Annotated in this window: 134 protein-coding genes, 3 tRNA genes and 2 riboswitches (2 of these 139 running past the window's edge); of the genes, 72 read left to right on the plus strand and 65 right to left on the minus strand. The window is 59.5% G+C overall.

The annotated features are described in order from the left end of the window. The 29 genes from GYH29_RS04910 to GYH29_RS05045 form a co-directional block, all read right to left on the minus strand. On the minus strand, nt 1-962 hold the 5' portion of the coding sequence (locus GYH29_RS04910; RefSeq protein ID WP_198001639.1) for a DUF4055 domain-containing protein. Its footprint begins 424 nt before the window's first position; 962 of the gene's 1386 nt are visible here — the first part of the coding sequence; the start codon lies at nt 960-962; the stop codon falls past the left edge of the window. A 33-nt stretch (nt 963-995) separates the two neighbouring features. Continuing rightward, complete coding sequence (locus GYH29_RS04915; RefSeq protein WP_161523261.1) at nt 996-2285, minus strand: terminase large subunit domain-containing protein; 1290 nt, start codon at nt 2283-2285, stop codon at nt 996-998. Beyond that, complete coding sequence (locus GYH29_RS04920) at nt 2260-3054, minus strand: terminase small subunit (RefSeq protein WP_161523262.1); 795 nt, start codon at nt 3052-3054, stop codon at nt 2260-2262. Before GYH29_RS04920 ends, GYH29_RS04915 begins: the two co-directional genes overlap by 26 nt. Before the next feature lie 24 nt (nt 3055-3078). Continuing rightward, nucleotides 3079-3318 carry a hypothetical protein gene (locus GYH29_RS04925; RefSeq protein ID WP_161523263.1) on the minus strand — a complete coding sequence of 80 codons (240 nt, stop codon included), beginning with the start codon at nt 3316-3318 and terminating at the stop codon, nt 3079-3081. Then, nucleotides 3315-3518, minus strand: a complete 204-nt coding sequence (locus tag GYH29_RS04930) for a hypothetical protein (RefSeq protein ID WP_161523264.1) — start codon at nt 3516-3518, stop codon at nt 3315-3317. Before GYH29_RS04930 ends, GYH29_RS04925 begins: the two co-directional genes overlap by 4 nt. A gap of 22 nt (nt 3519-3540) precedes the next feature. Continuing rightward, the gene (locus tag GYH29_RS04935) at nt 3541-3768 is read right to left on the minus strand and encodes a hypothetical protein (RefSeq protein ID WP_161523265.1); all 228 of its coding nucleotides are present in this window, start codon (nt 3766-3768) and stop codon (nt 3541-3543) included. 92 nt (nt 3769-3860) lie between these two features. Then, nucleotides 3861-4076 (minus strand): hypothetical protein, encoded by a 216-nt coding sequence (locus GYH29_RS04940; RefSeq protein WP_161523266.1) that lies wholly within the window; start codon nt 4074-4076, stop codon nt 3861-3863. Continuing rightward, a complete protein-coding gene (locus tag GYH29_RS04945; protein ID WP_019104412.1) occupies nt 4073-4297 on the minus strand; it encodes a hypothetical protein in 225 nt (74 codons plus the stop codon). The genes GYH29_RS04940 and GYH29_RS04945 overlap by 4 nt, the downstream gene beginning before the upstream one ends. 382 nt (nt 4298-4679) lie before the next feature. Next, nucleotides 4680-4928 (minus strand): hypothetical protein, encoded by a 249-nt coding sequence (locus tag GYH29_RS24540; RefSeq protein WP_162533436.1) that lies wholly within the window; start codon nt 4926-4928, stop codon nt 4680-4682. Between the two features lie 81 nt (nt 4929-5009). Further along, nucleotides 5010-5085, minus strand: a tRNA-Thr gene (locus tag GYH29_RS04950). Between the two features lies 1 nt (nt 5086). Then, nucleotides 5087-5162 (minus strand) — tRNA-Gly (locus tag GYH29_RS04955). Nucleotides 5163-5166: 4 nt separating this feature from the next. Then, nucleotides 5167-5250: transfer RNA gene (locus GYH29_RS04960), tRNA-Ser, on the minus strand. A gap of 121 nt (nt 5251-5371) precedes the next feature. Continuing rightward, on the minus strand, nt 5372-5770 hold the full coding sequence (locus GYH29_RS04965) for a hypothetical protein (protein WP_161523267.1): 399 nt from the start codon (nt 5768-5770) through the stop codon (nt 5372-5374). A gap of 735 nt (nt 5771-6505) precedes the next feature. Then, a complete protein-coding gene (locus GYH29_RS04970; protein ID WP_161523268.1) occupies nt 6506-7006 on the minus strand; it encodes a hypothetical protein in 501 nt (166 codons plus the stop codon). A 13-nt stretch (nt 7007-7019) separates the two neighbouring features. Next, nucleotides 7020-7475 carry a RuvC family protein gene (locus GYH29_RS04975; RefSeq protein WP_161523269.1) on the minus strand — a complete coding sequence of 152 codons (456 nt, stop codon included), beginning with the start codon at nt 7473-7475 and terminating at the stop codon, nt 7020-7022. Further along, nucleotides 7472-7813, minus strand: coding sequence for a hypothetical protein (locus tag GYH29_RS04980; protein WP_161523270.1), 342 nt, complete (start codon nt 7811-7813; stop codon nt 7472-7474). Before GYH29_RS04980 ends, GYH29_RS04975 begins: the two co-directional genes overlap by 4 nt. After that, complete coding sequence (locus GYH29_RS04985) at nt 7810-9312, minus strand: IS1 family transposase (RefSeq protein WP_161523271.1); 1503 nt, start codon at nt 9310-9312, stop codon at nt 7810-7812. Before GYH29_RS04985 ends, GYH29_RS04980 begins: the two co-directional genes overlap by 4 nt. A gap of 97 nt (nt 9313-9409) precedes the next feature. Beyond that, entirely contained in the window at nt 9410-9790 is a 381-nt protein-coding gene (locus tag GYH29_RS04990; RefSeq protein ID WP_161523272.1) for a nuclease domain-containing protein, read from the minus strand. Next, a complete protein-coding gene (locus GYH29_RS04995) occupies nt 9784-9936 on the minus strand; it encodes a hypothetical protein (protein ID WP_161523273.1) in 153 nt (50 codons plus the stop codon). The genes GYH29_RS04990 and GYH29_RS04995 overlap by 7 nt, the downstream gene beginning before the upstream one ends. Continuing rightward, nucleotides 9933-10316, minus strand: a complete 384-nt coding sequence (locus GYH29_RS05000; protein ID WP_161523274.1) for a hypothetical protein — start codon at nt 10314-10316, stop codon at nt 9933-9935. The genes GYH29_RS04995 and GYH29_RS05000 overlap by 4 nt, the downstream gene beginning before the upstream one ends. Beyond that, a complete protein-coding gene (locus GYH29_RS05005) occupies nt 10313-10744 on the minus strand; it encodes a recombination protein NinB (RefSeq protein WP_161523275.1) in 432 nt (143 codons plus the stop codon). The genes GYH29_RS05000 and GYH29_RS05005 overlap by 4 nt, the downstream gene beginning before the upstream one ends. Next, nucleotides 10741-10944, minus strand: a complete 204-nt coding sequence (locus tag GYH29_RS05010; protein ID WP_161523276.1) for a hypothetical protein — start codon at nt 10942-10944, stop codon at nt 10741-10743. Before GYH29_RS05010 ends, GYH29_RS05005 begins: the two co-directional genes overlap by 4 nt. Further along, the gene (locus tag GYH29_RS05015) at nt 10941-11174 is read right to left on the minus strand and encodes a hypothetical protein (RefSeq protein ID WP_161523277.1); all 234 of its coding nucleotides are present in this window, start codon (nt 11172-11174) and stop codon (nt 10941-10943) included. The genes GYH29_RS05010 and GYH29_RS05015 overlap by 4 nt, the downstream gene beginning before the upstream one ends. Nucleotides 11175-11274: 100 nt before the next feature. Continuing rightward, nucleotides 11275-12648, minus strand: a complete 1374-nt coding sequence (dnaB, locus tag GYH29_RS05020; protein WP_161523278.1) for a replicative DNA helicase — start codon at nt 12646-12648, stop codon at nt 11275-11277. Then, nucleotides 12645-13421 carry a helix-turn-helix domain-containing protein gene (locus GYH29_RS05025; protein WP_161523279.1) on the minus strand — a complete coding sequence of 259 codons (777 nt, stop codon included), beginning with the start codon at nt 13419-13421 and terminating at the stop codon, nt 12645-12647. The genes dnaB and GYH29_RS05025 overlap by 4 nt, the downstream gene beginning before the upstream one ends. Further along, a complete protein-coding gene (locus GYH29_RS05030; protein WP_161523280.1) occupies nt 13418-13606 on the minus strand; it encodes a hypothetical protein in 189 nt (62 codons plus the stop codon). Before GYH29_RS05030 ends, GYH29_RS05025 begins: the two co-directional genes overlap by 4 nt. Then, entirely contained in the window at nt 13603-13956 is a 354-nt protein-coding gene (locus GYH29_RS05035; protein WP_161523281.1) for a winged helix-turn-helix domain-containing protein, read from the minus strand. Before GYH29_RS05035 ends, GYH29_RS05030 begins: the two co-directional genes overlap by 4 nt. A gap of 86 nt (nt 13957-14042) precedes the next feature. After that, nucleotides 14043-14543 (minus strand): DNA N-6-adenine-methyltransferase, encoded by a 501-nt coding sequence (locus GYH29_RS05040; RefSeq protein WP_161523282.1) that lies wholly within the window; start codon nt 14541-14543, stop codon nt 14043-14045. Further along, nucleotides 14509-15132, minus strand: coding sequence for a hypothetical protein (locus tag GYH29_RS05045; protein ID WP_161523283.1), 624 nt, complete (start codon nt 15130-15132; stop codon nt 14509-14511). The genes GYH29_RS05040 and GYH29_RS05045 overlap by 35 nt, the downstream gene beginning before the upstream one ends. Before the next feature lie 64 nt (nt 15133-15196). Here GYH29_RS05045 and GYH29_RS05050 point away from each other — a divergent pair, with 64 nt between their 5' ends. Continuing rightward, complete coding sequence (locus GYH29_RS05050) at nt 15197-15661, plus strand: hypothetical protein (RefSeq protein WP_161523284.1); 465 nt, start codon at nt 15197-15199, stop codon at nt 15659-15661. Nucleotides 15662-16051: 390 nt separating this feature from the next. Here GYH29_RS05050 and GYH29_RS05055 read toward each other — a convergent pair whose 3' ends face one another. The 5 genes from GYH29_RS05055 to GYH29_RS05075 form a co-directional block, all read right to left on the minus strand. Next, a complete protein-coding gene (locus GYH29_RS05055; RefSeq protein WP_161523285.1) occupies nt 16052-16807 on the minus strand; it encodes an autoinducer binding domain-containing protein in 756 nt (251 codons plus the stop codon). Nucleotides 16808-16970: 163 nt separating this feature from the next. Continuing rightward, nucleotides 16971-17249 (minus strand): HigA family addiction module antitoxin, encoded by a 279-nt coding sequence (locus tag GYH29_RS05060; protein WP_161523286.1) that lies wholly within the window; start codon nt 17247-17249, stop codon nt 16971-16973. A 10-nt stretch (nt 17250-17259) separates the two neighbouring features. After that, nucleotides 17260-17541 (minus strand): type II toxin-antitoxin system RelE/ParE family toxin, encoded by a 282-nt coding sequence (locus GYH29_RS05065; RefSeq protein WP_161523287.1) that lies wholly within the window; start codon nt 17539-17541, stop codon nt 17260-17262. Nucleotides 17542-17629: 88 nt separating this feature from the next. Further along, on the minus strand, nt 17630-18229 hold the full coding sequence (locus tag GYH29_RS05070) for a hypothetical protein (RefSeq protein ID WP_161523288.1): 600 nt from the start codon (nt 18227-18229) through the stop codon (nt 17630-17632). Beyond that, nucleotides 18220-18753 carry a hypothetical protein gene (locus tag GYH29_RS05075; RefSeq protein ID WP_161523289.1) on the minus strand — a complete coding sequence of 178 codons (534 nt, stop codon included), beginning with the start codon at nt 18751-18753 and terminating at the stop codon, nt 18220-18222. The genes GYH29_RS05070 and GYH29_RS05075 overlap by 10 nt, the downstream gene beginning before the upstream one ends. A gap of 1609 nt (nt 18754-20362) precedes the next feature. On the opposite strand from GYH29_RS05075, the gene GYH29_RS05080 reads away from it, so the two are divergent. The 25 genes from GYH29_RS05080 (at nt 20363) to GYH29_RS05190 (ending at nt 33467) form a co-directional block, all read left to right on the plus strand. Beyond that, nucleotides 20363-20710: a C-type lectin-like domain-containing protein gene (locus GYH29_RS05080; RefSeq protein WP_198001640.1), complete on the plus strand. Its 348-nt coding sequence runs from the start codon at nt 20363-20365 to the stop codon at nt 20708-20710. A gap of 29 nt (nt 20711-20739) precedes the next feature. Then, nucleotides 20740-20898, plus strand: coding sequence for a hypothetical protein (locus GYH29_RS05085; RefSeq protein WP_161523290.1), 159 nt, complete (start codon nt 20740-20742; stop codon nt 20896-20898). 51 nt (nt 20899-20949) lie between these two features. Further along, nucleotides 20950-21111, plus strand: a complete 162-nt coding sequence (locus GYH29_RS05090; RefSeq protein WP_161523291.1) for a hypothetical protein — start codon at nt 20950-20952, stop codon at nt 21109-21111. Nucleotide 21112: 1 nt separating this feature from the next. After that, nucleotides 21113-21235 carry a hypothetical protein gene (locus tag GYH29_RS24985; protein WP_269473797.1) on the plus strand — a complete coding sequence of 41 codons (123 nt, stop codon included), beginning with the start codon at nt 21113-21115 and terminating at the stop codon, nt 21233-21235. 188 nt (nt 21236-21423) lie between these two features. After that, on the plus strand, nt 21424-21621 hold the full coding sequence (locus GYH29_RS05095; protein WP_161523292.1) for a hypothetical protein: 198 nt from the start codon (nt 21424-21426) through the stop codon (nt 21619-21621). Further along, entirely contained in the window at nt 21618-22127 is a 510-nt protein-coding gene (locus GYH29_RS05100) for a hypothetical protein (RefSeq protein WP_161523293.1), read from the plus strand. Before GYH29_RS05095 ends, GYH29_RS05100 begins: the two co-directional genes overlap by 4 nt. 4 nt (nt 22128-22131) lie before the next feature. Next, nucleotides 22132-22860: a hypothetical protein gene (locus tag GYH29_RS05105; RefSeq protein WP_161523294.1), complete on the plus strand. Its 729-nt coding sequence runs from the start codon at nt 22132-22134 to the stop codon at nt 22858-22860. Further along, nucleotides 22860-23225, plus strand: coding sequence for a phage protein NinX family protein (locus GYH29_RS05110; protein WP_161523295.1), 366 nt, complete (start codon nt 22860-22862; stop codon nt 23223-23225). Before GYH29_RS05105 ends, GYH29_RS05110 begins: the two co-directional genes overlap by 1 nt. Continuing rightward, nucleotides 23222-23353, plus strand: a complete 132-nt coding sequence (locus GYH29_RS24990; protein WP_269473798.1) for a hypothetical protein — start codon at nt 23222-23224, stop codon at nt 23351-23353. Before GYH29_RS05110 ends, GYH29_RS24990 begins: the two co-directional genes overlap by 4 nt. A 76-nt stretch (nt 23354-23429) precedes the next feature. Continuing rightward, on the plus strand, nt 23430-23576 hold the full coding sequence (locus GYH29_RS05115; protein WP_019101057.1) for a hypothetical protein: 147 nt from the start codon (nt 23430-23432) through the stop codon (nt 23574-23576). A gap of 91 nt (nt 23577-23667) precedes the next feature. After that, the gene (locus tag GYH29_RS05120; RefSeq protein ID WP_161523296.1) at nt 23668-23949 is read left to right on the plus strand and encodes a hypothetical protein; all 282 of its coding nucleotides are present in this window, start codon (nt 23668-23670) and stop codon (nt 23947-23949) included. Continuing rightward, complete coding sequence (locus GYH29_RS05125; RefSeq protein WP_161523297.1) at nt 23946-24164, plus strand: hypothetical protein; 219 nt, start codon at nt 23946-23948, stop codon at nt 24162-24164. The genes GYH29_RS05120 and GYH29_RS05125 overlap by 4 nt, the downstream gene beginning before the upstream one ends. Beyond that, the gene (locus GYH29_RS05130) at nt 24164-24643 is read left to right on the plus strand and encodes a hypothetical protein (RefSeq protein ID WP_161523298.1); all 480 of its coding nucleotides are present in this window, start codon (nt 24164-24166) and stop codon (nt 24641-24643) included. Before GYH29_RS05125 ends, GYH29_RS05130 begins: the two co-directional genes overlap by 1 nt. Continuing rightward, the gene (locus GYH29_RS05135; RefSeq protein ID WP_161523299.1) at nt 24631-25143 is read left to right on the plus strand and encodes an HD domain-containing protein; all 513 of its coding nucleotides are present in this window, start codon (nt 24631-24633) and stop codon (nt 25141-25143) included. Before GYH29_RS05130 ends, GYH29_RS05135 begins: the two co-directional genes overlap by 13 nt. Next, a complete protein-coding gene (locus tag GYH29_RS05140) occupies nt 25140-25328 on the plus strand; it encodes a hypothetical protein (RefSeq protein WP_161523300.1) in 189 nt (62 codons plus the stop codon). The genes GYH29_RS05135 and GYH29_RS05140 overlap by 4 nt, the downstream gene beginning before the upstream one ends. Before the next feature lie 26 nt (nt 25329-25354). Continuing rightward, entirely contained in the window at nt 25355-26521 is a 1167-nt protein-coding gene (locus GYH29_RS05145) for a leucine-rich repeat domain-containing protein (protein ID WP_161523301.1), read from the plus strand. A 26-nt stretch (nt 26522-26547) separates the two neighbouring features. Next, entirely contained in the window at nt 26548-27486 is a 939-nt protein-coding gene (locus GYH29_RS05150; RefSeq protein WP_161523302.1) for a recombinase RecT, read from the plus strand. Beyond that, entirely contained in the window at nt 27452-28186 is a 735-nt protein-coding gene (locus GYH29_RS05155) for a YqaJ viral recombinase family protein (RefSeq protein ID WP_161523303.1), read from the plus strand. Before GYH29_RS05150 ends, GYH29_RS05155 begins: the two co-directional genes overlap by 35 nt. Nucleotide 28187: 1 nt before the next feature. Further along, a complete protein-coding gene (locus tag GYH29_RS05160; protein ID WP_161523304.1) occupies nt 28188-29162 on the plus strand; it encodes a cell envelope biogenesis protein TolA in 975 nt (324 codons plus the stop codon). An 8-nt stretch (nt 29163-29170) separates the two neighbouring features. Continuing rightward, complete coding sequence (locus GYH29_RS05165; RefSeq protein ID WP_161523305.1) at nt 29171-29596, plus strand: single-stranded DNA-binding protein; 426 nt, start codon at nt 29171-29173, stop codon at nt 29594-29596. 522 nt (nt 29597-30118) lie between these two features. Beyond that, entirely contained in the window at nt 30119-30433 is a 315-nt protein-coding gene (locus GYH29_RS05170; protein WP_161523306.1) for a hypothetical protein, read from the plus strand. Then, nucleotides 30430-31032 carry a DUF1566 domain-containing protein gene (locus tag GYH29_RS05175; protein ID WP_161523307.1) on the plus strand — a complete coding sequence of 201 codons (603 nt, stop codon included), beginning with the start codon at nt 30430-30432 and terminating at the stop codon, nt 31030-31032. The genes GYH29_RS05170 and GYH29_RS05175 overlap by 4 nt, the downstream gene beginning before the upstream one ends. A gap of 60 nt (nt 31033-31092) precedes the next feature. Beyond that, a complete protein-coding gene (locus tag GYH29_RS05180; RefSeq protein WP_161523308.1) occupies nt 31093-31695 on the plus strand; it encodes a DUF1566 domain-containing protein in 603 nt (200 codons plus the stop codon). 39 nt (nt 31696-31734) lie between these two features. Then, nucleotides 31735-32091 (plus strand): four helix bundle protein, encoded by a 357-nt coding sequence (locus GYH29_RS05185; RefSeq protein WP_161523309.1) that lies wholly within the window; start codon nt 31735-31737, stop codon nt 32089-32091. 212 nt (nt 32092-32303) lie between these two features. Next, on the plus strand, nt 32304-33467 hold the full coding sequence (locus tag GYH29_RS05190; protein ID WP_161523310.1) for an RNA-directed DNA polymerase: 1164 nt from the start codon (nt 32304-32306) through the stop codon (nt 33465-33467). A gap of 64 nt (nt 33468-33531) precedes the next feature. Here GYH29_RS05190 and GYH29_RS05195 read toward each other — a convergent pair whose 3' ends face one another. After that, nucleotides 33532-33717 (minus strand): hypothetical protein, encoded by a 186-nt coding sequence (locus GYH29_RS05195; RefSeq protein WP_161523311.1) that lies wholly within the window; start codon nt 33715-33717, stop codon nt 33532-33534. 211 nt (nt 33718-33928) lie between these two features. Here GYH29_RS05195 and GYH29_RS05200 point away from each other — a divergent pair, with 211 nt between their 5' ends. From GYH29_RS05200 to GYH29_RS05255, 12 genes are all read left to right on the plus strand, one after another. Continuing rightward, entirely contained in the window at nt 33929-34516 is a 588-nt protein-coding gene (locus GYH29_RS05200; protein WP_198001583.1) for a hypothetical protein, read from the plus strand. 89 nt (nt 34517-34605) lie between these two features. Continuing rightward, complete coding sequence (locus GYH29_RS05205; RefSeq protein WP_161523312.1) at nt 34606-34902, plus strand: hypothetical protein; 297 nt, start codon at nt 34606-34608, stop codon at nt 34900-34902. Nucleotides 34903-34955: 53 nt separating this feature from the next. Continuing rightward, on the plus strand, nt 34956-35933 hold the full coding sequence (locus GYH29_RS05210) for an HNH endonuclease (protein ID WP_161523313.1): 978 nt from the start codon (nt 34956-34958) through the stop codon (nt 35931-35933). 2 nt (nt 35934-35935) lie between these two features. Continuing rightward, the gene (locus GYH29_RS05215) at nt 35936-36322 is read left to right on the plus strand and encodes a hypothetical protein (RefSeq protein ID WP_161523314.1); all 387 of its coding nucleotides are present in this window, start codon (nt 35936-35938) and stop codon (nt 36320-36322) included. Nucleotides 36323-36334: 12 nt separating this feature from the next. Then, entirely contained in the window at nt 36335-37051 is a 717-nt protein-coding gene (locus GYH29_RS05220) for a hypothetical protein (protein WP_161523315.1), read from the plus strand. Next, nucleotides 37044-37607: a hypothetical protein gene (locus GYH29_RS05225; protein WP_161523316.1), complete on the plus strand. Its 564-nt coding sequence runs from the start codon at nt 37044-37046 to the stop codon at nt 37605-37607. Before GYH29_RS05220 ends, GYH29_RS05225 begins: the two co-directional genes overlap by 8 nt. Beyond that, nucleotides 37604-37849, plus strand: a complete 246-nt coding sequence (locus GYH29_RS05230; RefSeq protein ID WP_161523317.1) for a hypothetical protein — start codon at nt 37604-37606, stop codon at nt 37847-37849. The genes GYH29_RS05225 and GYH29_RS05230 overlap by 4 nt, the downstream gene beginning before the upstream one ends. Next, on the plus strand, nt 37815-38150 hold the full coding sequence (locus GYH29_RS05235; protein ID WP_161523318.1) for a hypothetical protein: 336 nt from the start codon (nt 37815-37817) through the stop codon (nt 38148-38150). Before GYH29_RS05230 ends, GYH29_RS05235 begins: the two co-directional genes overlap by 35 nt. Beyond that, nucleotides 38140-38463 (plus strand): hypothetical protein, encoded by a 324-nt coding sequence (locus GYH29_RS05240; RefSeq protein WP_161523319.1) that lies wholly within the window; start codon nt 38140-38142, stop codon nt 38461-38463. Before GYH29_RS05235 ends, GYH29_RS05240 begins: the two co-directional genes overlap by 11 nt. Beyond that, nucleotides 38460-38663 carry a hypothetical protein gene (locus GYH29_RS05245; protein WP_161523320.1) on the plus strand — a complete coding sequence of 68 codons (204 nt, stop codon included), beginning with the start codon at nt 38460-38462 and terminating at the stop codon, nt 38661-38663. Before GYH29_RS05240 ends, GYH29_RS05245 begins: the two co-directional genes overlap by 4 nt. Nucleotides 38664-38678: 15 nt before the next feature. Further along, complete coding sequence (locus tag GYH29_RS05250; protein WP_161523321.1) at nt 38679-39125, plus strand: hypothetical protein; 447 nt, start codon at nt 38679-38681, stop codon at nt 39123-39125. A 220-nt stretch (nt 39126-39345) separates the two neighbouring features. After that, nucleotides 39346-39606, plus strand: coding sequence for a helix-turn-helix transcriptional regulator (locus GYH29_RS05255; protein ID WP_161523322.1), 261 nt, complete (start codon nt 39346-39348; stop codon nt 39604-39606). A 2-nt stretch (nt 39607-39608) separates the two neighbouring features. Here the strand turns inward: GYH29_RS05255 and GYH29_RS05260 are convergent, their stop codons facing one another. The 4 genes from GYH29_RS05260 to smpB all read right to left on the minus strand — a co-directional run bounded on the left by GYH29_RS05260 (nt 39609) and on the right by smpB (nt 43610). After that, nucleotides 39609-40835, minus strand: coding sequence for a tyrosine-type recombinase/integrase (locus tag GYH29_RS05260; RefSeq protein WP_161523323.1), 1227 nt, complete (start codon nt 40833-40835; stop codon nt 39609-39611). Between the two features lie 296 nt (nt 40836-41131). Beyond that, nucleotides 41132-42715 (minus strand): glutamine-hydrolyzing GMP synthase, encoded by a 1584-nt coding sequence (gene guaA, locus GYH29_RS05265; RefSeq protein ID WP_085951926.1) that lies wholly within the window; start codon nt 42713-42715, stop codon nt 41132-41134. A gap of 86 nt (nt 42716-42801) precedes the next feature. Further along, entirely contained in the window at nt 42802-43155 is a 354-nt protein-coding gene (locus tag GYH29_RS05270; protein WP_019103541.1) for a hypothetical protein, read from the minus strand. Beyond that, complete coding sequence (gene smpB / locus GYH29_RS05275; protein ID WP_019103542.1) at nt 43155-43610, minus strand: SsrA-binding protein SmpB; 456 nt, start codon at nt 43608-43610, stop codon at nt 43155-43157. The genes GYH29_RS05270 and smpB overlap by 1 nt, the downstream gene beginning before the upstream one ends. A 205-nt stretch (nt 43611-43815) precedes the next feature. On the opposite strand from smpB, the gene GYH29_RS05280 reads away from it, so the two are divergent. Together GYH29_RS05280 and GYH29_RS05285 are read left to right on the plus strand one after the other, a co-directional pair. After that, nucleotides 43816-44253 carry a type II toxin-antitoxin system RatA family toxin gene (locus GYH29_RS05280; protein ID WP_019103543.1) on the plus strand — a complete coding sequence of 146 codons (438 nt, stop codon included), beginning with the start codon at nt 43816-43818 and terminating at the stop codon, nt 44251-44253. After that, nucleotides 44246-44554: an RnfH family protein gene (locus tag GYH29_RS05285; protein WP_019103544.1), complete on the plus strand. Its 309-nt coding sequence runs from the start codon at nt 44246-44248 to the stop codon at nt 44552-44554. The genes GYH29_RS05280 and GYH29_RS05285 overlap by 8 nt, the downstream gene beginning before the upstream one ends. Nucleotides 44555-44583: 29 nt before the next feature. On the opposite strand, the gene GYH29_RS05290 is transcribed toward GYH29_RS05285, so the two are convergent. The 5 genes from GYH29_RS05290 to GYH29_RS05310 form a co-directional block, all read right to left on the minus strand. After that, nucleotides 44584-46392, minus strand: a complete 1809-nt coding sequence (locus tag GYH29_RS05290; protein WP_019103545.1) for a GGDEF domain-containing protein — start codon at nt 46390-46392, stop codon at nt 44584-44586. A 79-nt stretch (nt 46393-46471) separates the two neighbouring features. Next, nucleotides 46472-46762, minus strand: a complete 291-nt coding sequence (ftsB, locus tag GYH29_RS05295; protein ID WP_019103546.1) for a cell division protein FtsB — start codon at nt 46760-46762, stop codon at nt 46472-46474. Nucleotides 46763-46766: 4 nt separating this feature from the next. Next, nucleotides 46767-48050 carry a phosphopyruvate hydratase gene (gene eno, locus GYH29_RS05300; protein ID WP_043591876.1) on the minus strand — a complete coding sequence of 428 codons (1284 nt, stop codon included), beginning with the start codon at nt 48048-48050 and terminating at the stop codon, nt 46767-46769. A gap of 82 nt (nt 48051-48132) precedes the next feature. After that, nucleotides 48133-48984, minus strand: a complete 852-nt coding sequence (gene kdsA, locus GYH29_RS05305; protein ID WP_019103548.1) for a 3-deoxy-8-phosphooctulonate synthase — start codon at nt 48982-48984, stop codon at nt 48133-48135. Then, complete coding sequence (locus GYH29_RS05310) at nt 48981-50627, minus strand: CTP synthase (protein WP_019103549.1); 1647 nt, start codon at nt 50625-50627, stop codon at nt 48981-48983. The genes kdsA and GYH29_RS05310 overlap by 4 nt, the downstream gene beginning before the upstream one ends. 287 nt (nt 50628-50914) lie before the next feature. On the opposite strand from GYH29_RS05310, the gene rpmB reads away from it, so the two are divergent. Then, the gene (gene rpmB / locus GYH29_RS05315; protein ID WP_011137003.1) at nt 50915-51148 is read left to right on the plus strand and encodes a 50S ribosomal protein L28; all 234 of its coding nucleotides are present in this window, start codon (nt 50915-50917) and stop codon (nt 51146-51148) included. A gap of 34 nt (nt 51149-51182) precedes the next feature. Then, nucleotides 51183-51338: a 50S ribosomal protein L33 gene (gene rpmG / locus GYH29_RS05320; RefSeq protein WP_017506994.1), complete on the plus strand. Its 156-nt coding sequence runs from the start codon at nt 51183-51185 to the stop codon at nt 51336-51338. 119 nt (nt 51339-51457) lie between these two features. Here rpmG and GYH29_RS05325 read toward each other — a convergent pair whose 3' ends face one another. From GYH29_RS05325 to GYH29_RS05365, 9 genes are read right to left on the minus strand one after another with little or no spacing between them, the layout of a single operon-like run. Beyond that, on the minus strand, nt 51458-52288 hold the full coding sequence (locus GYH29_RS05325; protein ID WP_019101428.1) for a uracil-DNA glycosylase: 831 nt from the start codon (nt 52286-52288) through the stop codon (nt 51458-51460). After that, nucleotides 52285-52728 carry a ribosomal protein S18-alanine N-acetyltransferase gene (rimI, locus tag GYH29_RS05330; RefSeq protein WP_107732691.1) on the minus strand — a complete coding sequence of 148 codons (444 nt, stop codon included), beginning with the start codon at nt 52726-52728 and terminating at the stop codon, nt 52285-52287. Before rimI ends, GYH29_RS05325 begins: the two co-directional genes overlap by 4 nt. Further along, on the minus strand, nt 52725-53399 hold the full coding sequence (gene tsaB / locus GYH29_RS05335; protein WP_107732690.1) for a tRNA (adenosine(37)-N6)-threonylcarbamoyltransferase complex dimerization subunit type 1 TsaB: 675 nt from the start codon (nt 53397-53399) through the stop codon (nt 52725-52727). The genes rimI and tsaB overlap by 4 nt, the downstream gene beginning before the upstream one ends. Before the next feature lie 46 nt (nt 53400-53445). After that, a complete protein-coding gene (locus GYH29_RS05340) occupies nt 53446-54669 on the minus strand; it encodes an EAL and HDOD domain-containing protein (RefSeq protein ID WP_019101425.1) in 1224 nt (407 codons plus the stop codon). 19 nt (nt 54670-54688) lie between these two features. Further along, a complete protein-coding gene (locus GYH29_RS05345) occupies nt 54689-56614 on the minus strand; it encodes a chemotaxis protein CheA (protein WP_161523324.1) in 1926 nt (641 codons plus the stop codon). Between the two features lie 51 nt (nt 56615-56665). Then, nucleotides 56666-57430, minus strand: a complete 765-nt coding sequence (gene cheZ / locus GYH29_RS05350; RefSeq protein ID WP_043591867.1) for a protein phosphatase CheZ — start codon at nt 57428-57430, stop codon at nt 56666-56668. Nucleotides 57431-57475: 45 nt separating this feature from the next. Next, on the minus strand, nt 57476-57871 hold the full coding sequence (cheY, locus tag GYH29_RS05355) for a chemotaxis response regulator CheY (RefSeq protein WP_019103157.1): 396 nt from the start codon (nt 57869-57871) through the stop codon (nt 57476-57478). Between the two features lie 51 nt (nt 57872-57922). Beyond that, nucleotides 57923-58861, minus strand: coding sequence for a chemotaxis protein (locus GYH29_RS05360; RefSeq protein WP_019103158.1), 939 nt, complete (start codon nt 58859-58861; stop codon nt 57923-57925). Nucleotides 58862-58900: 39 nt separating this feature from the next. After that, complete coding sequence (locus tag GYH29_RS05365) at nt 58901-59854, minus strand: chemotaxis protein (protein WP_019103159.1); 954 nt, start codon at nt 59852-59854, stop codon at nt 58901-58903. Between the two features lie 179 nt (nt 59855-60033). Here GYH29_RS05365 and GYH29_RS05370 point away from each other — a divergent pair, with 179 nt between their 5' ends. The 10 genes from GYH29_RS05370 (at nt 60034) to cheD (ending at nt 70783) form a co-directional block, all read left to right on the plus strand. After that, entirely contained in the window at nt 60034-61191 is a 1158-nt protein-coding gene (locus tag GYH29_RS05370) for a sensor histidine kinase (RefSeq protein ID WP_043591864.1), read from the plus strand. A 40-nt stretch (nt 61192-61231) separates the two neighbouring features. Continuing rightward, nucleotides 61232-61537: an STAS domain-containing protein gene (locus GYH29_RS05375; RefSeq protein ID WP_039754785.1), complete on the plus strand. Its 306-nt coding sequence runs from the start codon at nt 61232-61234 to the stop codon at nt 61535-61537. A gap of 20 nt (nt 61538-61557) precedes the next feature. Further along, nucleotides 61558-62610: a SpoIIE family protein phosphatase gene (locus GYH29_RS05380; RefSeq protein ID WP_146176140.1), complete on the plus strand. Its 1053-nt coding sequence runs from the start codon at nt 61558-61560 to the stop codon at nt 62608-62610. Between the two features lie 259 nt (nt 62611-62869). Beyond that, a complete protein-coding gene (locus tag GYH29_RS05385; RefSeq protein WP_019101355.1) occupies nt 62870-63235 on the plus strand; it encodes a response regulator in 366 nt (121 codons plus the stop codon). Between the two features lie 47 nt (nt 63236-63282). Beyond that, complete coding sequence (locus GYH29_RS05390; RefSeq protein ID WP_232060512.1) at nt 63283-65295, plus strand: chemotaxis protein CheW; 2013 nt, start codon at nt 63283-63285, stop codon at nt 65293-65295. Then, the gene (locus GYH29_RS05395; protein ID WP_232060519.1) at nt 65292-65810 is read left to right on the plus strand and encodes a chemotaxis protein CheW; all 519 of its coding nucleotides are present in this window, start codon (nt 65292-65294) and stop codon (nt 65808-65810) included. Before GYH29_RS05390 ends, GYH29_RS05395 begins: the two co-directional genes overlap by 4 nt. A gap of 34 nt (nt 65811-65844) precedes the next feature. Beyond that, nucleotides 65845-68196: a methyl-accepting chemotaxis protein gene (locus GYH29_RS25100; protein WP_198001641.1), complete on the plus strand. Its 2352-nt coding sequence runs from the start codon at nt 65845-65847 to the stop codon at nt 68194-68196. Between the two features lie 40 nt (nt 68197-68236). Further along, nucleotides 68237-69064, plus strand: a complete 828-nt coding sequence (locus tag GYH29_RS05405; RefSeq protein ID WP_043591860.1) for a CheR family methyltransferase — start codon at nt 68237-68239, stop codon at nt 69062-69064. Nucleotides 69065-69101: 37 nt separating this feature from the next. Next, complete coding sequence (locus GYH29_RS05410) at nt 69102-70178, plus strand: protein-glutamate methylesterase/protein-glutamine glutaminase (RefSeq protein WP_019101360.1); 1077 nt, start codon at nt 69102-69104, stop codon at nt 70176-70178. Beyond that, complete coding sequence (gene cheD, locus GYH29_RS05415; RefSeq protein ID WP_019101361.1) at nt 70175-70783, plus strand: chemoreceptor glutamine deamidase CheD; 609 nt, start codon at nt 70175-70177, stop codon at nt 70781-70783. The genes GYH29_RS05410 and cheD overlap by 4 nt, the downstream gene beginning before the upstream one ends. Nucleotides 70784-70934: 151 nt before the next feature. Here cheD and fdxA read toward each other — a convergent pair whose 3' ends face one another. Further along, complete coding sequence (gene fdxA, locus GYH29_RS05420) at nt 70935-71258, minus strand: ferredoxin FdxA (RefSeq protein WP_019103290.1); 324 nt, start codon at nt 71256-71258, stop codon at nt 70935-70937. A gap of 135 nt (nt 71259-71393) precedes the next feature. Between fdxA and gluQRS the strand changes: the two genes are divergently transcribed. The 3 genes from gluQRS to GYH29_RS05435 all read left to right on the plus strand — a co-directional run bounded on the left by gluQRS (nt 71394) and on the right by GYH29_RS05435 (nt 74930). Further along, complete coding sequence (gene gluQRS, locus GYH29_RS05425; RefSeq protein WP_043591856.1) at nt 71394-72281, plus strand: tRNA glutamyl-Q(34) synthetase GluQRS; 888 nt, start codon at nt 71394-71396, stop codon at nt 72279-72281. Between the two features lie 425 nt (nt 72282-72706). Beyond that, on the plus strand, nt 72707-74047 hold the full coding sequence (locus GYH29_RS05430; RefSeq protein WP_019103292.1) for an amino acid permease: 1341 nt from the start codon (nt 72707-72709) through the stop codon (nt 74045-74047). 139 nt (nt 74048-74186) lie between these two features. Beyond that, a complete protein-coding gene (locus GYH29_RS05435) occupies nt 74187-74930 on the plus strand; it encodes a M15 family metallopeptidase (protein ID WP_019103293.1) in 744 nt (247 codons plus the stop codon). A gap of 45 nt (nt 74931-74975) precedes the next feature. Here GYH29_RS05435 and GYH29_RS05440 read toward each other — a convergent pair whose 3' ends face one another. Next, a complete protein-coding gene (locus GYH29_RS05440; protein ID WP_043591853.1) occupies nt 74976-76661 on the minus strand; it encodes a dihydroxyacetone kinase family protein in 1686 nt (561 codons plus the stop codon). A 245-nt stretch (nt 76662-76906) separates the two neighbouring features. Further along, a riboswitch (glycine riboswitch) is annotated at nt 76907-76998 on the plus strand. A 14-nt stretch (nt 76999-77012) separates the two neighbouring features. Beyond that, nucleotides 77013-77109: riboswitch (glycine riboswitch) on the plus strand. Nucleotides 77110-77150: 41 nt separating this feature from the next. Here GYH29_RS05440 and gcvT point away from each other — a divergent pair. The 4 genes from gcvT (at nt 77151) to GYH29_RS05460 (ending at nt 85272) form a co-directional block, all read left to right on the plus strand. After that, on the plus strand, nt 77151-78239 hold the full coding sequence (gene gcvT / locus GYH29_RS05445; RefSeq protein ID WP_043591851.1) for a glycine cleavage system aminomethyltransferase GcvT: 1089 nt from the start codon (nt 77151-77153) through the stop codon (nt 78237-78239). A gap of 73 nt (nt 78240-78312) precedes the next feature. Then, on the plus strand, nt 78313-78699 hold the full coding sequence (gene gcvH / locus GYH29_RS05450; RefSeq protein WP_019103296.1) for a glycine cleavage system protein GcvH: 387 nt from the start codon (nt 78313-78315) through the stop codon (nt 78697-78699). A gap of 123 nt (nt 78700-78822) precedes the next feature. Next, entirely contained in the window at nt 78823-81675 is a 2853-nt protein-coding gene (gene gcvP / locus GYH29_RS05455; RefSeq protein ID WP_107732686.1) for an aminomethyl-transferring glycine dehydrogenase, read from the plus strand. A gap of 171 nt (nt 81676-81846) precedes the next feature. Continuing rightward, entirely contained in the window at nt 81847-85272 is a 3426-nt protein-coding gene (locus GYH29_RS05460) for an EAL domain-containing protein (protein WP_161523326.1), read from the plus strand. Here GYH29_RS05460 and GYH29_RS05465 read toward each other — a convergent pair whose 3' ends face one another. Next, a complete protein-coding gene (locus tag GYH29_RS05465; protein WP_043591845.1) occupies nt 85273-86049 on the minus strand; it encodes a substrate-binding periplasmic protein in 777 nt (258 codons plus the stop codon). A 187-nt stretch (nt 86050-86236) separates the two neighbouring features. Between GYH29_RS05465 and GYH29_RS05470 the strand changes: the two genes are divergently transcribed. Then, nucleotides 86237-87820, plus strand: a complete 1584-nt coding sequence (locus tag GYH29_RS05470) for an ABC transporter substrate-binding protein (RefSeq protein WP_161523327.1) — start codon at nt 86237-86239, stop codon at nt 87818-87820. A gap of 648 nt (nt 87821-88468) precedes the next feature. Next, nucleotides 88469-89119 carry a TetR/AcrR family transcriptional regulator gene (locus GYH29_RS05475; RefSeq protein ID WP_081546138.1) on the plus strand — a complete coding sequence of 217 codons (651 nt, stop codon included), beginning with the start codon at nt 88469-88471 and terminating at the stop codon, nt 89117-89119. Here the strand turns inward: GYH29_RS05475 and GYH29_RS05480 are convergent. Then, nucleotides 89116-90543 (minus strand): sensor histidine kinase, encoded by a 1428-nt coding sequence (locus GYH29_RS05480; protein ID WP_161523328.1) that lies wholly within the window; start codon nt 90541-90543, stop codon nt 89116-89118. The genes GYH29_RS05475 and GYH29_RS05480 overlap by 4 nt on opposite strands. Beyond that, nucleotides 90544-91209 (minus strand): response regulator, encoded by a 666-nt coding sequence (locus GYH29_RS05485; RefSeq protein ID WP_019103304.1) that lies wholly within the window; start codon nt 91207-91209, stop codon nt 90544-90546. Nucleotides 91210-91332: 123 nt separating this feature from the next. Here GYH29_RS05485 and GYH29_RS05490 point away from each other — a divergent pair, with 123 nt between their 5' ends. From GYH29_RS05490 to GYH29_RS05500, 3 genes are all read left to right on the plus strand, one after another. Further along, nucleotides 91333-92424, plus strand: coding sequence for an ABC transporter substrate-binding protein (locus tag GYH29_RS05490; RefSeq protein ID WP_019103305.1), 1092 nt, complete (start codon nt 91333-91335; stop codon nt 92422-92424). A gap of 101 nt (nt 92425-92525) precedes the next feature. Next, nucleotides 92526-94271 (plus strand): ABC transporter permease, encoded by a 1746-nt coding sequence (locus GYH29_RS05495; RefSeq protein ID WP_161523329.1) that lies wholly within the window; start codon nt 92526-92528, stop codon nt 94269-94271. Continuing rightward, nucleotides 94264-95334 (plus strand): ABC transporter ATP-binding protein, encoded by a 1071-nt coding sequence (locus tag GYH29_RS05500; protein WP_161523330.1) that lies wholly within the window; start codon nt 94264-94266, stop codon nt 95332-95334. The genes GYH29_RS05495 and GYH29_RS05500 overlap by 8 nt, the downstream gene beginning before the upstream one ends. Before the next feature lie 420 nt (nt 95335-95754). Here the strand turns inward: GYH29_RS05500 and GYH29_RS05505 are convergent, their stop codons facing one another. Then, entirely contained in the window at nt 95755-96858 is a 1104-nt protein-coding gene (locus GYH29_RS05505) for a porin (protein ID WP_161523331.1), read from the minus strand. A gap of 678 nt (nt 96859-97536) precedes the next feature. Between GYH29_RS05505 and GYH29_RS05510 the strand changes: the two genes are divergently transcribed. Beyond that, entirely contained in the window at nt 97537-98814 is a 1278-nt protein-coding gene (locus tag GYH29_RS05510; protein ID WP_161523332.1) for an O-acetylhomoserine aminocarboxypropyltransferase/cysteine synthase family protein, read from the plus strand. A gap of 118 nt (nt 98815-98932) precedes the next feature. Here GYH29_RS05510 and GYH29_RS05515 read toward each other — a convergent pair whose 3' ends face one another. From GYH29_RS05515 to GYH29_RS05525, 3 genes are read right to left on the minus strand one after another with little or no spacing between them, the layout of a single operon-like run. Further along, complete coding sequence (locus GYH29_RS05515) at nt 98933-99385, minus strand: BLUF domain-containing protein (protein WP_019103310.1); 453 nt, start codon at nt 99383-99385, stop codon at nt 98933-98935. Nucleotides 99386-99431: 46 nt separating this feature from the next. Next, nucleotides 99432-100361 (minus strand): hypothetical protein, encoded by a 930-nt coding sequence (locus GYH29_RS05520; RefSeq protein ID WP_161523333.1) that lies wholly within the window; start codon nt 100359-100361, stop codon nt 99432-99434. A 1-nt stretch (nt 100362) separates the two neighbouring features. After that, nucleotides 100363-100935 (minus strand): LemA family protein, encoded by a 573-nt coding sequence (locus tag GYH29_RS05525; protein WP_161523334.1) that lies wholly within the window; start codon nt 100933-100935, stop codon nt 100363-100365. 130 nt (nt 100936-101065) lie between these two features. Between GYH29_RS05525 and GYH29_RS05530 the strand changes: the two genes are divergently transcribed. Further along, nucleotides 101066-101956, plus strand: a complete 891-nt coding sequence (locus GYH29_RS05530; protein WP_161523335.1) for a Rossmann-like and DUF2520 domain-containing protein — start codon at nt 101066-101068, stop codon at nt 101954-101956. Between the two features lie 118 nt (nt 101957-102074). Here the strand turns inward: GYH29_RS05530 and pncB are convergent, their stop codons facing one another. From pncB to GYH29_RS05545, 3 genes are read right to left on the minus strand one after another with little or no spacing between them, the layout of a single operon-like run. Beyond that, on the minus strand, nt 102075-103274 hold the full coding sequence (pncB, locus tag GYH29_RS05535; protein WP_039756072.1) for a nicotinate phosphoribosyltransferase: 1200 nt from the start codon (nt 103272-103274) through the stop codon (nt 102075-102077). 16 nt (nt 103275-103290) lie between these two features. Then, nucleotides 103291-103995: an SAM-dependent methyltransferase gene (locus GYH29_RS05540; protein ID WP_081546160.1), complete on the minus strand. Its 705-nt coding sequence runs from the start codon at nt 103993-103995 to the stop codon at nt 103291-103293. After that, on the minus strand, nt 103992-104573 hold the full coding sequence (locus tag GYH29_RS05545) for a Maf family protein (protein WP_043591835.1): 582 nt from the start codon (nt 104571-104573) through the stop codon (nt 103992-103994). Before GYH29_RS05545 ends, GYH29_RS05540 begins: the two co-directional genes overlap by 4 nt. A gap of 107 nt (nt 104574-104680) precedes the next feature. Between GYH29_RS05545 and GYH29_RS05550 the strand changes: the two genes are divergently transcribed. From GYH29_RS05550 to fabG, 6 genes are all read left to right on the plus strand, one after another. After that, a complete protein-coding gene (locus GYH29_RS05550) occupies nt 104681-105184 on the plus strand; it encodes a YceD family protein (RefSeq protein WP_043591833.1) in 504 nt (167 codons plus the stop codon). Nucleotides 105185-105230: 46 nt separating this feature from the next. Then, nucleotides 105231-105410, plus strand: a complete 180-nt coding sequence (gene rpmF / locus GYH29_RS05555) for a 50S ribosomal protein L32 (RefSeq protein WP_011136965.1) — start codon at nt 105231-105233, stop codon at nt 105408-105410. Between the two features lie 57 nt (nt 105411-105467). Then, nucleotides 105468-106505, plus strand: a complete 1038-nt coding sequence (gene plsX / locus GYH29_RS05560) for a phosphate acyltransferase PlsX (RefSeq protein WP_039756064.1) — start codon at nt 105468-105470, stop codon at nt 106503-106505. Between the two features lie 5 nt (nt 106506-106510). Then, nucleotides 106511-107470, plus strand: coding sequence for a beta-ketoacyl-ACP synthase III (locus GYH29_RS05565; protein ID WP_019103319.1), 960 nt, complete (start codon nt 106511-106513; stop codon nt 107468-107470). A 129-nt stretch (nt 107471-107599) separates the two neighbouring features. Next, nucleotides 107600-108529, plus strand: a complete 930-nt coding sequence (gene fabD / locus GYH29_RS05570) for an ACP S-malonyltransferase (protein WP_019103320.1) — start codon at nt 107600-107602, stop codon at nt 108527-108529. Nucleotides 108530-108582: 53 nt separating this feature from the next. After that, nucleotides 108583-108823 carry the start of a 3-oxoacyl-ACP reductase FabG gene (gene fabG / locus GYH29_RS05575; protein ID WP_019103321.1) on the plus strand. Its footprint extends 497 nt past the window's final position, so only the first 241 of its 738 coding nucleotides appear in the window; its start codon is at nt 108583-108585; its stop codon lies beyond the right edge, outside the window.

The raw sequence follows: 108823 nt of genomic DNA on the forward strand, positions 1-108823 counted from the left end.
GCCTCGATGGCGTCACCACTATGTTCAATGTACCGAGCATCGGATTTTTCATCGTTGCTTATAAGCGCAGAATGGGCGCCAATAACGATGTCTCCTTCACCAAAACAACGCAGAAACAGAAGCGGAACGCGCGCAACGTGCAGGATGGTTTGTTGGTCAGACTTCGATTGCCAGTGCTCGACATTGAGATAGGCCAGTTCGGCCAGCGGCGGCTTGGACTTGAAGTGCCCCTTGCGCTTGCCGTAGACGGGAACGAATGTAACGACTCCTGGCGTGTTTACGCCTTCTTCGTGCAACACCCATTCCTTTTCACGGGCGTTGGCAACCTGTATTTCGCGGTATGTGCGCCAGCGAGTTGGCTCGATCACTCGAACCTGCTCAATGGAAAGCTGGGAGAACTCGTCTTCTGGGTCTGGCTCGACAACAGACTCAACGAAACGCAACTGGCTGATGACTTGCTTGCCGTTGACGCGTTCAAATCTAACGTCTAGCAGACTATTCAGGTCTATCTTGACCCAGTACGGGCGCAGTCCGGCCTTCTTCTCATCGGCGCGCGACTTGACGCCGCTGGCTTGCGGGTATTCGACAAGGATGCCGCAGAAGCCATCAGATACTGCCGAATGCGTCACTTCATACAGGAAGTTGTGTAGGTTCGTGCCCTGCAGATCAATGTCGCCAAACAGCGCCTCGATGTCTTTCGGCACACCGTCCCAACTGACTGGCTTTGAGAATGGCTTGCCGCTGAGCACGTCGACAGTCCATTCAAATGCAGGGAAGAGGGTGGCGACACTCTTTCGAACCTTGTAATCCTGCTCGGCCTCACTGGGCCACTTTGGAAGGTATAGGGTGCCGGCTTCCCGCATGGCCTCGGTGCCGCCCATCAGGCACTTGATCATGGGGAGGCATTCGGCCATCTCGTCGATGAGTGCCGAGCGCTGTCGAACTGTGTTTTTTTGCGGCATGGCTGGTCCAAAAAGAAACCCGCCAGGTGGCGGTTACAGGCGCAGTGGGCGCTGAGAGGAAACAATCTTGACGATTGGCCACATGCGGACAATCGGGTAGGTGCCGGCGTCGTTAACGTGATCCACGCCGGACTTCTTGTCTGGCTCGCCGTTCTTGTCGTATGCCTGCTGCTCCAAGCCTTCTGTGAACTTGGGGCAATTACGGGTATTGACGCGCAGGCGCCGATTGCCTTCCCCGTTGAGCAGCATGGCGTTGGTGGCCAACACGCGATCCTTGACCGCCGGGTTTTGGCTGCCGACGTTAATCGTGAAGCCCGCTTGCTTAAGAATGCTGATGTCCGACTCGGACGCCGATTTGCTGCTTGTGTTCTGCCCAGAGGCGTCCGGATAGATCGTGATGGCGTGGCCGGCGGCTTTCCAGCGTTCAGCGATGATCTGCGCCATGGCTGGCGTATCGCGCACATCGGTCAGTTCGGCTACAGCGTGCGGATTGCCGTCTCGGATGACGTACACCACAGCGGCCATTTTCAGGACGTTGAAGTCCATGCCGATATGTAGCGCATCGCCAGGCGCTATTTCTTCGTCGGAGTGGTTCAGCTTGCGGTCGAAATTCGGATAAACAGACCCGCTGGTGAGGTTTACGAACTTGCCATCAATGTAAGCGTTGACCAGATTGGCTGGGTATGTGGCCCTTAGAGACGGGATATAGTCTCGTGGCAGGTTCTTGGCGTTGTCTCGGGTTGATGCATGAACGATGCCGTAGAACGCCTGCTGATCCGACCTATCAGCCAGTTCTTTGACGAACTTACGATAAACAAAATTGAAGCCTTCAGGCGTCGTCGTGACGTCAACCGTGTTTTCTTGTCTGGTTGGCCAGACTGTCGACATCCGAGCGATGATCTTTTTCCAAGCGGCGTCGGCTTTATCGATCTTCATGCAGTCGATCTCATCGACAAGGGCGTGGGCAATGTTGAAGCCGACAATGCGGCTAGGATGCTCCATGCTCTTGCAAACGATGACAGAAAGGCATTGCCCTTTCACATTGCGCAGGTACACGCGCTTTTTCGACTCGACGATATCGGCGAATAGCCCGAATGACTCTGCAACACCTGGCAGCGTGTCAAAGAAAATGTCGGTGATCTGCGGGTAGGACGGTGCGAAGTAACCCTGCGGTATGCCAGGATGTTCCAGTGCGTTAATGCACAGTCGCACGCATCCTACATATGTTTTGCCGCTCCGGTATCCGCCAACAAAAGCGCTGAACTTCTTCGGGTGGCTGATAAAGCGATGCTGTGGCCTATTCAGCGTCAGGGAGGCTTGCATCTTCCACCCCTATGATGATTTGTTTTGGCTCTGGCAGGCCTAGGTTGTTCGGGTCTTCCAGATCTTTGGCCGCCTTGGCGATTGCCAGACGTTTCGCCTCAACTTCCAGTTTATGCATTTCATCTATGCGCGCTTTGGACTCTGGCGACTCGTACATGCCAAGGATTTTAGTCACCTGCTCAAGCGCCTTGTCTCGGTCACGCAATAACAACTTCAGCCCGTCCTTGCCTTGATGGACGCCGTTATACAGTTCGCGAGCGGCGCCTTTCAGCCTGCGCGTATCATGGACGTGAATCTTGCCGCGGCCTTCCCCTTGGCACTCTGGACATTCTGGATGCGGTGCGCGGGTTGAGATGAAGCCAAATCCACCTGCGCAAGACGGCGAGTCATCGCCTTTCTCTCTGGCCTCGGACTGGGCTTGCTCGTATTCGGCCTCTGTCCATTGGTACTGATGGTCAATACCCCAGCAATGGCGGCAGCAGTCTCGGCGGTACTCAACCAGGTCATTTGCGTCTGCGGTTGCCAGCTCCCACCACTTCTTGAGAACCTTTTCCGGAGTGATGTTCAGTGAAGCTGCAAGCTCTTTGCGCCTGGCTTTAATGGCATTCTGGATGTCAGCATTTGTCATCAGCCGGGAAGCATTCCTGCGCGCTGCTGCCTCGCTGCATTTGCTGTAAGCCATCAGGTATGCTGATGTGGCATTTAGCTCTGCCTCGCCGAGATACTTCTCGACGAACAGCTTTTGTTTGTCCGTTAGCTCTCGTGCCATAGAGGCTATGCCTCCTCGGCGGGTTTATTGGGAAATAAGCACAGGCGGTTCGCGGGTGAGTTTCCAAGATGGCATGTGGTCATAAGTAAAGTCGACGGTATATGCAACAGCGCCAGATGGCCCCTTGCTCAAATCGACCATTGGCTTTTGCGGGCCAATTCCAGGCGTCACCACTACGGACAGTTCGCGTAGGAGCTTGGCGCATTCGTCCACCGTTCCATCGATAGTGGCCGTTACGCCGTTGTGCATGATGGTCATTTTCATGTCGTCGCCTTTTTCGAAACCCTGATCTCGTCAGGCGCCACCCACTCCTCGCGCCGCATGTTGTCGTGCCAGTAGCGAATGCGGATCTGGAAGCCGTTGACGTCAAACATCACGGCATCGACGCGGGCGCAGATGTCCTGGCCAATCACCTCTACGCGCTGGCCAACGTGGAAGCCTTGGAAGCTTTGGATGTCATTCATCTTGCCCCCCTTAGTCTGAAGGTCACTTGTCTGTCGCAGCCCGCATCGCAGCGATGTGCCGTTCGATAGAGCTGATGGCGTCTTCGAGCTGATGTCGGTTCCATGCGCGGTGGAGGCGCTGGGCGGCTTCGAGAAGGTCTTTCGAGTAGACCATGGCCGCGCGGATTTCCGGAGTTGGCGAAGGGGGTAGGGCGACGCGGCTTTTATGGACCGCCTCGCGCTCTTCATGAAATATGCTGAAAAATCCCATATCTCCCCCAAGTGGTATTATCCAAAACCGGTTTTTGCGGGTATAGCCCCGGTATTTTTCGCACTTAAGCCTGATTTTCTAATACCACTTGCTCAAGAAATGGCCAGACTATACAGGCGAACATCAGCCAAATCCGCAATGGCCGCAGCGATCCGACGCTTGACAACCTCTGCGCGGGTGTCGCTCACCTGGCTGCCGTAGTCGTTCAGGATGTTTTCGATCTGTCGCGCCATCTCATCAGGGCAGAATTGGACACAAGCTTTCAGGCCGACGATGTTGCCGGCGCGGATGGTGATTGCTTCGCTCAAGCTGCCACTCCCGTAGAGATCAGGTTTTGAGAAATCATGGTCTGGAAAGCGCCAACGCTGAATTCCGTTTTATAGAAGTCACCGAAGTAGCGGATCTTCACAGTCCGTGCGTCGCGGTTGTGATGGATGAACCATGCGTACTTGCCGGATGGCATGAGCAGGATCTGATAAGGCCGAAACGGTATCGCTTCGAACCGAACTTTTGCGTGTACCAGTTTCATAGTGGCCTCGTTGAATGGGTGCGGTTTTGCAGCCTCGGCTGCGGGAGAGCCGCTTCCCCGGGTTTGCAGCGATAGCCGATACTTGTGATTTACGGTGTCGTCGGCGGTCGTGCTGCGTGGGATGCCAGGATTTGAAGGAGCAGGGCGCTCACCTGGCTGACCGTGGGGGACGGTCTTTAAACTCTTGATTGAATTTCTCGACTCGGCGCTGTAGCTCTTTCTTGCCAGCGTTGGAGTGAACGTCAAAATAGACAGTCGGCCGGCGTCCTCGCGAGGTGTTTACCCAACGGATTTTCAGATAGCCAGCTTCAAGGCCAGGCTTGACCATCTTGGCCAACCTTTGCACCTCAGGATCGCTATATGGTCCAACAGGTAGCGCAGCTCATAAGCCGCACGCAGCAGCGCATTCCAGAGACGACGAAAAATAGCCATCTTGCTTCTGCTCCTGGTAGGTTTTCTGCTTGAAGTACTTCCGCGGGTTGCCGCACATCCAGCACGAGCATGGAGTGGGGGTGTTCACGACTTTGCTTGATTCTTGTGGACTCAGTTGTCGACCGAAGTGGCGACGGCGCTTCTTAACCAGGCGCTCGACGTGGTGCCGGCGCAAGGCGCGGGCCATGGGCTTGTTCATACGCTTCTCCCGGCCGCCAGTTGCGCGAATGCGCTTTGCTGCTGACGGCCTATCGTATGATCTGTGCCATGGTAATTCCTTTGGTGCTGGATGCAGGGATCGAACCCGCGGCCCGCTGTTTACAAAACAGCCGCTCTACCTACTGAGCTAATCCAGCGTGGAGCGGGCGACGAGAATTGAACTCGCGACAGTTTGCTTGGAAGGCAAATGCTCTACCGGCTGAGCTACGCCCGCAAAGTGGCGGAAGATAACTGAGTCGAACAGTCGGCGGTGCCGCCGGCCAGGCTTTCAAAACCTGTTTGCCTCCGTGGCGCTATCTTCCAAATGCAAAAAGCCCCACGTCGTAACGTAGGGCTTGTATTGGTGCCGGTGCTTTCCCGGCTGTCAGCGTATGTTGGTTATCGGGCCGTTATCGCCCGGTGGCAGAATCACGCTACTGCGCCTTAAAATCCCTTGCGCTCCAGAATATCCAGCCACGCACCGCGGAGCAGACAGTTGATGTGAACGCCTTCATGCTCGGCCAGCTTCTTCAGACGCTCTGCCATGGCGATGTCGATACGGATATTCATGACGGTCAGGCCCAAGGCGGCGTCTATCTTTGCCTCATGCTCTTTGGTGGCGATCTGGTAGTGTTCGTTCTTGACTTCATCTGGGATGAAGCACCCATCAAGCGGCACTTGCGGGGACTTGATCAAGTCAGAACTTGCACCAGCTATTGGCTCACCAAGATCAGCCAACTGTTTTCGCTCTTCAGGAGTAAGGGTCCGGATCCGGCTAAACACATGGTCCGCAGCTTCTCGCACGGAGTCGATGCGTTGCGTGTCTGTGAGGCTCTTAGCCATGCTTCCTCCGTGCTTGATGGTTGTTGGTGGCCTCGAATGGCACGAGCCTGAGGTTCCCATAATCCGCAGTGTGGCCACACCGCGATAGGGCTGATGCGTATTATCGCTCCGCATAATAGCTGAGCAGAGCATCATCTTGCTTCCACCAACACGGCTGTAAGCTGAAGCGGATTCAGGGCGCTATCAACTAGCCCACGGCCGCCACCCGGCCTTTTACAGCTCACATACGTGTTGGCCCTGGCTTTCCACCAGGTTGGCTTATATGTCGCCCACTGGGTAGCTGTTCCAGTTCAGGCCTATCTCCGCCGTACTGCCGAGGGGCTCGGTTTCCACGGAGCATGATGGTTGTTGGTGGCCGGAGGTGATCCCGGCGATGGCATTTCTATTCTACGGGTAGCAGCTTACCTGACTTCCCCCTTACCAGGGTTCCCACGGCCTTTCGGCTCACCGAGTCGTATCCATCTTGTAGTCTCAGCGCTCACCAATGCGCATTCACCAACATCGCAGCGGGCCGGATCTGCCCCGGCCATCCGCTACACATCACTTTATATCGGCGCCGATAATCCATGATGCTGGATATGTTCCCAGCGAGGTGCTTACCTAAACCCACCGTCGCCGCTGTGATGTTGGTACAAACCGTCCGGGCGCAACAAAGCTGCCATTCGGCAGCTTAATTACTCTCCGGTGAGGAGGTGACAGTTTGTACCTGCATAATACACGACTCAAATGCGCAGTTCAAGCATTTTTTGCCTTTTTCACGCGGTTCCAAGTCATTTGTATCAGTTTTGATACGGTGTTTTCGTATTCTGCGACGTTTATGCCAAGCTGACGGCATAGAACTTTCGGGCTGCTGGGCTGCCACTCGCCGGCCGCGTTCCGATATCCGCGGAAGTGGGCCAAAAGGATGGTCACATCACGCTGAGGAAAGCCGGCGATCACTGAGTTACCCACGAGCCGGCCATGGATAGCGCGTTCCACCAGCAGCGCGGCGCGCTCGTCGATCATGCTGCCACTGGATTTGGTGTAGCGACACAGGTCACAGGGGTTGGTCTTTTCAAAGCAGATCTCGCAACGGTTTGAACGATAGTTGCGGCCCTCGATGCCTGAGCGGCGGCTTGCCAGCCCGGTGCCGGAACGCTGCCAACGTCCCCAGTTCTCCATCATTTCGTGAGCCTCTACCGGCACCTTCAGCATTGCCAGGGCACGGAGTACACCCAGATCGATCATTGCGCTCATACACTTTCCCCTTTCACAGACCAAATTTTGCGATCAGTACCGCCTCGGCGCGGCCGTCGTCTTTTACCCGTGCAAAAAGTCCAGCTTTGGCTGGGAACAACTCGGCCGCGCGTGCCCGGCTTCCGTCTTTGCCATCTCGACGGGCGGCGCGCTTCTGCCATTGCTGAGGCGTTACGAATGAAACAGGAAGGCCAAGGCCAGCGCATACGCCTTCCACGATGCCGGCGCTCTTGCCAAAGTTGAACATGCTGGAAACCCCTTGGCCTGGCATCGCGCCGACCTTCTCGACAACCACATGGGCGTCAGGATACTGACGCATAATGTTGGCCAGCATGGCGGGCGACACGCTGCGTTTCGTTGTCTTTCCGCTCTTGAGCTCGACAACAGGCATGTCGTGCACTTCAACCAAGTTGTCGCCATCCAGCACCGCAATGGCTCCGCTTATCCCAGGGTCGATACCAAGTCTCATGCCGCATTCCTCCAGTCGGTTCTTTCTTGTCTTCCTACCTGGGCCCGGATCAACACGCCGCCGCCCGGGCGATGCAGTCCACGCTCCATACTGATCGCGTCGATACGTGAACCTTTGCCGATCACGCCAGCCAGCTTGATAGCGTCGATCACCGCGTCGATTACGTGAGCAATCTCCGCCGAAAACTCGGACGGCGGGTTAACGATGATCGACACACTGATCGAGCCTTCAAGCGCCGGCTTGTCACCGAAAGCCCGCGCCACCGACTGCCTGAACTCGCCGCGCTTAGCCTTGCTGATAGGCGGGAAGTGGGTGTACAGCGAATATCCATGGCTCATGCTGCCGCTCTCCATTTCCCGTTTTGAACGCTGATCAGGGTTCGTTTGCCGTTCTCGTACTGCACGCAGTGGGTGTGAGCCCAACTGGACAAGCCGGTGTTGTAGCCCATGCTCATGGAAGAGGAGGTGCCGACCTGATAGACGCCGTCTGCTATGCCAGGACTGTGGCTGTGGCCGATCACCAGCTTCGCGCCGGCCTTGGTCATGCCGTGCAAACTGCCGCGGGCGCCGTTGATGCCTTGATCGCCGTGCTGGCTGTACTCGACGCCATCCACCGAGAACGATTCGTCTCGCTTCAGGAAGTGGACCTTGCTGCTGTCCGGCAGGAGCTTGCGCACCCAATATTCCAGCGGGTCCAGGTCTTCGTTAGCGGCTATCGCGTTCAGCATGGCCAGCTTGGTTTCGTGATAAACGATGGCGTTCTGTACGTCGTTGGCGTTACGGTGGTCTTCCAGCCACTTGTAGATGTGCTCGTTGTGATTGGAGCCGGCGAGAACCACTTGGCTGGCACCGGATTCGTCAGCGATGCGGCCGATAAGCGCCACGGTTTCGCGGATCTCGGTAGCTACATCGTCGCCGGCCGATTTGCGGAGACGGAACTTGTCGAAGAAATCGTTGTGATGGCTGGCGCTCTGGAAGTCGAGAACGTCATGCAGCACGATGGTTTCTGGGCGTAGCCGGCTGGCTAGGCTGTCTTTGCCGAAAACGGTAGCTTCCAGCACGCCGCGGTCATGGCGGACACCGTGCAGATCGCCAAGGGTCAGCACCTTGGCGCGGTGGCTCAGCCGCTTCGCGTTGCTGGTGCTGTACTTCTGGTCCAGGTCGTAGAAGCTGCCGTCTTTACCGGCATTCAGGTGACGGAAGTGGGCGTTTGCGCCATCCCACTCAACGACAACGGCGCCTTGAACCTGATGGAACTCACCTTTCTTACCAGCTTTGCTCTGGCTGTAGACAGGCCGGGTGACGGCGCCAGTTGTCAGGACAAACTTGGACGACTTACCGATGCCAGTGGCCACGCTCTCCAGTGCAATCTTGGGATGGCCAAAAATGCCATGGCTCTCGCCGGACATCGTGTGCAAACCGGAAAGAGGGCGCACAGCAGTCGGCTGAGTCGGAACGTCTGCCAGCAGCATCACGCCCGGGCAGAGCTCAACACGGCCTGACTCCATGTAGCGTGAAATCTCAGGGGCGAACCACTCGTGCGGCTTTTCCAGATTGCTGGTTGGGTTACGGTAGGAGATCGGCACCACAATCAGCTTCGCACCGTTTTCGCGGCAGTACTGTTGCAAGCTCTTCAGAAACGGCGCATGGACCGGCGAGCCAGACACGGCGCAGGTGACGACAAACCGATTGCCGTCTACCTTGCGCGCCACGGTCGCGGCCTGGGCAACGCGATGGCGAAAGGTGCGGCCACAGTTGCAGCACATGTAGCGCTGGGCGGCTGCGGAGTGAACGCCGTGTTTCCCTTCGTGGTTGCAATTGGGGCAGGCTATGTTCACTTGTTATCTCCTTTGATCAGTTGGAAAAGCAGCCATAAAGCGAGTCCAGATAACCCCAAGTACATCGCAACAACCAGAACCCAAGCCAAGTTATCGCTCATGCCACACCCTTAATGATCAGCAAACCCTTTTCACGCAGCCGGCGCAGTGTGCGAACCATGCCGCGACGCATGTAGAAGTCCTTCTCGCCCGGCTGCCAGTTGTACGGCGTGCGGCCATCAAGCACCGCATGGCAGGCGTCACAACCGAATGCAGAGGAGATGTCGTCAGCCTTGCGCGCCATGCCGTGGCTTTCGTCAGGCAGATGGCACAGGACCGTCGTGTCCGTGCGGCCGTTGCAAACGCCGGCAATCTGAAGCGTGCATTCCTCGCCGGCGGCGCTGTCGCGAATTGCTTGACTGGTGATGCGCCCACTGTCGCGCCGGCCGGTGCCGGGAGTTGACCCAGGGCGCGGTACGATCTTGCTAGGCTTCACCATTTCGGATCACTCCACATAAGGAAGCCTCCGCCGTTGATCATGCCGTAGCCAAAAGTTGCCGTTCCAAAATCGTGATGGCTGTATCCGATAACTGCAATGACGATGCCCGCCATCTGGCAAACAAAACCAATCAAGAATTTGATCACCGCACATCCTCCCGACCAAGACGAGCGATAACCCGGCTCATGGCGTAGTTGTCGGCCTGCTCTTTGGTCAGCTTCTGCTGAAGCTCGCCGATTTGCTCATAAGCACGGTCAAGCCAGTGTCGTTGCGTTGCCAAGTATTCGGCCCGAACCTTGGCCATAGCACGGCGTCGGGCGTGTCGCATAGCCGGGGCGTTGAGGGTCAGCCATTCAGGATCATTCGCAATACCACGGATGGCCTCTGACAGAATTCCAACGGCCTTACCTCGCCAGATGCCAACTTCGCAGAAGCCTGTGTAGATGAAAAAAACTGCAGGGCCGCCCATCACTCGACCGACACTCAGCCGAGGCAGGCAGAAACCGAAATTTACGGTGATAGTCATGCTGCTTTCCCCCCAATCAACCGCGGATCGGCGCTAAACCGTACTCCGCGTTCCACGCCGAAGGCGTGGATCAATTCGATGAGTTCGTTCATTTGCTTGACGCTGAACTTGCTGGTGCGCTGGCCAAGTATCACGAAGCCGGTTCCGTCGATGTTTGGCACAACCTTGGACTTGGCCAGGCCAGCGGAGAGCAGATCCTTGAACTCTTCCGGCGACAGCTTGATGCCATGCCAGTCGGTCTGTTCGGCAAGCTCGTGCAAACGCACCCACATCAAGCTGTTGGCCTCGGCGCTGCGCTTACTCATCTTCTTGACGCTCAGTTGAACGGCTTCTTGCTCGCCATCCACTAGGGCCTTGACGGATTCCCATACGCGGACCATCTCGGTGCGCAGATCCTGGGGGCGTGCGATAACGAAGGTGTCGGTCATGCATTTCCCCCATCGTCTTCCCCCTTCTTGGCATCTATGCCAAGCCGATGTTGAAGAATGAGCAGCATTGCGACTTCAACACACGTATCGCAGATAGCTACGTTGTTACCAAGACGGCTTTCGCTGAAACCGACCACAGAATCAATCGCGCTGCTACCGCAAAAGTCGCAGTAAAGAACGTCTTCATTTCGAATTGTCATTTCACGCCTCCGACCAGCTCACCGCGAGTAGGAAATTCGCCGCCATGGGCTATATCAAGCGCGCGGTCATGGGAAACCACGGCACGCGTGCGCCAGAAAATGCACCGGCCACGTGCATACCCGGTATTGGAAACACGGGCGATGCCTTTCCACTCTTCAAAAGCACCGTAAGGCTCGGCGCTTACCCAGAAAGCCATGCAAACTTGGCCAAGAATTTGGAGAGCATTCATTGCTGAACCCCTTTCACCACGCCAACGGCCAGCAGCCACATGGGCGATCCAAGAATTGCCAGAACAATCAAGAGCACGACTAGAGACAGGAAGGTTTTCATCAGTCGAACCCTTTCGAAGCAGAGCGGCGAGTGGTAGAGAGATCTTCCAGGGCGGCCATGCGGTGAATTTCCTGCATGTCCGCGTTGCTCATCCGGCTGAACTGGCCCAGGAAAGTCAGGTAGTCGTTTCCAGGTTCGCCCATGCGTTGCTTGCTCGTGATAACCTCAACGACACCCTTGTATGGGCCAGAAGGGTTGTAATACTCATCGCGGTACAGGAACTGGATCACATCGGCTTCTTGCTCGATATCGCCAGATTCCCGCAAGTCCGACATCATTGGCCGCTTGTTGGGGCGCTGCTCCACCGCACGAGACAGCTGGGACAGCGCGATCACCGGCACCTGCAGCTCCTTGGCCAGGTTCTTCAAGCCGGAGGCAATGAGGCGGATTTCGTTCAGGCGGTTTTCGGCGCCGCGGACGGTCATCTTCTGCAGATAGTCGACAACGATCAGGGACAATCCATGCTTGCGCTTGAGCGCTTTGGCCTTGGCTTTCACTTGTGCGGGAGACAGTGCAGGACGGAAGTCGCAGAACAAGCGAGATTCGGTAGCCTTCTTCACGGCCAGCGGCAAACGCACCTCGAAGTCTTCTGCGGTCAAGTCGCCACTTTGCAGCGCGTTTAGTGAAATACCGCCAAAGTTGGCTTGTTGGCGCAGTCCCAACTGCAGCTTGCTCATTTCAAGCGACACGAACAGGGCGGGACCGACGTGATCAGAAACGTATTCCGCAATGTTCAGGGCGTAGACGGTTTTACCCATGCCAGGGCGGCCGGCCACAATCATCAGGTCGCCCGGTTTAAGCCCCAGCAGACGATGGTCGATATCGGTAAAGCCGGTGGGTGTACCGCCAAGTCCGCCGCCGCTCTCGTAGCGCTCTGTCACATAGTCCAGCGACTCTTTGCACAGGTCGGAGCCGGTGGCCAGGTCGTCCTCGCCGCATTCCGGTTGGATCTGCTCAATGGCCCGCAGTGTGGAGTCAATCAGCTCATCAACGTCCTCGGCCTCGTTCGCAGCCATTGCCAGGCGCTCGCCGGTAGCCAGCAAGCGCCGACGCACTGCGCGGTCAGCAACGATGCGGGCGTAGCGCATGATGTTTGCCGCGCTATGGGTGAACTGCGCAACGGTTGCCAGATGTGCGTAGCCGCCGATGCCGTCGAGCTCTTTGCGGCGCTCAAGCTGGTCAGCCACAGTCATCACGTCAGCGACACTGCGCGCTTGGCCGACAGATTCGATAGCCAGGAAGATCGTGCGGTTGATCGGGTCGTAGAAGTCCGCAGCGGTCAGAACCTCCTGCACATCGTCCAGCCGGCGCGGATCAATCAGCAGGCCGCTCAGAACGGACATCTCGCTTTCGGTGGAGTGTAGCTGGATCATGCAGCTTTCTCCTCATGACGGCGTTCAGCGAAACGGCCTTGCGTGGTCAGAATGGCTTTACCCTCAGCGTCCAGCGCCCACAACCGGAACCAGTTGCCGCGGACAGCGTTGCGGAAGGTCTGGCGCCAGTCGGTGTAGCGCTTCGAGCTGCGGCCGCCGTTGACGTACTGGTCCTTGAACTCTGCCCAGCACAACCGCAGGAACTCAATCGGAATGCCAACCTGATCGGCGTACTCAAAAATCGAATCGTCTTCAGGAACCGGCTTCTCGCCAGCAGCCTTGATGTTCTGCAGCCAAGTCTTCAAACAAACAGCCGAGGAGGTGGCGCGCGTTTTACGCGTGCTCTCTCTTTTGTGTTCTTGGGAGTGTTCTAAGGGAGTGTTAGGGTGCAGCTCCTGCACCACCCCTGGTGCAGCCTGTTCACCACCCTGGTGCAGCTCCTGCACCACCCCTGGTGCAGTTCCTGCACCACCTACCCACGATATTTCGTATTCGTTAGTGTCATTGGTTACGACAAAACCGTCGCCAGACTTAGCGGCTTTGTGACGAGTTTTTTTGGTGATGAACCCGCGTTCGACAGCAAGCTTTATGGCATCGATTACAGTGCGACGAGACAGGCTAGTATCTGCCGCAATCGTGTTGTAGCTGGGCCATGCGCCTTGGCCAAATTGGTTCATCCGCGCACCAACAGCAATCAGCACCAACTTGGTATTTGCCGGCAAGTCAGAAGAAAATACGGCGGCTTGCCAAGTGAAATGGTTTTTGTTGCTCATGCGGCAAGACCTTGGTTTCTCTCCATCGCTGCCACAACGTCAGCAGGACGGCTGTTGATTTCGTTGCTGAGCACCAACCAGTAGCGGTGGGCCCAGTCCAGGCGTTTGGCGTTCCACGCGCGCTGCATGCGATTGCTCAGCCAAGCCACGCGCTGCATGTGGAGATGAAGGTCAAAGTCGCTCATGCCGCTTTCCTTTGCACCATGTAGACGACTTCGCGGCCCACATCGCGGCGGGTGATGGCGCCATCGTCGGCCAGCTGGGAAGCGTTGGCAGAAGCGCATTCGAAGGTGATGCCCAGTGCACGGCCAATTTCAGAGATGCTGTAGCCGGCCCGGTGCTGTGCGAGCAGATCCAGGATCTTGTTCATCAGCGGGCGAGAGATCAGCGCCTGGTGGCGGGTCTTGATCACCTCATTGTCCTGCCACATTTCCAGCACCACTTTGTGCGGGCGGAAGTTGGCGCGATCCCAGGCCTCGTCAGCCGGCATTTCGGACGGGATGTCTACGTTGAAAGTCTGAGTAAAGTCGGTCATAATGACTCCTAGTGTTGTTGCAACCCCCGGGAGCCGTTGGAGCGGCGATGATCGGGGGTTTTGCTTTTCCAGCCTGCCGCTGGCGGCTAACTGCTCTTGATTTCCACCATCCGGCCACCTTTGCCTGGCACTTTGTAAGCGCTCAGCTTGCAGCCGCTATACCCTTGCTTGAACACAACCACTACTGCCGGAAACGGCGCTTTGTGGTTGCCTCCGTCAAACCTCAGCCTCTTGTCGAGAACCCGTACTTCCGAGGCTTTCATCACTACCCGGTGCCACCATCTCGTATCCGTTCTTGCCGGGACCAGACACACAACCAGGGCGCCGTCTAAGCTGCTGCGGTAAGCCTTAGCCATCCACAGCTTGATCTCATGTCCGAAGGGCGGATTCATCCAGACCACTTCGCCGGCCCAGTTCTGGGCCAATCCGTCATCAACCTTCGTGTAAAACTTGGTGCACTTCGCGTTTTTTGCTGTAGCGCACACATCAATCGTGAAACCGAATTCCGCGTTGAGTTGGTCAAACAGGGCCTGCGGAGTGGGCCATTCGTAATCACCGGTACTGAAGTGCACGCTGTCGTTGGTCATTCAGGGCTTTCAACCAGTCGGATAGAGCGCCGACCATGTCAGTCAGGACGTTGATGGCATCGTCGTGACCAACGATGTCGCGGAGTAGCTTCTGTTCGTCAGATGGCTTGACGCGGCCAGACAGACGGTCCGCAATCAGCTTTTTCAGAAGTAGGGTGTCGGTGCTGTCTCCAGATGAGGCTTCATCTGCAGAGATATTCAGACCGCGGCACGCTGCCATCTGAATCAGAATCTCCAGATCACCCGAGTGGTCGAAGATCATTTCAAGGTCATCAACGGTAAAACTCCGGTCACCTTTGCTATTGCAGCAAGCACGGACGTGGCCCTCTGTCTTGCCGATCCACCCAGCAACGACTTCAGGACCGCCGGCGCGGCGGACTGTCTGAAGTATTGCTAGATCTAATGACGTTGTCATAGTGATCCTTTTCATGAAGAAAGATCGTTTTTTATTCGCTTGGGTTATTCGATACTTCGTCTGCAGCACACCAGTCACAGAAGGTGACTTTTCCATTGGTTCCACGATGTATTCGATTTGCCATGGGAAAGGATGGGCGGCGATGATTCCCAGCCAGTTGGTACAGATAGCCAACTGAGGTCAGGCATTCATCTGCTAGCTTCTCTCTTTCCTGCGGAGAGATCGTGCGGAGGTAGTCATGCAGCTTCATACAAGAAACTTTAGCAGTAAGCAAAACATTTCGCAAGCGAAACGCACATTGTTTAGCGGTGTGTTTATTTCGCCATTAGCTAAATTTTCTTACCATGAACCCATGGACTTGGATGTTTTTGCTATCCGTAGACTGAACCTGGAAAAGCTGCTTGCCGGTAGGGGAGCTGCGGCGAGAATCGCCGCAAACACTGGGTCGTCTGCCTCGTATATTTCAACCCTGAAATCCGCCGACAGGCGGATGGGGGACGATATCGCCAGACGTATCGAGGACTCGGAGCGGCTGCCTCATGGTTGGCTAGACCAAATTCACTCTGACTCTGATGAGGAAGAGACGGTTATAGTGGCCGGCTCTATAGATGAGCTTGTCCAACAGATGGGCAAGTTAGAGACTGAAGAACTTCACAAGGTCATTGCACGCGCACTAGATCTGCATGCAAAGAAAAAATCTTAAGGGGCCATCGGGCCCCTTACGGTTACTGACTCATCACACGCATTAGCAGGGTGGTGTCCCCCTTCTTGCGTACCTCAATTTCTCCTGTTTTGAACAACATAACTGTTAGCCTAGCGATTTCATCGTCATCTTCAGGATCTTCCCTGAAATGATGGCAGTCTTTGCGATGGATACAGGGTTTGTTTACAGGTTTCTCGCAGTAAGCCATCGTTCTCTCCTCGTCAAGTCGGGCATTGTCTGTCGCTGACTGTCTTCTGTCAGTCATGTTCTGTGGTTATGCGACTATTGTCCGGCTGAAATGCGTCAGCGTCACTAGCGTTTTCGTCAGTAGACAGAAAAAAACTGTACTGATGCGAAAATCTTTATTGTTAATGTGTTGTTTAAAACGCATTACATTTCGCCATTACCGATCCTGTACATCAACTGTTCCATAGTGGCGCATCCGAACTCGATCTTAAGCTGATCAAGGCTGTATCGAACGGTGCTGAGAGGCATGCTTAAATGTGATGCGATCTCTTTTTGTGTAAGCCCGTGCTTAATAATGCAGTGTATTATGGAACGCTGATTGTTTGTCATTTTCGCTAAAAGTCGCTCTGACGCGAAAACTCGGTAGGCTACGTGAGAGAGTTCAGGCAGGACCATGGACAGCGTTTCGCGCAGCACCGGGCAGTCTTCTACCTGCTGGCCGATTAGCGACATGAAGATGCGGCAGTCACCGATTTTGTTGATGAAAGTGAGGCCGTGCGTCATCTTGAAACGCCGGCAGTCTTCGATGTATGACTGCACTGTGCGAGTGGGGGTCGGAGGATTGAGCCACTGGCTCCAGATGATGGGCTCGCCGGCCGGCGCCAGCGCCACGGGGTCGATTAGATGGTATTTGTACTCTGCGTAGCGGAGGAGCCAAGCTTCTGGCCAGCCGCGGTTCACGACCATCGCAGACTGCAGATCGTCATCTCCACAGAATCCAACAAGTATGGCCGGCGCTTCGGCAACAGCGCTGATCACAGCAAGCGCGGCCTCGATGTCTTCACGCGAGCGGGCCTTGAGCAACATGCTTTGGAAGGCGGTGGTCTGGTATACGCTTACTGCTGTTTTTGTTGTGAGCAGCCTTGTAACCTCAGGCAGCCTGGTGATGAATTCCTGCATAGTCTCCTCCTAAATTAAACTTAAGACACGGAGGAAGCGTATGGAAATAGAATGTTCTGATGATGAAGATCAATCGGACTATGGCGACCATTTCGTTGGGTTCACCGACATGGTGACGGTGCAGGAAAGAGAAAACCCGCCTAGCGGCGGGCTGTTTGATCGCTCAAGCATGAGCAAGTTTTTCGATCTGTGGTCGTTCCTGTTGAGCGGCATGCCAGAGATCGTAGTTCATCTGCATCTCTAGCCAGAGCTCCGGCGATGTTCCAAGGTACTCGCTCAGCCGGATCGCCATGTCAGCTGAGATGCCGGCGTGACAATGAAGGATACGGGAAAGATGGGCCCGCGTAATGCCGAGCTGCCCAGCTGCTGCAGTGATGCTAATCTCGTCCAGCCATTCCTTAAGAACGGCGCCAGGATGCGCCGGGTTGTGCATTCGGCTCATCGTGTTTCTCCTAGTGGTAATCCTGGTAGTCAACCAGTTCAACGTGTCCGTCCGCGGTGAAGCGGAAGGTCAATCGCCAGTTCCCATTCACCTTTATCGAGCAGTAGCCACGAAACTTTCCTTTCATTGGATGTGCTTTCCAGCCAGGCACCATGATGTCCTTCGGGCTTTTGGCAGAGCTGAGCGCTGTCAGTTGTAGCGTCAGCTTCTGTTCATGGCTCGGGTCTATGCCGGACCTATCCCCGGTAAGGTAGAATCGCTCTAAGCCCTTGTGGGTGAATGAATTAATCATTGTTGTGTAGTGTATGTATACGACCTAGATGTATCAAGTGTAGTTCGTGAAATTTCTTTACGCTTTGACAACTTGAGTTGCCGTATTGTCACCTGTTCGTGGCTAAACGACATTTCATATCATGCCGCTGCAGGTAGTTCTGATCTGTGAGGATGTTGGTGGAGAAGAACTCGCTCTCAGGCCGTATCGTGGCGCCATCCCTACGGAAGATGAGGTTCAGATCCGTGGCTTCCCCGCTGTAAGCGCGCCGGAGCTTGGGGAAGAACTGCAGGTGTATATAGGGCTTCTGCTTGTCAAAACCGATGCTGGCGCCGTTGGCCGCATCCATCCCGCCGCTACACCTGGTCATGAAGTTGAACAGGGTCTGCCCGTCGGCAAGCTTGATCTGCTTCGCGAAGAACAGGCCGATCTGGAAATCTTGCCTGTTTAATCTGACCGTCTCGGTATCGCCTGGAACCACGCCCGGCATTTTCGGGACGCGGACGGCCTTGATGTCCGGGTACGTCTTCAGCGCGTGCTTTTGTAGCAGCTCCCATCCATCCGCTGGACTCTCCAGCGCGTACTTCTCCGCCGGCGACACCGGCACGTTGATTGTCACCCCCGCTGTCGCGCCCGCGGCCACTACCAGTCCCATCACCACCATCGCATGCGACACATGAGATGAACCCGCTTGCCAGGCTACTGCCATCCTCTTGCCCTTTTTTCTTCTAAAACTACGGCCATCATGTTAACCAAGCCATCATCCGAAAGTGACGCACTGGCCGGCCCGGAGTCATGCAGGAAAGCATTAACATCCTTTGGGGTGATGTGACCATTCCAGGCGCTGTACATTTTGAAAACCACATCAAAAGTAGTGATGGATGCCTGCTCGTCCTTGCTTTGCCCTCTCGCATCAACGATACCCATCAGCTGATAGGTGAGGTCTTTTGCAGTATCGGAGCTGCCTTTCAGCCTGAACGCAACAAAAGCCTTTGCCATTGAAGTGTACAAACGTTCTGTCGGTTCATTTCCTTTTGCCAGCTTCAGCTCGTTGCATATCTGGATCCCGTCCGATATCGAAACCGCTTCTAGTGCATGAGCACGAATGTCTGCCTCATCACAAACCACAAAACCTGGCTTCTGCGGCCTTGGTGCCGCTGCCACCTCTTCATCGCCACCGCACCCAGCCAGCAGCACCAACGAAAAGCACCCCACGCATACCATAGCTCTCATCTTTGCCTCCTTGTGACATTGGCATTGTAGCCCTCTGTGACAAAGCCTACGTTTCGCACGGTGTTGTACTTTCGCAATTATTTCGCGTGGTGCTAAATAAATGTCTTGCTAAATGTTTTGCTGGCAGCTAAAGTTTGTTCAACAGGCAGCGAAACATTGCCACCGATCCTTAACAGACAAGTACCACCGCCATCCGGCAGCAATGCCGAAACAGTGCCTGCAAGACGACAGTAAGGCCAGTGAGCGCGAGTAGCCCAGGTCCGGCGCTAGAGCGAGGGAGGTTCAACGAATCTCTCCAAGGACACAGCTACACGGTTTCAGCTCGCTGATGTTGGTTGATGGAGCGGCGCCATCTCAGGCGCGAAGAAAGTCAGTCAGGCGTGAGAACCACCCTTGGCGGCAGAGAGATGCCAAGCCCACCGTGGCAGAAAACGGGGGAGGAAATACCAAGCCACCCACCCGATGCGCGCCGCAAGGCGATGGCAAGGGCCTTAAATCGCAGATGAGGGGAGGGTGGTGTGGAGTGAGTAAGACTGGTGACCACGGCCAGGCGACCGAGCAAAGGAAGCGAGCGGGTGGAGGTGGCAGGCGAGTACTGGGCCACGGATGGCGCTACGGCGCACCAGATCACTAGCCGTGTGGCGAACGGCATAACGCAGTCAACCAGCCTTATACACGACGACATCGCAGCACAATCAGCCGGAGGAACATCGCTACCGGCGCCGGACGCTGTACCCGGCAAGCCGCTTCTCACGAGGCGGCACATTGAAGCGGCGGCGTGGAAAGCAGACACGCTGATACATCCTAAGCAGTGATTGAGTTGGACCGGCAGCGTGGCGAAATCCACGTCGGGGAGCTCCGATAGTCCGAACGGGCATCGCCTCTGAATGTCACTGGTGCAAATCCAGTAGCCGAAAGCAAAAGGCTGGAGGCTGGCGTAGTCAGGGACTCAGGATGTAACGACTGCATTAGCCGGAGTAGCGCCCGGCCCGCTTCAATGTGTGATGCAGCACAAAGGCGAGAGCGGACTAAACGGCTTTTCCGACTGACCGGCGTAAGCGGTTATCACCGTCAGATATGAGGGAAGGCCGCGCTGGGAGCGGTTGACGGACCCAGGCCAACCGTTATGCCGCCAAACAAGATGAACATGGTTAAGAGCAACTATGGGTGCCGGTGCAAATCCGGTCGGCATAACAGTTGGTGATCGCGTGGAGCTAAGCGGCTTCGGCCCCGGACTTTGAAGCGCGACGAGAGCGCCAGCCTTGAGATAGGGGTGGACACCAACAACCCAATCAGGCAGACCGCTTTGCCGAGCGCGGTCCCTCCACGGTGCTTGGACCGTGTTTGCCGAATAGACCAAGACGACCCGGTGAGAGGCCGGGGCCAACACAAGAGCGGCGGTGTGGATGGACACACCTGAACCCTATCGATGGCCAGCGCTATCGTCCGAGTAGGGTACGAATGACGGGAACATTAAGCCGGTGTCGAGTCCGGCCCGCTCCTGTGTTGGTGAGAGCAGCGCAACCTTGGCAGGCTAATGGGGCGCCACCCCAGCGCATGCCGCCACTTATTCGCCCGCTAAGCGGGCTTTCTTTACGGGAGTACCGCAATGGAAATCACTCTGCCTGAGCTGCAAGAGGGCGAGAAGTACGCTGGCCTGATCCTGATCGACGGCAAGCCGTCGCATCACGTTGTGCTGTTGGATGGCGATGTTGAGAAGGCGTGGGAAGATGCGCGGGCCTGGGCCGCAGAGCAGGGCGGCGATCTGCCAAGCCGCGAAGAGCAGGCGCTCCTGTACGCAAACCTGAAAGCCGAGTTCAAGCCGGAGTGGTACTGGAGCAATACGCAGTACTCGCGCTACACCGCCTACGAGCAGACCTTCGACTATGGCACTCAGCACTACCACGTCAAGCTCAACGAATTGCGTGCACGAGCCGTCCGCAGATTACCCATTTAGCCATTCATCTATTCAAAAAGGCAGCGTATATGGGAACGTTCATCGTCAACGGTAAACAATATCGTCTGCCGGTTTTTGAAGGCATCACCTGCGAAAACGATATTCGACAATTTGCCAATCACATGGGCTGGGCTACATGGGAGTTCAGCTTTAACACGGGAAATGGCTGGGTCAATTTGTCCAGCTAAGCCGGGGAAGCAACAAGCCGCCGCAAGGCGGCTTTCTCTTTGGAGGATGCCATGTCGACCATGACCATTAAATCCAAGAAGAACACAGTCTATCGTGGCCATCGCGCTACGTACTTCCAGATTTTCGAAGGGGAAACATTTATCGCAGAAGGTTTTGCGCCTGGTCATGACGCCACGGACGCCGCCTGCTGTGCATCCTACTGGGGAGACTGACATGAAACGTGAACTGCATTTTGTATGTGCGCTGCTTGAGGTTTTGAAATTCGGGCATGAGCGCAGCTGTAGCTGGATGGTGGCAGAGGCCATGCCGCAGCAGGCCATCATTATCTGGTGCTGATTTAGACGACCCCACCGTACCGCGCCGGTGGCCGCGAAAGCGGGTTACTTCTCGGGCGCGCGCTCCGTCCGACAAGCGCGGGTGAGCAGGCCCTTCGGCCTTATGCAACAGCGCCGGCAGTCTTAATAGATAGCCTGATGCCGGTTGTACCCACCCCGCCTAGAGCAGGATTTTTATTGGAGATAGAGATGAAAACGTGGAATGTTGATTTCGTGCCGCGCGGTCGTCGCGGGCAAACCAGTTTGCGCGTTGAAGGTGTCCGCGCATCTGACCGTAACGCCGCGATCATTGCCGCGGCATCTAAAGAGCGGATTAACGCCGCTGACTACAAGACTAAGGCGCAACTGTCGTCCGAAGGCGCTGGGTTCGGTGGGGTGCAGAGATGACTGAATTGGAAAAGCAGATGCTGAAATCACTGGATGAGCGCGCAGCATTCGAACTGTTCTACGCCAAGCAATGGCAAAGCGCATCGGCAAACGTGGCGCAATACAGCATAGAGGATCTGTGCAACGAACTGACGGAAATGCGAAACGGTGACACGTACGGAGAAGGCCTGGACTACCTGAATTTCTTGTGGGAAGGCTGGCAAGCTCGCGCCGCCATCGCGGTCGCCGAGGCCGCGCAGCCGATGAAGACACGCAAGCCGAACACCGGTCATCCTGCGCTACAAAAACTCATCGATTCGATAGATCTTGTAGATGGCATCGCGTGCTGGGATTACGAATTCATGTATGACGTGCGAGATGCATTGAACGCGGCAGGTAGAGCCCAGCCGGCGGCCGTGCCGGATGAAATGCAATACTCCGTGGTCTCCAAGGGTGAGCGCATTCCAGATAGTTATGTTGAAGGCTGGAACGCCTGCCGCGATGCCATGCTTGCTGCTAAGGATTAATCCAATGACTGATTTGGAATGGAAGATGCTGGAAGCGTTGAACACGATACATCACAGCATGTTGATGGCGAAGACGCTTGGCAATGACTACCGCCGCGAGATTGAACTGTCGCTGAATGTGGCCGTGGATGCTATGGCTGCGCTCAAAGCTGCGCTGCCTGCAACCGGTAAGGAATCCTTACAGGTTCAACTGGCGCCCAACTCTCCGGCTATTCCGGATGGTTGGCAACTGGTTCCAATAGAGCCAACCGAGCAAATGTGGGATGCCGGGCGTGATCCAATCATGTTCCGCGAGCTTGGACATTTTCGCCATGGGCAAGAAATCCCAGCATGGCAAATCGGTACAGATGGCACGGTCGAAACCGACAAGAGCAAGGGGACGACCGCAGTACATGTGTGGCGCGCCATGCTCGCCGCCGCGCCGTCGCCGGCCCAGGTCGGACAACCGACTTATAGTTCCGATGAATCCATGCGCCTCACCATTGACAGCATGAAGCGGATTGGAATGGCTCTGGCATCTCACATTTCACAGCAAAAGCGAAACCGAGACAGACTGTCGCCATTACATTGGGCTGACGCGGAGCGCAACAGCATAACACAAGAAATTTCCGACCTTGAGCCGCTATGCGAATTCATCAGTTGCAATGTGAAGCTGATGCGCCAGCAAGGCAACGGCGTCACGTATCTCTGTCTGAAAAATTACCATGCTGACAGCGATGAAAGGGGAGAGTAATGGAAATGAATGGAATTGAGACCCCGACACTGACAGGAGCGGCTTTGGACTATGCGGTGGCTGTCGCATCAGGGCAGAAAAATCCGCAGCCAGGTTTGGACGGCGGGTGCGTTGTATCACATGGGCACACTCTTCACAGATTCTGCCCATCGACAGAGTGGGCACATGGCGGACCTTTGCTCGATAAGTTTGCAGTTTCTGTTACGCCATTATCTGACGCGCAGTGGCGAGCAGAAGAGTTCATTACCCACGAGACCGCTCTCGGCGATGAGTATCTTGTCGCAACTATGCGTTGCATCGTTATGGCTGAGCTTGGTCAAATTGTGAAAGTGCCGGAGCAACTTTGCCGAAGGGATTCCACATGAAACCTCCCAGCAAACAGGCCATCCGCGCCATCGGTGGTAAACACCTTCTCTACAACGACAACTGCAATGTCTACCTCACTGGCTATCAACAAGCGGTGATCGACATGCCCGCGACTTCGACGATCTGAAACTGCGGTCGATGTCGAAAGAGCGGGTGATTGGCTTCTTCCAAGATCGGCTGGATGAGATGAAGGAGACGGCAAAGTGAGCGCATACGACATTGATTTGCAGCGCCCGTGGGCGCGCACCCGCCAGCGCATCACCGTCATTGCTCTCGACATCAAACGGGCAGTGAAAAGCGCCGAGGATATGACCGGCATGGTCGCCTACGGCTGGAGGAAAGTCTCATGACACAGTTCCTGCTTCGATTTGCTGGCGGCCTACTTCTGGTCGCCATTTTTTTTGCGGTGCAGATGCTGGTGCAAGCCGCGGAGCAGCTGTAATGGGCTGCGCTGTTATTGGCGATCTGTCGCGGCATATCGCGGCGGAGACGCGAGCAGAAGAGGAGCGGCTAGACATCGAGCGGGCCCGTGATGCGTACATCGCGGACGGCGTTGATTGGGATGACGCCGCCGGCAGGAACGAAAAGACGCGGCAACTCAGCGCCATGGCATTGGCGGCAGCGTATGCCGGTGATGTCCGTGCAGCAAAAGACCTGGCCGGACAGCTGTTGGATGAAGCCGCTGGCGATTACTACCGGTGTGAAATGGAGAAAGCAGCATGACACCTATCGAAGCTATCAACGCCATTGCGCTGCACCGCCTGGACATCCATTTCCATCGGCCAGAGCGCGGCAAGATTTCCGTCTGGTCTGAAGAGCAGCGCGACCGCGTTTACGCGATGCTGCACGAGTACCCGGACGAGTTGGCCGCACTGTGCGGCGCGGTTGAAATGTGGGTTGCGCGGTATGGGGTACCCATGAACAAGGAGGCGGCGTGATGACGTACACACCAGAGCCGTGGTCAATCTCTGATGCGCCATATCAAATCGTTGGCCCCGTCGGACAAACCATCGCGAAACTTACCAGCCTAGACATGGACAACGCCTGCCGCATCGTGGCCGCAGTAAACGCCGTGGCCGGCATGCCGCAAGATGACCTTGAAGAGTTGGCCAGGGTAGAAGGCGGTGTGATGTCGCTGACTGTCTACGCGGACGATATGCGCCAGCGCGTCGAAAAGCTCGAAGCCGACTACGCCGCTCAGGGTCTTGCACTCAAAGCGGCCAAGGCCATGCAGGCCGGCGAGACGGAGCGGGCGGATAGGGCAGAGGCACAGCGGGATAAGTTGTTGAATGCCATTAAGCCGTTCATCAACGCCACGCTTACGGATGATGGGCAAATTATCGGTCTGATGCGTGAAGATTTTGAGCGCGCTAGAGAAGCCAGTGTTTTGAGTGCGGAGGTTGTATGGGCATCCTAGCTTTTCAAGCGATGCAGTTTGCGTTCAAGGTACACGCAAATCAGCGGCAAAAATACACAAACAAACCGTACACCGACCACCTTGCCGAGGTTGCTGGAATTGTGGCCGCAGTTGTCGAATCTCCAAACTCTGATCCCTTGGTGGCAACGGCATGGCTTCACGATTGCGTTGAGGATCAGGCAATCAAACTCGGAGATCTCATGCGTCAATTCGGCGCTGAAGTGGCATGCGGCGTCATGCTGTTGTCTGATATAGAGATTGGCAATCGTGCAGAAAGAAAAGCCGCCAGCCGCCTCAGATTATCCGAGGCACCATGGTGGGTTCAAACGATCAAAGTCGCCGACATGATCAGCAACACCTCCAGCATCGTCGAGCACGACCCGAAGTTCGCTGCCGTTTACCTCGAGGAAAAACGCCTACTGCTAGATGTTCTGACAAAGGCAGACCAGAGGCTAGTCGAGATGGCGCGCAACCAAATCAATAGAGGAAACGCAACATGATCGGCCACGACACCACGATCCGCGATTGGCTGGAAATCAAGCAGCGTGCACGTAGCCACGACCTTCAACCCAACATCAAAACCCCACCCATGCCGCCAGAGCTGAAACGCCGGCGCGACGATAGCGAAGAGCGCCGAATGTACCGGCAACTCGCAGGGGATGAACCCATTCAACAGGCCGCTTAAGCGGCCTTAAATTTTGGAGAAGTGAAATGGATCTGAAATCTTATCTGGCAAAGCGTGGCATCGATTTTACGGAAGCAGATGATGGGAAATTGTCCGTCGGCGGCTACCTGGACCTGCGCGGCACCGGCATCACCGCGCTACCCGATGGCCTGACCGTCGGCGGCTCCCTGGACCTGGAGGGCACCGGCATCACCGCGCTGCCCGATGGCCTGACCGTCGGCGGCTACCTGGACCTGGAGGGCACCGGCATCACCGCGCTACCCGATGGCCTGACCGTCGGCGGCTACCTGGACCTGCGCGGCACCGGCATCACCGCGCTGCCCGATGGCCTGACCGTCGGCGGCTCCCTGGACCTGGAGGGCACCGGCATCACCGCGCTGCCCGATGGCCTGACCGTCGGCGGCTACCTGGACCTGCGCGGCACCGGCATCACCGCGCTGCCCGATGGCCTGACCGTCGGCGGCTCCCTGGACCTGCGCGGCACCGGCATCACCGCGCTGCCCGATGGCCTGACCGTCGGCGGCTCCCTGGACCTGGAGGGCACCGGCATCACCGCGCTGCCCGATGGCCTGACCGTCGGCGGCTACCTGGACCTGCGCGGCACCGGCATCACCGCGCTGCCCGATGGCCTGACCGTCGGCGGCTACCTGGACCTGCGCGGCACCGGCATCACCGCGCTGCCCGATGGCCTGACCGTCGGCGGCTCCCTGGACCTGCGCGGCACCGGCATCACCGCGCTACCCGATGGCCTGACCGTCGGCGGCTACCTGGACCTGGAGGGCACCGGCATCACCGCGCTACCCGATGGCCTGACCGTCGGCGGCTACCTGGACCTGGAGGGCACCGGCATCACCGCGCTGCCCGATGGCCTGACCGTCGGCGGCTACCTGGACCTGGAGGGCACCGGCATCACCGCGCTGCCTGACAATTTCACTGCGGACTCGGTGTATCTAGACCCGGCCAAAATCTCGAACGTCGCATATCGCGAGAAATGCGGCCGCAACGATCGGACTATTTTTGCGGCCTGGGTTGGCGATGTGCCGCACATTGCAGCCGGTTGTTTTTGGGGGCCGCTGGATAAGTTCGAAGCAGCTGTAGACGACAGCTACAACGGCGCCGCTGCTGAGAAATACAAACAGGCGGCAAGGGACTGCGTCTCTGAGCTGGCAATCAAACTTAGCAAGGCCGCCTAAGTGGCCTTTTACTTCACGAGACAGATATGGCAAACCAACTGGAAACACTGCAAGGAGACATCACCGCGATTGCGCCGCAGTTTGACGCGGTGCTTTCCGATCCTACGCTCAACTTCGGCGCTGAGTCGGGGTTTGCCATGCAGATTCTGCAAGGCAACGACTTCTTGGCGAAAATCGCCTATGGCAACCGACAGTCTTTTGTCGACGCTGTGGTCAATGTGGCCGCCATCGGCATCAGTCTGAACCCAGCCAAGAAGCAAGCTTACCTTGTGCCGCGAAAGGGCAAAGTATGCCTCGACATAAGCTATATGGGCATGATGCACCTCGCCCAGCAGACCGGCGCTATCCAGTGGGGGCAAGCGCTGATCGTCCGCGAGAGCGACACGTTCGAGCTAACGGCAATCGACACCGCGCCAATTCATAAATACAGCCCATTCGCCACCGATGAGCAACGCGGCAAGATCATCGGCGCGTATGTGGTCGTCAAGACTGATGGCGGCGACTACCTCACCCACTGCATGACCATCGCGGACATTTACTCGATCCGCGATCGTTCCGAGGCTTGGAAGAAGTATCAGCAGGACAGCTCCAAGAAATGTCCATGGGTCACGGATGAATTGGAGATGGTCAAGAAGACGGTCGTCAAGCAGGCATCGAAATACTGGCCGCACCGTGATCGGCTTCAGCAGGCCATCCACCACATGGACACCGAGGGTGGAGAGGGGTTTGTTCGTGATTCTGAGCGTGATGTCACTCCCAGTACACAAGAACAACAGGCGCTTCTTGCGGAGCTGCTGGAAGAATACGGCAGAACGTGGGAGCAGCTTTCGTCAGCATACCCCCGCAACACGCCATACAGAGGACAGGGCATGGAGAGCGTGACCATGGTCGACATGCAAACCCTCATCTCCTTTGTGCAAAGGAAGATCAATGACACCAAGAACCAATCAGCAGCTACGGCATGACCTTGCACGGCTGACACTGGGACGGATGGGCTTTGATGGTTCCAAGGTTGAACAAGGTTCCCACGAGTGGGAAATCATGCGATTTGGCGTCATCACCGCCAGCCGAGCCAGGGATCTGATTGCCAAAGGCCGCACCGCAGGTAGCGTTGGAGAGGCACGACGCACTTACATGATGGAACTGATCGCAGAAGTTGCCACAGGGCAGCAGAAGCGAAGCGGTGGCAAGGCGACGACATGGGGACATGAGCAGGAATCGTCCTGTGTTGGCCTGTATGCCTTCGACTGCGGCATTGAAATCGAGTCCATTCCGTTCATATATGGCGATGACCATATGCGCTATGGGGCTAGCCCTGACGGTCTAATTGGCGATTTGTCCGGCATTGAGGCAAAGAACCCGTTCAATACGGCGGTTTATCTAAAGTTCGTCTTTGACGAGGAGGTCAAGCCGGAATACCTAGAGCAGGTTCAGTTTTCCATGTTCGTTACTGGTCGTGAAACCTGGGTATTTGCCAACCACGACCCAGATGTCCGCAATTACATATTCCACAGCGTCACGATTGAGCGAGACGAGGCCAAGATGAAAACCTTTGCCGACGCAATCGGGCAATTCACCTACGACATGGATCGCAACCTTGAAAAGCTGGGCTACACGTTCGGTGATCAATGGTCGCATCTAATCGATAACAGAAAGGCGGCATGAGATGGCAGCCGAAGACATCAAAGACCTCGTAGTCATCGAAAAGACCTCCGTTCAGGAGGTCTTTCTACATAGACCAACCCTTGACGGGATATTGGAGCAGATCCGCACCAAGGCTATGAGCATCGCGCCGGACCTGTCCACGGCGACTAGTCGCAAGAGCATTGCCAGCGTGGCATACAACGTGGCTAAGGCTAAAACCTACTTGGATGACCTTGCCAAGGAGCGCGTGGCTGAACTGAAGGAGCTGCCGAAGCTGATCGACGAAAACCGCAAATACATGCGGGATTCCCTAGATGCTCTTAAAGACGAAGTTCGTCAGCCATTGACCGACTGGGAAGCGGAGCAAGAACGCATCGCCGCTGAACAGAAGGCCGCCGAAGAGGCTGCAGCCCTCGCTCGCCAGATCGAAGCCGATCACGAAATAGCGCTGCTGATGGACCGCGAGCATGACCGTTTGGCCGAGGAAAAACGCCAAGCCGATCTGCGCGCCCAGCAAGAACGCGAGGCCGAGATAGCGCGTCAGGCTGAAGAGAAAGCGCGTCGTGAAGCTGAGGAAAAGGTCGAGGCCGAGCGACAGGCCGCCATGCGTCGCGAGCTTGAAGCAAAGCTTGCCGCCGAGCGGGCAGAACAGGAGCGCGAAGCCGCCGAGCAACGCGCAAAGGATGCCGAAGCACGAGCCGTCCGCGAGAAAGCGGAAGCAGAAGAGCGCACCAGGCAGGCGGCCATCGAGGCTGAAGCAAACGCAAAGCGAGCCGCCGAGGAAGCTGCCGCGGCCGAACGGCGCCGGCAAGAGCAGGAAGCTGAGGCGAAGGCCGCCGAAGAACGCCGCCGAGCAGCCGATACTGCCCACCGTGCGATGGTGAATCGTGAGGCGCTGGATGACCTGATGGCTACCAGCCTGAACGAAGAACAAGCCAAGGCCGTAGTCTGCGCCATCGTCAAAAAACAAGTGCGCCATGTCGCCATCCAATACTGAGGACAATCATGAACAGCATATCTTTCGACGGCAGATTAGCCGCCGACGCCGAGCTGCGCTACACCCCCAGCGGTGAGCCGGTACTGTCGTTCCGCGTAGCCAGCGACATCGGCTTTGGCGAGCGCAAGAGCACCAACTGGTTCAGCTGCCAGGTATGGGGCAAGCGCGGTGAATCGCTGAAGAATTACCTGGCCAAAGGCCAGCAGGTAACCGTTTACGGCCAACTGACCATGCGCGAATGGGAAGACAAGGATGGCAACAAGCGCTTGTCACCAGATGTGCGCGTCAATGAGCTGAGCCTTCAAGGTGGCGGCCAGGAAGCCGGCGAGTCGCGGTCATCCCGCCAAGATCCGCCGGCCGCGCCGCGGCGTCAGGAGCAACGTCCTGCACCGAAGCAAATGGATGATCTGGACGACGATTCGATCCCATTCTAACTGGAGGTTCCCATGAGCCAATCGCCATTGGAGATCGCTAGGGAGCGAGCTAAAGAACTGCGCCAGTCTGGCGTTCAGGCAGTGCGGCTTGACCCGATTGAAAAAGCCAGAGCAAATCCTCGCTCAAAGGCTCTGGCAATTAAAGCAATGTGCTGGGAATGCGTTGGAGCTGGAGCAGACCCAAATCCAAGAGGGCAGATCAGAACATGCCAGATCACACGGTGCCCGCTTCACCCTGTTCGTCCATGGCAAGGAAAACAAGAGGAAGATGGTGCCGAGGACACCGAATAGCAATGCTAGTAAAACCCCACCGCCGCCGAATGTGGATCCGCTCGGCATTACGAAAACAAGCCCGCCATCAGCGGGCTTCTTCTTTGGAGCACATCATGTGCGAACACGACGAGAAACAAGGCGAGTGCCAATCGTGCAAAGCACTCGAAGAAGCCAACCACAGGCTTGCCGATGAAGTAGCCGGACTGAAGCAAGAAAACTCTTGGCTACGGAGTGGATTGAGAGAGCGCAATGAACTACCCGCCACTGAGAAGTAAGCCGCGGGTTGTGCCGGCGCTGGCTCAGCTTTTTGTGGTGCCGAAGTTAACAATCAAATCGGTTGTTCTGACATACAGCCGGACCACTGTCATCGAAAAAGTTGGCAAGTTGCCCTCCTCGATATTCACGGCGAAAGAGGCGATGCACTTGCTTTGCATGAGCTTGGATTCGGCAAGAAAGATATGTCAGGACGGATTAAAGCTAGGCCTTCTCGTGGTGGCGAAGCGGGATGGGAAACTGATTTTTTATCGCAAGACAACCAGATCGTTAGATCTGGAATGGAGATGAGCATGGAGAATTTTCAGGCAAAGCCGGGTGAGGCATTCGGCGGCGGATTTTATGTTTGCCGCTTTCATGTTGGATCCGACGAATATGCCCTAATCGTGGCGCCGAAATCCGTCGGGGAGACCAAGGGCACGTGGGGAGAGCATGGCGTGGAGATCCCTGGCGCACGCAGTTGCTGTGATGGTGCTGAAAATACCAGGCACATGGCAGAGGCAGGTAGTGAACTCGCTTCTTTGATTGCTAGGCTTGATATCAATGGCCTACGAGACTGGTATCTGCCGGGCCGTGATGAATTGGAAATGTGCTTTCGGTACCTGAAGCCGACGTCGGATGAAAACTATTGCGCGTTCCGAGACGGTGAAAACGCTAGCAGTATTCCGGTTGGCTATCCGTACACCAAGCATGAACCGGCACAGACAGCCGTCGATGCCTTCATTGCCGGAGGAGCGGAGGCATTCGATCCTGGTTGGTATTGGTCGTCTACGCAGTACTCGCGCTACCTCGCCTACGTACAGAGCTTCTGGAATGGCCTTCAGCTCAGCTACGACAAGACCAGCACATTGCGTGCACGAGCCGTCCGCAGGGTTCTCATCAGCAATTGATCCATTCATCCATTTAGCCGGGCGCGCAGCGCTCGGCAATTTCTTTTTCTGAGGTGATTCATGAAGCAAGCAACCATCAACCTTCCACTTGGTAATGCCACGTTGTCGGTACCGGCTGAAGAAGCCGCGCGCATACTTATCGAGAAATTCCTTCACGAGCCGGCGGCGCGCAGCGACTCCAAGCTGCCGAGAATCGGCGAAGCCTGGCCCGGCCAGGGTGGTATCTATGCTGGCTTGATGCGTGCAGAGCACGACGCACCCGACTACCACCTGGTCGTGCCGACCGACCCGGCCTCAAACGTGCAAGAGATAGCCTGGGGCGGTTACGACCACGACGAGCCGGACGCCAAGAGTGACTTCGACGGCCTGGCCAATACCCTGGCGCTCTGCGAGTCTGAGCGTGACCACCCCGCTGCCAAGTGGGCGGCCGGCCTGGTCATCGACGGCCACGCCGACTTCTACTTGCCGGCACGTCGCGAGTTGTCCCTTTGCTACGCGAATGTTCCTGAGTTGTTTGATAAAGAGTGGCACTGGTCCAGCACGCAGTCCTCGCGCGACACCGCCTACGGGCAGACCTTCACGAATGGCACTCAGTACGGCTACGGCAAGGACAGCATATTGCGTGCACGAGCCGTCCGCAGATTGGTCAATTCAGCCATTTAACCATTTCAGCGCGGGCTCGCCCCGCGCTCATTAAACACCATGGCATTGCATACCCAACTTCCGATTTACAAGGTGACTTACGACCTACTGGCGCTGATCACCCGGCTCACAACCACGATGCCCCGCGATTTCAAGCGCTCTCTTGGTGATGAACTACGGCGTGAATGTGTTTTCCTGTCGATTTTGGTCTACCGGGCCAACGCAGCAAGGGACAAAGTGCCGCACCTAGTGGAGATGCTGGAGCGCCTGCAGGTAGTGGATCTGACTCTCCGGCTGTCTGTTGACATGCGGCTGATCTCGCGAGGGCAGTACGCCCAGGCCATCGAGCTGACGGGGAAGATGGGCAAGCAAGCCCAAGGCTGGAGGAGGCACGCCGCCGCATCGCCCGTTGGCTGATCGTCAAGGCGATCAATCCTGTGCGATTTTGAATCTGGTCGTGCCGCTGGCTCACGAGGCCACCGATATGCGCTCTAGGGATACCGCCAGCAGAAGCTGGGCAGGTCTGGCGCAGTTTCTTCGCTGATTGGCCAAACCTTCAGTGGGGCGACGTAGATAGCACGAACCGACGCAGTACTCGCGCAACAACGCATACGAACAGAACTTCAAAAATGGCAATCAGAACAACAACGACAAGAACAACAAATTGCGTGCACGAGCCGTCCGCAGATTCAAGCGTTGGCTTTTCTTTTCAGGAGTTGGTGGCAGCCTACTTCGACTGCCGCCGCTACAAACGCAATACCTCCAGCGCCCTGACTTTCGAGTCCAGACTGGAGCGGAACCTGTTCCAGCTTTACGAAGAACTAGAAGATGGAAGCTATCGGCCTGGCAGGTCAATATGCTTCGTTGTCACCAGACCGAAGCCAAGAGAAGTATGGGCGGCTGATTTTCGAGATCGTATTGTGCATCACCTGCTCTACAACAAGGTGGCGCCAAGATTTCATGCCTCTTTTATTGTTAACAGCTGCGCCTGTATACCGGGACGCGGAACGCTATACGCAGCCGAGCGACTGGAAGCAAAGGTTCGCAGTATCACGCAGAACTGGAGCCGACCGGCCTACTACCTGAAGGGGGATCTCGCCAATTTCTTTGTCAGCATTGACAAACAGGTGTTGCGCAGCTTGCTCGCCAAGAAGATACACGAGCCTTGGTGGATGTGGCTGGCCGAGATGATTCTGTTTCACGATCCGCGCCAAGATTTCGAATATCGTGGTTCGCCTGGGCTTTTGGCACGAGTTCCGCCGCATAAGCAGCTTCTAGAGCAAGCTCCGCACCTCGGTTTACCGATCGGCAACCTCAGCAGCCAGTTTTTCGCAAACGTCTACCTGAACGAACTAGACCAGTTCGCCAAACACCGTATTGGCGCGCGCCACTATATCCGCTACGTCGATGATTTTGTAATCCTGCACGAGTCACCGCAGTGGCTTAACGGCGCACTACAACAGATTGATGCTTTCTTGCCAGAAATGCTTCATGCCAGGCTGAACCCAAAGAAAACAATACTGCAGCCAATCGTCAGGGGAATAGATTTTGTCGGGCAAGTCATCAAGCCATGGCACCGGACAACGAGACGCCGCTCATTCAGGCAGGCCATATACAGGACGGCCAGTGTCTCAGCTGATCAGATTTTCGAAACAGCGAATAGCTATTTCGGACTTCTAGGCCAAGCAACTTCAAGCCACCATGACCGCGCAAAACTAGCCAACGTGCTTAGAAGACGTGGCTACTGCGTCAATCATGATTTAACCAAAATCTTTAGGAAGAAAACTCCATGACCGACGACGACCTCGCGCAGTGGCGCCGGCTCAATCCCGGCGCTCCGATCAACCAGCCACAGGCTCAGCCAAGATACTTCATTGACTGAACCGCTTTGATGGATGGCACATGGCCGCCATCAAGAGACCTTTCAATTAGAAACTTCATTTCAAGCGAGTACGCAACATCCTCCGGCATGCCTGTCACCGGGTCTGGACTGTTTAGCACGGTTGAAAGCCACTGTTGTTCTTCAGCAGATAGTTCTTCCATGGCAGCTCCTTTTTGGCGTGGTGATGAAGTATGGCAACTGGAAGTATGTGGGCAAATACGCGAAACCACGAAATTTGAGCCCAGCACTTTTGAGAAAGGATCGCAGCATGAACCCGCAACACCTGCAGGAAGCACCCGACACCGGCGCCGCCACAGCCGGCCTGAACGAAGCCCACGCAAGTGGGCTTTTTAACGCCCGCGAGGAGCCCGTATGACCTTGCAGCCAGTGGCCGCCTTGTTTGTCCGCGCCGACAGCGTCTACAAGCAGATGGTCGGCGTAGATGCTTGGGACGCAGAGCGTGATGCTATGGCGTGGCCCGGCGGCTGCCCAGTCGTGGCTCATCCTCCATGCAGAGCCTGGGGCCGGCTGCGGCAGTTTGCAAAACCCCGCTCGGGTGAAAAGGAGTTGGCGCTCTTTGCTCTGCGGCAAATCCGCCAATTCGGTGGTGTGCTTGAGCATCCGGCGGAAAGCTCACTGTGGAATGAGGCGTTTCTACCAAAGCCCGGTGAGTTTCAAGACGAGTATGGCGGCTGGAGTATTGCGGTCGAGCAGTTCCACTGGGGGCATCGCGCCGAGAAAGCGACGTGGCTCTACATCGTTGGCTGCGCGCCGCGTGACTTGCCGCCCATCCCGTTCCGCCCGGGCCGCCCAACCCACTGCGTCCGTCCCACGAAGTCTTACCCTCGGCTGCCATCCATAACTAAGGCCGAGCGCGAGCATACGCCGCCGGCGTTTGCTGAGTGGCTCGTCCAGGTCGCACAGCTCTGTGCAAAGCAGAACGAAAGGGCCGCCGCATGACCGGCCGCTGGGTCCGCACCGGCTATCGAGATGGCCGGATGGTAATTCGATGGGTCGCCGCGGCGGCCCAATTTCATTGAGAGGCACACATGGTTCAGGCTTGGATAAAAATTGTACCGGCTGACGAAATCATTGATGGCGAAGCCTACTTCTTAGCAGTTGATCGCGGAACCGGCTTGTGCCGCAGCTATATGTTCTACAGCACAGACATCAAAGGAAAAAAAATCCTCAGTTCCAAACCTGGCATTGCAATTCATGTTGCCGGAAACGAAAAGTTGAGGACGATTTTGCGAGAAAAACCTGACCACGTTGCAATTCAGATACCCGCAGACGCAGATCGACGCTGGGCGCGCCGCAAAAAAAGGACATGGAAGCGCTCTACTTAAAGCGTCAAGAAAACTACAGGGCCGCACGCGGCCCTTACTTATTGGGAGTGAGCATGAAAGAACGCCCGATTTTGTTCAGCGGCGAGATGATCCGCGCGCTGCTGGCCGGCGCCAAAACCCAGACGCGGCGGATCATCAAGCCGCAACCCGACGTAACCCAAGAGCGACTGCGAGAACTGGACGCATGGATCGATGGATTTACGCTGAGCCAGCAAGTCGATGGGGCGTGGCAACACGGATTCATCGACGCCCAATGCCCCTACGGCCAGCCCGGCGACCGGCTGATTGTTTCCAAGGGAATCCCGCACGTTGGCAGAAATTACTGCGCCGGTAGTGATGGGGTTATCTACTCGCGCGCCAGGGGGGACTGGCGACCGTTAAAAGCCCATGGCAATGCTAATGGCTACCCGTCAGTCACCATTATGGACGGCAGCCGAAAAACAACTAGAACGGTGCACTCATTAGTCTGTGAAGCATTCTACGGGGCAGCCCCATTTGACAGCGCACAAGTTCGCCATCTTGATGGCAATCCTGAAAATAGTCTTCCTGAAAATCTAGCGTGGGGTACACAGGCTGAAAATTGGCGCGACAGAAAGTTCCATGGAAATGGTATTGAGGGAGAAAAGCATCATTCCGCCAAGCTTTCCGATGTTGAGCGCGAGCACGTCAGATGGGGGATTGAGCGCGGGCTTTTCAGCCAGCGCCATGCGGCAAGAATGCTTGGCATGACCCAATCTGCCATATGCCAACTTGTATCAGGCGCAGAGCTTGAAATCATTGAGCCGAACACCCCGACAGATCGAATTCCCACCATCCTGCTGGAGATAACCGATGTCCGCGTTGAGCGGCTGCAGGACATCACCTTCGCTGACGCTCAGGACGAAGGCTGGCCGCCAATGGTCGACGGCAAGCCCAATCCTCACGACCCAATTACATGGTTCAAGCTGCTATGGGTAGAGCTCTACGGCGCCGGCAGCTGGGATGCGAACCCGTATGTGTGGCGAATTTCGTTCAAAAAAGTGGAGGCGTGAGCATGCATACACCGGAACCGTGGTGCGTGGCCGAAACCTACGACAACGATGGCCATCTGGAAACCGTCATCAGTGCCATGGGAGATCAAGCAGCCGTGGCAGTTGCGTTGGACTTCGGAGCCAACAATCCCCGAATGAGAGCCGCGAACTGCCGCCGCATCGTGGCCTGCGTCAACGCCCTGAAAGGTGTCCCGACTGAAGCGCTGGAAGACGGCGGCCAGATTCGCCTTGCCGTTGATAAGCAGGTCGCGAAGAAGCTGGCAGAGCATTCCCAACTGCTCGCCGCACTCGAAAACCTGCTGGCTACCGTAAAGGGCGACAAGCCGGGGGCGTTTTCCGATGCCGAACGCCAAGCACTGGCCGCAATTACCGCGGCAAAACTGGAGTAAGGAGGCATGACAATGCAACAGAACCTGATCGACGCCGCGCGCGCCATTGGCACCAAACCGGTGGCGGGGCGTTACTTCCTGTGCCTGTGTGGCAAATGCGGCTGGCTGGGCAGTTCCGAAGAATGCCGACTGGTTGAAGACCCTCTCTTCGGCGACGGCGAATACTTCTGCGCGGTATGTGGCGCGAGTGAGCCGGACGAGGTTGACGCCGCCGAGGCATTCAACGCCATTCTCGCCGCCACTGCCAGCCGGCACCCGGACGACGTTGCAGTCGACCGCTTCGCGCTGGCCATGAAAGCCAAGCTCGCGGACGCGCGCGCCAAGGGCCGCACCGGCTGGGACGACCCGTCGAAATGCTCCGTCGGGTACCTGGCGCAGCTGCTCGTCGACCACATCGGCAAAGACAACGCCGGCAACTTCGAGGACGTGGCCAATTTGGCGATGATGCTGCACCAGCGCGGCGCCGATCCGTCTGTGTTGGCAGAGGCGGCCCGAGAGAAGCCGGCCCCCGAGCCGGTGGCGCATGTGAAGCGCGGGACGAACGCCTCGTTTATCGACTCGACGGGCTGCAAATCCTGCTGGGAAGACCTCCCGGACGTTACTGCGCTCTACACCGCTCCGCCAGTTCCTGCATGGAAGTCATACAAGCAGGGAACGCTGGATTTTGTTTACGGCTGGAATTCATGCCGAGGCGCAATGCTGGCCGGCAAGGAGAAGCAACATGACTGAACTGGAAAAGCAGCTGCTTGAGGCGCTGAAACATATACAGGGCGAAGCCGGCATGGCTTGGGACAACGATGTGTTCTCGCCTGCCAGGGCCGCCATCGCAGCAGCCGAGGCCACCAGCCTCCAGCCCACGGTAGCGGTAGTGCCGGACTTCCCCGGGCGCGTGAGTATTGCTGATCTCGATTACGCCCAAAAGCTAAAGCCAGAATCATGGAGTGACGAGCATTTCGAGACGTGGCAACTCCTACAAGTCGCAAGTCGAAATGTTACGCGTTTGCACATTTACGCTCGTCAGTTGCGCGCCATGCTCGAAGCTGCGCACGCAACCGTCAAGGATTCCTTGATAGTTCAGCAAGCGCATGCCGTGCCGGATGGGTTTGTCCTGGTACAGCGTAGCCCCGACAAGGCCGTGTGCCTTGATGGTGGCCGGTTTCACGGCTGGCTGATGTACCGGCACCCTGATGGGCAATTTGTCTCAGAACGGAAGTTGCAGCCGTGGGAGGTCAAGGAGGCCGGCGCGCGCCTGGCGGCCGAGGCGCAGGAAGGCGGTGCCGAATGAAGCTCAAACTCGGTGACAAGGTAGTGACACGGCTGCCGCCGGTTGAGTTCGACACTGGCTACGACTCCCTGCACTCCAAAGTCTTTGCCGCCGGCCGGCGGTACGCGCTCAGCGGAGGAAGCATTAGCAATTGCCCCTGGTCCAGCGGCGTCACTGCTGAATGGTGGCGCGCAGGGTTTTCGAGCGCAGAAGCGAAAGGGGCGAGTGATGGCGTGCGAGCACTGCACCGCGCCGAATGGTGACGTTGGCTACCCGTACTACGGCCACGCCCCGCACGTCCACACGCAGCCGGTGGGCGGCACCGTCTTTGTCGGCGAGCCGCCGGCCAACTTCATCCCGGACCCGGACGCGCCGGGCTTGGGTACTTGGTATTGCCCGAGCTGCAAAGAAGGCATGCCAGCATATGAGATGGACGCGGAGCAGCGACTGGAACAGCTCCTTACAACGCTGGAGAGTGCCGGCGAAACCATAGACACATGGCCGGCATGGAAGCAGGCGCTCGTGGCCAGCCGAAGCGGAGAGGATGGAAACAATGGACGCTGAACTGAAGAGACTGCTTGAACTGTCGGCCAAGGCCATGGAAGTCGACGGTCTTGCTTGGGTTAGTAGCTGTCAGAGCTTCTACTTTGACGATCCTGTAACTGGTCGCGAAGCATGGAGACCCGATGATCGCGACGGCCAGAGCCGGCGATTGCAGGTCAAGCTGCAGATCGACACCAGGCAAGGGGACAAGGAGATCAAGGCCTTCAATGGTTGCTACTGCTGCGCCGTGGTCAAGATTGGAGACGATGCGGCAGCGGCCATGCGGCGCGCAGTGCTTGAAGTGGCTGCCCAAGTGGGGGAGGTGCTGGCATGAACCCAGTTATCTTGCAGCCGGCAGTCTTAGTCAATGGCGTGCAGTGGAAGCTGTTTGGCGTCGAGTTCGGGACGGCTGACGGCAAGTTCGTCACCTGGATTTACGCCGTTGACCACGGGCACGCGGCGCTGATCCTGGACGAGATGAAGGCCACGGCGAAAGTTTTAGGCGAATTCGGCGGCGCGATTAACGCGGGCTGACGAGAAAGGATAGCAATGATCACCAAGGAACAACTGGCCGAGCTGGCCAGTCTGGCGCGCGCGGCTACGCCCGGGCCGTGGAAAACAGGAAAACGTCGGCAAGTTGTGGGGCCATATGATGTCTGCGTCGATACCGACATCGGGCCCAAAGTACTGCTGTCCGGCAACTCGAACTTCATTGCGGATGGCGAGCGAGACGCGGCTTTTGCTGCAGCAGCCAACCCCGCCACGGTCCTGGCGCTGACCGCGCGCATCGCCGAGCTGGAGCAGGACGCGGCGCGGTATCGGGCTGTGCGTGCCGAACTCATATCGGATGAAGATCGGTATGAGGTTGAGGATGCGATTCAGTCGATGCTGGCAAAGGTATGCCGAGAACGCGGTGATGATGCATTCCCAACGGAGGCGGAGTTCGATGTTGCCATCGACGCCGCGATGATGATCCAGGGCTGCTCCAGTGGCTGACCCGCAACCGCCCATCTACCGCTACACCCAGCGCCGTGGCGCTGAGGTCATCTACCTGGGCCCGGAGCGGCCTGAGCCGACGCCCGGAACGAGCTGCACCCGTAGCGAGTGGCTGCCGGACAAAATGGCGGAGTGGGGCGGCCGGTGGGCCGATCCGGAGATTGTTTTTTAGGGCTGCCCGAGGGCGGCCCTTCATCATTTATATAGAAAAGGAATTGCAATGAATACCAACCTGAAACGCACAATCCGCCGCGACGAACTGCGCAAAATGGTCCCGCTGGCTGACTCGACTATCTACGAGATGGAGCGCCGCGGAGAGTTCCCGAAGCGCTTCCCGCTTACCGCCCGCTGCGTGGTCTGGGATTATGACGAGGTGGTGGACTGGATTCAGGCGCGCAAAGAGGCCGCCAACGACGCAGAAAAGGTTCCCGGGCCGGATGTCCACCAGCGCAAGACACGGCCCACCAAGAAGGCCGCATGAGCCTACATCGTGGGCGGCAGGAGCGAAGGCTTGTATTGTTTTCCTGCGATCCAGCCGTCCACCATGCTTGCCCACTCCTGCAGCATATGCTGCCGCTGCACAGAGTATTCCGCCTTGTTGTACACCGCGCGCACCCCTTTCTGCTCGTGCGCCAGACACTTCTCGATCCAATCGCTATTGAATCCCGCCTCATGGAGGAGCGACGAGCCAGTCCGCCGCAGGTCGTGGACAGAAAACGGCTCCAGCGCCAGGCCCTGCGCCTGCGCCCGCTCCACCGTCACATCAATGACCCGGTTCAGGGTGGAATTCGACATTCCCTTATCCCCTTCATAGCGCGACGGCAGAATGAACTTCGAGCCGCCGGCGCACGTCTTGAGCGCCACCATGATGTCGAAGGCCTGCTGGGCCAGGTAGACGTTATGCGGCCGGCGCGCCTTCATCCTGCCCGCCGGGATGGTCCACACCGCATCTGTAAAATTCACCTCGTCCCACGTCGCATTGAGCAGTTCGCTCTTGCGCACCATCGTGAGCAGTACCAGCTTGAGCGCCAGGCGGATAGTCGGCAGTGTGCTGACGTTCTCCAACTGTGCGAAGAAGATCTGGATCTCGTCCGGAGATAGTGCGCGATCCTTTGGCTTGAATGTTGCGATCGACGACGCGCTGACGGTATCGGCCGGGTTCACAACTTTCTGCCCCTTTCCGATGGCCCAGCGGTAAATCTGCTGGACGATCTCGCGCGCGTGTACGGCCGTCGCCGGCGCGCCGCGCTCCTTTATCTTGTCGCACAGGTCGCGCAGGTCTTCGTCGCTGATCTCGCTGAGCTTCCGATTCTTGAATGTTGGCAGGATGTCGCGGTTCAGGATGCTCTCGCGCATGGCCTTGGTGCTCTCGGCCATGGCGTAATCTTCCAGCCAAGCGACGGTAAACTCGCCGAAGGTCTTGGCGGCCCGTTCTTGCTTTTTGCCGCGCTGCTTTTCCTTGGCCGGCGACTTTCCGGCGGCGATGTCCTTCTTGGCCTCGATCAGGGCCTCGCGCGCGGCGGCCAGGGTGATGCCGGCCGGCCCATATCGGCCAATGGTCAGGGTTTCGCGACGGTTGTTCAGACGGTAGTCGTAACGGAATGTGATGGTGCCGGCAGGAGACACGGCTACATAGAGGCCGTCGCGGTCGGCGACCTTGTAAAGCTTGTCCTGTGGCTTGAGATTCTTCAGCTTGGTATCTGTCAGCACGGTTACCGTCTCCGGGGGCAGGTTTTTACCGTCATCGCCAGGGCTGGCGGTAAAACCGCTAAAAGCCGCGCCAGTGCTGAATATCAGCCTGATTTATACCGTCAAAATGCGCTTTGCGCTGTGACGGTATGGTGTTTTGAGTCGATGAAACGGATAGGGAATACCGTCAAGAATACCGGTAAAAAATTCCGTCTTCAATCGATAGTTGTCGAAAGCAGAAAAGAGAAAGCCCCGAGCTAATACCCGGGGCTGCTGATTTTTACGATAGCTGCTGAATGTCAGCGACTAATGCAATATTATTCCCACTCGATGGTGGCCGGCGGTTTGCCGGACACGTCGTAAACCACGCGGTTGATGCCCTTCACCTCATTGATGATGCGGTTGGAGGCGCGGCCCAGCAGGTTGTAAGGCAGTTCCGCCCAGTGGGCGGTCATGAAGTCGCTGGTGACCACGGCGCGCAGCGCGACGACATAATCGTAAGTGCGGCCGTCGCCCATTACGCCAACGGATTTCACCGGCAGGAACACGGCGAAGGCCTGGCTGGTCAGCTCGTACCAGTTCTTGCCGGTTTTCTCGTCCACGGTATTGCGCAGTTCTTCGATGAAGATGGCATCAGCCTGGCGCAGCAGGTCGGCGTATTCTTTCTTCACTTCGCCAAGGATGCGCACGCCAAGGCCCGGGCCCGGGAAGGGGTGACGGTAGACCATGTCGTGCGGCAGGCCGAGCGCGACGCCCAACTGGCGAACTTCGTCCTTGAACAGCTCGCGCAGCGGCTCCAGCAGTTTGAGGTTCATGTCTTCCGGCAGGCCGCCCACATTGTGGTGGCTCTTGATGGTGTGGGCTTTCTTGGTCTTGGCGCCGGCGGATTCGATCACATCCGGGTAGATAGTGCCTTGAGCCAGCCATTTGGCGTTGGTCAGCTTGCCGGATTCGCGGTCGAACACCTCAATGAATTCCGCGCCGATGATCTTGCGCTTCTTCTCTGGATCGCTTTCGCCGGCGAGCTTGCTCATGAAGTCGGCTTCCGCCTGCACATGCACTACTTTCACGCCCAGGTTCTGCGCGAACATTTCCATCACCATCTTGCCTTCATTCAGGCGTAGCAGGCCGTGATCGACGAAAACGCAGGTCAGCTGATTGCCGATGGCGCGGTGGATCAGTGCGGCGGCTACGGAGGAGTCCACGCCACCGGACAGGCCGAGGATGACTTCTTCGTCGCCCACTTGTTCGCGGATTTTCTTCACCGCTTCGTCGATGTAGTTGGGCATGGTCCAACTGGGTTTGCAGCCCGCTACGTGCAGCACAAAGCGGTGGATCATCTCGGTGCCGCGTTTGGTATGTGTCACTTCCGGATGGAACTGCACGCCGTAGAAGCCGCGGGCTTCGTCCGCCATCGCCGCATACGGGCAGGACGGGGTTTCGGCGATCACCTGGAAGCCGGCCGGCAGCGCGGTCACCTTGTCGCCGTGGCTCATCCATACGTCGAGGAAGCCGTTGCCGGCGTCGTCGATCTGATCCTGCAGGCCTTCCAGCAGCTTGGAGTGGTGGCGCGCCTTGATCTGGGCGTAGCCGAACTCGCGTTTGTCGCCGCTTTCCACCTTGCCGCCCAGGGTCTGGGCCATGAACTGCATGCCGTAGCAGATGCCCAGCACTGGAACGCCGAGTTCGAATAGCGCCGGATCTGCTTGGTAGTCGGATTCGTACACCGAGTTCGGGCCGCCGGAGAGGATGATGGCTTTGGGCGCGAATGCGCGGATTTCTTCAAGCGGCATGTCAAACGAATGAAGCTCACAGTAAACGTGAGCTTCGCGTACGCGGCGGGCAATCAGCTGGGTGACCTGAGAGCCGAAATCGAGAATGAGGACTTTGTCCATGCCTATCCTTCAGGAAATGTTGTGGGCCGTGCGGCCATGATGATTGAGATTGTGTCGCAGGAGGTTGAGCGCGCGGCGGCGCGGGCCTGCTTTCATTGTTCGCCGTCCCTCGACGGCAGTCGGAATCTGCGGCTGCGTTCCGGTATATGCTCGCTGCGGGCCAGCAGCATCAGCAGGCCGGCGACGATCATGCCGAAGGACAGCAGATGGCTGGGGCGCAGGCCCAGATTGTCGTAGAGATAGATCGCGCCGCCGGCGTAGACCAGCAGCGGGCTGGTGACCAGGGTGGATTTGTTGAAGCCGTCCACGATGAACAACAAGACTCCGGCGGCGGCCAGAAGCAAGGCGAGCAGGGTGGATGTGTTGGGCAGCAGCGAGGTGCTTTTCAGAAACCAGACCGATCCCAGGCAAATCAGCACGATGGGCAAGGCCGCGCTGCGGTTCATCAGGCGGCTCCACGCTGGTTTTTCATGAAGCGCTGTTTCTCGCGCTGCCATTCGCGGTCTTTTTCAGTGTCGCGCTTGTCGTGCAGCTTCTTGCCTTTGGCCAGCCCCACTTCCGCCTTGATGTTGCCGCGGGTGTAGTGCAGGTCCAGCGCCATCATGGTGTAGCCGGCGCGTTCCACCTTGCCGATGAAGCGGTTGATCTGTTCTTGGGACAGCAACAGTTTACGCGGACGAACCGGGTCGGCTTTGACGTGGGTGGACGCGGATTGCAGTGGCGTGATGTGGCAGCCGATCAGCCAGAACGCGCCGTTTTTCCAATCCACGTAGCTTTCCTTCAGTTGGACGCGGCCGGCGCGGATGGCCTTGACCTCCCAACCTTCCAGCACGAGCCCGGCTTCGAGCTTTTCCTCGATGAAGTAGTCGTGGAAGGCCTTGCGGTTCTGGATGATGCTCATGTCGCCTACGGGATGTTTTTTGAATGAATCCTCTATTGTATCAGAAGCAGCCGGCTTGCCAAAGCCATGAAAACACAGCGCTTTGACGCGAAGCCGGGATGAGGCCGGGTAGGGCGCGCCGGATTTTGTTAAACTTGCGGTTTTTACCGATGCTGACAATTTCCCGGCCAGGGATGGGGCAGCGGAGACGATAAGCGAGCGATGGATGCAGGTGGTTGAAAAAAGCGTATTGGTGGCGCATACGCCGGCGCAGATGTTTGCGCTGGTGGATGATATCGAGCATTACAGCCGGTTCCTGCCCTGGTGCGGCAAGGCCGAGGTGTTGTCGCGCGAGGGCGATCAGGTGGTGGCCAGCTTGCACATCGATTATCTGAAAGTGAAGCAGCATTTCACCACTCGCAACACCAATCAAGCGGGCGAGGCCATTCTGATGGAGTTGGTGGATGGTCCGTTCGAGCATTTGGAGGGTCGCTGGCGTTTCCTGCCTTTGGGCGAGATCGGCTGCAAGGTGGAGTTCCGGCTCAGCTATCAGTTTTCCAGCAAGATACTGGAAATGATCATCGGCCCTGTGTTCGGACATATTTCCGGCACGCTGGTGGACGCCTTCATCAAGGAAGCGGACAAGGTGTACGGCGATGACTGAAGTTTTGCAGGTGGAAGTGGCGTTGGCATTGCCCGAGCTTCAGGAGCTGGTGGTTTTGCGGGTGGCGCCGGGCACAACGGCGCGCCAGGCGGTGGAGCTGTCCGGCCTGCTGGCGCGCGTCCCTGAATGGGCGCCGGAGAGCTTGAAGCTGGGCGTATTCGGCAAGGCGGTGAAAGACGACGCGCCGCTGCGCGAGCATGACAGGGTGGAGATTTACCGACCCTTGATCGCGGACCCCAAGACGGTGCGGCGTCAACGCGCCGAGGCTGGAAAACAGATGAAAAAAGGCGGCGGGAACTAGCCGCCGCCGAGAGGATGTCCAAGCGCTGTTTATAGCTGGGGCGACATCAGTGAGGGTGGCTGCTCCTCCGCCGAGTGCACGCGGTTCTTGCCGTTGAGTTTGGCTTGATACATTGCCTGGTCGGCGCGCTCCAGCACGTCGGCTTCTTGTTCGCCCAAATGCCATTTGGCGACGCCGGCGCTGAAGGTGATGAGCAGGCGGTCGTTGTTGGCCAAGAAAAACGTTTTGGTTAGTTCGCGCTGCAGCCGCTGCACGGTGGCGACGGCTTCTTCTTCCGGGGTGTCCGGCATCAGGATCACGAATTCCTCACCGCCGAAGCGGGCGACGATATCGGCTGGGCGCAGGCTGTGCTTGATCGTGTCCACCAGGTATTTCAGGGCATCGTCGCCGGCTAGGTGGCCGTATTTGTCGTTCAGTTGCTTGAAGTTGTCCACGTCGAGCAGGGCGACGGACAGTGGCGCGCCGGTGCGCTCCGCGCGGCTGATTTCGCGCTGGAAATGCTCTGCCAGGCCGCGGCGGTTGAAAGCGCCGGTCAACTGATCTTCGCGCACCTTGGCACTGGCGGCTTCCAGCGCGGTTTCCAGTTCGGCGATTCTTTGTTCGGCGGCTTCCACTTGCTCCTTGGCGGACAGCAGCTCATCGCGGGAGCGGGTCAGGTCCAGTTGCATTAGCGAGGTGTCTTCCATCAAGGAGCCGATGATGCTGCCCAGCTCCTCGACGTTCTGCGACTGTTTGATGCGGGTGCTGTGGTCCTTGATCTTGTTCTGGAAGTCGTCGGTGCTGTCCGTCATCATCGCCAACCGCGAGATGAAGCGGTCCAACAAGGAGCGCAGCGAGCTTGCCGCCTCGTCCAGCGAGGTTTTCAGTTGGCCTTGCTTGCGGATCACGTCCTTGAGGCTGGACTCCATCTGGTAGACCTGCTGCATGGACAGCGGCTCATGGCTGAGGATGTCCTGCAGCGAATGAACCTGGCCCACCAGATAGGTGTCCGTGTGGTTGAGTTCGGCGATGTTTTCCAGCAGCAGGCGCAGCAGGTTGGTCATCGCCGACACCAGGCGGTCGTCTTGCTGCGATTGCAGCTCCAGCTTGATCATGAAGGCCCGCAGCTTGGGCATGTAGGCGTTGAGCGTGGCGTCGTCGGCCACTTGATTCAGTTCGCCCAGCAGCGCCTCCAGCGCATCCACCAATTCCGGGTAGTTGATCAGGCGAGGCTCCAGGCCGTGCTTAAGGGCGAAGCTCAGCGTGCGCTGCCAGGCCAGCCAGCTGTTGCTGGGCGCGTCGGCCCCGTCTTCATCGAGGCCGGCTACCGGAGCGGGGGTGTCGGAGCTTGCCGCGCCGTTGCCATTGGACGGGGGCATGGACTGGGTCCAGTTCTGAATCAGCGTGGCCAGTTTCTGGTTCAGTTCGTCCGGCTGGTTGCCGTAATTGATCAGCACCCGTTCCAGCGTGGACTGCTTGTGGTGCTGCGGCATATTGGGCAGCCGAAGGTCCCAGTTTCGGATCAGATTTTGGATCAGCATGCCCCAGCTGTGTTGTTGCTGGCTGGCGCTGAGAGAGGCGCGCAGAAAGTCGATGATCAGTTGCGGGGCTTGTTCCCAGCGATTTTCGTCGCAGACTTGCTTGAGGCGGGTAAGAGTGACTTTGGCCTGCACGCTTTCCTGGGGCAGGGTTTCCAGTGCGCGCAGCAGCAACACGGCAAGCTTGTTGTCGCGGTCGACCGGCGTTTGCGTCAGCTCGTGATAGACCCGCTCAAAGTTTTCCGGCGTCGGCAACAGCTTGCGCACCGTCAGCTGTTTGAGCGTTTCTCGTGCGACTTCGATGGGGTTTTGTGTTGTCATTGCCCAAACCTTGGACTTTTTTAGACCGGACGTCATTCTTGTTGTCTGTTCAGCTCTACAGTGCGGTCCGGGCGGATATTTAGCGAGGCGTTGGCTTCACCGGATCCAGCAATTGGAAAAAAACTTCACCATTCCGAATCATGCCAAGTTCATTGCGGGCTCTCTCCTCAATGGCGTCCGTCCCCTGTTTTAAATCACGCACTTCCGCGTCCAGCGCGGCGTTGCGGGCCACCAGCTTTTGGGTGGTCGCCCGCTGTTCCTGTAGTTGCTTGTCCAGCTGCCAGACTCTGAGCCAGCTACCTTTTCCAAACCACAACGGCCATTGCAGGGCCAGTATTACTGTCACCAGAGTCAGGGTCAGCCAGCGCATACGATTACTTCAGGTGGTAAAAGGCAGCTTTGCCCGGGTAGTAGGCCGCATCGCCCAGTTCTTCTTCGATGCGCAGCAACTGGTTGTATTTCGCCATGCGGTCGGAGCGGGACAGCGAGCCGGTTTTGATCTGCATGCAGTTGGTGGCAACGGCCAGATCCGCGATGGTGCTGTCTTCGGTTTCGCCGGAGCGATGGCTCATAACGCTGGTATAGCGGGAACGCTTCGCGAGATCAACCGCTTTCAGCGTTTCCGACAGTGTGCCGATCTGGTTGACCTTGACTAGCAGCGAGTTGGCGAGGCCGCCTTCGATGCCCTTGGCCAGAATCTTGGGGTTGGTGACGAACAAGTCGTCGCCGACGATCTGCACGCGGGAGCCCAGGCGCTCGGTCAGCAGCTTCCAGCCGTCCCAGTCGTGCTCGCTCATGCCGTCTTCGATCGACAGAATCGGGTAGTTGTTGACCAGGGTTTCCAGGTAGTCGGCGAACTGCTCGGAAGTGAGCTGCAGGCCTTCGGCGGTCAGGTGGTACTTGCCGTCCTTGTAGAACTCGGAGGAGGCGCAGTCCAGCGCCAGCATCACGTCCTGGCCGGCCACGTAGCCGGCGGCGTCGATGGCTTCCAGGATCAGTTTGATCGCGTCTTCATGGCTCTTCAGGTTGGGCGCGAAGCCGCCTTCGTCGCCCACGGTGGTAGCGTAGCCTTTTTGATCGCAAATCTTCTTCAGGCTGTGGAAGATTTCGGCGCCGCAGCGCAGCGCTTCGCGGAAGGTTTGCGCGCCCACCGGCATGATCATGAATTCCTGGATGTCCAGGGTGTTGTTGGCGTGAGCGCCGCCGTTGATGACGTTCATCATCGGAACCGGCAGGGCCATCGGACCGGCGCCGCCCAGGTAGCGGTAGAGAGGCAGGCCTGCGTCTTCGGCTGCGGCGCGGGCCACCGCCATGGACACGGCCAGCAGCGCGTTGGCGCCGAGGCGGGATTTGGTTTCGGTGCCGTCCAGTTCGATCAGGGTCTTGTCGATGAAGGTCTGATCGCTGGCGTCGAGGCCGATGATGGCTTCGCAGATTTCAGTGTTGATGTTTTCCACTGCCTTCAACACGCCCTTGCCCAGATAGCGGCTTTTATCGCCGTCGCGCAGTTCCAGCGCTTCTTTTTCGCCGGTGGAGGCGCCGCTGGGCACCGCCGCGCGACCCATGACGCCGGACTCCAGCAATACGTCTGCTTCCACGGTCGGATTGCCGCGCGAATCCAGAATCTCACGAGCTACCACATCGATGATCGAACTCATTTACATTTCCTTCAAAGGCTGGTTGTGTTCGGGCGGAGGGCAAGCAACCGGCCGGAGCCGGTTGCGATCTGCGCCTGCCGGTTTACAGGGTGTGTTCCGGCCAGGGATTGTGCTTGACTAACTCGTCCAGCGCCTTGAGCGTAGTCAGCAGTTCCTTCATGCGCGGCAAGGGCCAGGCATTGGGGCCGTCGGACATTGCGCAGGCCGGGTCCGGATGGGTTTCCATGAAGATGCCGGCGATGCCGGACGCCACCGCGGCGCGCGCCAGCACCGGCACGAATTCGCGCTGGCCGCCGGAAGAAGTGCCTTGGCCGCCGGGCAGCTGCACCGAGTGGGTGGCGTCGTAAACCACCGGGCACTGGGTGTCGCGCATGATCATCAGCGAACGCATGTCGGATACGAGGTTGTTGTAGCCGAAGGACACGCCGCGTTCGCAAGCCATGAAGCTGTCTGGTTCGAGGTTGGCTTCTTGCGCGGCAGCGCGGGCCTTGTCGATCACGTTCTTCATGTCGCCAGGGGCCAGAAACTGGCCCTTCTTGATGTTTACCGGTTTGCCGCACTGGGCGACTGCGCGGATGAAGTCGGTTTGGCGGCACAGGAAGGCGGGCGTTTGCAGCACGTCGACCACGCTGGCGACTTGCACGATTTCATTTTCGCTGTGCACGTCGGTCAGCACGGGCACGCCAATCTGGCGTTTCACTTCCGAGAGGATGCGCAGGCCTTCATCGATGCCGAAGCCGCGGAAGGAGGAACCGGAGGAACGGTTGGCCTTGTCGTAGCTCGATTTGTAGATGAAGTTGATGCCCAGTTCAGAGGTGATTTCCTTGAGCTGACCGGCGGTGTCCAGCGCCATCTGTTCGCTCTCGATCACGCAGGGGCCCGCGATCAGGAACAGCGGCTGGTTGAGGCCGACTTCGAATCCGCACAGTTTCATGCCTTGGGTCCTTGCTTGTCCGCTTGGTATTGCAGCGCCGCTTTCACGTAGGAGATGAACAGCGGGTGGCCGTCGCGCGGAGTCGAGGTGAATTCCGGATGGAACTGGCAGGCGAAGAACCAGCGGTGGTTAGCCAGCTCGATGGTTTCGACCAGCTTCTCATGACCGGCGGAGCGGCCGCTGATGATCAGGCCGGCCTGTTCCAGGCGCGGAATGTAGTAGTTGTTCACTTCATAGCGGTGGCGATGGCGCTCGACGATCTCGCTGTCGCCGTAGATGTTCGCCGCCAGGGAGTTCGGAACCAGGTCGCACTGCTGGCCGCCCAGGCGCATGGTGCCGCCCAGGTTGGAGTTTTCGTCGCGCTTTTCCACCTTGCCGTCGTGGTTGACCCATTCGTCGATCAGCGCCACCACGGGGAAGTTGGTGTCGAGGTCGAATTCAGTGGAGTTGGCGCCGGCCATGCCCGCCACGTCGCGAGCGTATTCGATCAGCGCGATCTGCATGCCCAGGCAGATGCCCATGTAGGGGATGTCGTTTTCGCGGGCGAATTTGACCGCTTTGATCTTGCCTTCCACGCCGCGCTTGCCAAAGCCGCCCGGCACCAGGATCGCGTCCATGTCCTTCAGCGAATCGGCGCCGTCGCGTTCGATTTCCTCGGAGTCCACGTAGATAATGTTGACGTTGGTGCGGGTGTGGATGCCGGCGTGTTTCAGCGCTTCGGTCAGCGATTTGTAGGACTCGGTCAAGTCAACGTATTTGCCGACCATGGCGATGTTGATGCTGTGGTCCGGGTGCTCGATCGCGTCGATGATGCGGCCCCATACCGACAGATCCGCCTTGGGCAGGTCCAGCTGCAGCTGCTCGGCGATGATCTCGTCGATGCCCTGGTTGTGGAGCATGGCCGGCACTTTGTAGATGGAGTCGGAGTCGTAACAGCCGATAACGGCGTTTTCTTCCACATTGCAGAACAGCGCGATCTTGCGCTTTTCGTCTTCCGGCAGTTCGCGGTCCATCCGGCAGAGCAGGATGTCCGGCTGAATGCCGATCTCGCGCAATTCTTTTACCGAGTGCTGGGTCGGTTTGGTCTTGATCTCGCCGGCGGTGGCGATGTAAGGCACATAGGACAGGTGCACGTACAGGGTGTTCTTGCGGCCCAGATTGGAGCGCATCTGGCGGATGGCCTCCAGGAACGGCAGCGATTCGATGTCGCCCACGGTGCCGCCGATCTCGACGATGGCGACGTCCGCGTCGGCCGCGCCTTCGTGCATCTTCAGCTTGATTTCGTCGGTGATGTGCGGGATCACTTGCACGGTGCCGCCCAGGTAGTCGCCGCGGCGCTCCTTGGTGATCACGGACTCGTATACCTGACCGGTGGTGAAGTTGTTGCTTTTCTTCATCTTCGCGTGGATGAAGCGCTCGTAGTGGCCCAGATCAAGGTCGGTTTCCGCGCCGTCTTCGGTGACGAACACCTCGCCATGCTGGAAAGGGCTCATTGTGCCCGGATCGACGTTGATGTAGGGGTCGAGCTTCAGCATGGTGACTTTCAGCCCGCGAGACTCGAGGATGGCGGCGATGGACGCAGCGGCAATGCCCTTACCCAGGGAGGACACCACACCGCCGGTTACGAAGATGTACTTGGTCATGAGATTACGGCTCTATGGGAATCCGGGATTCTACCCTGAAATCGTTGCGATTTGAATCGCTTCGAACCATGTTGTTGCAAGTCGCGCCGACACCCCGAGCAGCCGCCGGTCGCGTCGCGCGGCTTGGCAAAGAAGTGCTCGCATCTCTGTGGCGAATACGGTACAATTGCCGCCGACTGTTTCATACACGATCGCGCCCATGCAGTAAAAGGGTGCGTTTTCTGCTTGAGTGTCTGGCTTTATCTATGATATAAAGCCAGCTTTTACCGGTTTTGGGAGTGTTTAACATGGCGCGTGTTTGCAAAGTCACCGGCAAGCGTCCGATGACCGGGAACAATGTTTCCCACGCCAACAATAAGACTAAACGTCGTTTCCTGCCCAACCTGCAATATCGCAAGTTCTGGGTTGAGAGCGAAAACCGCTGGGTGCGTCTGCGCGTATCCAACGCGGCACTGCGTACCATCGACAAGGTTGGCATCGATGTAGTGCTGGCTGATCTGCGCGCTCGCGGCGAGATCTGATTGCGGTCAACCAGAAAGCTACTGAGGTAATAACATGCGCGATAAAATCAAGCTTGAGTCCACTGCTGGCACCGGCCATTTCTACACGACTACGAAGAACAAGCGTACGATGCCGGAAAAAATGGAGATCAAGAAATTTGATCCCGTTGCTCGCAAACACGTTCTGTACAAAGAAACCAAGCTGAAATAAGCCGGTTTCCGCGGGAACGCGAAAGTAAAGAGCCCTTCTCTGGTGCACGGAGAAGGGTTTTTTTCTTTATGGTTTGGGACTAAAAAACCCCGTCAAGCATGCTTGGCGGGGTTTTGCGTTTAATCGGCGCTTAGGCGGCCGAAAGTCTTTTTGGCGAACACCAAGTCTTGCCAGGCTTTTTGTTTGTCCGGCTGATTGCGCAACAGGTAGGCCGGGTGATAGCTGACGATCAAAGGGATGTCCTGGTAGCTGTGCAGCTTGCCGCGCAATTGACCAATGCCTTTTTCTGTTTGCAGCAGAGTTTGGGCGGCAAAACGGCCAAGCGCCAGAATCAATGTGGGCTGGATGTGCTGAATTTGCTGGATCAGATAGTTCTGACAGGAGGCAATTTCATCGCCGCTAGGATTGCGGTTGCCGGGCGGGCGGCATTTGAGCACGTTGGCGATATATACATCGCGGTCGCGGTCCAGTCCGGTCGCGCTCAGCATGTTGTCCAGCAACTGGCCGGCGCGGCCGACGAAGGGCTGGCCTTGTCTGTCCTCTTGTTCGCCCGGCGCTTCGCCGATCAACAGCCAGCGCGCCTGCTTGTTGCCGCGACCGAAAACGGTTTGAGTGCGGGTTTGGCAAAGGCGGCAGTCGCGGCAATCGCGTACCGTGCGTTCGAGCGCGTCCCACTCTAGCAAAGGTGAGGCGTGGGCTTGAGGTGCGGGAGACGCGACGGGTGGGGCGATGTCGGCTGCAGGCGAGGGGGCAAGCAGTACGGCCGGCTGGGCCGGCGTGACGGCCTCCTCGCGCGGCGGCGCCGGGCACACCTCCGGCACCATATCGGTTTCCACCAGTGTTTCCTGTGGGCGGCTTAGCGCCGCAGGATGCTGCTCGAACCAACCGGGGCGAGCTTCCCAGGATGGGCCCAGTCCTATCACGCTTTGAATCAGCGCGGCGCGGCTCATAGCGTGGCCTCCATCAGGACCGCGTCTTCGCGGCCGTCGGCGCAGGGGTAGTAGTTCTTGCGTCGGCCGTTTTCAACGAAACCTTGGCTTGCGTACAGGCTGCGGGCAACGGCGTTGCCGGCCCGTACTTCCAGGAATAGGCGCCTTGCACCGCTTGCGGCCAGAGTGGCGCTTAGTTCTCGCAGTAGTTGTTTGCCCAAGCCCTGGCCTTGCCATTGTGGATCTATCACGATGTTGAGCAGTTCCGCTTCGTCCAGCACGGTTTGGGTCACGGCGAAGCCCCGTAGTTGGTTCGAGGCGAACATGCCGTGAAACTGGTGACCGCAGCGCACGGAGTCCCGGTATTGGGCGGCGGACCAGCCGTGTGCGCAGGCGCGGCTCTCTAGCTCGGCCAGCTGCCTCGTGTCGTCGGGCTGGAAAGTGTGGTAGTACGGGGTCATTTCTGGCGTGCCTGCTGCTGTTCCTGTGCGGTCAGGGCGACTTTATTACGCACGTAAAGCAGTTCCGCTTCGCGCGGGTGAGTTTGCGGATAACGGCCGCTGCGCGCCAACGAGAAGTAGGCGATGGCGTTGGGCAGCAGATCCGCGCGGACGATGGCGACGCCGGCATTGTCTTGCAGACAGGGGTAGCGTTCAAAGCCGTCGCCAGCGGCAATATCGACTCGCTCCGGCCAAAGCACGGCTTCCGGCGCGCCGACGCTTATCGGGTCCAGCCGTTCCGGCGCGGCACCTTCGGCGACTCGATAGCAGGCGCTGTAAACCTGCTGCATCCTGGCGTCGAGACAGACCAGCACCGTGCCAGTGCTGGCTTGTTGAGCGACGTTGTCCAGCGTTGGAATGCCGATAACCGGAATGCCGGCGGAGAAAGCCAGCCCTTGAGCCAGGCCGCAGGCGATGCGTAGGCCGGTGAAGGAGCCGGGGCCCTGGCCGAAGGCGATGGCGTCGAGTTGCTCCAGGCGCAATTCCGCCTGTTCCAGTAGGCAAGCCAATTCCGGCAGCGCGCGTTCCGCGTGCTTTTGCTCGACTTTCTCGTGGAAGGAGAAAATACGCGAGCCGTTGTCAATGGCTAGGGATAGAAACGAGGTGGAGCAATCAATGGCAAGCAATTTCATCGGGGAATTCGGTCTCAAGCTTAAGCGCGTACTGCAAGACTGCGAATTATAAGCCGAGTTCTTCCACCCAGGCGAGCGCGGAGACATGGGCCTGGTTGAACTGTTCGCTGCTGAGGTTCAATTGGGCGCAGAGTTCTGGCACGCCGGTGAGTTGGCCGTCCTCGCAGGCTTTGACCAGTTTGAGGAAGCGGCTCATCGTGCCTTTTTCGTGCAACAGGGCTTCGGTGATGGTTTCCGGCAGCTGCAGGTGCTCGATGATGTTGGCCATCGGCATGTCGAACAGCACGTCCAGCAGGCTGAACATGCCGATGATGAACAGATTGTCGCAGGTATCGTGACGCTCGCCGTGGGCTTTGCCCAGCAACTCCATGAAGCGGCCGCGTGTGACCGCGGTTTTTTGCAGCGCTGGGGGCGCGTGGCCTTCATCGGAGGCTGTGACCAGTAATAGGGTCAGCCAGCGGTAGAGCTTTTGGTATCCCAGTACGGTGACTGCGTGAGAGAAGGAGCTGATGCTGGTGTTCAGGCCGGCGGCCGCGGAGTTGACGTAGCGCAGCAGCTTGTAAGACAGGGCCAGGTCGCGTTTGAGAACCTGCTCGACGTCGCGGATGTCGGCGTCCAGCCGCAGCAGGTTGAGCAGCTCCAGGGTGTTGCGAAAAGATGGGTGGATGACCTTGGCGGACAGCGTTTCTGGCTGGGCGAAGTAGAAGCCCTGAAAACCGTCCATGCCCAGTTCCTTGCAGAGATGGAACTGAGCGTGGGTTTCCACGCGTTCGGCGATGCGGATCACCGGATAGCTGCGCAAGCGCGACGCCAGCATCTGGAAGCGGTTTGTGTCTTGGTGCTGGATGTCCAGCTTGACGTAGTTGGCCAGTTCCAGAAAGGCCGCAGCCGGCGATTCGAAGCTGAAGTCGTCCAGAGAAATGCCGAAACCCAGCGAGCGAAGGTGCCGCGCGCGCGACAGCAGTTCGTTGGAGGGCACGATGCGCGGCGAGATGTCGAGAATGACGCGGCGCGGCGGCAGCAGCTCAAGAAACTCGCTGCTGAGCATGGCTTCGCCGATGTTGATGAAGGCCAGCTTGCTGCCGATCAGCCAGCTGGTGCCCATATTGTTGAGGGTGTTGACCAGCACCTGAGTGTCGGCTTGCAGTTCTGTATGCTTGCCGACGCCTGAGGCCTCGCCGCTAGGACGAAAAAGCAGCTCATAGCCAATGAGCTGCTGGTTGCGATTGAGAACGGCCTGCCTGCCTATGAAGGCGCTCGTCGAGGTCATTGTCCCGGTATGCCTTTGCTCAGGTGGCGATCAGGTCCGCGGATCGAGTGACGCTGCTGCTGGCTTCGCTGGAGGAGAGTAAATCTTCCATGTCTAGTACCAGTACGACCGAGCCGTCGCCGGACAGGGTGGCGCCGGCCACGCCTTTCGGACGAATGTTCTGCAGCGGCTTGATCACAACGTCGTCGCGGCCGACGAAAGAGTCGATCGCCAGGATGAAGGACTTTTCCGCGGACTGCATCAATACGCCGAAGTAGGGTTTCTGCGTCGGCTCCCAGCCTAGCAGGCCGGCCAGAGTTTTCAGCGGCAGGATTTCGTCGCGCACCACGATGGTGGGTTTGCCCGACACTTCCTGGATCGCGTTCGGGTCGATGGTGATGATTTCACGCACCATCGCAAGAGGCACGGCGAACGGTTGGTTGCAAGCGCGCACCACCAGCACGGGAAGGATGGCCAGTGTCAGCGGCAGCGAGATGCTGATGCGGGTGCCTTCGCCCGGCACCGAGTTGATATCGATGCGGCCGTTCAGTTTCTGGATATTGGTGCGCACCACGTCCATGCCCACGCCGCGACCGGACACGCTGGAAATCTGGTCCTTGGTGGAGAAGCCGGGCAGGAAGATCAGCTGCAGGCACTGTTTTTCATCCAGAGAGTTGGCGCTTTCCTGATCAATAAGACCTTTTTCGATCGCCTTGCGGCGCAGGGCGTCGGCGTTCATGCCTTTGCCGTCGTCGGTGATCTCGATCAGGATGTGATCGCCTACTTGTTCCGCGGTCAGCTGCACCAGCGCCTGCGGCTTCTTGCCGGCGGCGATGCGGTCTTCAGGCTGTTCGATGCCGTGGTCGACTGCGTTGCGCACCAAGTGGACCAGAGGATCATTCAAATCCTCAATCATGGTCTTGTCCAGCTCGGTTTCTTCGCCGGACAGCACCAACTCAACTTCCTTGCCCAACTGACGGGCTAGGTCGCGCGCCAAGCGCGGGTATTTCTGGAACAGGCGGCCAATCGGCTGCATGCGGGTTTTCATCACCGCGTTTTGCAGATCCCCTACCAGCAGGTCCAGTTGGCTGATCGCTTCATCCAGGGAGCGTAGTGTGTTGGTATCGCGGTTGCCTTGCAGGATCTCGGTGCGCAGCGTGGTCAGGCGGTTCTTGGTCAGGCCGATTTCGCCGGACAGGTTGAGCACCATGTCTAGACGCACGGTATCGATGCGGATAGTGTTTTCCTGGGGGCCGCTGCTGCTGGGCGCGCTGGCGGCCGGCTTGCTCGGAGCCGGTTTAGCCGCCGGTTTGGGGGTCGCGGGAGCGGCTGCAACCGGCGCGGGCGCAGGCGCGGCCGGGGCTGCCGCAGCGGCTTGAGGCGCGGGGGCAGGCGTAGCCGCCGGCGTCGGCGCGGGCGCGCCGCCCGGAGCGACGGCTTGGTATAGCTGGTTCCAGTCCGGACCTTGACCGTTGCCGGCGGCGGGTGTCGGAGCCGAGGGGGCTGTCGCCGGCGCCGGAGCGGGGGCTGCGGCCGGAGCTGGTTCGACGGTAGGTGCTTCTTCGGACAAGGCCTCTCCCGCCAGTGCGGCGTCCAAAGCCGCTAGGATGCGCGGGTCGGCTTCGCTGGGCATCAGGCCCTGGCCCATGGTGCCGAACATGTCGCGGACGATACCTGTGGCGTCAAGAATCACGTCCATGATACCGGCGGTGATGTGCAGTTGACCGTTGCGGAGTTTGTCGAACAGGTTTTCGGTGCGATGGCATAGATTGATCATTGGGCCGACGTTGAGAAAGCCTGCACCGCCCTTGATGGTGTGGAAGCCTCTGAAAATGTCGTTCAGCAGTGCCTTATCTTCCGGACGCTTTTCCAGTTCGACCAGTTTATTGTCTACATCGGAAAGGAGATCCGTAGACTCCATCAAGAAGTCTTGCAGCAGCTCTTCCATGCCGGCGAATTCGCTCATTTTCCACTCCCGCCACGCCTTGCTCGCGTGCTCTGTTCTGCGTGTTGTTCGTTAGAAGCCCAGGCTTTCCAGCAGGTCGTCGACCTGTTGCTGGCTGCTGACCACATCGGTGCGCCCTTCCGGGTTGATCACGGGGCCGTTCAGCAGATTGGTGCCCATGCCCAGCTCTTCTTTTTTCGCCTCGGGCGAGAACTCGATCAGGAAATTGACCAGCTCGCTTTCCAGCAGCTTGACCATGCCCATCATCTTTTTGATGACTTGACCGGTCAGATCCTGAAAGTCCTGGGCCATGACGATTTCCAGCAACTGGGTGCTGGTGGCCTGGGTCTGGGCCGGCACTTCATTTAAGTAGCTGCGCGTGTCGGCCGCAAGTTGCTGGAACTCTTCCACGGTCAACAGGTTGGCGTACAGACGTTCCCAGCGCGAGGACAATTCCAGCGCCTTGCTTTCCAACTGATCCTGATACGGTTTGGCCAGATCAGTGGCGTTGAGCACGCGTTCGGCCGAATTTTCCGTCAGGGTGGCGATGTAAGTCAGCCTGTCCTTGGCGTCTGGAATCGCATCCGCCATTTTTTCCAGAGATTTGTCGTAGCCTAGATCGCGTAGCGCATCATGCATTTTGCGGGTTAACTGACCAATTTGTTCATACATCGAGGTAGGACTGCCGGCAGTCCCGGCTGGCTGCGGAACGGCTGCCGCGGCTTCGGGCGCGGCGGGTTCCGACACCGGAGGGGCTTCGCTCTGCTGCATCGAGATGCTGTCGAACAGAGCCTCAAGCTCCGGGTTATCCCCGCTTTCCATGATGTGATTGGACACGGTAAATCCTCCTCAATACTGACGCAGACCGTTTTTTTTCGGCACTCAGGCTGGTTTATTCATGTTCTGGAAGATCTTGCTCATTTTCTCTTCCATGGTGGCGGCAGTGAAGGGCTTCACGATGTAACCGCTGGCTCCGGCCATGGCCGCTTCGATGATATTTTCGCGTTTGGCTTCCGCGGTAATCATCATGAAGGGCAGGTGTTTGAGCTGGGCGTCGGCGCGGACTGCCTTGAGCAGTTCGATGCCGGTCATATTGGGCATGTTCCAGTCGGAAACGATGAAGTCGAAATGCTGAGTCTTCAACTTGTGCAGCGCAACCATGCCGTCTTCGGCTTCGTCGACATTGGTGAATCCTAGCTCTTTCAAAAGGTTGCGCACGATTCTCCGCATGGTGGAGAAGTCGTCTACGACTAGGAAGCGAATATTCTTGTCTGCCATTGAGGTGTGTCCTGATTTATCTGAAATTCATCGAGCCGCATATTGTAGCGACTACCTCTGCAGGAATGGAATCAAAGTTTCAGCCAGTACGCCGGGGTCGAACTTGGCGACATAGGCATCCACGCCCACGCTGGAGCCCATCGCGCGGTTGGCGTTGGAGGACAGCGAGGAGTGCATCACGACCGGGATGCCGCGGAAGCGCTGATCGGATTTGATCAGCTTGGTCAGCACATAGCCGTCCATTTCCGGCATTTCGGCGTCCACGAGGATGATCTTCAGGTGGTCGTGCAGGCACTCGTCCTCGCCGAAGTTGCGGTTGGCCAGCGTTTGCAGCCGGTCCCATGCCTCGCGGCCGTTGGTGGCCTGCTGGAATTTGATGCCCATCTTTTCCAGCACGCCGGTGATTTCCTTGCGGGCTACGACAGAGTCGTCGACGAAGAAGATGTACTGATCGTTTTCCAATTGAGCGGTGGGAACGTCGGGCAGGCGCGGCTCGCCGACCACGCTGGCCAAGATTTGCTCCACGTCCAGAATGGACACCAGTTTGCCGTTTTCCAGTTCGGTAATCGCGGTGATCAGATTCTGATTGGTGCCGCTGGCCGCCATCATGTTTTCCGGCGCGCGCACCTTGTCCCAATCAACGCGGATGATGCGGTCCACCGAGTCAACCAGAAAGGCCTGGGTGCTCTTGTTGAATTCGGTGACGATCATGGTTTCGTAGCTGCGGGTCTGGTCGGCGCCGATGAACTTGCCAAGCGAGATGACCGGGATGATATTGCCGCGCAGCGACAACACGCCCTCCACGCCAAACGGCATGTTCGGTGTTTTGGTGATGGCGGGGGTCTGCGACACCTCGCGCACTTTGAAAACGTTGATGCCGAAGGTTTCCCGCGTTCCAAGCGAAAACAGCAGAATCTCCATTTTGTTGGAACCCGCCAGCTTGGTTCTGGCGTCAACGGTTGCAAGCAAGGAGGCGTCTGTGGCTGCCATATCTGTCCCTCTCCCTTAATGCTTTTGCTTACTTGATCTTTAGTCTTTGGGTTCCAGATTCAGCATCTGGCGCAGTTTCATCGACAGTTTCTGCGGTTCGAATTTGGCGACGTAGGAATCCACGCCGACCGATTCGCCCAGCTTCTGATTCGAGGAACCGGAAAGGGAGGAGTGCATCAACACCGGAATGCCGTTGAAACGCGGATCGCTCTTGATCATCTTGGTCAGCATATAGCCGTCCATTTCCGGCATTTCCACGTCGGTCAGCACTAAGTGCAGCGAATCCGACAGTTTTTTGCCGGCCAGGTCGGCCTGATTGGCCATTTTCTGCAATTCTTCCCATCCGCGCATGCCATTGATGGCGGAGGTGTACTGGATGTTCATCGCTTCCAGCGTGCGTTCAATCTGCTTGCGCGCCACGGCGGAGTCGTCGGCGAAGAAAATCCGGCGTGGTTCCTTGACCGGCTCGATTCCGAGGAAGGTGTGGCCGTCGTCGATGATGGTGGTTTCCGCCAGTACTTTTTCCACGTCCATCATCATGACCAGCGTGCCATTGTCCAGTTCGGTGACGGCAGTCACCAGGCCGGCCATGCGGTTGGTGATCATTTCCGGTGGCACGCGCATTGCGGACCAGTCCAGACGCAGGATGGTGTCCACCGCCTCTACCAGGAAGCCTTGAGTGTGGGCGTTGTACTCGGTGACGATCATGATTTCCGGTTTGTTGCTGGTCACCACGCCGGTGTATTTGGCCAAGTCGATGACCGGCACCAGCGCACCACGCAGGCTGACCATGCCTTCCACCGAGGAGGGCATTTCGGGCGCGGAGGTGATTTCCGGTGTGCGCATGACTTCGCGCACTTTGAACACGTTGATCCCGAAGATTTCCTTGCGCCCCGTGCGCTGATCCTGGCCCAACGAGAACAGGAGGATTTCCAGCTTGTTGGTGCCGGCCAGTTTCGTCCTGGCGTCGATTTTTTTGAGAAGCTCTGACACAGAAACCTCCGCTGCATTCTTTTGAAGTGGCGTACTACTACCCTTTATACGCCAGATATCGGTTTTGCCCGGTTTTTTTTGCTGAGCCTCATGCCAGATAACAGCTTGGCTCAGCGATACCCATTCATTATCATACTGTTTAAGTGGTTTTTACAAATAACTCGCAAGCGATTCGGCATATGGTTTCAAGCCTCAAAGATCAGCAGCAGCTAGAAGCCGCGTTCGAGCAATTCAATGCGGTATCCGGCCAACTTATTGATGCATATAGACAACTTGAGAGCCAAGTGACAGTTCTCAATGCGCAATTGGACGAAGCCAATAATCAGCTGCGCAAACAGCGGGATGAGAACGCGATGCTGGCCGAGCGCTTGGGCTTGCTGCTGGAGGCGCTGCCCGCGGGTGTGGTCCAAGTCTCGGCCGAAGGCGTGGTCTCGGCGGTGAATCCCGCGGCCAGCCGGATGCTAAATGGTTGTTCTGTAGGGGCTTTATGGCGAGACATGCTTGCAGGGCTTGTACGTTCGGAGCTGGACGACACTTATTGCCATCTGCATGGGGAGCCGGGTTTGGTGTTGACGATGCAATGCCAGGACCTGCCATCTGTCGGTGGGCAGATTGTGCTTATTCACGATGTATCTCGTTTGCATCAATTGACCGGAGAATTGGCCCGCCAGCAGAAGTTGGCGTCCATGGGAGGCATGGCGGCGGCATTGGCGCATCAGCTGCGCACGCCGTTGGCCACGGCGATGTTGTACACGGCGAACTTGAAGCAGGATATTCCGCGGGCGGAAGACCGCGCTCGTTTCGTTGACAAGAGCCTGGCGCGGATGCGGGCGCTGGAGAGTTTGATCCAGAACATGCTGAGTTTTGTCCGTGGTCAGGTAACGACGCTGGAGCCTTTGGATCTGGAGGGGCTGCTGGAGGATTTACGCGCGGTCATGCAACCACAATGTCATGAAAAAGGCGTGCTTTTTGATTGCAATGTAGTGGTGTCATCTGCCATAAAGGTCTTGGTGGACCGCAAAGCCTTGCAGGGGGCCTTGGTGAATCTGTTGGAGAACGCCTGGCACTTCTCCGCAAGCGGGGATGTGGTGCGACTATCGGTGGAGGAGGGTGAGACCGCTTTACTGTTTCGGGTGGAGGACTCGGGCCCCGGGTTCAATCCCGAGGAGTTGGAGAAGATGTTTGAACCGTTCTTCACAACCCGGCCCGGTGGTACAGGCTTGGGCTTGGCCATCGTCAAGAAAGTGGTGGACGAGCTGGGCGGACAAGTGCGTTGTTTCAACAAGGGGGAGGGCGGAGCCTGTTTCGAGCTTAGCCTTCCGATGATGCAACCGTGATGGATGTGCCGTTTATTCAGAAGAAAGCCGAGGACGCCGCATGAGACCCATTGTCAAAGTAGAGGGCAGAGTTGGGAAGATGATCCTGATCGGACAGTTCGATTTCAACCTGCACCGGGAATTCCGTCAGGCCAGCCAGGAACTGCTGGACAATCCGGAGGTGCAAGAGATTGAGATTGATTTCGATCAGGTGCCGTTTCTGGATAGTTCCGCGCTTGGAATGCTGCTGTTGCTGAAGGAGCGTGCGGCTGGGCAGAAAAAGAGCATGACCTTGATCAATTGTCGCGAGGCGGTGATGCAGGTGTTTGAAATCGCCTGCTTCAACAAGATGTTCACCATTAAGTAAGTTCAAGCATTGGAGCGTCTGTGCGCATCCGGGCCTGGTTGTCCGCTGATGCCGAGGCACGGGTTCGTGGCGATCCTTGGTTGTCAGCGCTGGATTGGTGGTTTTGCGGTGGCGCCGACTTCGCAGTGGGCGGCAAGCAGGACCTTTGGCTGACGAATCTGGCGGACGCTCCCGCCGAGCTGTTCGAGCAGTGGGAGGGCGACAAGCCCTTGTGGGTGTTTTCGTCAGGGCGTCCTGCGCCCTGGCTGGCCACGCCCAATATTCACTTTCTGCGCGGAGACTTCGACGCGGACTTGCTGCGCAACCGGCTGCTGGCCTGGCATTGGCAGCAACATGCGCTTTGCCCGTGTTTATTCGGCGCGGCGGCGTTCGACATCATAAACGGCGCCATGTCCCTGTATAGGCCGTCGAAACAGGCGGCTGTCCGCATGTTTCCCTTGGAAGTGTCCGTCAAGCCGGTAGAGGCGGTGGGCGGCGACGTGGTGTTACGCGCGGATTTGCCGGAACGAACCTTGCTGATCCTTGGGGACGCGTCCGGTCACGGACAAGGATCGGCGCTGGACGCCGCACTGCTGGCGCTGGGGGCGTCGCGGGTGCTGCTGGGGCAGCCTTTGTCCTTGCCGACGTTGCGCGAACTCAATGCCTTCATGCATCGCCATGTGGCCGACGGGCGCTATGTCGGCAGCGCTTTGCTGGAAATTGACTGGGGAGCTCGCGAGGTGCGACTGGTCAATGCCGGCATGCCGGATATCTTGCTGTTTCTGTCCACCAGGCTTGAGCGGCGTTTTTCCTCCATGTGCAGTCCGCTTGGCTTGCGCGCCGACATCGAATTGCAGCCGCCGCTGGCGTTGCCTTGGGCGGAGGGCCAGCATTTCCTGGCGCACAGCGATGGCATGGAAGAGTCGGATCTGCCGTACCTGCTGTCGCGTCTGTTGCGCTTGTCCAGCGTTTCCTCGGCCGACGCGTACGGCTATGGCCCCTTGCCGTCAATTCCGCTAGGCTTCAGCAGCCCATACAATGACGACATGTCGTCGTTGGCTTTCGCCGTGTCGGTGTCGCCGCGGCCGGTTTAACGACGTTTCTTGGCCGCATGCGTAGGCGCAGCGCGGATTCAGGCTTGAATCGGCGGGCTTTTTAGTTGATCAATCATTAATATCTGCGCGAATTTTCGCGCTTGGGCGGATCTGTCGTCTCGCCGTTGCGGAACGTGATGACGAGCGAGCAAGGTAAAGAATGGGAAACGGACCCAACGCAAACGGTGTCGGACTGACGACGAGCGAAGAGCCGCGTCAGGCGACCGAACGCAGGGAGGTTTCCTGAAACGGGGATGTTATGCACAAAAAAATACTGACGGTTGACGATTCCGCTTCGATTCGACAGATGGTGTCGTTCACCTTGAAAAGCGCTGGTTACGAGGTGGTGGAGGCCGGGGACGGCAACGCCGGCCTGGCCAAGGCGCAGGGAGGCCAGTTCAATCTGGTGCTGACCGACCAAAACATGCCGGGCATGGATGGCCTGACCTTGATCCGCTCCTTGCGCAAACTGCCGGCGTATTCAACGACGCCTATTCTGATGCTGACCACGGAATCTAGCGATCAAATGAAGGCGCTTGGCCGCGCGGCCGGGGCCACGGGCTGGTTGGTCAAGCCTTTTGATCCGCAGAAGCTGCTGGATGTGGTCAAGCGCGTGATCGGCTGAATCTGCTGATCTTGGGCACGACGAGGAGCGAGCTTTTGGCAATCGACATGTCGCAGTTTCATCAGGTGTTTTTTGATGAAGCGGATGAGCATTTGTCCAACATGGAGAGCCTGTTGCTGGGCATGGATCAGTCCTGTCCGCAGCCGGAGGATTTGCATGCGGTGTTCCGCGCCGCGCATTCGATCAAGGGCGGTGCGGCCACGTTCGGTTTCGCCGATATGGCGGATTTGACTCATGTGCTGGAAGCGCTGTTGGATGAGGTGAGGCGCGGCGCGCGCGTCTTGAGTTCGGATCTTGTGGACTTGGTGCTGCGAGCTAAAGACGTGTTGTACGGGATGCTGGCGGCGCACAAGGGCAAAGGCGATGTCGACGCCGCGCAAGCCGCTCAGCTAAAGGCGCAGTTGGAGGCGCTGGCGGCCGCTCCGGCTGAGCCCGAGGCGCGCCGGGCGCCGGAGGAGACGCGGCACTGGACGCTGTATCTGGAAATCGACGTGGTGGACGGCGTCGACATCGACGCCTTGCTGGAGTCGCTGGCCGAGCACGGCGACTTGAGCGTGGTGCAGCGCGGCGAAGAGCTTGACAAGCTGCCCTGGGTTGCCGTGTTCACTTCGCCGCTGGACGCCGGGGAGGTGGCTGAGTCGCTGGCATTTTCCGTGCCGCAGGAGCATTTCCGCATCAATGTCGATCATGGCGTCGAGGAGGAGGGCAGTTTCGGCTTGTTCCTCGATGCGGCTCCGGAACCGGACACTTCAGTATGGCTGGAAGGAGACGGATTCGGCCTGTTCGAGCCCCCGCCTGCCGAGGCGGCGGAGCGGGACGAAGTTCCGGCGCTGGCGCCGGAGTTCGACGCGGCCAAGCCTGCGGCGCGCGGAGGCGCGGCGAGCGAGAATTCTATCCGGGTCAATATCGACAAGGTGGATTTGCTGCTCAACCTAGTGGGCGAGTTGGTGATCACCCAGTCCATGCTGACACAATCCGGGGCCGGCCTGGATCCGGTGGCGCATGAGCGCCTGCTTGGTGGCATCGGCGCTTTGCAACGCAATGCGAGGGAGTTGCAGGAGGCGGTGATGTCGATCCGGATGACGCCCATCGCCTTTGTGTTCAACCGCTTTCCGCGCGTGGTGAGGGACCTGGCCGGTCGCTTGGGCAAAAAGGTGGAGCTCACGATGATGGGCGAAAGTACCGAGCTGGACAAAGGCTTCATCGAGAAATTGTCCGACCCGTTGACCCACCTGGTGCGAAACAGCCTGGATCATGGCATCGAATCCCCGGAAGCGAGGCTGGCGGGCGGCAAGGGCCCGGTGGGGCGTCTTACGCTGCGGGCTTTCCACCAAGGCAGCAATATCGTCATCGAAGTCAGCGATGACGGCGCCGGGCTGAATCGGGAACGGATATTGGCCAAGGCGAGACAGAGCGGTTTGGCTACGCCGGATTCGCTAAGCGACGCTGAAGTTTGGAACCTGATTTTCGAGGCCGGCTTCTCCACGGCGGCGGAGGTGACCGAGGTCTCCGGCCGCGGCGTGGGCATGGATGTGGTCAAGCGCAATATCCAGAGCATGGGCGGCCGTGTGGAGATTGACTCCATGGCCGACATTGGCACCACCATCAGCATTCATTTGCCGTTGACGCTGGCGATCATGGACGGCATGTCGGTGCGCATCGGCGCGGAAACCTATGTGATGCCCTTGGGGGCGGTATTGGAGTCGCTGCAGCCTGCACCGAATGAAATCAAAACGGTGGCCGCGCGCGGCCAGGTGGTGGGCATTCGCGGCGAATACCTGCCGATTGTGCCGTTGGGACGGTTTTTTTCCATCCCCGAAGCGAAACAGACCCCGAGCGAGGCGATCCTGGTGATCGTGGAGGCCGGCAACAGCAGGCTGGCGCTGTTAGTGGACGATTTGATCGGCCAGCAGCAGTTTGTGGTGAAAAACCTTGAAACGAATTACCGCAAGGTGGACGGCATTTCCGGCGCCACTATTCTCGGAGACGGCCAGGTGGCCATGATCCTGGATATCGCCGCGATTGCGCGGCACAACCAGCGGATGACGCTGGACGCATGAAACAACAAGGAAAAAAAATGGTGGCGGAACGGAACGACCCGGGGTTGGCGCACAGGCGTTCGGGCAATGAGCTGCTGGTGTTCACGCTGGGAGCGGAAGAGTACGGCATTGATATTCTGAAGGTGCAGGAAATCCGCGGCTACGACGCGGTGACCCGCATCGCCAACGCGCCAGACTTCATCAAGGGCGTGGTCAATTTGCGCGGTCATATCGTGCCTATCGTGGATTTGCGTTTGAAATTCGGCATCGGGGAGCCGGTGTACAACGAGTTCACCGTGGTGATCGTGTTGAATGTGTGCGGGCGTGTCATCGGCGCGGTAGTGGACGGGGTGTCGGATGTGATTCAACTGGAGCGGGAGGCTCTGCGAGCCGCGCCGGAGTTTGGCGCGGTGGTGGACACCGCCTATATCGAAGGACTGGGCACGCTGGACGAGCGCATGATCATCGTAGTCGATATCGAGCGTTTGATGGGTAGCGAGGAAATGGCGTTGACTGACACCGCGGGCCGCGTATAAACGCGGCCGCAAGCCTGTTTTGAGGGGGCGGAGCATGAATAATATGAAAGTGATCCATCGGCTGATGTTGGGCTTCGGCCTGTTGATTCTGTTGCTGGCGGTGGCGATGACGCTGGCGGTCAGACAACTGCAGGGCCTGGCCGGCGATCTGGTCAATATCTCCAGCGTGCATATCCCGCAGGTTAGCGCCGCGCACAAGATTGCTGCCAATGTCGACCTGGCGTCGCGGGACGTGCGTAATCTGTTGTTGACCAAGGATGTCCAGCTTACCAAGGAGCTCAACCAGCAGATTGACGAGAGCCTGGTCAATCTGACGCAGCGAATGGCGGCCTTGGAGCCGAATGTCGGCAACGCCGGGCGGCCGCTGTTCGAGGCGATGCGCTCCGATGAAGCCAGTTTCCGCTCTGAACTGAATGTGTTCCGACGCATGCAAGCGCAGGGACGGGATGCCCAGGCTCGCGATTACTTGTTCGTGACCCTGCGCGATACCCAGCTTAAATACATGACCTCGATCGACCGCTACATCGCGTTTGAGGAGGGGCTGATGCGCAAGGCGGGACAGGATGCCAGCGACAATTCCCAACAGGCTTACAAGCTGCTGTTTGGCTTTACTTTGTTGGCGCTGGCGATCGGCATCGGCTTTGGCGTCTTCATCATCCGTTCGCTGATGCGCCAGTTGGGCGGCGAGCCTGCGGAGCTGGTCAAGGTGATGCGGGAGTTGACCGAGGGCCAGGTACGTTCTGAGATCAAGGTCAAATCGGGCGATAAGCATAGTCTGTTCGCGTCGATGAGTTTGCTGGCCGAGAAGGCGGTTGAAAACATCAGAGTGCGCAATGCTCTGGACAACGCCTCCACCAATGTGATGATCGCCGACAATGATCGCAACATCATCTACACCAATCACAGCGTGCTGGAGATGATGCGCCGCGCCGAAGCGGATATGCGCAAAGCCTTGCCCAATTTCGACGCGCGCGCCTTGCTGGGCACCAATATGGATGTGTTCCACAGCAATCCGGCGCATCAGCGCGACCTGTTGGCCAACCTGCGCTCCACTTATCGCGCGCAGATCAATATTGGCGAGCGTATTTTCGGCTTGGTGGCCAATCCGGTATTCGGCACAGACGGCTCGCGGCTGGGCACGGTGGTGGAGTGGAAGGATCGCACCGGGGAAGTTGAGATCGAGAAAGAGGTGGCTGGCATCATCTCGGCGGCCGCGGCCGGCGATTTCGACCGGCGCATCAATCTGGAAGGCAAGGACGGCTTTTTCCGACAGTTGGGCGAAAGCGTCAATCAACTGCTGGCGGTGACCAGCCAGGGCCTGGGCGATATCGCCACCGTGCTGGCGGCCTTGGCCAAGGGCGATCTCACCCATGCGATCAAGGGCGACTACCAAGGCCTGTTCAGCCAGTTGCAGAACGATACCAACACCACGGTGGAGCGCTTGAAGGAAATCGTCTCCAATATCAAGGAGTCCACCGACGCGATCAACACCGCCGCGCGTGAGATCGCCTCCGGCAACGCCAACTTGTCCAGCCGCACCGAGCAACAAGCGGCCAGCTTGGAGGAAACCGCTTCCAGCATGGAGGAAATCACCAGTACAGTGCGGCAGAACGCGGAGAACGCCAAAAAGGCTAACACGCTGGCCACCGGCGCTTCCGATATCGCTGCGCGCGGCGGCAAAGTGGTGGGAGATGTGGTGGCCACCATGAACGAGATCAACGACAGCGCGCGCAAGATCGTCGATATCATCAGCGTGATTGACGGCATCGCCTTCCAGACCAATATCCTGGCGCTCAACGCCGCAGTGGAGGCCGCGCGGGCGGGTGAGCAGGGGAGGGGCTTCGCCGTAGTGGCCAGCGAGGTGCGCAACCTGGCGCAGCGCTCCGCTGCCGCCGCCAAGGAAATCAAGGGCTTGATTGGCAACTCGGTGGCTAAGGTCGAGTCCGGCTCCAAGCTGGTGGACGAGGCTGGCAGCACCATGGACGAGATTGTGATTTCCATCCGCCGCGTCGCCGACATCATGAGCGACATCTCCGCCGCGTCGATTGAGCAGAGCTCGGGCATCGAACAGGTCAATCTGGCGGTAACGCAGATGGACGAAAACACTCAGAAGAATGCCGCGCTGGTGGAGCAGGCCGCGGCGGCCGCGGAGTCGCTGGAAGAGCAAGCGCGTTATTTGGACGACGCGGTCCAGGTATTCAAACTGGGGGAGCCGGGGCAGCGTTTGCGGCCCATGCAGGCGCACGTCGCGCAGACGGCGGAGCATGTCGTTGCTCATGTCGCCGGAGCCAAGACCGTGCCGCTCAAACCAGCCGGCAAGATCGTGGTGCCGGAGCGACTGCGGCCACAAGTGAATCTGACGGACGGCGAGTGGGAAGAGTTTTGACGCAGGCTAGGATGAGCGTGGAGCCGAGGGGGCCGAGTTGATGGGGCTGGAACTGGACATCAAGTTCACGCCAGAGGATTTTCGCCGCATCCGCGGCATGGTTTACCGGCGAGTCGGCATCGCTCTTAACGACAGCAAGACCCATATGGCCTACGCGCGGCTGGCCAAGCGAGTGCGGGCTTTGGGACTGAAAAGTTTCGCCGAGTACTTGGACCGGCTGGATCAGGACGCCTTATCGGGGGAGTGGCAGAACTTTGTCAATGCGCTGACCACGAATCTGACTTCGTTTTTTCGGGAGCCGCATCATTTCAGCATGCTGCGCGCGCACGCCGAGCGCTGGCGGAAGCGCGGCCGGCCGTACCGGGTCTGGAGCGCGGCGTCTTCGACGGGCGAGGAGCCTTACTCCATCGCCATGACCATGGCGGAATTGGCGGAGTCTTTACGGCCATTCCCCTGTGAATTGCTGGCGTCCGATATTGATACTCATGTATTGGAGCAGGCGATGTACGGCGTCTATCTTCGCGAGCGCGTCAGCCAGTTGCCGGAGCCGCAATTGCGCCGTTTTTTCGATAAGGGCGTGGGTGCCAACGACGGCAAGGTGCGCTTGAAGAAACACTTGCGCGAAGCGGTGACCTTTTTCCAGATGAATCTGGTGGCGGATGAGTGGCCGCCGCTGGGGGAGTTCGACGTCATTTTTTGCCGCAATGTGTTGATCTATTTTGATAAGCCGACACAGGCGGCCATACTCAATCATATGGCGCGGCATCTGGCCCCGGACGGTTTGCTATTGCTGGGGCATTCGGAAAACATCCTGCATCTGAGCGACGCCTTCCTGCCTTGCGGCAAAACCAGCTATCGGCTGGCCTAGCCGGCGTGTCCGCCCTTTTATCGATTCGGGAGCGTGGATGGGGTTCGACAAGAAAATTCGCGTGGTGGTGGTAGACGACTCCGCTTTGATCCGCAATCTGCTGACCTCCATCATCAACGAGGCGCAAGACATGGAGGTGGTGGCTACCGCCTCCGATCCATTCATCGCTCGCGAGCGCATCCGCGAGCTGGACCCTGACGTCATCACGCTGGATGTCGAAATGCCGCGCATGGACGGCCTGGAATTTCTTCGTCGTTTGATGCGCTTGCGGCCGACGCCGGTGCTGATGATTTCCTCGCTGACGCAGCAAGGATCGGAGGCGACGCTGACGGCGCTGGAGCTGGGCGCGATCGACTTTATGTCCAAGCCGGCGCACGATATCGCCAGACGGATGGGCGATTACGCCCACGAGATCAGAGACAAAATCCGGACGGTGGCGGCAGCCAGGGTGCGTGCGCCGCACCGCTTTCATCGCACGGCCGAGGCCTTGGCGCCGCAGACGCCTTTTCTGGGCGCTAGCGCCCAGCAAGCGATGATTTTTGTGGGCGCTTCCACCGGCGGCACCGAGGCGATCCGAACCCTATTGAGCGGCTTGCCGGCCGACGGGCCGCCCATCCTGATTGCTCAGCACATGCCCGAGTATTTTACCGGCAGTTTCGCCGCACGGCTGAACAGTTACTGCCCGATGAGAGTGAAGGAAGCGGAAGCCGGCGAGCCGATCAAGACGGGCGTTGCCTATATCGCGCCAGGCAATTGGCATATGCGGGTGCAGGCCGCCGCAGGCGGTTTCCGCATTGAGTTGGACCAGAGCGAGAGGGTGAACCGGCACCGGCCGTCGGTGGATGTGCTGTTCGACTCCGCCGCGCGCGGCCTGGGCAAGCGCGCCATCGGCGTCATCCTGACAGGAATGGGGCGGGACGGAGCGGATGGCCTGCGCAAGATGCGCGACGCCGGCGCCGTCACATTCGGCCAGAACGAGGCCAGTTGCGTGGTGTACGGCATGCCGCGCGAGGCGATGAAGGCCGGCGGCGTGCAACAAGAGTGGCCACTGGAAGCGCTGGCCCCCAAAATCTTGGCCTGCCTGTACGGCAGGGCGGAAAAGGCGATGTTATGAACAGCGGCGCGGTGCATTTCAGCAGCCATTCCTATTTCGACAAGCATTTTCAAAGCCAGGCGGTGAAAGTGTTTCCCGGCGGCTTCTACGTTACCAGCCAGCCGCAGCTGTTGGTAACACTGCTGGGGTCGTGCGTGGCGGTGTGCATGTTGGACCGTGCGGCCAATGTCGCGGGCATGAACCATTTCCTGCTGCCGGAAGGCAGCATCGAGGTGGGTGAGGGCGCATCCGCCGCGCGCTTTGGCGTTCACGCGATGGAATTGATGATCACCGAGATGCAGAAGCTGGGCGCGATGCGACACCGCATGGAGGCCAAGGTGTTTGGCGGGGGCAACGTGCTGGACGGCATGTCGGTGATGAACGTGGGCGAGCGCAACCGCCGCTTCATCCACGCTTATCTGGATGCGGAAAGGATTCCCATCCTGGCCGAAGACCTGCTGGGCGACTGCGCGCGCAAAGTGTACTTCTTCACCGACAGCGGCAAGGTGCTGGTCAAGAAGCTCAAGCGCAGCCGCACCGTGATCACCGAGGAGAACCGCTATCGCCAGCAGGTGATGCAGCCGGAGGTGGCCGGCAAGTCCGGGGATATAGAACTGTTCATTTGAACCGGTTCTCAGAACCTGTTCAATGTCTGCTGCGCATCGGCGATACGGCGTTAAAAACCGCTTCGAAATGCTCATGTACCACGTGTACATTCCGCTTTCTCAGCGGTTTTCGCCTTGCCTCGCTCTTGCTCGCGAGACTTTGAACCGGTTCTCAGCGCTCCAGGTGTTGCAGCTTGCCTTCGACCGCCGCCCAGTCCTCGTGGTCCGGCAGCGGATCCTTCTTTTCGGTGATAGTGGGCCAGAGCTTGGAAAGCTCGGCGTTGAGCGCGACAAAGCCTTCTTGTCCGGGCGGCACGTCGTCCTCCGCGTAGATCGCGTTCACTGGGCACTCCGCCACGCATAGCGTGCAGTCTATGCATTCCTCCGGGTCAATCGCCAGGAAGTTGGGGCCTTCGTGAAAGCAGTCCACCGGGCAGACATCGACGCAATCGGTGTATTTGCATTTGATGCAGGCATCGGTTACAACGTAGGCCATATTGGCTCCTTGGTCGTCGAAAGCCGGCTGCGCCGTTTGGCGCGGCCTCTGGGCGATGATTTGAGCGTATCAGTCAACATTATTAGCCAGAAATTCCCTTCACAACGCATTGCCGCCGTAAATTTCCTATCTGTCATGAACGCTTCTCCCTATCGCGGGCGTTTTGCCCCCAGTCCCACCGGTTTGTTGCATGCCGGCTCCCTGTGCACCGCCGTCGGCAGTTATCTGGAGGCGCGCGCGCGCGGAGGCGAATGGCTGCTGCGGATGGAGGACCTGGACCCGCCGCGCGAGGTGGCCGGCGCCGCAGACGCCATTCTGCGCACCTTGGAAGCCTATGGCTTCGAGTGGGATGGCGAAGTGGTGTACCAAAGCCGTCGCCACGACTTGTATCGGCAGGCGTTGGAGCAATTGATCGTCTCCGGCCACGCTTATCCGTGTAATTGCACGCGCAAGAAAATCGCGGAGACCGCGAGGCGCGGGCTGGACGGTTACGTTTATCCCGGCCATTGCCGGCTGAGGCGTCCGGAGGAGGGGGGGCGAGCCTGGCGCCTGCGGGTGGAACCCGGCGAGACCGTGGTGGATGACCGCCTGCAAGGAGCGTACCGACAGAACCTTGCGGCCGATATCGGCGATTTTGTCTTGCTGCGCGCGGACGGCTACTGGGCTTATCAATTGGCCGTGGTAGTGGACGATGCGGAGCAAGGGGTGAGCGATGTGGTGCGCGGCGCCGACCTGCTGGTGTCCACGCCGCGCCAGGTAGCGGTACAGCGCGCGCTGGGCGCGAATACGCCGGCTTATTGTCATTTGCCGGTGCTGGTTAACGCCGCGGGGGAGAAACTGTCCAAGCAGACGCTGGCGCCGGCGGTGGCGGCGGAGGACGCCGCCGCTTCACTGCGTTTGGCCTTGAGCCGTCTGGGGCATGCGCCGCCGGAGGAGTGCGACGGTTTAGCCGAGTTGTGGCAGTGGGCGCGCACTCACTGGTCGCTGGCGCGGGTGCCGGCAGGGCCGGTGGTGGTCGCCTGAATTGCGCCCTTTTATGCCAAAAATATGCATTTGACGTGTTTTTTTCCCTGCCTGCTGACCTATATTGGCATCTGCGCACGCGCTTGTTGCGCATCATCGGCCGCGACAAGCGGATTGCCATCGCCTTCTCGTTGACATACGGAAAATGCGACATGTTTTTATGTCGAATTTGTGTTCTAATGCCGCCTTTTTTTCATGCGCGCGCACTGGCGCAAAGTCCCGCTTCAGTTGACTCCGGTCAAGCGGCTTAAAGAAAGCATGCCCAGCTTGTGGGTGCGGCCCTCTATCATGGGCGCTTTTTCAGCCGTATCAGTCTGAATGCGAACGGAATCGGCCAAGCCCGTTCCGCCGGCGCCATCGCATGATCGTAGAAACACGCGCGCGCGGCGCGCCCGTCAATCGGCAGGCCCGATGGAGACCAAGCCTTGAGCAATACCAATTTAGACAGCAAGACCAAGACCCGGGCGCTGGGGGTATGGATGTGCACCGCCCTGGTGGTGGGCAATATGATCGGTTCCGGCGTGTTCCTGTTGCCGGCGTCGCTGGCGCCGTTCGGCGGCGTGTCGATGATAGGCTGGCTGCTCACCGCCGCCGGCGCGATCTGCCTGGCCTTGGTGTTTGCGCGGCTGGCGGCCATTCTGCCCAAGGAGGGCGGGCCCTACGCGTATATTCATGAAGCCTTCGGCGGCTTTGCCGGCTTCTGGATCGCCTGGGGTTACTGGATTGCGCTGTGGGCCGGCAACGCGGCGCTGGCGGTGGCCGCCACCAGTTATATGCAGGTCTTCTTTCCGGTGTTGGGGCACGATAATCTGCTGGCCGGCGTATTCGCCATCAGCCTGATCTGGATTGTCACCTGGATCAACAGCCGCGGCGCGCGCAGTTCCGGCCTAGTGGCGGTGACGACCACCTTGCTCAAGCTGTTGCCGTTGGCCGCTGTCACTTTCATCGGGTTTTTCCATTTGCAGCCCGACAACATCGTATTCAACCCTCACGACAAGCCCCTGCTCAGTTCGGTGTCCGCCACCATGGCGCTGACCCTGTGGGCTTTTCTGGGGCTGGAGTCGGCGTCGGTGCCGGCGGGCGACGTGATCGCGCCGGAAAAAACCATTCCGCGCGCCACGGTGCTGGGCACCCTGATCGCCACGGTGCTCTACATCTTGTCCACGGTGGCCTTGATGGGCTTGATGCCGCCGGCGATGCTGGCGGCCTCGCAGGCGCCGTTCGCCGACGCAGCCAGGCTGATGTGGGGCGATTGGGGCTACTATCTGGTGGGTTTCGGCGCCATTGTCTCCTGCTTCGGCGCGCTGAACGGCTGGAGCTTGATGCAGGCGCATGTGCCGGCCGCCGCCGCGCACGACGGCCTGTTTCCCCGCCGCTTTGCTCAGATGAACCCGCAAGGCGTGCCTATTTTCGGCCTGGTGTTGTCCAGCGGCTTGGTGACGGTGCTGATGGCGATGAAATACGCGGGGGGCGACGGCGGCGTCAAAATTTTCGAGTTCATTATTCTGCTGGCCACCGCCACTACCTTGCTGCCTTACGCGTTTTGCTCGATGGCGTTGCTGGCCATCATGCTGATGCGCCCCCAGCAGTTCCAGCGCAAGGACTACCTGGCGCCGCTGTGCTTCGCCGGTGTGGGCTTCGCCTATTCGGTGTGGGCTTTATACGGCTCCGGTGCCGACATCGTGATGTGGGGCATGATCCTGCTGCTGCTGGGCCTGCCGGTTTATGTCTGGCAAGTGAAGGAACGTTACGCCGACCCTTCGTGAGCGAGGCGGCGCAGGATCCAACACGCGGCCTCGGCCGCGTTTTCTTTGGGATCAAGGCTGTCGTCATGGCGAAATGGACTTGCCTATGCCGCTGGCTGGTGGCTTACTAGGGCGCTTTGGTTTCAGACTGGGAGTTGCCATGAGGATAGCCGCCGTCGATAGCCTGCTTGTCGCCATCGATTTCGCTTACCCGATGCCGGACGCTTTAACGCTGGCGCGGATGCGGGAGGAAAACGAGCCTTGCGCGCTGGAGCGCGCGGACGGTTTGTTTCCGGAAAACAGCTATTACCTCGCCGGCCGCAAAGGCTGCGCCGAGCGAATGTCGGCACGGGCCTTTGTTGCGCGCCGCTTGCGCGAGGCGGCGGCGCGGCTGGCCCCGGATTACGGCCTGTTGTTGTTCGACGCTTACCGCAGCCGCGAGACTCAGGCCGATCTATTTCAAATGGTGTTGGACGAGGTGCGCGCCGCGCATCCGGATTGGGACGCGGCGGCGGTGGAGCGGCAGGCTCGCTTGTTTGCCGCCCATCCCGACGATACCGCTCGTTTCGCGGTGCTGCCGCACAATTCGGGCGGCGCGATTGATCTGGCGATTTGCCGGCGGGATACCGGGGAGATCTGCGATTTCGGCACCGCTTTCGACGCGGCCGAGCCGGCGTCGCGCACCGACTACTTCGAAGCGCCGCACGATCCCGCGCAGGGCTTTTCGTCCGAACGATGGTTGGCGGTGCGTCACAATCGCCGCGTCTTGTTCAATCTGATGAAACAGTCCGGTTTCAGCAACTATGCCGAGGAATGGTGGCATTACGACTTGGGCGACTGCCTGTGGGGGCAGGCTTTGGGCGTGGACTGGGTTTACCCGTCCATGGAACTGGAGCCGTCCTGATTTGACGCGGCCGCCGCGTGCTTGCGGTGGCCGCATCGTCAAGCGTTAGCCGGCCAGCGCCTTCAACCAGACCAGCGCGGCGCTGGCTCCCGCGTCGGGCACGCCTAGCGCTCGTTCGCCCAGATAGCTGGCCCGTCCCAAGCGCGGCCGCATGGCGGCGGTGGCCGCGCAGCCGCGTTCCGCCGCCTTCAGCGCGGAATGCCACGCCTCGTTTGGACTTTGGCCGTCGTTCAGAGCGGCTTCGAAAGCGTTGGCGGCTGGCGTTAAGGTATCCAGCATGGTGCGGTCGCCCACCTGCGCGCCGCCCAGTTCCGCAATGGCGGCAACGCCGTCCTTGAACGCCGCGGCCCAGTCGAGCGGGTTGGGCGCGTTCGATGAGTCCAGTCGCCGCGCCGCGCGCAGCAGGGCTGTCGAGTAGAACGGGCCGGAGCTACCGGCGATGGCCTGGCGCAAGGCCTGGCTGACGGTGCGCAGCGCCGTGGCCGGATCGCTCCAGGCGCTGTCCGGCAAGGCGCGGATCGCCGCCGCGCCGCGCTGCATGCTGACGCCCAGATCGCCGTCGCCTGCCGCTCCGTCCAGTTCGGTCAACAGCGGTTCGGCGGCGTCCAGCGCCTTGGCCGCGGCCCAAGCCACGGCGCGCAGCTTGGGGTCGGCTTTGGCGATGGAGAGGGCTCCTGCTGCCGCGCGCGGCGGCGCCGGCCGCAGCTGGCGTCGCGCCGGCAGAAGGCCGGAGCCGGGCCAAGCCGGAGCCTGGGTGGCTTGATCCAGCCAGCCGAGGCGCTGCTCATCCAGCGCCAGCAGCGACAGCGAGCAGCCCGGCATTTCCAGCGCGGTCATGAAATTACCGCTCCATAGCCGTTCCACATGCAAGCCGAGCCGTCGCGCCGAGGCCAGCGCGCTGCGCGCCACGATGGCGAGCTCCATCGGCGGAGTGCCGCCCAGGCCGTTGACCAGCATTGCCACCCGTTGGCCGGCCTGCCAACCGCGGTCCCTGACAATGGCGTCGAGCAGCGTCGCGCACAAGGCGTCGGCGGATTGGCGCGGCACGCGGCGTACGCCGGCTTCGCCGTGAATGCCCAGGCCCAACTCTACTTCGTCGTCGTCCAGTTGAAAGCCGGGGCGGCCGGTCGCCGGCACGGTGCAGGCTCCCAGCGCCACGCCCATGGTGGCTACCTGTTCCGCCGCCTGCCGCGCCGCGGCGGCGACCTCGGCCAGGCTGGCGCCGCTGGCGGCAACCGCGCCGGCAATCTTGTGCACCAGGACGGTGCCGGCGATGCCGCGACGGCGCGCCGGCTCCACGGTGTCGCGAAGCGCTACATCGTCGGCCACCACCACGCTGTCGACGGCAATGCCCTCGGCACGGGCCAGCTCCGCCGCCAGGCCAAAGTTCAGCCGGTCGCCGGTGTAGTTTTTGATGATGAGCAGTACGCCTTTAGGGCCGGCGACGGCGCGGATCGCCGCCAGCACGGTGTCTACGCTGGGCGAGGTGAATACGTCGCCCACTGCGGCGGCGTCCAGCATGCCGTGGCCGATGTAGCCGGCGTGGGCGGGCTCGTGGCCGCTGCCGCCGCCGGAGATCAGCGCCACTTTGTCGAGCTGACCGTCAGCCGGAAGATCCGCGCGCAGCAAGACGTTTTCCTCTTCGAGCAGGGCCAGGCCGGGCAGGGTGTCGGCCAGCCCTTCCAGCATTTCCCGCGCCACATGGCGCGGATCGTTGATTAGTTTTCGCATCGCGGTTTCCTTTCCATATCGGATAGAGCTCGTGCTGGGTAAAGATGGATGTCATCTTACGATCAGCTTTGCTTGGAGGGGGAGTTTGTCGATTGCGTGATCGATAACGAAGTGAAATGTGTTCGTAATCGATCTTAAACGAAGCAATATCCGTTCAATGATTTGCGGTTTCGAATATTTTAAGTCATTGTTTAAGTTGAAGATAAACACGGCTTGCCAAGGCCCGGTCCAGCAACCATAATCTGGCACGTCATGCAGGAGAGAGTGGCCGTCCGCGCCACCGCCGAAGGCGCAAGCGCACCCGCAATCGCTCAGGCAAAAGGACTGCATTATCGGACTGGCCGCAGCCAGTTCGCCGAATCTGGAGAGCGGCGTCCACGGATGCCCACCGAAGGGGCTAACGGTCGCAAGGCCGGAAAATCTCAGGTGCAGGGACAGAGGGGTGTAGGGAATAGAGCAACACTACACGCTTTTGCTAAGGACGCACCAATGACGGCCCCGAAACGCACCCCCCTGTTTGAGTCCCACATCGCCGCCGGCGCCAAGATGGTCGATTTCGCCGGCTGGGAAATGCCCATCCATTACGGCTCCCAACTAAAAGAACATGAAATTGTGCGCAACGACGCCGGCATGTTCGACGTTTCCCATATGACGGTGCTGGACATCAGCGGGCCGGACGCCAAGGCCTGGCTCCAGCGGCTGATCGCCAACGACGTGGCCAAGCTGGGCTTCGAAGGCAAGGCGCTGTATTCCGGCATGCTCACGCCCGACGGCACCGTGGTGGACGATCTGATCGTCTACCTGACCTCCTACGGCTATCGCATGGTGGTCAACGCCGGCACCACCGACAAGGATCTGGCCTGGATGGAAGGGCACAAGGCGGACTTCAACGTCGACATCAAAGTAAGACGCGATCTGTCCATCTTGGCGGTGCAAGGCCCGCAAGCCATTGCCAAGGTCTGTTCGGTCAAGCCCGAACTCGCCGCCGTCATCCAGAACTTGAAGCCGTTTCAAGGCCAGCCGGCAGGAGACTGGTTCTATGCCCGCACCGGCTATACCGGCGAAGACGGCCTGGAAGTGATGCTGCCCGGCGTTGAAGCCGCCGCTTTCTTCCAACAATTGCAGGCTGCCGGCGTGGCGCCCATCGGTCTGGGCGCGCGCGACACCCTGCGGCTGGAGGCCGGCATGAATCTGTACGGCCACGATATGGACGAAACCGTTTCCCCGCTGGAAGCCGGCATGGGTTGGACCATCGCCTGGGAACCGGCAGAGCGCGACTTCATCGGCCGCAAGGCGCTAGAGGCGCAGAAAGCCGCCGGCGTGAAGACCAAGCAAGTGGGCCTGGTACTGGAAGGGCGCGGCGTGCTGCGCGAAGGTCTGAAAGTGGTGGTGGAAGGGGTGGGCGAAGGGGTGATCACCAGCGGCACCTTCTCGCCCACGCTCAAGCATTCCATCGCGATCGCGCGCGTGCCGGCAGGCACAGGCGACAAGGCGCTGGTGGACCTGCGCGGCACCTTGACCGAAGTGCGCGTGGTCAAGATGCCTTTCGTGCGCAACGGCAAGAAAGTTTTCGCCTGAGCCGATCGCTCAGGCAGGCCGCGCGACGCGGCCGGGAATAATCGTTAAGACCTGGATTTGACTGGAGACACTCATGAGCAACATCCCCGCCGAACTCAAATACGTTGAAAGCCACGAATGGCTGCGTCTGGAAGCTGACGGTTCCGTGACCGTGGGCATTACCGAGCATGCGCAAGAATTGCTGGGCGACATCGTTTTCGTCGAACTGCCGAAAGTGGGCGCCAAGCTGGCCAAGGAAGAGCAGGCCGGCGTGGTGGAGTCGGTGAAGGCCGCTTCCGACATTTACTGTCCGGTTGCCGGCGAAGTGCTGGCCATCAACGAGGAACTGGAAGCCGAACCGGAACTGGCCAATAGCGAACCCTACGGGGCGGGCTGGTTCTTCAAGATCAAGCCGGCGAATCCGGCGGACCTGGACGCCCTGATGGACGCCGCCGCCTACGCCAAGGAAATTGGCGCCTGATGGTGAAAACCGCCTCGCAGTCCTGATTGGCCGCGAGGCGTTTTTTTCGCCCGGATATCCAGCAACACCCGATTGGCCGCGAAAGCCGCGGCGCGGACGGCAAGCACAGAAGGTCTCGTACTCATGTCTCTCTCCGAACTTTTCAACCGCAAAGAATTCATCTCCCGCCACATCGGCCCGTCCGACGCAGAGCGCGAGCAAATGCTGGCCGCTATCGGCGTGGCCTCCATTGACGAACTGGTGGCGCAGACGCTGCCGGCCGACATCCGCCTGAACCGCAAATTGGAGCTGCCGGACCCCATGCCGGAAGCCGAGGCGCTGGCAGCGCTGAAGGCTGTCGCCGCCAAGAATGTGGTCAACAAATCCTTCATCGGCCAGGGTTATTACCCGGTGCTGACCCCAACGGTGATCTTGCGCAACCTGCTGGAAAACCCGGGCTGGTATACCGCTTACACCCCGTACCAGGCGGAGATCGCCCAAGGCCGTCTCGAAGCCTTGCTGAATTTCCAGCAAATGGTGATCGACCTGACCGGCCTGGAACTGGCTAACGCGTCCTTGCTGGACGAGGCCACCGCCGCCGCCGAGGCGATGGCGATGGCGCGCCGGGTGTCCAAGGCCAAGTCCGGCCAGTTCTTCGTGGACAGCCGCGTGCTGCCGCAAACCCTGGACGTGATGCGGACCCGCGCCAAGTATTTCGGCTTTGAGCTGGTACTGGGCCACCCGGAAGAGGCGGGCAAGGGCGAATACTTCGGCGCCTTGTTCCAGTATCCGGGCGAGGCCGGCGACTTGATCGACCTGACCCCGCACATCGCCGCGGTCAAGGCCAAGGGCGCGGTGGCGGTGGTGGCCGCCGACATCATGGCCTTGGTGGCGTTGAAATCTCCGGGCGAGATGGGCGCGGACGTCGCCATCGGCAACACTCAGCGCTTTGGCGTGCCAATGGGCTTCGGCGGACCGCACGCCGCCTATTTCGCGTTCAAGGACGAAATGAAGCGCTCGGCGCCTGGCCGCATCATCGGCGTGTCCGTGGACGCCAAAGGCAAGACCGCGCTGCGCATGGCGCTGCAGACCCGCGAGCAGCACATCCGCCGCGAAAAAGCCAACTCCAATATCTGCACCAGCCAGGTGCTTCTGGCCAATATCGCCGGCATGTACGCGGTGTATCACGGCCCGGAGGGCGTCAAGCGCATCGCGGCCCGCATCCACCGTCTGGCCGCCATTTTCGCGCACGCGGTCAAGGCCGATGGCGGCAAGCTGGTGTTCGATCGTTTCTTCGACACGGTGCAAGTTGACGCTCCCAAGGCCGACGCGGTGTATCAGGCGGCGTTGGCCGCCGGCTACAATCTGCGCCGCGCAGGCGGCAATGTGTTGGGCGTGGCTTTCCACGAGGCGGCCACTGAAACCGATCTGGCGCGTCTGATTGAAATCTTCACAGGCAAGAGCGCCGATATCGCCGCCTTGGACGCCGCGGCTGCCGATGCGATTCCGGCCGGGTTGAAGCGCGAATCCGCTTTCATGAGCCACCCGGTGTTCAACACCCATCATAGCGAGCACGAGATGCTGCGCTATATGAAGAAACTGGAAAGCCGCGACCTGGCGATGAATCATTCGATGATCTCGCTGGGCAGTTGCACGATGAAGCTGAACGCCACCAGCGAAATGATTCCGATCACCTGGCCGGAGTTCGCCAATATGCATCCGTTCGCGCCCCGCGAACAGACAGTGGGTTATCTGGAAATGATCGCCGGTCTGGAAACGCAGCTGCGCGCGATCACCGGCTTCGACATCATCTCGATGCAGCCCAACTCCGGCGCCCAGGGCGAGTACGCCGGCCTGTTGGCAATCAGCCGCTACCACGAGTCGCGCGGTGACGGCCAGCGCAATATCTGTCTGATTCCGCGTTCCGCTCACGGCACCAACCCGGCCACGGCGCAGATGATGAATATGCAGGTGGTGGTGGTGGACTGCGACGAGGCGGGCAACGTCGACGTTGCCGATCTGAAGGCGAAAGCCGAGCTGCATTCTGCGCAGCTGGCGGCCTTGATGATTACCTACCCGTCCACCCACGGCGTATTTGAGCAGCCCATTCGCGAAATCTGCGCGATCATCCATCAACACGGCGGCCAAGTGTATATGGACGGCGCCAACCTCAACGCCCAGGTGGGCTTGTGCCGTCCGGCCGACATCGGCGCTGACGTGTCGCACATGAACCTGCACAAGACCTTCTGCATCCCGCACGGCGGCGGCGGCCCGGGCATGGGCCCGATTGGTTTGAAGGCGCATTTGGCCCCGTTCATCGCCAACCACGTGGTGGCGTCGGTGCCCACCGCCCTGCCCGGTCAGACCGCGGTGTCGGCTGCGCCCTTCGGTTCGGCCTCCATTTTGCCTATCTCCTATATGTACATCGCGATGATGGGCGCGGAGGGCATGAAGCAGGCCACCGAGAACGCCTTGTTGTCCGCCAACTATGTGGCGACGCGATTGGCCGAGCACTTTCCGGTGCTGTACACCGGCGCCAACGGCCGGGTGGCTCATGAGTGCATCATCGACTTGCGCCCGCTCAAGGCCGCCAGCGGTGTGACCGAGGTGGACGTAGCCAAGCGGCTGATGGATTACGGCTTCCACGCGCCGACCATGAGCTTCCCGGTGCCGGGCACGCTGATGATTGAGCCGACCGAGTCCGAGCCCAAGGCGGAACTGGATCGTTTCATCGCGGCGATGGCGGCGATCCGTCAGGAAATCGACAAAGTGCAGAACGGCGTGTGGCCTGCGGACGACAATCCGCTGTGCAACGCGCCGCACAGCAAGGCGGACATCGCAGGCGAGTGGCAGCGTCCGTACAGCCGTGAAACCGGCTTGTTCCCGCTGCCCTATGTGCTGGAAAACAAGTTCTGGCCCAGCGTCAACCGCATCGACGATGTTTACGGGGACCGCAATCTGGTGTGCAGTTGCCCGTCCACCGACAGCTACGCCTGATTCGCGCAGGCAAGCGTAAAGCAGCCCCGGCCTTGGCCGGGGCTTTTTTGCGTGTAGACGCGGCCATCTGACACTGGAGTTGAGTGAATATACGACTATCATATTTAATGGAGGATATGACGGCAGGCTGCTTGCCGTTGGTATGTAAACCCTATCAATTAGGAGGCTGCGTTGGCGTTGAGCGTGCCGGCTGCGGTTGCCGCGCCGGATTTTCAGCTGTTGTTCGAACGGTCGCCAGGGCTGTACTTGGTGCTGGACACCGATTTCAATGTCGTCGCCGCCAGCGATATTTATCTGCAGACGACGCTGACCCGGCGCGAGTCCATCCTGGGGCGCAATCTGTTCGATATCTTTCCGGTCAATCCCGACGACCCGGAAGGCGAGGGCTCGCGCAATCTGCGCATTTCTTTGCAGCGTGTGCTGTCCACCGGGGTTGAGGACAGCATGGCGATGCAGAAATACGATATTCCCCGACCGGACGGGAGCTTCGAGGAGCGCTACTGGAGCCCGACAAATTGGCCGGTGAAGCGCGCCGACGGCAGCGTCAGCTGCATCATCCACAGCGTTCAGGATGTCAGCGAGTTTGTGCGCTTGCGCGGCGAGAGCGCGGTGAGGGATTTTTCCGTCGAATGGTTGAAGAATAATGCGGCGGTCTTAGAAGCCGAAATGGTGAATCAGCACGCGCTGATCGCTCGCGCCAACACCGACTTGAAGGAATCGAATAGCGAACTGGCCCGCTTGAATCAGCAAATGCGGGAGCTGGACCAGATGAAGACGCGATTTTTCGCCAATGTCAGTCATGAACTGCGCACCCCGCTGACGCTGATTCTGGGGCAGGTCGAACGCTTCCTGTCCGGGCAAGCCGAGCCGGGGGAGGCGCCCAATCTATCCTTGATCCAGAGGCAGGCGCGCATGTTGTTGCAGCAGGTGAACGATTTGCTGGACGTGGCCAAGCTGGACGCGGGGGAGCTGAAGCTGCGTTATGTGCAGCTGGATCTGGCCGAGTTGGTGCGCCATGTCGCCTCTTATTTTGCTTCTCTGGCCAGCGACAGACGCATCGATTACCAAGTGGCCGCACCGACAACGGCCCCGGCTCAGGTCGATGCGATCAAGTTGCAGCGGGTTTTGTTGAACCTGCTGTCCAATGCCTTCAAATTTACGCCGGACGGCGGTCATATTCAGATCGCGCTGGAACTGCGAGGGCGGCAAGCCGACATTCGGGTGCGTGACAATGGGCCGGGGGTGCCGGCCGAGATGCGCGACAAGGTTTTTGAGCGCTTCGTGCAAGTGGAGGACGGCGATTACGGTCGCCATGGCGGTACCGGGCTGGGCCTGGCCATCGTCAAGGAGTTTATCGAACTGCACCATGGCGAAGTGTGTTTGTCCGCGGCGGAGGGCGGCGGCGCCTTGTTCCAACTGAGCCTGCCCTTGGAGGCGCCGGCGGGGACGCCGGTGGTGTCGGAATACTTGCGGCTGGACGATCTGCTGGCCGGCGGCGCGGTGCCTTTGCCCGCGCCGCAACTGGGCGAGACCGCGGCCTTGCCGGACAAAAACGGCCAAGCGCTGGTGCTGTTGGTGGAGGACAACCGCGATATGAGCGCCTTCATCGCCGGCGCGCTGGGCAAACATTATCGAGTCATGACGGCGCCGGAGGGCGGCCGCGGTTTGCAATTGGCCTTGAGCGAGCAGCCGGACTTGATTATTAGCGATCTGATGATGCCGGGCATGGGCGGCGAAGAGCTGGTGTCGGCGCTGCGCGGCAATCGACAGACCGAGGACATTCCAGTGGTGATGCTGTCAGCGAGGGCCGACGACTCGCTGCGGCTGCGGATGCTGCAGAACAGCGTGCAGGAGTTTTTGTTCAAGCCGTTTTCCGTGGCGGAGTTGCTGGCGCGGGTGGGGCGATTGATTGGAGAGCGGCGCCGCTCGGCGATGCGCCTGAAGCAAGCGTTGTACGCGGCGGAGCAGATTGCCTGGGAGGTGGATCTGGTCGACGACGTCTTGCATGAGGAGGGGCCGGTGGGGCGCATTTTCGGGCGGGCCGAGGATTATCGCCATGACAGCCTGGACGCTTTGCTGGGGCAAATCCATGCGGAGGATCTGGATGAGCTGCGCCGGCGGTGGCTGGCTTTGCCGGCGGAGGCTGGAGAGAGTCTGCACGAATGTCAGTTTCGCATCGCCACGCCGGAGCAGGGGCAGGTATGGATGCAGGTGAGCGCAAGCCTGTGGCGAGACGAGCAGGGACGGCCGCGGCGCGCCATGGGTTTTGCCCGAGACGTATCCACCTTGAAGCGTTCGCAGCTAGATATCGAGTTTCTCGCCAAGCATGACAGTCTGACTCAGCTGCCCAACCGTGTGCAGTTGAATGAGCGGCTGCAATGGAGCTTGAGGAATCATCAGCGTTCGGGGCGGCGCTTGTATCTGCTGTTGGTGGATTTGGACGATTTTCGCCTTATCAACGATAACTTGGGACATGAGGTGGGAGACCGCCTATTGCGTATCGTGGCAGAACGGCTGCGCGCTTGCGTGCGCGGGCATGATCTTTTGTTTCGCATCGGAGGCGACGAGTTTGTGGCTTTGGCCGAAAACGCCGCGGACGGCGACGCCGAGCACTTGGCCGAACAGATGCTGGCGGCGCTGGCGACGCCGTGCCAGGACGGAGATCACCGTTATTTTTTGTCCGCCAGCATCGGGGTTAGCTGCTGCCCCTGCGACGCCGACACGCCGGAGGGTTTGATGCGCGACGCCGATATGGCGATGTACCGCGCCAAGTACGCGGGCAAGAACGGCTATTGTTTCTTCTCCGAGGATATGGCCGACGGCGTGCGTCAGCGCCTGCAGATTGAAACCGGTCTGCGCCAGGCTCTGCAGCGGCAGGAACTGAGGCTTGAGTACCAGCCGCAACTGACGTTGCGCAGCCAGGACATGCTGGGGGTGGAGGCCTTGTTGCGCTGGGAGTTGGATGGGCGCAGGCAATCGCCGGCCGAGTTCATCGCCATCGCTGAAAAAACAGGCTTGATCATCGATATCGACGAATACGTGTTCCGTAATGTCTGCAAGCAGGTCGTGGCCTGGCGAGGGCAGGGGCTGCCGCCCTGGCGAGTCAGCGTCAATCTGTCGGCGCGCTTCTTCGGTTTGCCGGACGCCGTGTCGCGCTTGCGCGTGATCGCAGAAGAAAGCGGGGCGCCGCCAGAGCAACTGTGCTTGGAGATCACCGAGGGCACCTTGATGGACGCGGATAGCGCAATGAAGGCGCTGCCTATGCTCAAGCGCATGGGCTTTCACGTCAGCGTGGATGACTTCGGGACCGGCTTTTCCTCATTGTCCTACCTCAAGCGGCTGCCCATTGATGAATTGAAGATAGACCGCAGCTTCATCATCCGGCTGGATAGCGACGAGCGCGACCTGGCGATGGTGGCGGCCATCGTGTCGATGGCGGAAAGCCTGGGTCTGCAAGTGCTGGCCGAAGGGGTGGAAACCGAGTCCCAGCACGCCTTGCTGTTGGCGCGCGGCTGCCATAGCGGTCAGGGTTATCTCTATTCGCGATCTTTGCCGGCCGAGGAGCTGGTGGCCTGGTGGCGCAGCCGCTTCGAGTGATCAGGGGGCAGGCGGGTTAATGCCGGGTACCGCCTCGCCGGGCAGCCAGTGCCGGTACAGCGCGGCGAAGCTGCCGTCGCGCTTCATCTCATCCAGCGCCTGCTGCCAAGCCTTGATCACCGCGTCCGGCGTCTGACGGGAAAAGGCGATGTAGCCGTAAGTGTGGGAGAAGGTCAGCGCCTTGCGCACCTGGGACGGGTCGAAGCCCTGTTGCCGCAGCTGGTGGGGCAGGGTGGTGTTTTCGCTAACGATGACGTCGGCGCGCTTGCGCATCAACATGTTCAGCAACTGGTCCGGCGTGGCCACGGTGGCCAGATTGGAGAAGTTCTGCGCGCTTAGCAGCTGTTGCAGATACCAGTCCCGAACCACCATGATCTGCGGCAGTTTGCGGGCGTCGTCCAGCGTCTGCAGCTTGATCGGGCTGTCCCGCCGCACGAACAGGCAGCCCAGGGTTTCGGTAACCGGGCCCACCCACTTGAACATGCGTTCCCGTTCTGGGGTGCGGTTGGTGTTGAACAGCACGGTGTTCGGCTGCTGTTGAGCTTGGCGGTAGCCGCGCGCCCAAGGCACAACGGAGATGGGGTCGTGGTTGCCGACGCGGCGCTGTATGCCTTGAACCACCTCCACCACTAGGCCGGAGGCCTTGCCGTCTTGCTCAAACGTCAGAGGCGGATCATCCTCAGTGAGGATGTCCAGCGTGGGGTTTGGCGCGGCCCGCGGTTGCGTGGCGGCAAGGCAGGTCAAAAGCAGAGCAAGCAGGCAGTGGCGGCGGGTCATGTCGATGGCGCTTTGTATTCTGGCTGTTCGCTTTGACTGTAGCGGCAATTTGCTCAGGGCTCAAATTTCGGCCTTGCCCGCGGTGCGAATATGAATATGCATAATCGATGGTTTGTTTTTTGCGCTTATTCGCTTAACCTTCGTTTCTGATACCGAAGATGCCATGCAGTTTGATAAGGAAATGCCGATGAACAAGCAATTGACGATGTTGGCTTTGGCCCTGGCGCCGACCCTGGCACTGGCCGCGCGCCCGTTGACCGTGTGCACGGACGCCAATCCGGAAGGTTTCGACGTGATGCAGTACAACTCCCTCGTCACCACCAATGCGTCGGCGGACGTGCTGATGAACCGCTTGGTCGAATACGATCCGGCTACTCGCAAAGTGACCCCGGGGCTGGCCGCAAGCTGGCAGGTCAGCGAGGACGGCCTCAGCTATACCTTCAAGCTGCGTCCCAATGTCGCGTTTCACGCCACCGATTATTTCAAGCCTGGCCGCAAGCTGACGGCCGACGACGTAGTGTTCACCTTCGAACGCATGCTCAACCCCGCGCACCCTTGGTACAAGAGCGCGCCGAACGGTTATCCGCACGCGCAGTCGATGCAGTTTCCCAAGCTGATCAAGGCCGTGCAGAAGGTCGATGCCAATACCGTGCGTTTCGAGCTGAACTATCCGGAAGCCACCTTTCTGTCCAGCCTGACGATGGGTTTCGCGTCGATCTACTCGGCTGAATACGCCGGGCAGTTGCTGGCGGCCGGTCGTCAGGCGGACTTGAACGCCAAGCCCATCGGTACCGGCCCTTTTGTCTTCCGTAGCTTCCAGAAGGACGCGGTGGTGCGCTACGCGCCAAACCTCGCCTATTGGGGCGCCAAACCCAAGGTCGGCGCGTTGATCTACGCTATCACTCCTGATTCGGCGGTGCGGGCGCAGAAATTGAAGGCGGGAGAGTGCCAGCTAGCCTTGTCACCCAAGCCGCAGGATGTGTTGGCGGCCAAGGTCGATTCCAAGCTGCAGGTGTTGCAGACCCCTGCTTTCATGACGGCCTTCATCGCCTTCAACAGCCAGAAAAAGCCGCTGAACAACCCCTTGGTGCGGCAGGCGCTCAACCTGGCTTTCGATAAGAGCAGCTACCTGAAAACGGTATTCGACAACACCGCCACCGCGGCGGACCTGCCTTATCCGCCCAATACGTGGAGTTATAACAAGGGCGTGAAGCCCTATCCCTACGATACGGCGCGAGCCAAGAAGCTGCTGGCCCAGGCAGGCTATCCAGACGGTTTCGAAACCACGGTATGGGTGCGGCCCAGCGGCAGCACGCTGAACCCCAATCCCAAGGCCGGCGCCGAACTGTTGCAGTCGGATCTGGCCAAGATCGGCGTTAAGGTGCAGATCAAGGTGATCGAGTGGGGGGAGCTGATCAAGCGCGCCAAAGCCGGAGAGCATGAGCTATTGTTCATGGGGTGGGCTGGTGATAATGGCGACCCGGACAATTTTCTGACACCGCAATTCTCCTGCTCGGCGGTGCAGTCCGGCACCAATTTCGCGCGTTTCTGCGACGTCAAGCTGGACAAGTTCATCAGCGATGGCAAGAAGAGCAGCGACTTCGCGCAGCGCGCCAAACTGTATCTGGCGGCGCAAAAGTTGATCCAGGAACAAGCCTTGTGGCTGCCGTTGGCGCACCCCACCGCTTACGCATTGGCAAGCAAGAGTTTGAGCGGCTATGCGGTTAGCCCGTTTGGACGTGTGGACTTTGGGCGAGCGCAGTTGAATTGAGCCCGGTGGACTGGCTGTTTGAGGCTGGTCCGTCAGGTTTTGTCAGCACGGGGGGGCTAGACTCCGAGTAATGTTCGGATGTGAACATATAAGTGAATATTTTCCAGTATCAAGTAATTGAGCATCGTATTTTTGTTGAAATGTTGTTTTGGCGTATTTATTTTTTCGATTAGAAACTGTCTGCTTCCTAAAGATGACATTGCTTGAGTGCGTGCTTGTTATCTTGGGAAGAAGCCTAGTACTCTGAGAACGAGTGGATAGAGGACTGAGCAGCCAAAGGCCGGTGAGAGCCATTGTCTTGGCAGTGGCAGTGTTTTTCCCATATCCGCGGCGATCTTGCCGCTATTTTACCGCGTTGCGCGGATGCCACGCCGGCAGCCAGGCCCCCGTGGATACGGCAGGGAAGACAGCCTGCCATGCAAAATGTTCCAAATCATCAGGACTACGCAATTTAATAATAATTATTCTAATTTTTGCGCTCTCTTTTTAAGTGTTATTGGGAAGTAATCTTAAAAAGAACATCATTTTCCCCGTCGTCTCTAGTTGAAACTACTCACTGGCCTATTTAGCGTGCGCTCACCCTCGCTTATGGCAAAAGTTTCGCGTATCATCAAACCTTGGTTGGGATAAACATGACATAAGAATATAATGCAAACTAGACGAACACAACAAAGTCGTAGGGAGTCCACCATAGGGAAACTGGTGGAAGCGGCCATCGAGTGTCTGCTGGAGTTTGGCTATCACGGTACCAGCGTGCAGTTGATCTGCAGCCGGGCCGGCGTCTCCCAGGGGGCCTTATTCCGCCATTTCGCCACCAAGAACGAACTGATGCTGCCGGTGGGGCGCAAGGTGGTCGACGATATTTTCGAGGCCGGCCTCAAGCTGGCGGCGGAAATGCCGGGGACGATGCCGGAAGAGGAGAGAATCGTCGCGCTGATGAAGGCCTTGGTGCTGTCGCCGCGCCACATCGTGTTGATGGAACTGCTGATGGCGGCGCGAACCACCGCCGACCTGCGGGAAATTTTCCTGGCCAGCTCCAGCAATTACTTCCGCGATCGATTCGTCGCGATGATGGCGTCGCTGTTTCCGCGTTACGCGATCTCTACCGGCTTCTTCGCCACTTTACTGACCATGATGACTACCTTCCACGGCATGGCTTTGTACCGAATGCTGAACGAGCATCCGGAAGGGGACAAAATGCGCGAACAATGGTTGCTGACCGCCTTGCGCACCGAACTGGAGCGCATCCGCGCGGAAGGCGCCGATAGCCGTAACCCGTTGTACCAGCTCCCGTTCTAAACCGCTTCGTTGCCAGCCGGGGGGAACTGCAGTTTGACGCAGAGCCCGCCCCCGGCGTTGCGGCTTAACTCCACCGCCGCTCCGTGCCGGTGGGCGATCTCCCTGACAATGGCCAAGCCCAGGCCGCTGCCGCTACTGGCTGCGCCGGCGATGCGATAAAAACGCAGCCATACCTTGTCTTGTTCCGTTTCTGCGATGCCGTGGCCGTTGTCGTCGACACGCAGCCACGGCGTCGGCAACGCGCCGGCCGCGATCGTGATTTGCGCGTCCCGGTCCCTGGGGTGGTAGCGGATGGCGTTGTCCAGTAGGTTGGCCAGCAATTCCCGCAGCAGACCGGCGTTGCCGCGTATCCGCACCGTATCCTCCCCTTCGTAACCCAGATCCGCGCCTTGGCCGTGCGCCCAGGGCGCTTGCTCCAGAGCCCACTCCCTGACCCAGGCTGCCAGGTCCATGTCGTGCAGTTCGATGGCTTGGCCGTTGTCCGGCTCCACTCGCGCCAGTTGCAATAGCTGGTGCACGCCGTGGCTGGCGCTGTCCAGAGAGGCGAGCAGTTTGTCCAATAGCTGGCGCAATGAGGGCTCGAGCGCTTGGCGACGCGCCAGCTCCGCTTGCGTCCGCATCACCGCCAGCGGCGTTTTCAGCTGATGGGCGGCGTCGTCGATGAAGCGGCGGCGCGCCGCCTGCAATTTATGCCAGCGCACGCCTTGCTGGTTCAGCGCCTCCACCAAGGGCGTCAACTCGGTGGGCAACTCGCGGCTGGGCAGGGGGCTGAGATCGGTTTCCTTGCGCGCCACCACATTACGGGACAGACGACGCAAAGGGCGCAGGCTATGGCCAACCGCCAGCAGCACGATGGCAAGCATGAGGATGCCGAGCAGCGTTTCCTGCGCTAGGGATCCGATGAGCAAGGTACGTGCCAGTTGCTCTCGCGATTCAGGCGTTTCCGCCACCTGTATCCACACGTCCTGGCTGCGCAGCGTGCTCATGTCGCGCACCGATAGCCGCAAGGTCAGCAGGCGCAGCATTTCGCCGTGATAGGGGATGTCCATGTAATCGGGCTGGTAGCGGATGCCCTCGCGCCGGCGCGGCGGCGGCAGCGGTAAATCGTCGTAGCCGGTGAGCAGCGCGCCGTCCGCGCGGCTGACGCGATAGAACACCTTGCCGGAAGCGTTGGACTCGAACATCTGCAGGGCGAAATAGGGGATGTCCACGCTGACGGCGCCGTCATGGGCGGCGACGCCGTCGGCGATGGCGCGGCCGGAGCTGAGCAACATGCGGTCGAAGGCGGTATTGGCCGCCTGCAAGGCGCGGTTGTAAGTCATCCAGCCGTCCAGCGCCAGCATCAGCAGCAGTGGAGCGGACAGCCCGAGCAGCAATTGCTTGCGCAAGCTGGCGGGTTTGAAACGGGAGAGGGCGGTTCGCATTTACGGAGTGGTCAACAGATAGCCCAGCCCGCGCAGGGTCACGATGGAAACCGGCTGGCCGGCCAGTTTCTTGCGCAGGCGGTGCACATAGATTTCGATGGCTTCGGCGCTGCCGGTTTCATCCAGGCCGAAAATCTTTTCCGATAGCTGGCTCTTGCCGATAGCCTTGCCGCCTTGCAGCATCAGCACTTCCAGCACCGCGTGCTCGCGCGGGGTCAGGTGCAGCGCGTCGCCGCTCAGTTGAAACTGGCGTCCGACGCTGTCGTAGCTGAGGGGGCCTAATTCCAGCAGAGGGCTCTCTCGGCCGTGGCTGCGGCGGATCAGCGCGCGCACCCGAGCTTCCAGTTCGTTGAGATCGAAGGGCTTGGCCAGATAGTCGTCGGCGCCCAGGTCCAGGCCGCGCACCCGCTCTTCCACCGAGCCGTGCGCGGTCAGTATCAGCACCGGCAGCGTTTGCTTGCGGCCGCGCAGCCGGCGCAGGACTTCCCAGCCGTTGAGTTTGGGCAGGTCCAAGTCAAGGATGGCCAGCGCGTAGTCTTGCGTGCGGAGCACATGATCGGCGTCGCTGCCGTTGAGCATACAGTCCACCGCGAAACCGGCCTGTCGCAAGGCCTGGGCCAGCGATTCGGACAAGGCCGGATTGTCTTCCACCAAGAGCAGGCGCATGGTTGAGTCACTGAAAGCGGATTGAAAGCTTTACTCTAATATCATGGCTGGGCAAGCGAAGCCAATAGAGCTGCGCGATTCGAAAGATGTCGCCAACATCTTCATCTACCTAGGAGCAACACCATGAATAGAGTCAGAAGCCTGTCCGCGCTGTGCTGTGCGCTGGGTTCCGCCGCCGTTTGGGCTGCATTGCCCGCCGGCTATCCCGCCAGTTACCAGAACCTGGTGGACGCCGCCGTCAAGGAAGGCAAGGTGGTGGTGTATTCGGCCACCGACAGCGCCGCAGCGCGGCCCCTGATCAAGGACTTCCAGGCCTTGTATCCCGGCGTCAAAGTGGAATACCACGATATGAACAGCACCGAGATCTACAACCGCTTCATCAGCGAGAACGCGGCCAACAGCGCCAGCGCCGACGTGGTGTGGAGTTCGGCGATGGATCTGCAGGTGAAGTTCGTCAATGACGGCTACGCCGCCAGCTATGCTTCACCAGAGGCGGCCAATCTGCCGTCCTGGGCGCATTATCAGCAGCAGGCCTACGGCACCACCTACGAGCCGGTGGCCATCGTCTACAACAAGCGCTTGCTGAAGCCGGAAGAAATCCCACAGACCCGCGCCGACCTGGTGCGCATCCTCAAGGCGAACCCGGCCCGCTTCAAGGGCAAGGTCACCACCTACGATGTGGAGAAGTCCGGCGTCGGTTTCAACTTCCTGACCCAGGACGTGCGCCACAACGCCAACGGCGCCTGGGAATTGGCGCGTATGCTGGGCGCCAGCGGCGTCAAGCTGCAAACGTCCACCGGGGCGATGATGGAGCGGATCTCCTCGGGCGAGAACCTGATCGGCTACAACATCCTCGGCTCCTACGCTTACGCCAAGGCGAAGAAAGACCCGGCCATCGGCTACGTCTATCCCAAGGACTACACCCAGGTGGTCAGCCGGCTGGCCATCATCTCCAAGAAAGCGCGCAATCCCAGCGCGGCGCGACTGTGGCTGGACTATCTATTGTCCAAGCGCGGCCAGACCGTGCTGGCTAACCAGTCGGATCTGTTCTCGCTGCGCAGCGATGTGAGCGGCGCGACTTCCATTGCCGCCTTGAACCAGCAATTGGGCGGCAGCGCCAAGCCCATTCAGGTGGGCACCGGCCTGCTGGTCTATCTGGACCAGGCCAAGCGGCTGGACTTCATGCGCAGCTGGCAGCAGGCGCTGAAGAAGTAGCGACTCCCTCCGGCCGCCGCGGCCGGCGTTTCCGATGATTCAATCAGCCGTCCGCCGCGCGCGGACGGCGCAGAGGCCTGCGCGCAGGCCTGGGAGCAAGCATGAATTCCTCCATTAATCCGACAGCCCCCGCCGCGGCCGCCGACGCCGCCGCGCACGGCGGCCGGCCGGGTTGGAGCGCCGCCGGCCGCTGGCTGGTCTTGGGCGCGCTGGCCCTGCTGGTGCTGGCCCCGCTATCGCTGGTGATCTACCAAAGCCTGCTGGATCAGCCTTTCTTCATGGCGGACAAGAGCATGGGGCTGGCCGCTTACCGCTTTGTGTTCGCCGACCCCGATTTCTGGTCCGCGCTCGGCAACTCGCTGGTGATCGCCGCCGGCATGGCCTTGATCGCCATCCCGTTGGGCGGCGTGCTGGCGTTTGTGATGGCGCGCACAGACTTGCCCGGGCGGCGTTGGCTGGAGCCCTTGCTGCTGACGCCGGTGTTCGTGTCCCCCATGGTGCTGGCCTTCGGTTATGTGGTGGCGGCCGGGCCGGTGGGTTTTTATTCTTTATGGTTCAAGCAGTGGTTCGGCGTGGAAGAGGTGCCGTGGAACATCTATTCCCTGCTGAGTATCGCGGTAGTGGCGGGGCTGACTCATGTGCCGCATGTCTATCTGTACGCGTCGGCGGCCTTGCGCAATCTGGGCTCGGACGTGGAAGAGGCCGCGCGCGTGGCCGGCGCCAGCCCCTTCCGCGTGGCGCGCGACGTCAGCTTGCCCATGGTGATGCCGTCGATGCTGTTCGCCGGCGTGCTGGTGGTGTTCCTCGGTTTCGAGGTGTTCGGCCTGCCGCTGGTGCTGGGCGACCCGGAAGGGCATCTGGTGTTGGCCACCTATCTGTACAAGCTGACCAATAAACTGGGGGTGCCGTCCTATCACCTGATGGCGGCGGTGGCGGTATGTCTGATCGCGATCACCTTTCCGCTGGTCTTGTTGCAGCGCCGGCTGTTGCGCAGCGCCCAGCGTTTCGTCGCGCTCAAGGGCAAGGCCGGCCGTCAGCACCCCTTGTCGCTGGGGCCGTGGCGCTATCTGGCGTTGGCCATCGTGCTGCTGTGGCTGTTCCTCACCGTGGTGGTGCCGATTTCCGGCATCGCGCTGCGCTCCGTGGTCAGCCACTGGGGCGAGGGCGTGTCCTTGCTGGAAACGCTGACGCTGGATCATTACGCGCTGGTGTTCGAGGAGGACAACATCGTCCGCGCCATCGTCAACACCCTGGGCGTCGGCATCATAGGCGGCGCGCTGGCGGTGAGCTTCTACACCCTGGTCGGGTTCGCCGGCCACCGCCGCCACGATTGGGGCGCGCGTCTGCTGGACTATCTGGTGCTGTTGCCGCGCGCCGTGCCGGGCATCCTGGCTGGTCTGGCCTTCCTGTGGGTGTTCCTGTTCGTGCCCGGCTTGCAGGGCGCCAAGAACAGCATGCTGTCGATCTGGCTGGCCTACACCGTGGTCTGGCTGGCCTACGGCATGCGCCTAGTGCAGAGCGCCTTGCTGCAGGTGGGGCCGGAGCTGGAGGAGGCCGCCCGCACCGCGGGGGCCAGCCAGCGGCGGACCAGCCTGGACGTGACGCTGCCCTTGATCCGTTTCGGCCTGCTGTCCAGCTGGCTGCTGATCTTCATGATTTTCGAGCGGGAGTATTCGACCGCGGTGTATTTGCTGTCGCCGGGCACCGAGGTGATCGGTTCCCTGCTGGTGTCCCTGTGGGCCACCGGCGCGGTGGACCAAGTGGCGGCGCTGTCTGTGATCAATATCTTGATGGTGGGCGCCGGCTTGGCGCTGGCCTTGCGTCTGGGAGTGAAACTTCATGACTAAGCTGAGCGTGCGCGATCTGCATCTGAATTACGAGCAGAATCCAATCTTGAAGGGCGTTTCCTTTGATCTGGCCGCCGGCCAGGTTGTATCCCTGCTCGGCGCTTCCGGCAGCGGCAAGACCACCTTGCTGCGCGCCATCGCCGGGCTGGAGCAGCCGTCGGCCGGCCAAATCCTGCTGGACGGCCGCCCCTTGTACGACGCGTCCGCCGGCTGCAATCTGGCGGTGGAGCAACGCTCGCTGGGACTGGTGTTCCAGTCTTACGCCTTGTGGCCGCATCGCACCGTGGCGCAGAACGTCGGCTACGGCTTGAAGCTGCGTCAGACTCCGTCGGCGGAAATCGGCGCGCGAGTGAGGCAGATTCTGGACAAGCTCGGGCTCGGGCATTTGGCCGAGCGCTATCCGCATCAACTGTCCGGCGGCCAGCAGCAGCGCGTGGCCATCGCCCGCGCGCTGGTCTACAACCCGCCGGTGATTCTGCTGGACGAGCCCTTGTCCAATCTGGACGCCAAGCTGCGCGAAGAGGCGCGCGCCTGGCTGCGCGAATTGATCGTGTCGATGAATTTGTCCGCCTTGTGCGTCACTCACGATCAGGGCGAGGCGATGGCGATGTCGGACCAGATTTTGTTGTTGAAGAACGGCCGCATCGAGCAGGCCGGCAGTCCCACCGAGCTGTATTCCGCGCCGGCTTCCCTTTATACCGCGCAATTCATGGGCGCCAACAACACGCTGCTGGCCAAGGTGGCGGCCCGGGACGGCGACAGCGTGACCCTGCAGGGCGAGGGCTGGCAGCTGCAAGCCACCGCGCGGCAGGCATTGCAGGTGGGGCAGCAGGCGGAGGCGGTGATCCGGCTGGAGCGGCTGCGGGTGCAGGACGAGCCCGGCGACAACAGCCTGCCGGCGCGCCTGATCGCATCGATGTATCTGGGAGACCGCTGGGAATACCTGTTGCAGCACGGCGATCTGCGTTTGCGCGCCTTTGGCCAGCAGGCCAGGTCTAACGGCGAGTGCTGGGCGGAGTTCGGGCTGGAGGACACCTGGGCGTTCGAGGCCGCTTCGGCTTGAGGGTGTTTCGGTAGTTCTTAGATCGGGGGCAAGCCAAGCTTGCCCTTTTTTTGCGCCCGCATGCATGGGAGGGCCGGGAGGGCGCAGATCACGCATCCTGCAACTTGGGGCGAAGAGCCTGTCGTCAAGAATGCCCGTGTGTTGTGTGTGCCTTTTCTTTCCGCCACAAGGTTTGGCGGCGCTTTTGCTTGTGAGGCTTTGGGGGGGGCAAGAGTGGGAGCAAGCATTGTCCCACATGGTGAAATGGCGCCGCTGCAGCTGTATACGCGTTGATCTTCTTATGTTTTTCCCAAGGCTGTCTCTACTTTGCCTGACGCGGGGGTGTGGGCGGCAGGGGCACTTTTGAAGCAATGAAAAAGGCCCGCTTGCGCGGGCCTTTTTCTCATTCATGTTCGTAGGTTCTTGCGTCGAACCGACAAATTAGAACGCGTGGATCATGTTTACGCCGAAGGCTTTCAGATCCTTGTTGGCATCCTTCACGCCGCCTTTAACGTCGATCTGACCGTATTGCGCGCCGAAGGTGGTGCGCTTGGAGATCGCGTAGTCAACACCCAGTACGTACTGGTTGTAGCCGGTGTCGTTCAGTTTCACGCCGCCTGCTTCAACCTTGTCGCCATGAGCGTAGGTGAATTTCGGGGTGAAAGCACCCAGAGTGTAGGCAGCGGTCAGAGCGTATTCGCGAGTTTTAACCTTGGTATTGCCGTCAAAGTTTGCAGGAATAACAAAACCCGGAGTTACATACTTGCTCCAACCAACGATATCCATGCCACCTTTTTGCTGTTGGTAGCCGAAGGCAACCAGCAGGTTGTTGGCATTGTAGCCAACTTCCAGGCGATGCTTGTCGTTAGCGGTTTGGTTTACGCTGAAAGGTGCGCCGGTGCCGTCGTTCACGCTATCAACAAGCGCTTTGCTTTCATGGATGTAAGCGTACTTACCGAAGAAGCCACTGTTTTCGTAGCCTAGGCCAACGATGGAAGTTTCGCGAGCTTTGGTGTTTTTGCTCTTGTCTTCTTTGGTGCCGTATTGCAGGGCTGCGCTGAAGCCTGCGATGCTCGGCAGGTCGTAGCGGATGGAGTTCTTCAGGCGGGTGCCGTCACGGGTGAACACGCCCAGACCCAGCGCGTCGTTCTTGTATTCCCAGCTGTCAACGATGCCCATATCGCTGTCCAAGAAGTTGGATACATTGCCCAGACGTACGGTACCCAGATCGCTTTGCAGGCCGATGAAGGAGTTGCGGTTAGCGAAAGTGCCGCTGCTGCTATTGGCGGTGCCGTCGTCATTTGCTTTGCCGGTGCCATCAATAGCGAAACCGGTTTCAACTTGCCAGATAGCCTTCAGACCGTTGCCCAGGTCTTCCTTGCCTTTGAAGCCGATACGGGAACCCAGGTCGTCGATGTTGGTTTGCTTGGTGGAACCATTGTCAACGTATTCAACGCCGCCTTTGATTTTGCCGTAGATGGTCACGTCAGCGAAAGCTGCAGCCGGCAGAGTAGCTACCAGCAGGGCGATCAGACTCTTTTTCATGGTCAAGTCATCCTTTTATATGGGTTTAGGAATGTGAGCAAATGCTATTGGCTAAGTTGTTTAAATGCAACTTTTCGGTAAACGCTGTGTTGCAAATCAACAACCAATTGTTGCTTTGTATGTGTGGTTTTACATGCGAATGTCTGCATAAGCCAATGAAGCAAATGGGGAAATTATGAAATTCACTCATTGGCGGTCACTGTTGTAAAAAAACACTATCAAGCGGAAAGCGTGATGACGGGCGGGTATGCCGGGGTTTGGACGAGAGGAGAGCAGTGTGTGGAGTGAAAAAAAATGAGCCCGCGGAAGGCGGGCTCAAAAATCAACGTGACTTGAAGAGAATTCACGATGCTGCAAGAAGCACATCAAAATGAATTCGTATCTGAATCATAATAGAAAGCATTGGCTATGTAAATAGCTTGAGGTCCGACGTTTTTACGCATCGCTGTGATTTCGTGTGTGAGCGGCAACTCCTTGTTTGCAAAAACATAATTTGATTTGTTTGGTCTGGTTGATGATCAATGTCTCGGCTATTGTCTGTGCTCGCTTCCGCATAGATTGTTTGGTTTGGCGGTTTTAGGTTTCGCTTCTTTTGTTGGTTTCGGTTCCCGGTTAAGGTGGGCGGGTGGCATGGGCGGACGCCGCGCGACTCACTTTATAGAAGGAAGGACTGACGAGATGAAACTGGAAACCCTGGCGGTGCATGCCGGCTACGCGCCGGATCCGACAACCAAGGCGGTGGCGGTGCCTTTGTACCAAACCACCAGCTACGCTTTCGATAGCACCCAGCACGGCGCGGATCTGTTCGATCTCAAGGTGCAGGGCAATATCTACACCCGCATCATGAACCCGACCACCGACGTGCTGGAAAAGCGGGTGGCGGCGCTGGAGGGCGGGATTGGCGCCTTGGCGGTGGCTTCCGGCATGGCGGCGATCGCCTATGCGATACAAACCATCGCCGAGGCCGGCGACAACATCATCGCGACCAGCACCTTGTATGGCGGCACTTATAATCTGTTCGCCCACACCTTGCCGCAACTGGGCATCGAGGTGCGCTTCGTCGACTATCGCCGGCCGGAGCAGATCACGGAGTTGGTGGACGCGCGCACCAAGGCGGTGTTCTGCGAGTCCATCGGCAATCCGCTAGGCAATGTGGTCGATTTCGCCGCCTTCGCCGAGCAGGCGCATCGTCATGGTCTGCCCCTGATCGTCGACAACACGGTACCGTCTCCTTATCTATGCCGGCCGTTCGAGCACGGCGCCGATATCGTGGTGCACAGCCTGACCAAGTATCTGGGCGGGCACGGCAACAGCATAGGCGGCGCCATCGTCGACAGCGGCCGCTTTCCCTGGGCGGAGCACGCCGAGCGCTTCGCGCGCTTGAACACGCCGGACGTCAGCTATCACGGCGTCAACTATGTGGAGGCGCTGGGCGCGGCTGCCTATATCGCGCGGGCGCGAGTGGTGCCCTTGCGCAATATGGGAGCGGCGCTGGCGCCGTTCAACGCCTTTCTGATTTTGCAAGGCATAGAGACACTGGCGTTGCGCATGGACCGAATCTGCGCCAACGCGCAGCAAGTGGCCGAGCATCTGCGAGCTCATCCTGCGGTGGAGTGGGTTGAATACGCCGGGCTGGAGGATCACCCGAACCACGGGCTGGCGCGGCGTTACTTCGGCGGCAAGGCTTCCGGCGTACTGTCCTTCGGCATCCGGGGCGGCGCGGCGGCAGGCGGGCGCTTTATCGACGCTTTGCAGTTGGTGACCCGGCTGGTGAATATCGGCGACGCCAAGTCGCTGGCCTGCCACCCCGCCACCACCACCCATCGCCAGTTGTCGGCCGACGAGCAATTGCGCGCCGGGGTGCGGCCGGAAATGGTGCGTTTGTCGATAGGCATCGAACACATCGACGACATCCTGGCCGATGTCGACCAGGCGCTGGCGGCTGCCGCGTCTTAAGCCTTGGTTGGAACTTGTTTACGATTGAGAAAGAGGAATGAGCTGAGGGAGCATGAGTATTTCGACGCCGTGCTCGCCGTGTCGCGTTTCGGATGCGAAGCAGATCGTGAACAGGTTCTCAGCCGCGGCGCAGTACTTGCGGATTCATGCCGTTGGGCAGGTGGTGATGCCATTTGCCGTCGAGAAAGCTTTGGATTACTTGCTGGACCTTGCCGTGCAGGGTCCAGCCGGCGTCTCGGGCGATGGCGGCCGCGGACAGCGGTTTGCCGTCTGCTTGCGGTGAAGGGGCAAGGTACTCCAGCGGATGGTTCGCCAGCATGGGGTGGTCGATCTCCTCGCGCGACAGCAAGGTCAGTTGATGGTGCAGCGGGTCGCGCGCGATGCGTTGATAGAGCGCGTCGATGTTTTCTTCCGGTCCTTCCAGTATTTGCAGGAAGTCGTCGTTCAGCATCAGCAGCACGCTTGCGATGCCCTGGCTTTGGTTGTAGTCGCGAAAACGGCGGATGCGGTTGTGCATGGTTTCGGCGGAAACCGGGTGGTGGGCTGCACTGCTGTAGATCAAGCGGATCATGTGCGCTCCTGCCAAGTGGCGAGTGCTCTGGCTTCAGTATAGTGATTTAGAGCCGAGCCAGCTTGAGCCAGCCCAATACGCAGGCGAACGCCACGGCGGCGTGGAGCCAGGCGCGGCGGCGGAACCATCGCGCGCTTTGTTCCGGCGACAAGGTGGTGATGATGAGCGGCCCGCTTTGCTCATCGCCACTCAGCAGCAAGGAGGCCGGCTGTCGCGCCAGTTCCTGCTGCAGGGCGATGACTTCGCGTTGAGCCGCCGCGCGCGCCAGTGACCATTCCTGCCCGCTGAGTTGGCCGTCTCCATCCAGGTCGAAGCGTCGCAACAGGTCTTCCTTGTCGTTTTTCCATTCCGCCAGTTTGGCGCCGATGTCCAGGCGCAAGTCCAGAGCGGTGGCGCGAGAATCCAGGCGTCGCAACTGGCCGCGGACATAGATGGCCTCGTCTTCGTCTATCCATTCCTCTAACAGCAGCATGCCATCCTCGTGCCAGCGGCGCCGGTGGCGGGCGACCACTTGCGCTGCGCCGGGGAGGATGGTGGCTTCCGCGTCGCCGTCCACTAGCAGGAAGCTGTCGTCGCTGCTGATTTCCGGCGGGTTGGTACTGGTTGCCATTCGGTTGGAGCGTTGCAAGGCCCAGGCCAGCCAGTTATCCCAGTCCAGCTTGCGGCGCTCGTCTATGCGCCAGCAGCGATACCAGGCGCAGCGCCTGCCGCTTAAGGGGCTGTAGTTGGGCGCGCCGGGATGGCAGCGGGCCCGGCCGCATAATTCGACCTGACCCAACGCCACGCTGCCCAGCCTGGAGGTGGGCGTGTCCGCCACCTGGCGATAATGACGGTAGTTCATACGCCAGCTTATCAGCCCGACGATGGCCGCGATCAGCAGGCCGTGGCGGGCTTCTCCGCCAAGGAGTGATATGGCTGCGGCCAGCAGATACAGGGTCAGCCCCAGGACTTGCAGCACAGAGGGGAGCGCCGGCATGTCAGTCGCGCGCGAACAGCGCTTTCATGTCCACGTCGCGGGTTTCCGCGGCGGTAAAACGCAGCGGCCGGGCCGGCGGGAAGTGAAATAATCGGGCCAGCAGCACATCAGGGAACTGTTCGATGCGGGCGTTGTGGAGTTTGACCGCCTCATTGTAAAGTTCGCGGCGATCCGCCAGCGCTTCTTCCAGTTGGCTGATACGAGCGCTTAATTGCGAGAATTGCTGATCCGCCTGCAGCGCCGGGTAGGCTTCGACCACCGCGTACAGCTGGCTGATCAGACCGTGCAGGCGGCCTTCCGCTGCGCCGAGGGCTTCCGGATCCCGGGCCCGGGCGGAGTCGGCCACCGCGCCGCGGGCGGCCATGACCTGTGTCAGGGTTTCCTGTTCGAACTGGGCGTATTGCCGGCAAACCTCCACCAGCTTAGGCAACTCGTCGTGTCGCTGTTTGAGGATGACATCAATATTGGCCCAGCTTTGCGTCAACTGGTGCTTCAAATTGATCAGCGCGTTGTATAGCGTGATCAGGTAGAGAAAGACGGCGGCGATGACGCCGAGAAAAACGGCGAGCTTCATGGTGGGATCTCCCCGGAGGCAGGCGTCGCCGATGCGCGGCGTCCATGCACCGCATTATCGTGCAACGATGTTTTTTTGTCTGCGCCCGGGTCGGGTCTCGCCCAGGCGGTTGAGATGTTCAGGGGGAAGCGTGTTTCGGATCAATATCATAGGCGCGGGGCGCCTGGGCAAGACCTTGGCGGCGTTGGCGCGGCGTTCCGGCCGCTACAGCGTGCAGGACGTGATGACGCGCAATATGGGCTCCGCCGCCGCCGCCTGCGCCTTCATAGGCATGGGCCGGCCGGTGACGGAGTGGGCGGATTTGGCCGCCGCCGATCTTTATCTGCTGGCGGTGCCGGATGCGGCGATCGCCGATTGCGCCCAGCGGCTGGCCGCGGCCGGCGTGCCGTCCGGCGCTGTGGTGTTTCACGCCAGCGGCGTTAGCGGGTCCGAATTATTGCGGGCGACGGCGGCGCGCGGCGCGTATATCGGCAGCCTGCATCCGGCGTTTTCCTTCGCCGATCCCGCTGTCGCGCTTGAAGGGTTTTCCGACGTGCTGTGCGCGCTGGAGGGCGATGCCGAGGCGTGCGTCGCTTTGCGGGCGCTGGCGCAGGCCATAGGCGGGCGGCCGTTTGAACTAACCAACGGCGGCAAGCCGGCCTATCACGCGGCCTTGTCGGTGGCGTCCAATTATCTGGTGACGCTGACCGCCATCGCGCGGCACTTGGCCGGGCAGGGCGGTGTGCCGGAAGAATTGATTACGCCCTTGCTGGGCGGTCTGATGCGGCAGACCTTGGAGAACGCGCTGGCGCTAGGGCCGCAAGCGGCCTTGACCGGGCCGATCGCGCGGGGCGACGCGTCGACGGTGGCCCTGCATTTGCAGGCGATGGACGATGGCGAGTTGCGCGCCGTCTATCAAGCCTTGGGCAGACAGACGGTCGCGCTGGCCGGCGAAGGGTTGCCAGAACCGGCGCGCCGGCAAGTGCTAAGCGCGCTGGCGTTCGAGGAGGGCTCCGAGCCTGTTCAAGGTCTCGCGAGCTAGGGCGAGACAGGCGAAAACGGCTGAGAAAGCGGAATGTACGCGTGGTACATGAGCATTTCGAAGCCGGCGCTCATCGCACAATTTCCCTTCCGACGCGCAGCGGACTTTGAGTACGCTCTCAGGTTGGCAGCGCCACCTTGAACACCTGGCGCAGATAGGCGAGGAAGGTTTCGTCGCTGCACATGGTCTTGCCCGGGCTGTCGGACAGCTTGGCCACCGGCTGGCCGTTGCAGCTGACCAATTTGAGGACAATTTGCAGCGGCTCAAGCCCCATGTCGTTGGTGAAATGAGTGCCGATGCCGAAGCTGACTTGTATGTTGGGGCTGAAGTGGCGGTGCAGGTCCAGCGCGCTGTCCACGCTCAGGCCGTCGCTGAAGGTCAGCATTTTGGTGGCCGGGTCGATGCGTAGCTTGCGGTAATGTGCGATCGCCTTTTCGCCCCATTGATAGGGGTCGCCGCTATCATGGCGCAGGCCGTCGAACAGCTTGGCGAAATAAAGGTCGAAGTCCGCCAGGAAAGCGTCCATGCCCACCACGTCGGTCAGCGCGATGCCGAGGTCGCCGCGATATTCCTGCACCCAGGATTCCAATGCCGCCTTCTGGAAATCGCGCAGCCGCACCCCCAGCGCCTGGAAGGCCTGGAAAAACTCGTGCGCCATGGTGCCTATCGGGGTGATGCCCAGTTTCCAGGCCAGATAAACGTTGCTGGTGCCGCGGAAAATGTCCGGCAGCGCGTTGTTCAGGCGCTCCACCACGTGCTGCTGCCATTCCCGGCTGAAGCGGCGGCGGGTTCCGAAATCGGCGATCAGCAAGGGGAAGCGTTGCTGTTCGGCCTCGCTGTCGCGGAAGCGTTCCAGCACGGCAATCTTGGCTTCCAGCCGGCGGAGGCCTTCGGCGCGGACCTCGGCTGAATCGAGGCGGCGGAAATACAGTTCGTTGACGATGGCGAGCACGAAGATTTCAAAGAACATCGCTTGCACCAGCGGGCCCTTGATGCGAATCACCAGTTCCTCGTCTTGGCAGGATACGGTGATGAAGCGCCGCTGCAGGTGGAACAGCTCCAGGTAATCGACGAAATCGCTCTTGATGAAGCGTAGCGTGCGCAGATGGGCCAGCTCTTCCTGGGTGAAGTGCAACTGGCACAGCCAGTCCAGTTGCGCTTCCAACTCCTTCTTCAGCTGGGTCAGCGGCATGTCTGGACGGTTGCGGCACTTGAACTCGTACTCGCCGTGCGAGGCGGGGAACTGGTGCAGCACCACTTGCAGCATGGTGAACTTGTAAAGATCGGTATCCAGCAGGGAGTGGATCAGCGGCGGAATTTTGGCCATGGCGGGCTCAGGCGGCGTGAATGATGAAAATGGCCGGACGTTTGTGCAGATCCGGCGCGTCTTTGGGCCAGTCCTTGACCCGGCGACTGACGATGGTCTGGCTCGGCAAAGTCAGGTCGCAAGCCACTGCCAGCCGGGTGGCGGGGGACAGCGTGTCCCGCAACTGTTGCAGCAAGGCGTTGTTGCGGTACGGCGTTTCGATGAAGACTTGAGTTTCGTTGCGCTGGCGCGAACGCAGCTCCAGTTCCTTGACGATTTTGGCCTTGTCCGCGGCGTCCACCGGCAGATAGCCGTGGAAGGCGAAGCACTGTCCGTTGGCTCCGCTGGCCATCAGCGCCAGCAGGATGGAGGAGGGGCCGATCAAGGGCTCCACTCGCAAGCCGCGTTCGTGCGCCAGCGCCACCAGTTGCGCGCCGGGGTCGGCCACCGCCGGGCAGCCGGCTTCGGAAATCAGGCCGAGGTCGTGGCCGTCCAGCAGCGGCTGGAGCAAGGCGGCCACGTCGGCGGCCGGGGTGTGCTCGTTCAGCGTGCTCATGGCGAGTTCGCGGATGGGCGCGCTGACGCCCAGCGCCTTCAGATGCTTGCGCGCGGTTTTTTCGGCCTCCACCACGAAGCGGGTCAGGTGCAGCACCTTGGCGCGTTCGGCTTCGGGCAGCCAGGCGATGGATTCGTCGCCCAAGGGGGCGGGGATTAGAAACAGGGTGCCGCTCATCGCAAAATCTCCACGCCTTCGTTGGCCAGCATCGTAATCAATTTGAACAAGGGCACGCCGATCAACGCGTTGGGGTCGTCGGATTCCACGCGTTCCAGCAGCGCGCCGCCCAGGCCTTCGCTCTTGGCGCTGCCGGCGCAGTGCAGCGCGTCCGGTTCGCGTTCCAGGTAGTTGCGGATTTGCGCTTCGCTCAGTTCGCGCAAGGTAACGCGGGTGATGCCCACCGTTTCCTGCAGGCGGCCTTCGGCGCTGTTGTACAAGGCCAGCGCCGAATGGAACACCACGGTGCGGCCGCTCATCCATTGCAACATCTTGACGCCGTTTTCAAACGATCCTGGCTTGCCTATCTGCTGTCCGTCAAGCAAAGCCACTTGGTCGGAACCTATAATCAGCGCTTGCGGATGCTTCTCCGCCAGCGATTGCGCCTTGGCGCGCGCCAGTCTCAGCGCGGTTTCCAGCGCGGTTTCGCCCGGCAGCGGGGTTTCGTCGCACACCGGCGGTTCGGCGTGGAAGGGCAGGCCCAGACGGGCGATGATTTCTTGGCGATAGCGGGAGGTGGAGGCCAGTACGATCTGCATGATGTGGACGTCGCTTGTTGCGGAGCCGGGGCGGCCTGGCGGCGCGCGCGAAGGGCTCCTTGTTTCTTTTGACAAATCAGGGGAATGGATTGTACCATGCGAGGTTTATGTCTAAACCGATTTTGATCGATCCGCTCAAGTTCGCCCGGGAAGGGCGTTCGCAAGCCGGCAAACTGCCGGTTGGCGAGCTGGATGAGCGTGTGCACAGCGACCTGTCCGACGCCTCCGGGGAAGTAAAATACGCCCTGGACGGTTTTCGCGACCGGTTGAACCGTTTGTCGCTGCGTCTTCATTTGTCGGCGGAACTCAAAGTGACTTGCCAGCGCTGCATGGAAAGCATGCCGTACAGCCTGGACACCGATTCGGTGGTCACCTTGTTTACCGATCCGGACAAGCTGGAAGAAGCTTGCGAGCAAGACGAAGAGCTGGACGCGATCATCGCCGAACCGGAACTGAACCTGACTGCGCTGATCGAAGACGAAATCATTATGGGCTTGCCGTTGTCGCCGAAACACGACGATTGCGGCAGGGAAACTCTCTCGCTCGCCAAGGCTGACAAGCCCAATCCGTTTGCGGTGCTGGCGGCGCTTAAGAGACCCAAGTCCGAGTAAAACCCGGATTCGAACCGAATCTACTTGAATTTCTTAGGAGTCGACCATGGCTGTTCAACAGAACAAAAAGTCCCCGTCCAAGCGCGGCATGCATCGTGCACACGATTTTCTGACCGCCCCGGCATTGGCCGTAGAAGCCAGCACCGGTGAAGCACACCTGCGCCACCACATCAGCCCGAACGGTTTTTACCGCGGCCGCAAAGTTGTGAAGACCAAGGGCGAGTAATCTCCCCGTTTTCCTACTTTCCTCACTGATTAGGCAGCACTATTACCGCACTCGTTGATGACTATCACCGTCGCGGTTGATGCAATGGGCGGTGACGTTGGCCTCAAGGTTACCGTCCCTGCATCGATCCAATTCCTGCAGAACCATCCCGACACCCGTTTGATTCTTGTTGGCGACCAGCCTGCCCTAGAGGCGGAACTGGACGCGCATCAAGGCGTCGCGCGTGAACGCATCCGCATCCAGCACGCCACCCAAGTGGTGGGCATGGATGAGGCGCCTCAGCTCGCCTTGAAAAACAAGAAAGACTCGTCGATGCGGGTGGCCATCAATCTGGTCAAAGAAGGCGAGGCTCAGGCCGCCGTGTCCGCCGGCAATACCGGCGCCCTAATGGCGACCGCGCGTTTCGTGCTCAAGACCATTCCCGGCATCGACCGGCCCGCCATCGCCAAGATGCTGCCCACCGTCAAGGGCTTGTCTTGCGTGTTGGACTTGGGCGCCAACGTCGATTGCACTCCAGAACAACTGTTGCAGTTCGGCATCATGGGGTCCGAACTGGTGGTGTGCCTTAGCGGCATCGCCACTCCTAGCGTGGGCCTGCTGAACATCGGCTCGGAAGAGATCAAGGGCAACGACAATATCAAGAAGACCGCTGAACTGCTGCGCCAGTCCGAACTCAATTTCCACGGCAACGTGGAGGGCGACGACATCTGTAAAGGCACGGTGGATGTGGTAGTCTGCGACGGTTTCACCGGCAATGTGGCTTTGAAGACAGCTGAGGGGCTGGCTCACATGTTCGCCGTGTTCCTGAGAGAAGAGTTTGGCCGCAGTTGGTGGACGCGCTTGTGCGCGCTGGCCGCGCTGCCGGTGCTCAAGCTCTTCAAGAAACGCATTGATCCTCGCCGCTACAACGGCGCCAGCTTGCTGGGGCTGCGCGGCATCGTGGTGAAAAGCCACGGCGGGACCGATGTCACAGGATTCCGTTACGCGCTGGAGCAGGCTTGCGAGGAAGCCGGCTCCGACGTGATTGGTCACATCGCCGACCGGATTGCTCACCAATTAAATAATCTCAAGCAGTCCGAGGCGGAAGCGAACTGACAACCATGGGCTATTCCCGCATTCTAGGCACCGGCAGCTTTCTGCCCGAGCAGGTGCTCACCAATGCGCAGTTGGCCGAACGCGTGGATACCAGCGACGAGTGGATAGTCTCGCGCACTGGCATCCACGCGCGCCATATTGCGGCAGAGGAACACAAAACCAGCGATCTCGCGCTCAAGGCGGCGGAAGCCGCGATCCAGAGCGCGGGCATCGACAAACACGAGATCGATCTGATCATCGTCGCCACCACCACTCCCGACATGGTCTTCCCCAGCACCGCCTGTTTGCTGCAGGAAAAACTGGGCATTCCCGGCTGCGCGGCGTTTGACGTGCAGGCGGTATGCGCCGGCTTCATGTTCGCCTTGGTGACCGCCAACAACTACATCAAGAGCGGCATGGCCCGTCGCGCCTTGGTGGTGGGCGCGGAAATCATGTCGCGGGTGCTGGATTGGGACGATCGCCGCACCTGTGTGCTGTTCGGCGACGGCGCCGGCGCGGTGATTCTCGGCGATTCCGACGAGCCGGGCATCCTGCATGCCAAGCTGGCCGCGGATGGGCGCTACAAGGACATTCTCAACACCCCGGCCCAGATTTCAGGCGGCAAGATCCAGGGCATGCCCTATCTGCACATGGATGGCCCGGCTGTGTTCAAATTCGCGGTCAAGGCCTTGTCCGACATCGCCGTCAAGACGCTGGCGGAAGCCGGCGTCGACAAGAGCGAAGTGGACTGGCTGGTGCCGCATCAGGCCAATTTGCGCATCATCGAATCCACCGCCAAGCATTTGGGCTTGCCGATGGACCGCGTGATCGTCACATTGCCGCAACAGGGAAATACTTCCGCCGCATCGATTCCGCTGGCCTTGGACAGCGCGGTGCGCGACGGGCGCATTCGCCGAGGCCAGACCGTGTTGCTTGAAGGTATAGGCGGCGGTTTCGCCTGGGGCGCTGTATTGTTGAAGATCTGATCCAAACATTGGCGCGCAAGCCGCCGACGGCTGACCGTGAGGTCACTAGTCTGAGCGATATTTGATCGTTAGGCTTGGCAGACGTCGCCGGTTTGCGTCATTCTTGCGTCGAATTCTCAGGAGTCGACTATGGCGTTTGCATTTCTGTTCCCGGGCCAAGGCTCGCAAAGCTTGAAAATGATGGATGGCTTTGCCGATTTGCCCGTGGTGAAACACACTTTTGACGAAGCATCGGACGCCTTGAGCGTCGACCTGTGGGCGATGCTGCAGGCGGACTCGGCCGACGAGATCAACGCCACCGTCAACACCCAGCCCATCATGCTGGCCGCCGGCTACGCCACTTACCTGGCCTGGCAGGAGTTGAACGGCCGGCAGCCGACGCTGGTGGCCGGTCACAGCCTGGGCGAGTACACCGCCTTGGTGGCGGCGGCGGCACTACCCTTCGCCGAAGCGGTGAAACTGGTGCGCCTGCGCGCCGAGGCGATGCAATCCGCGGTGCCCGTGGGCGTCGGCGCGATGGCCGCCATCCTGAACTTGTCCGACGAGGACATCCGCGCCGCTTGCGCGGAAGCGGCTCAGGGCGAAGTGGTGGAAGCGGTCAATTTCAATTCGCCGGGCCAGGTGGTGATCGCCGGACATAAAGGCGCGGTGGAACGGGCCATGGAGCAGTGCAAGGCCCGCGGCGCCAAGCGCGCGCTGCCCTTGCCGGTGTCCGTGCCCTCGCATTGCGCGCTGATGCGGCCCGCGGCGGAGCAGCTTGCCGCGGCGCTGGAACAGGCGGACATCAGCGCTCCGGCCATTCCGGTGCTGCACAACGCAGACGTCGCCAGCTACACCGAGCCGGCGCAGATTCGCGACGCGCTGACGCGCCAGTTGTACATGCCGGTGCGTTGGACCGAGACCATCCAGAAGCTGGCCGCCGATGGCGTGACGCAGATGGCGGAATGCGGGCCGGGCAGGGTATTGGCCGGCTTGGCGAAGCGCATCGACGGCAACGTCAAATGCCTGGCGCTGACTGATGTGGCGGCGCTGGAAGCCGCTCGCGGCGAACTGAACTGAATGCAATGCGGCCTCGCCAAGACGGGGCCGGGAATAACGATAAGGAGACTGCAATGAGCCTGCAAGGCAAAGTGGCATTGGTCACCGGCGCATCGCGCGGCATCGGCGCGGCGATCGCCGCGGCGCTGGCCGCCGAAGGCGCCGTGGTGATCGGCACCGCAACCAGCGAGGCCGGCGCAGCGAGCATCCATGAGCGTCTGTCCGCACAGGGCGGCGCCGGCAGGGTGCTGAATGTGACCGAGGCCGGCGCGATCGACGCGCTGGTCGAATCCATCGAGAAAGAGTTCGGCGCAA

The sequence above is a fragment of the Chromobacterium haemolyticum genome, assembly GCF_009936155.1.
GTDB lineage: Bacteria > Pseudomonadota > Gammaproteobacteria > Burkholderiales > Chromobacteriaceae > Chromobacterium > Chromobacterium haemolyticum.

Bases quoted from the DNA above. Each gene is read 5' to 3' on its own strand.
- GYH29_RS05005 (WP_161523275.1), bottom strand. From the start codon at position 10,744: ATGACCGACACCTTCGTTATCGCACGCCCCCAGGATCTGCGCACCGAG.
- GYH29_RS05290 (WP_019103545.1), bottom strand. From the start codon at position 46,392: ATGACAACACAAAACCCCATCGAAGTCGCACGAGAAACGCTCAAACAG.
- GYH29_RS05010 (WP_161523276.1), bottom strand. From the start codon at position 10,944: ATGACAATTCGAAATGAAGACGTTCTTTACTGCGACTTTTGCGGTAGC.
- GYH29_RS05210 (WP_161523313.1), top strand. From the start codon at position 34,956: ATGAAAGAACGCCCGATTTTGTTCAGCGGCGAGATGATCCGCGCGCTG.
- gluQRS (WP_043591856.1), top strand. From the start codon at position 71,394: ATGAACGCTTCTCCCTATCGCGGGCGTTTTGCCCCCAGTCCCACCGGT.
- GYH29_RS04920 (WP_161523262.1), bottom strand. From the start codon at position 3,054: ATGGCACGAGAGCTAACGGACAAACAAAAGCTGTTCGTCGAGAAGTAT.
- GYH29_RS05095 (WP_161523292.1), top strand. From the start codon at position 21,424: ATGAAAACGTGGAATGTTGATTTCGTGCCGCGCGGTCGTCGCGGGCAA.
- GYH29_RS05395 (WP_232060519.1), top strand. From the start codon at position 65,292: ATGAAACAACAAGGAAAAAAAATGGTGGCGGAACGGAACGACCCGGGG.
- GYH29_RS05220 (WP_161523315.1), top strand. From the start codon at position 36,335: ATGCAACAGAACCTGATCGACGCCGCGCGCGCCATTGGCACCAAACCG.
- GYH29_RS05310 (WP_019103549.1), bottom strand. From the start codon at position 50,627: ATGACCAAGTACATCTTCGTAACCGGCGGTGTGGTGTCCTCCCTGGGT.
- GYH29_RS05090 (WP_161523291.1), top strand. From the start codon at position 20,950: ATGTCGACCATGACCATTAAATCCAAGAAGAACACAGTCTATCGTGGC.
- GYH29_RS05230 (WP_161523317.1), top strand. From the start codon at position 37,604: ATGAAGCTCAAACTCGGTGACAAGGTAGTGACACGGCTGCCGCCGGTT.
- GYH29_RS05225 (WP_161523316.1), top strand. From the start codon at position 37,044: ATGACTGAACTGGAAAAGCAGCTGCTTGAGGCGCTGAAACATATACAG.
- GYH29_RS05040 (WP_161523282.1), bottom strand. From the start codon at position 14,543: ATGACCAACGACAGCGTGCACTTCAGTACCGGTGATTACGAATGGCCC.
- GYH29_RS05550 (WP_043591833.1), top strand. From the start codon at position 104,681: ATGTCTAAACCGATTTTGATCGATCCGCTCAAGTTCGCCCGGGAAGGG.
- GYH29_RS05385 (WP_019101355.1), top strand. From the start codon at position 62,870: ATGCACAAAAAAATACTGACGGTTGACGATTCCGCTTCGATTCGACAG.
- GYH29_RS05035 (WP_161523281.1), bottom strand. From the start codon at position 13,956: ATGACCGACTTTACTCAGACTTTCAACGTAGACATCCCGTCCGAAATG.
- GYH29_RS05030 (WP_161523280.1), bottom strand. From the start codon at position 13,606: ATGAGCGACTTTGACCTTCATCTCCACATGCAGCGCGTGGCTTGGCTG.
- GYH29_RS04945 (WP_019104412.1), bottom strand. From the start codon at position 4,297: ATGAAACTGGTACACGCAAAAGTTCGGTTCGAAGCGATACCGTTTCGG.
- GYH29_RS05440 (WP_043591853.1), bottom strand. From the start codon at position 76,661: ATGCGAAAACTAATCAACGATCCGCGCCATGTGGCGCGGGAAATGCTG.
- GYH29_RS05015 (WP_161523277.1), bottom strand. From the start codon at position 11,174: ATGAATGCTCTCCAAATTCTTGGCCAAGTTTGCATGGCTTTCTGGGTA.
- GYH29_RS05565 (WP_019103319.1), top strand. From the start codon at position 106,511: ATGGGCTATTCCCGCATTCTAGGCACCGGCAGCTTTCTGCCCGAGCAG.
- GYH29_RS04980 (WP_161523270.1), bottom strand. From the start codon at position 7,813: ATGAGCCATGGATATTCGCTGTACACCCACTTCCCGCCTATCAGCAAG.
- kdsA (WP_019103548.1), bottom strand. From the start codon at position 48,984: ATGAAACTGTGCGGATTCGAAGTCGGCCTCAACCAGCCGCTGTTCCTG.
- GYH29_RS05470 (WP_161523327.1), top strand. From the start codon at position 86,237: ATGAACAAGCAATTGACGATGTTGGCTTTGGCCCTGGCGCCGACCCTG.
- GYH29_RS05215 (WP_161523314.1), top strand. From the start codon at position 35,936: ATGCATACACCGGAACCGTGGTGCGTGGCCGAAACCTACGACAACGAT.
- GYH29_RS05000 (WP_161523274.1), bottom strand. From the start codon at position 10,316: ATGACTATCACCGTAAATTTCGGTTTCTGCCTGCCTCGGCTGAGTGTC.
- GYH29_RS05405 (WP_043591860.1), top strand. From the start codon at position 68,237: ATGGGGCTGGAACTGGACATCAAGTTCACGCCAGAGGATTTTCGCCGC.
- GYH29_RS05475 (WP_081546138.1), top strand. From the start codon at position 88,469: ATGCAAACTAGACGAACACAACAAAGTCGTAGGGAGTCCACCATAGGG.
- GYH29_RS05070 (WP_161523288.1), bottom strand. From the start codon at position 18,229: ATGGCAGTAGCCTGGCAAGCGGGTTCATCTCATGTGTCGCATGCGATG.
- GYH29_RS05435 (WP_019103293.1), top strand. From the start codon at position 74,187: ATGAGGATAGCCGCCGTCGATAGCCTGCTTGTCGCCATCGATTTCGCT.
- GYH29_RS04925 (WP_161523263.1), bottom strand. From the start codon at position 3,318: ATGAAAATGACCATCATGCACAACGGCGTAACGGCCACTATCGATGGA.
- GYH29_RS05540 (WP_081546160.1), bottom strand. From the start codon at position 103,995: ATGAGCGGCACCCTGTTTCTAATCCCCGCCCCCTTGGGCGACGAATCC.
- GYH29_RS05155 (WP_161523303.1), top strand. From the start codon at position 27,452: ATGACACCAAGAACCAATCAGCAGCTACGGCATGACCTTGCACGGCTG.
- GYH29_RS05110 (WP_161523295.1), top strand. From the start codon at position 22,860: ATGGAAATGAATGGAATTGAGACCCCGACACTGACAGGAGCGGCTTTG.
- GYH29_RS04965 (WP_161523267.1), bottom strand. From the start codon at position 5,770: ATGGCTAAGAGCCTCACAGACACGCAACGCATCGACTCCGTGCGAGAA.
- GYH29_RS05135 (WP_161523299.1), top strand. From the start codon at position 24,631: ATGGGCATCCTAGCTTTTCAAGCGATGCAGTTTGCGTTCAAGGTACAC.
- fdxA (WP_019103290.1), bottom strand. From the start codon at position 71,258: ATGGCCTACGTTGTAACCGATGCCTGCATCAAATGCAAATACACCGAT.
- GYH29_RS05270 (WP_019103541.1), bottom strand. From the start codon at position 43,155: ATGAACCGCAGCGCGGCCTTGCCCATCGTGCTGATTTGCCTGGGATCG.
- gcvP (WP_107732686.1), top strand. From the start codon at position 78,823: ATGTCTCTCTCCGAACTTTTCAACCGCAAAGAATTCATCTCCCGCCAC.
- GYH29_RS05125 (WP_161523297.1), top strand. From the start codon at position 23,946: ATGACACCTATCGAAGCTATCAACGCCATTGCGCTGCACCGCCTGGAC.
- cheY (WP_019103157.1), bottom strand. From the start codon at position 57,871: ATGGCAGACAAGAATATTCGCTTCCTAGTCGTAGACGACTTCTCCACC.
- GYH29_RS05340 (WP_019101425.1), bottom strand. From the start codon at position 54,669: ATGACCTCGACGAGCGCCTTCATAGGCAGGCAGGCCGTTCTCAATCGC.
- GYH29_RS05325 (WP_019101428.1), bottom strand. From the start codon at position 52,288: ATGAGCCGCGCCGCGCTGATTCAAAGCGTGATAGGACTGGGCCCATCC.
- GYH29_RS05130 (WP_161523298.1), top strand. From the start codon at position 24,164: ATGACGTACACACCAGAGCCGTGGTCAATCTCTGATGCGCCATATCAA.
- GYH29_RS24540 (WP_162533436.1), bottom strand. From the start codon at position 4,928: ATGAACAAGCCCATGGCCCGCGCCTTGCGCCGGCACCACGTCGAGCGC.
- GYH29_RS05180 (WP_161523308.1), top strand. From the start codon at position 31,093: ATGAAGCAAGCAACCATCAACCTTCCACTTGGTAATGCCACGTTGTCG.
- GYH29_RS05105 (WP_161523294.1), top strand. From the start codon at position 22,132: ATGACTGATTTGGAATGGAAGATGCTGGAAGCGTTGAACACGATACAT.
- ftsB (WP_019103546.1), bottom strand. From the start codon at position 46,762: ATGCGCTGGCTGACCCTGACTCTGGTGACAGTAATACTGGCCCTGCAA.
- GYH29_RS05500 (WP_161523330.1), top strand. From the start codon at position 94,264: ATGACTAAGCTGAGCGTGCGCGATCTGCATCTGAATTACGAGCAGAAT.
- GYH29_RS05465 (WP_043591845.1), bottom strand. From the start codon at position 86,049: ATGACCCGCCGCCACTGCCTGCTTGCTCTGCTTTTGACCTGCCTTGCC.
- smpB (WP_019103542.1), bottom strand. From the start codon at position 43,610: ATGAGCATCATCCAGAACCGCAAGGCCTTCCACGACTACTTCATCGAG.
- GYH29_RS05190 (WP_161523310.1), top strand. From the start codon at position 32,304: ATGGCAATCAGAACAACAACGACAAGAACAACAAATTGCGTGCACGAG.
- rpmB (WP_011137003.1), top strand. From the start codon at position 50,915: ATGGCGCGTGTTTGCAAAGTCACCGGCAAGCGTCCGATGACCGGGAAC.
- GYH29_RS05280 (WP_019103543.1), top strand. From the start codon at position 43,816: ATGCAGGTGGTTGAAAAAAGCGTATTGGTGGCGCATACGCCGGCGCAG.
- GYH29_RS05410 (WP_019101360.1), top strand. From the start codon at position 69,102: ATGGGGTTCGACAAGAAAATTCGCGTGGTGGTGGTAGACGACTCCGCT.
- GYH29_RS05485 (WP_019103304.1), bottom strand. From the start codon at position 91,209: ATGCGCCTGCTCTTGGTGGAAGACAATCCGGCCTTGTCCGAATCGCTG.
- GYH29_RS04975 (WP_161523269.1), bottom strand. From the start codon at position 7,475: ATGAGACTTGGTATCGACCCTGGGATAAGCGGAGCCATTGCGGTGCTG.
- GYH29_RS05345 (WP_161523324.1), bottom strand. From the start codon at position 56,614: ATGAGCGAATTCGCCGGCATGGAAGAGCTGCTGCAAGACTTCTTGATG.
- GYH29_RS05080 (WP_198001640.1), top strand. From the start codon at position 20,363: ATGGAAATCACTCTGCCTGAGCTGCAAGAGGGCGAGAAGTACGCTGGC.
- dnaB (WP_161523278.1), bottom strand. From the start codon at position 12,648: ATGATCCAGCTACACTCCACCGAAAGCGAGATGTCCGTTCTGAGCGGC.
- rpmF (WP_011136965.1), top strand. From the start codon at position 105,231: ATGGCTGTTCAACAGAACAAAAAGTCCCCGTCCAAGCGCGGCATGCAT.
- GYH29_RS04935 (WP_161523265.1), bottom strand. From the start codon at position 3,768: ATGGGATTTTTCAGCATATTTCATGAAGAGCGCGAGGCGGTCCATAAA.
- GYH29_RS04990 (WP_161523272.1), bottom strand. From the start codon at position 9,790: ATGGTGAAGCCTAGCAAGATCGTACCGCGCCCTGGGTCAACTCCCGGC.
- GYH29_RS05490 (WP_019103305.1), top strand. From the start codon at position 91,333: ATGAATAGAGTCAGAAGCCTGTCCGCGCTGTGCTGTGCGCTGGGTTCC.
- eno (WP_043591876.1), bottom strand. From the start codon at position 48,050: ATGAGTTCGATCATCGATGTGGTAGCTCGTGAGATTCTGGATTCGCGC.
- GYH29_RS05375 (WP_039754785.1), top strand. From the start codon at position 61,232: ATGAGACCCATTGTCAAAGTAGAGGGCAGAGTTGGGAAGATGATCCTG.
- GYH29_RS05505 (WP_161523331.1), bottom strand. From the start codon at position 96,858: ATGAAAAAGAGTCTGATCGCCCTGCTGGTAGCTACTCTGCCGGCTGCA.
- gcvT (WP_043591851.1), top strand. From the start codon at position 77,151: ATGACGGCCCCGAAACGCACCCCCCTGTTTGAGTCCCACATCGCCGCC.
- GYH29_RS05370 (WP_043591864.1), top strand. From the start codon at position 60,034: ATGGTTTCAAGCCTCAAAGATCAGCAGCAGCTAGAAGCCGCGTTCGAG.
- GYH29_RS05100 (WP_161523293.1), top strand. From the start codon at position 21,618: ATGACTGAATTGGAAAAGCAGATGCTGAAATCACTGGATGAGCGCGCA.
- GYH29_RS05085 (WP_161523290.1), top strand. From the start codon at position 20,740: ATGGGAACGTTCATCGTCAACGGTAAACAATATCGTCTGCCGGTTTTT.
- GYH29_RS05240 (WP_161523319.1), top strand. From the start codon at position 38,140: ATGGACGCTGAACTGAAGAGACTGCTTGAACTGTCGGCCAAGGCCATG.
- GYH29_RS05515 (WP_019103310.1), bottom strand. From the start codon at position 99,385: ATGATCCGCTTGATCTACAGCAGTGCAGCCCACCACCCGGTTTCCGCC.
- GYH29_RS05025 (WP_161523279.1), bottom strand. From the start codon at position 13,421: ATGAGCAACAAAAACCATTTCACTTGGCAAGCCGCCGTATTTTCTTCT.
- GYH29_RS05140 (WP_161523300.1), top strand. From the start codon at position 25,140: ATGATCGGCCACGACACCACGATCCGCGATTGGCTGGAAATCAAGCAG.
- GYH29_RS05525 (WP_161523334.1), bottom strand. From the start codon at position 100,935: ATGAAGCTCGCCGTTTTTCTCGGCGTCATCGCCGCCGTCTTTCTCTAC.
- rimI (WP_107732691.1), bottom strand. From the start codon at position 52,728: ATGACCCCGTACTACCACACTTTCCAGCCCGACGACACGAGGCAGCTG.
- GYH29_RS05520 (WP_161523333.1), bottom strand. From the start codon at position 100,361: ATGCCGGCGCTCCCCTCTGTGCTGCAAGTCCTGGGGCTGACCCTGTAT.
- GYH29_RS05205 (WP_161523312.1), top strand. From the start codon at position 34,606: ATGGTTCAGGCTTGGATAAAAATTGTACCGGCTGACGAAATCATTGAT.
- rpmG (WP_017506994.1), top strand. From the start codon at position 51,183: ATGCGCGATAAAATCAAGCTTGAGTCCACTGCTGGCACCGGCCATTTC.
- GYH29_RS05120 (WP_161523296.1), top strand. From the start codon at position 23,668: ATGGGCTGCGCTGTTATTGGCGATCTGTCGCGGCATATCGCGGCGGAG.
- GYH29_RS05495 (WP_161523329.1), top strand. From the start codon at position 92,526: ATGAATTCCTCCATTAATCCGACAGCCCCCGCCGCGGCCGCCGACGCC.
- GYH29_RS05185 (WP_161523309.1), top strand. From the start codon at position 31,735: ATGGCATTGCATACCCAACTTCCGATTTACAAGGTGACTTACGACCTA.
- GYH29_RS05390 (WP_232060512.1), top strand. From the start codon at position 63,283: ATGTCGCAGTTTCATCAGGTGTTTTTTGATGAAGCGGATGAGCATTTG.
- gcvH (WP_019103296.1), top strand. From the start codon at position 78,313: ATGAGCAACATCCCCGCCGAACTCAAATACGTTGAAAGCCACGAATGG.
- cheD (WP_019101361.1), top strand. From the start codon at position 70,175: ATGAACAGCGGCGCGGTGCATTTCAGCAGCCATTCCTATTTCGACAAG.
- GYH29_RS05060 (WP_161523286.1), bottom strand. From the start codon at position 17,249: ATGAGCCGAATGCACAACCCGGCGCATCCTGGCGCCGTTCTTAAGGAA.
- tsaB (WP_107732690.1), bottom strand. From the start codon at position 53,399: ATGAAATTGCTTGCCATTGATTGCTCCACCTCGTTTCTATCCCTAGCC.
- GYH29_RS24990 (WP_269473798.1), top strand. From the start codon at position 23,222: ATGAAACCTCCCAGCAAACAGGCCATCCGCGCCATCGGTGGTAAACAC.
- GYH29_RS04915 (WP_161523261.1), bottom strand. From the start codon at position 2,285: ATGCAAGCCTCCCTGACGCTGAATAGGCCACAGCATCGCTTTATCAGC.
- GYH29_RS05165 (WP_161523305.1), top strand. From the start codon at position 29,171: ATGAACAGCATATCTTTCGACGGCAGATTAGCCGCCGACGCCGAGCTG.
- GYH29_RS05055 (WP_161523285.1), bottom strand. From the start codon at position 16,807: ATGCAGGAATTCATCACCAGGCTGCCTGAGGTTACAAGGCTGCTCACA.
- GYH29_RS05285 (WP_019103544.1), top strand. From the start codon at position 44,246: ATGACTGAAGTTTTGCAGGTGGAAGTGGCGTTGGCATTGCCCGAGCTT.
- GYH29_RS05510 (WP_161523332.1), top strand. From the start codon at position 97,537: ATGAAACTGGAAACCCTGGCGGTGCATGCCGGCTACGCGCCGGATCCG.
- fabD (WP_019103320.1), top strand. From the start codon at position 107,600: ATGGCGTTTGCATTTCTGTTCCCGGGCCAAGGCTCGCAAAGCTTGAAA.
- GYH29_RS05065 (WP_161523287.1), bottom strand. From the start codon at position 17,541: ATGATTAATTCATTCACCCACAAGGGCTTAGAGCGATTCTACCTTACC.
- GYH29_RS05200 (WP_198001583.1), top strand. From the start codon at position 33,929: ATGACCTTGCAGCCAGTGGCCGCCTTGTTTGTCCGCGCCGACAGCGTC.
- plsX (WP_039756064.1), top strand. From the start codon at position 105,468: ATGACTATCACCGTCGCGGTTGATGCAATGGGCGGTGACGTTGGCCTC.
- GYH29_RS05360 (WP_019103158.1), bottom strand. From the start codon at position 58,861: ATGGCAGCCACAGACGCCTCCTTGCTTGCAACCGTTGACGCCAGAACC.
- GYH29_RS25100 (WP_198001641.1), top strand. From the start codon at position 65,845: ATGAATAATATGAAAGTGATCCATCGGCTGATGTTGGGCTTCGGCCTG.
- GYH29_RS05195 (WP_161523311.1), bottom strand. From the start codon at position 33,717: ATGGAAGAACTATCTGCTGAAGAACAACAGTGGCTTTCAACCGTGCTA.
- GYH29_RS05255 (WP_161523322.1), top strand. From the start codon at position 39,346: ATGAATACCAACCTGAAACGCACAATCCGCCGCGACGAACTGCGCAAA.
- GYH29_RS05170 (WP_161523306.1), top strand. From the start codon at position 30,119: ATGAACTACCCGCCACTGAGAAGTAAGCCGCGGGTTGTGCCGGCGCTG.
- GYH29_RS24985 (WP_269473797.1), top strand. From the start codon at position 21,113: ATGAAACGTGAACTGCATTTTGTATGTGCGCTGCTTGAGGTTTTGAAA.
- GYH29_RS05545 (WP_043591835.1), bottom strand. From the start codon at position 104,573: ATGCAGATCGTACTGGCCTCCACCTCCCGCTATCGCCAAGAAATCATC.
- GYH29_RS05245 (WP_161523320.1), top strand. From the start codon at position 38,460: ATGAACCCAGTTATCTTGCAGCCGGCAGTCTTAGTCAATGGCGTGCAG.
- GYH29_RS05150 (WP_161523302.1), top strand. From the start codon at position 26,548: ATGGCAAACCAACTGGAAACACTGCAAGGAGACATCACCGCGATTGCG.
- GYH29_RS04970 (WP_161523268.1), bottom strand. From the start codon at position 7,006: ATGAGCGCAATGATCGATCTGGGTGTACTCCGTGCCCTGGCAATGCTG.
- GYH29_RS05050 (WP_161523284.1), top strand. From the start codon at position 15,197: ATGCAGCTTCATACAAGAAACTTTAGCAGTAAGCAAAACATTTCGCAA.
- GYH29_RS04930 (WP_161523264.1), bottom strand. From the start codon at position 3,518: ATGAATGACATCCAAAGCTTCCAAGGCTTCCACGTTGGCCAGCGCGTA.
- GYH29_RS05250 (WP_161523321.1), top strand. From the start codon at position 38,679: ATGATCACCAAGGAACAACTGGCCGAGCTGGCCAGTCTGGCGCGCGCG.
- GYH29_RS05075 (WP_161523289.1), bottom strand. From the start codon at position 18,753: ATGAGAGCTATGGTATGCGTGGGGTGCTTTTCGTTGGTGCTGCTGGCT.
- GYH29_RS05160 (WP_161523304.1), top strand. From the start codon at position 28,188: ATGGCAGCCGAAGACATCAAAGACCTCGTAGTCATCGAAAAGACCTCC.
- GYH29_RS05480 (WP_161523328.1), bottom strand. From the start codon at position 90,543: ATGCGAACCGCCCTCTCCCGTTTCAAACCCGCCAGCTTGCGCAAGCAA.
- GYH29_RS05145 (WP_161523301.1), top strand. From the start codon at position 25,355: ATGGATCTGAAATCTTATCTGGCAAAGCGTGGCATCGATTTTACGGAA.
- GYH29_RS05175 (WP_161523307.1), top strand. From the start codon at position 30,430: ATGAGCATGGAGAATTTTCAGGCAAAGCCGGGTGAGGCATTCGGCGGC.
- GYH29_RS05235 (WP_161523318.1), top strand. From the start codon at position 37,815: ATGGCGTGCGAGCACTGCACCGCGCCGAATGGTGACGTTGGCTACCCG.